This window comes from Clostridium akagii DSM 12554 (genome assembly GCF_000686725.1).
Taxonomy (GTDB): domain Bacteria; phylum Bacillota; class Clostridia; order Clostridiales; family Clostridiaceae; genus Clostridium_I; species Clostridium_I akagii.
Window position 1 is genome coordinate 1 of record NZ_JMLK01000013.1, and the last position, 115,343, is coordinate 115,343.

Sequence of the window (115,343 nt, forward strand, 5' to 3'; positions counted from 1 at the left end):
GGTATTTTTACTATCATGTTTTTATGAATTTTTGCTATAACTCTGCCTTCTTTTATCATTCCTTCAGCATCAAGGGCAATTACTTCCCCACTTATAGGTCCATCCACAATAGATGCAATTTCTTTTATCACTTCTTTAAAGTCTCTTCCTTCTCTAGCAATTAAAGACGGATTAGTAGTAACTCCACATATTACCCCCATATCATTAGCTTCTTTTATTTCTTCTACATTTGCTGTATCAATAAATAATTTCATACTTTCATCCTCCTACTTCTCTTATAATAAGTTGATTTTCAGGTTTTTATTTTATGCTACGAACTAGTTGTAGTTTAGGTAACGATTACATAATGAATATTGTTAAAATATTATTATCACCCCTAATATTTATTTATGCTATCAGTATAATTCTAAACAAAAAGTTTTTCAACCTATTTTATAAAGTCCATTGAAAAAGTTTTTTTCAAGTGTTATACTAACTTTATTAAAATAACTCATGAGGAATTTTTTAATAAATATGAAAACGTTTAATGTCTGTTGTTAAATTAAATAAAATGGGGGATGGCTTAATGAGGGGAAAAATCAACAATTCTTTAATCTATGGTTTCGGTGCACTTAGTGGCCTTTTGTTTGGTTATGATACTGGAGTTATTTCAGGTGCAATTCTGTTTATTAAAAAACAAATGAACCTTGGTTCATGGCAACAAGGCTGGGTCGTTAGCGCTGTACTACTAGGTGCTGTTCTTGGGGCTGCAATTATTGGGCCAATGTCTGATAAATACGGACGTAAAAAATTAATCTTACTATCATCAGTTATTTTCTTTGTTGGTGCACTTGGATCAGCATTTTCTTCAACTTTTTCAACATTGATTTTATCACGTATTATTCTTGGCATGGCAGTAGGTGCTTGCTCTGCTCTAATTCCAACATACTTAGCTGAAGTATCACCTGCAGAAAAACGTGGGTCTGTGTCAAGCCTATTCCAATTGATGGTAATGAGTGGTATTTTATTAGCCTATATAACTAACTATAGTTTTTCCAGTCTATATATGGGTTGGCGTTGGATGCTTGGTTTTGCTGCTATTCCAGCTGCAATCCTTTTCATGGGAGGTCTTGTATTACCAGAAAGTCCTCGTTTCTTAGTTAAAGATGGTCAACTTGATAAGGCGCGAGATGTCCTAGCACAAATGAATAAATATAATGAAAGTGCTGTTAATGATGAACTTATGCAAATTAAGAAACAAGCTGAAATTAAAAGCGGCGGAATTAAAGAATTATTTGGTGAATTTGTGCGTCCATCATTAGTTATTGCTGTTGGTCTAGCTATTTTTCAACAAATTATGGGTTGCAATACAGTTCTTTACTATGCGCCAACCATCTTTACTGATGTAGGATTTGGTGTTCAAGCTGCTTTACTTGCACACATAGGAATTGGAATTTTTAACGTTATTGTTACTGTTGTAGCTGTCATGATCATGGATAAAGTTGATCGTAAAAAGATGTTGATTTATGGAGCTATTGGAATGGGAACTTCCTTACTAGTTATGAGTTTTTCAATGAAGTTCTCTCATGGCTCACTAGCTGCTTCAATTATTTGTGTTATCGCATTAACCATCTATATTGCTTTCTTTTCAGCTACTTGGGGACCTGTAATGTGGGTAATGATTGGTGAAGTCTTCCCTCTAAATATTCGTGGTTTAGGCAACTCATTAGGTAGTGTGATTAATTGGAGCGCTAACATGCTTGTATCATTAACATTTCTTCCATTACTTAATTGGTTTGGAACTGGTAGTTTATTTATAGGTTATGGTCTCCTTTGCTTTATTTCAATATGGTTTGTTAGCTCTAAGGTATTTGAAACACGTAATCGTTCTCTTGAAGAGATTGAAGCTACTCTTAGATCACATGCTAGCGGCAACAATAAGAAACAGATTGATGCATAATTATTTTGAAAAATTTCGATAAAACTTAAAATAGAATACTTTAAAGTGAAAACATGACTTAGGTCATGTTTTTTTTTTAAAATTATGACCTAGCTCCATGTTATAATAATTGGATTTTATATATAATAAATTTAAAGTTATTAATAGTAATGAAGGCATAATTTTAAGGGGGTAAATTTACATGTCAATATTAGAATTAAATAATATAACAAAACGTTATGATGATAAATTAGCTGTAGATAATATAAGCCTTTCCATTGAGGAAGGAGAAATCTTTGGATTACTGGGTCCTAACGGCGCAGGTAAATCCACTGTAATTTCAATGATAGGTGATCTTGTAAAACCAGATCAAGGTGAAATAGCAATAGATGGTCATTCCCTAAAGAAAGAGGCTATTTTAGCCAAGAAAAACCTTGGCATAGTACCTCAAGATATTGCTCTTTATGAAAACTTAAGTGCAATAAACAATCTAAAGTTTTGGGGTACCCTTTATGGTTTAAAAGGTGCACTTCTTAAAACACGAATAGATGAAGCTCTAGAAATCACAGGTTTAAAAGACAGAGCAAAAGACAAAATCAAAAATTATTCTGGTGGAATGAAGAGAAGAATTAATATAGCCGCTGCTTTTATGCATCACCCAAGACTCCTTATAATGGATGAGCCAACTGTGGGCATTGACCCTCAATCTAGAAATCATATTTTAGAGTTTACTAGAAATTTAAATAAAGAGTATGGAACTACTGTAATATATACAAGCCACTATATGGAAGAAGTAGAATCTCTATGCGGCAAACTTATGATAATAGATGAAGGAAAAGTTATTGCCAGTGGATCACAAAGTGAAATAAAAAGAATGGTATCCAACGAAGAAACTGCTGAGATAAAGCTAACTCATTATACTAGCGAAATAGGAATGAAATTAAATACTATTAAGGATGTAAGCGGAATTAATTATAATGCTGGAATTCTTACAATTGCTATGAAAGAATCAAAAACAAATCTTCAGGACATTATGGATGTACTAATTGGGAACAATGCAAAGATAGAAAATATAAATGTAAAAGTTCCCAGTCTTGAAACTGTTTTTTTAACCTTAACGGGTAAAAGCTTAAGAGATTAATTTAGATGAGGAGGTAACTGATGAAAACTATTGCTATTTTTATAAATTCGTTAAGACAATTTTTAGTTGATATTAAAATTCATATATTTGTATTTTTAGTTGCACCTTTTTTAATCGCATTAATGTATGGCTCTATTTATAAAAATATATTGGATCCTAACAGAACACTTACAAAGTTCACTGTAGCCTATATAGATCTTGATAAAACCGCTATGTCAAAACCTTTAGAAAATATATTTACAGAGGAAAAACTTAAAAAGGTTGTGAACCTTAAAACACTTTCCAGTAAAGGTAATATAAATAGCTCTCTAATTGATGGAACTTACAGCTCGGCTATAGTTGTTCCTGCTGACTTTTCAAAAAATATTGGTAATGGTAAACCAGTATCAATTGAAGTACTTAAATCACCTTCTGCTGGAGTAAATGGCGATATTGTTTATGATATTGTAAATGCTTATTGTTCTTACCTTAATATGAACAATAAAGTCTATAGTGTTATATTAAATAACACCAAGAATCCAGATCTTACGCAAAAAATATTTAATGATATCCTTCCAGTAATAGATGCTGATTTAAATCGAAGTTATTTAACCATAACGCCCCTTGCTAAAGCTAAAGTTCTTGATTCAAGCCAAGAATTCGCTTCAAACATGCTGATAATGTTTAGTATTTTTATGGCTCTTAGCCAAGCAATCAGTATATTAATAGAAGGAGAACGAGGAACCTTAAACCGCATATATTCCACAGCAACAAATCGACTATCTTTTTATTTTGGCAAATTACTTGGAACTTTTACAATATCCATAATTCAAGTTTTGTGTTTTATAACCGTTTCTAGTATTTTTATAGGGGTAAACTACGGTAGTCCTTACTCCATGATTCCTATTGTATTTATTCACGCACTTTTAATAACATCCATTACAGCAATACTAATTAGTTTATTCAAAAATACTACTGTAATGGGAGGATTATTTTCTTTTATTATATTATTAATGACGTCGATTTCTGGTGGATTTTATCCATCCCAGAATGTTCCCGGTTTTATGAGAGTAGCTTCCCATTTTACATTTAATTACTGGTTAAAAGATCTTTATTCTAGCAATATGATGGGGGATACATTTTTATCCCTAGGGAATGTTCTTGTCATAATATTAATTTTGAGTGTTGCAATCATTTCACTTGGTGCTGCAAAATATAAATATACAGATTAGGAGGATTACTAATGCAAATTTTAAGACTTACTCTGCTACATCTTAAAAGAATGATTTCTAAAAGAAGTGTTATATTAATGACTCTAATTATGCCAACTGTAGTTATGTGTCTTGTGGCCTTTCTAACCATTGGCTCTGGAATCAATAGTAGTGATAACACAATATATATTGATTTTGTAAATAATGATAAAGGAACTATGGGCAATGCTTTAATAAATCAATTTAAAACTGCTCCTGATTTTTATACCAGTGCTATGAATGAAAGTGATGCTGAATACAGTGTTGAGCATAATTCAGTGGCAGAAGCTGTAGTAATACCTGATGATTTTTCCGAAAGCTTAAAAAATGGAGTCTCCCCCAATTTAAAAGTTTTAAAATTAAGCAGTGATAATTCAAATATTACTACAGACAGTAAAATTAATACTTTTATAAATGAAAATTTGATTTCAAAACAAATAAATTCAAGTTTACAAAGAGAAATTCCAACCTATAAAAACATTACCACTGAATTACTTAAAAACTCAGATTTACAGAAAATAACTGCTACTTCTAAGATAATAACAAGAGATAAAACAAACACACTAGGTAGCCAAATTTCTACTAATTTATGTGTCAGCTTTATGATGTTCACCGTAATATTTATTGTTTATGAAATATTGGGAAGAAAAGATGATGGCACTTTAAAGAGAAGTCTTGGAACTCCTAACAAGAAGGGAGTAATCCTCTCTTCAATAGTATTAGCCTTTTTAATAGTTGGTTGGATACAAGTATTACTTATGGTAGGGACCACCTCATTATTTTTCCATTTGAGTTGGGGCACTTCATATCTTGCACTATTCGCATTGTTTACATCCTTAATATTGGTAGTACTTGGACTGGGGGTTCTTCTATGTAGAATTATAAAATCAGCTAACAATGCTCCTCTAGTATGCCAAATGGTAATCAATATAAGCTGTATAATTGGGGGGTCCTATGTACCAATAGAATATTTCCCAAATCTGCTTAAAAACATTTCCTATTTTGTGCCACAAAGCTGGGCAATTGAAGGGCTTACAGGCGTTATTCTAAATAACAAAGGGTTAGCTGATGTGCTTCCTGATATAGGCATATTGTTACTGTTTGCATTAGCATTTTTTACTGCTGGTGCATCAACAATTAAGGGGTTAGTTGAAAGTTAGAACATCATATTAAATATGAGCATTACTATTAAAAATCCATCCACCCATTTCGCTTGAACCCTCTATACATTAATAAAGCTATAATTGCCATCACTGCCATCACTATAAAATACCCGTACCTAAAATTCAGTTCTGGGATAAACACAAAATTCATTCCATATACTCCAACAATAAATGTTAAAGGATTAAATATGGTGGTGACAACTGTTAAAACCATGGTGTTTCTATTAAGTTTCGCAGAGTTCCTAGATAAATAATTATCCCTAATATCCGAAGTCATTTCTCTGCTAGAATCTACCATGGTTGAAAGCTTTAAAAGATGATCATGTATATCTGAAAAGTACATTTTATGTTCATTAAAATCTTCAAGTTTTTCAGAGTTTATTATACGATATAATAAATCACGCATAGAATTTATTATTTTTCTAAGTCTTAACAAATCCTTTCGTATTTTAAACAACCTATCTATTAGGTTATAAACAGAATCTTCCTCTTCATTCATTTCTATGTTATCCAATTTATCTTCAAGCCTATATGCTGCTGGAAAAAAGTTGTCGACTATCTTGTCCATTATTTGATGTGCCACATATGCAGTACCTTTTGTCCAGTTTTTTTCACCAATTTTAACTTTATCCCAGGCAGCATCAATTACTCCTGTTGAAGATTCATGATAGGACACTACATATTTATCACTAACAAAAAGTGACACTTCTTCAGAATGAAGCCTTTCCATGTCTAATGAATTTAAAATAAAGAAATTATAATCTATATAATGATCAAACTTAGGACTATTAGTATTACTAATGCAATCCTCTATTGCCAGTGGGTGAAATTTAAAATGGCTTTCTAAAATTTTTGTTTCCGTTTCTGTTGGCCCATTAAAGTCAATCCAATACCATAAGGTGTCTTCATTTTCCACTTCCTCTAAAGTTAAATCACAATTTAGCTCTAAATCTTTTGTTACTGCAAGTATTCTAATCAATGAATGCCCTCCTTAAATAAGTATTTTGCTGAGAATTTCATTTTCATCTATTATTTTTTTGGCAAGCTCTATATTCTTATCTATATGAATATAAGTATACCTATTAGGTTTAATATCTTTTGCCATCTCCACAGCTTTCTTAAAATCACTTTTTTTCATCTTTAGAGTGCTGACATAATCAAAAAATCCGGTACTACTTAGTATTTTAGTGATTCTACTAACTCTATGTTGCTGAACATTTGCCATAATATAAGTTGCAATTCCAACCTGAACTCCATGTAGTTCCGGGTTTTCAAGAAACTTATCTAAAGCATGGGATATTAAATGTTCGGAACCACTTGCCGGTGAACTATTTCCTGCTATCTCCATGGCAATACCATTCATTGTAAGTGAATCTACAAGTTCCTTTAAAAATAAATCATCTCTTATAGACTTAAATTCTGTCCTAACAAAACTATTTACAGCCTTCTTTGAAATCATAACTGCAAAATCATCTACAGTGGTCTTGTTATTATCCTCTTCAAATTTCCAATCATAAATTGCAGTAATATTGGAAACTAAATCTCCCACACCTGAATATATGAATTTCTCGGGTGCCCCTTTTATAACATCAATATCAACTATTATACCGTAAGGTGTTTTAGCCGGAATGGACATCCTTCTACCATTTAAGGTTAAAGATGCTCCAGCACTTGAAAACCCATCATTTGAAGTAGATGTAGGAATACTTATAAAAGGTAGTTTTCTTAAAAAGCTCATATATTTTACCACATCTATTGCCTTTCCTCCACCAACTCCAATTAAAGCTTCCACATCGTTTGGAATTTCAAATGCCTTGACAGCCACTTCCTGAAAATCTATATTAGTAACAGCCGCAACATTAGAAATCTCTATTCCAGCTTCTCTTACTGATTTTTCTATTATCTCACCAAATAATTCATATATGCCTTCACCAAAATATATAGCTATTTTTTTGAACATACCTTTTTTTATTAATTGGCCTAAATTACCTATATTACCCTTTCCAACTTCAAGTATTGATGGAATAGATATTTTATGAGTTACTTCAATCATAATTTTCCCCCTATCATTCAATCACAAATTTGTGGAAACTGATTTATAAATTAGTCCTCCAATTCGCCCATGGTTTTAAGTTTTTTCCAAATATCGCTGAAATCATTAAACTCTATAAACTCCTTGTTTTCCTGTTTCAAAAAATCTATGAGTTTACCTTTAGCAAATACAATATCCGCTAAAAGTGCTGCCTTTAAATCCGGTTCACTGTCTCCTGCATAAAAAATTTTGTCATATTTGTTTTTTAATTTTTTTACTATCTTCATTTTATCAATTCCATAAATCTCGGAATAGAATTCATCATTTTTATCTAGCACAAAGTGTATACCATTATCTTTAAATATACCTTTGTTAGTATAGACTTCAACATCTTGTATTTGATTATTTTTAAGTACCTTATCTATATAATAACCCGTTCCTGCACTTACTATAATGAAATCCCCACCATTTGCCTCTATGTTCTTTATAAATTCAGCAGCAAAATGATCAAGTTTGATCTTCATTATATCATCATAAATTTCTTTTTCAGTTCTTTTTATGTTTCCAAAAACATACCCTAAATATTCCACATCTTTAATCTTTTTGTTTTTCCAATCTTTATACATTTCTTTAGTTTCTTCTTTTAAATACTCATCTGTAATGATTTTATAGAAATCTCTTTCTGTAAGTGTTCCATCAAAGTCCGAAATAAATGCAAATTTTTTCATAAGTTTTCCTCCAAAGCGATTATATTATTTTTGCTATAATTCCAATTATATAAGCTGCTGGTTTCAGTAAAAACTGTGCTAAAATAGTACCTAGTATAAGTCCAAATACTATAAATATTATACACCTATTGAACTGAAGTTCACTGCATTCCCCTCTTATTACATCATCTGTAAGCATTGATGTATAAGGGTCTATAAATATTGTCAGCAGTATTGTTGCAATACCATTTATTATTGGTGCCAATGTACTGCATGTAGTTCTAAATTCAGGATGTGTGAGTCCAGAATAAAGTGAAGCTAATACCCCAACCGAAGATATAGAACATGCAATTATATTAAATAAAATTATTTTTTTAGGCATCCTATGAAGACTTTTAAGCTGTGCTATATTTTGCCTCTTAGGTTTTGCTAGACTGCTTTTAAATTGTTCTATACCTGATTTTGAGAAACTGTGAATTATAAGTTTGGGCACTGACCTATAAATACTAAAAGATTCCACAGCTTTACTAAATAATTTAATAAAGGTAGGCATTAAAATTGCGCCTATAATTGTTCCAGCAGTTGAAAATGCAAGCACCAATCTAAAACTGAATTCTACTCCTTGAGTACTACCTATGTTTAAGCTTTTTTCAATTACCTTAGCAAGTAAGGGTTCCTGAAAAGTTGTGGCCGTTCTTGATGACAGCGAGAATATGCTAAATATAGAAGCTGAAATAGCAATTCTTCCAGTTTTAACTCCTACTATTCTCACTGAATATGACAATGCTGACACAATGTATATGATCAATGTAAGAATCAAAACTATAATTATTGATGTAGACATATTCATCTACCTCCATTAACATATTTATTTTCCCACTTATTATAATTCGTTATGCACATTTAAAATCCTTCAAATAATAAAAAGGTTCAAATATCTGGTTAAAATATCCGAACCTTCTTATTTCTTTCATGATGACTTATGCTCTTGCATCTAAAGTTGTTCCTATGTTAGGATCTTGAGGCTGAGATAACATTTCTGCTATATTTTGTCCTGACTGTGTTTGAGTATCAATTGCCATCTTAGTCAAATCAATACTTGCTGAAGTAGCTACATTTGACTGACTACTAATCATTGACATTGCTGGAATATCCATAATAATAACCTCCTTTTCTCCACCTTACTGCTGTAAATTGTCACATTTGCTAAAGAATGTTTCACTTAATTATCGAGATTTAATCTTTTTTATAAAGTGCCTTTGGTGGATTCAAATCAATATAAGTTTGCTAACCCACAGTATTCACCGGATTATTTTACATTTGTACCGTATCCGGTTATTGTATCCCCTGCATCTTTCCATTCATACATCTATATTAACTGTTGGCACCAATATAGCTTAATATCAATAAGCTAACTAATATAAATAAAACTATTGATATTAAAATCCTTGCTACCAGATTAAATACTGAATTTTTCCACATATTAAACAAACCATATGGCCAAAATATTATAAGAGCAATTACTGCATATAATGGATTGGATTGTGTTGCTTTTATTCTCATTTTTTTTAATTCTTTTGCTGTTAATCTTCTTTCCTTATTGTTTTCCATGTTTTGGCCTCGTTTTATTGCTTATTTTTATTTCAATAATTGTCCTAGTAGCTTAATCCCGAATATTATAATTAAAATAATATAAATAAAGTTTTTGGCCTTTGATTCAGTTTTTATAAATTCGTTATATTCCTCTAATGTTATCTCACCTGAATTATATTTTTCTTCCATCTCTTTATTCATTGCATTTACTCTTTTTCTATTTTTTATGCTGTATACAATAATAAAAATAAACCAAACAACAAATAGTATGCCTGCGAAAATACTTGCAGCATCCATTGGTAATGCTACAAATCCTATTATTATAAGCGCAATAATACCTACTAAGCTTAACCCAACAACTTTTAGTGATTCTATATAATTTTTCTTTACTTCATCTTTTATCTTTTTTTTCATTTCTTCATTCATTTTTTATCCCCTAATGTCTAATTTTTAATATTATATTTAAATATCCACCTGAAATACTTCTAACTATAAAACCAACCATTAAATTACTAAGAATATATATTACAGTTGTGTAAACTATCATTGGTATCATTGTCTAATATGGTGACTTTTCACAATTCTTAAATCTAAATTGACCCCTTATTGTCATTAATGGATCCTTAGTCCAATAGATTAAGTTTTCGTTATTAAACTGATAAAACTCGACTATTTATGATTACAACATTATTGTTTATTTTTATGTTATAGCTCGTATCTAAATCTATCATTAGACTTATTATTTGTCATAACACCTAATCTACCAAATGTTTTTTATATCCAAACTTTTCTATTTTTTCTCTAAAATATTCTCTATTATTAGAAACATTATACTAATAACAATTGCCAGTACAACAAATATTCTAACCAATAACATTTGCCCTAAAAAAAGACTCATTGATGCAATTAATATTGCTGTAATTATTATAGTGTTTTTAGTTTTATTCAATATAGTTTTTTTATCTGTATTAATAACTCCTATTCTTATTAGTGTCGCTACAATTACTCCGCCAAATGCATATGTCATAACCGCAAAGAACAAAATAATTAGAATTATAATTATTGGAGATTCCTTTTTAGCACCTATTTGACCTGTGTTAATAAATCTACAAATAAATAAATATGCAGTAAAAATTATTATACAATATACATACATAATCAAAAATGTCCAGTTTGGTACTTTTTCCTCTGTAGGAATCTGCGATTGTCCTTTTAACATCTCAAATGGCTTTTTTGACCAGTATTTTATATTTTCTAAATTAAATTCCCTTCTATCCATAATTTTACCTCTTTCTTATTTGTATATTTTAGCCGTATCGAAAATATTTTCCTTAGCTAATTTGCCTTTCCCACTGCCTTCAAACCTGCTAGGCATTCAGTCAATTTAATATCATTAGCAAGATTTTCGAATAATAATTTAAACCCGACTTTGCTGCATTAGGTGCTTTTTCTAGGGTGATTCTGTCAGAATCGATATTTTTTATACCATTTATAGCCTAATGCTTTATTTATTTTCTGAAAATGATCTGCATACTTACTTATATTAGTTATTGTATCTGTTACTAAATCCTACATAAACTTTTCTTGGGTAGTTCCATAAAATACTCTTATATCCATTTATTCTCTGAACCATAGCATTTATATTATTTGATCTGACATTAATATCATCCCTACTTTTTCTTAATATTTGAAAAAATGAAGCCATTTCAATGGCTTCATCATTTGTTTCATTGTTATCCTATGACAAGCATCCCTATCATAATGCTTGTCACTGGATAACGATTTCTAACCATCAAAGATACTAACAACTCTATTAATATCAATTAACTATTAGTAATTTGATTCTGTGTTTCTGAATTTTGTTGCTTGTTGTTTTAACTCTGTGAATATCTGTGCAAGTAATTGTACATATCCTGTCATTGTCTTGCTCATCACAAATACCTTTTACCACTTTATATATTTAAAAATCAAATCCAATAAAACTTCATATTTTATTTTCTCTATGTAAACGTAACAAATAGACTTAATTATTGCTCATAAGCTATTTTAAATTTATTATCTCTAGTTCATTCATCTATTCCAACTTCCTTACGCCTTTAGAATAGCACCGATTGATAACGGAGAAGACCCATCACTTGCATCTGTTTGTTGAAACATTGCCACTATTTGAGCTAAGCTATTACCTAGTTTTGAAAAGTGTTCTACGTAGGCATTTAAATTATTTACTGTCTGGGAATTCAATTCTTCCACAAATTTATTTTTTGAATCTCCTACCCATGAAGTACTTAGTTCATTAACGTATCCATTTATTCTATTTAACATATCAGTTATTTCTTGTGATTCATTTAAAAAATTATTTGCTACTTGCTGAACTACATCTGATTGCATCTTTATCTCGTACATAACTTCTCACCCCTCTTAATCCCTTTTAAGATTCATCAGCACTTTTTAGTGTACTTACCGCTTTACTTAGTTCGGTAGCTGCACTACTTAAATTAGTTGTATAACTGGTTATTGTGTTTTTCCAATTATTGTACTTTCCGTTAAATGCATCTGCCGCACTACCATCCCAATTAGCATCAATGCTACTTACAATTCCATTTAATTTACTCGATATATCTGTTGATTTAATACTAAGAGCTTTGAATTTTGCTGCTAATTTATTAAGCTTATCTGTATCTACTTTGATTGTAGCATCTTGTTTAGCTTGTCCTTGAGCTAAAGAAATATCCGTAATATCCATACTTTACACCTCTTTTGAAATATAATATTTAATATATAAGTTTTCCTAGCAGTTCATCTTTTTCTATCTTTAACTTAAAACCATTATCACTTTTTATACATTGTTTTATGCTAGCTATAGCCTTATCTTCACTATTGTTAAGTAAATAAAATTTAGCTCTTAGGTAATATCCTTCTGCGTAGTCTGAATCCAATTTTAGCGCATAATCATATGCTTTTTCTGCCTCTACAATATTTCCTAAAAACATATAAAGTTCTCCCTTTAAGGCATAAAACTCTGGATTTTCTTCTGACATTTCTATCAATTGATCATAATATTCCAGACCACTTTCACAGGCTGTTTTTAGATTTTTATTGTCTTCTAAATATTTATAAGCTATTGCTAAATTGTATGGTGCTCTTGCCAGGCTAGAATACTGTTTTGACTTATCCTTTTTCAAGAGTAAATCATAACATTCAGCTGCTTCTTTGTATCTCTTTTGGCTTATTAGAAGTTCACCTTTAAATATGTAGGCCTTGAAAAAATCATTTTTAATTTGTATAGCTAAACCATAACATTCCAATGCTTTTTCATATTCATTTAAGCTATTATATGATTGTCCCTTTCTAACATATATACCTGGGTTATCATCCTCTACTATAATCGCTTTATCAAACCACTTTATTGCTTCCTCATCTTCTTCACATGTATGTAGTATTACTGCCTTGTTTAAATATCCGATTGAAAGTTCAGGACTAATTTTTATAACCATGTCTAAATACTCTAGTGCATGTTTATAAAATCCTATTTTGTTATAAACCTGCGCTATTTTTAAGTAAGGCTCCACATCATCTTCCCTTACTTTTGCTAGATTCTTATAAGTGTCTATGGCATCTTTATACAATCCTATATTCTCTTCCACTCTTGCTTTTGAATAATATGCATCAAAATACTTGTTGTCCACCTCTATAAGTTCAGCATAACCTTTTATTGCATTACTATATTCCTTCATTTTTTCATATGACAATGCCTTATTGTAATATGATGTCTTGTAATTCTTATTAATATTTATTACCTCTTCATACAACTTTATAGCATCCTTATATCTGCCTTTGGAAAACATTATATTTCCCTTTTCACTTAATACAAAGTCATCTTTAGGGTTAACCTTAAGTGCCATGTTGAAATATTCTAATGCTTCATCCAACTTTTTTAATCTAATAAATGATGCAGCTATATTTATTAGTGCCCCAAAATTATTTTCATCAAGTAGTAATACTTTTTGAAAATATTTAATCGCCCCGTTAAACTTCTCTATAAGATTCAAATTATAACCCATTTTCATGTATTTTAATTTTATATCGACTTCATTTTTATTCATAAATACCTCACCCATATTCTAAGCAAATTTTATATTTTTGAATCTATACTTTTATTAAATTTCATTTTTCTTTTGTGCAATTAATTACTTTATCAGCTTCAATTTTCTCTTTATACTTATTGTCAATTTCTATACATTTTTTTATGTCTCTTAATGCTTCATTAATTCTTTCTTCATGTATATAAAATTTAGCACGACGATAATACCACTCTGCATATTCTGTATCTATATCTATAGCATAATCATAATATTCTTCTGCTTGTAGTTTTTCTCCTAAGTATTGAAGAAAATCTGCTTCAATTACATAAAATTCTGGTATTATCCGGAATGCAGATATTAATTTATTATAATAAACAATTCCCTGTTCACAAGCTTCTTTTGTTCCTTGAATATCCAATAAATATTTGTAAGCAATAAATAAATTGTAAGGTGCTTTCGCATAAGAAGAGTAAACCATAGATTCATCATTTTGCATTAAAAATTTGTAACATCCAGCTGCCTCTTTATACTTTTTTAAACTCATTAATAGTTCACCTTTTAAGACATATGCTTTAAAATAATCTTTATTTAAATCTATTGCTTTGTCGTATTGCATTATTGAATTTTCATATTTTTCTAGATTTTTATATACATTTCCTTTATGACAATATATTTCTGGATTATCAATATCAAATTTTATTGCTTTATCAATACAAATCAATGCTTCATTGTACTTTCCATAACTATTCAATATCATACCCTTTGAAATATAACCTTCTGATTTATCTGGTATAAGTTCTATTACCTTCTCGGCATAATTTAAAGCGCGCTCATACTTTCCCATTTTATTATAAATACCGGCTATATATAAATATGTAGTATACTCATCTGGCTTTAGTTGGATGACCTTGTTATAAGTTTCAATTGCTTCATCATATTTTAATATTTTTTCCTCAATTCTGGCCTTTGAATAATATGCATCAATATACTTTCCATCAGTAAGTATAGCTAAGTCATAGCATCTTAAAGCTTCTTTATCATTATTCATTTGTTCTAAGGCTAGTCCTTTATTGAAATAAGCTATTACAAGTGTATTATTTCTAAATATTGCTCTATTATAATATTTTATTGCTTCATCAAACTTTTCTTGTTTGAATAATATATTACCTTTTTCATTTAAAACAATTTCATTTGATGGATTATAACTCAAAGCCTTATCATAAGATGTAATAGCTTCATCCAATTTACCAATTTGTGATAGTGAAAATCCAATATTCACATAAGCTTCAAAATTTTCTTTATCAATAGCTAGGACTTTATAAAAATATTTCATAGCAGTTTCATATTTTCCAATTAAATTTAGGTTAACTCCCTCATTCATATATTTTATTTTTTTATCAACTTGAATCTCCATATATTCACCCCAACTTATTATTTGTCATAACTCCTAATCTACCAAATAATCTTTTTTACATCCAAATTTTTTCTATTTTTTCTTTAAAATATTATCTATTATTAGAAACATTATATTAATAACTATTACCAATACAATACATATTTCAACCAATACTTTTTGCCCTGTTAAAGAGCTCACTGATCCGAATAATATTACTAGCATTGTTATGGAATTTTTAATTCTATTCAATATAGTTTTTTTATCTGTATTTATAACACCAATTCTTATTAATGTCGATGCAATTACTCCAAAAAAGCCATATGTCATAGCGCTAAAAAACAAAATAACACCGATTTGAATTATAAGTGATTCCTGATTATCGCCTATTTTAGATGATTTAACAAATCTAATAGTATATAAATATATACTATAACTTATTATGGAATAAACATACATAATCAAAACCGTCCAGTTTGGTACTTTTTCCTTAGTAGCAATCTTCGATTGTCCTTTTATCATTTCTATTGGATTTTTTGCCCAATATTTTATATTCTCTAAATTAAATTCCCTTCTGTCCATAATTTCACCCCTTCCTTGTTTGTATATTTTAAGAGAAACTAGAATGTTTTTAGTTAATTTGCTCCATAATTTGAGAAAAATTGTTTTGTTGGATTCCAGGTTGATAGATCACTCAAAAGTGATGCTGGTCTAATTGCCTGTCCAAGTTTTTCTGACCTTTCTGGAATCTCCCAATAATCATAGCCAAATTTAATTGCTGCTTTTACATTGTTTCCACCTTTAACTTCCCCATAAACATACCCGACGCTGTCTTTTACTTCTTTTGCCATAGAAATATAATTTGCCTTTGCCACTGCCTTCAAACCTTTGGGAAACTCAGTAACTTTAGCATCATTGGCAAGATTTTTCCAATAGTAACTTAAACCCGACCCTACTACTTTCCCAGCCTTTTCTAGCGTAATTCCATCCGAAGCAATATTTTTTATACCATTTATAGCCTCTGGTACATTTTTAATTGCTGATACAATACCTTTTGGATTTGCAAAAATAGATATAGCTGAAAGTGTGCTTTCTACACCACCATAAAAGTTTTTTACATCTCCATCACTAACTTCCTTACCTTCAGACATTTGCATTGCATATTTATAGCCCACATCTCTTAGAGGATTAAATTTATCCTTACTTACAAAATTTTCATAAACATCTGAAAGTCCATGTACCAACAAAGCCACTCCTATCACTGCAGCAAAGAATCCTCCACCTCCAGCAAGTACTAGTAGCCCTCCCGCGACTGTGAGCACTGCCTGAACCTTAGGATTTCCAAAGAATTCACTAACATTATCCCAAAGTGACTTAGGCTCTTCCCTCTTAAACGTATCACTTTCTGTATCCTTTGCTTTTTTCCCCAGTTCCACGAAATCACTTTTCACTTCATTTTTCACATTTGCCTGCTGACTACTAAAAAACGCTTTTGCATGTTCTGGGTCTGTATATATTTGCGCCATATTATTTCCTACCCTAGAATCTAGTTCTGTAAATAAACTCACTGCATTACTTACTATAGCACTGATTTCTGTTATTCCTGCACTGACCTTTTGCCCCTTGCCATAACAATCAAACATAACATCAGATGCATGTTTTGCAGATTTCCCTGTGGAGCTACTATCTAGTTCATTTACACTTGCCTTTATATCAGTTTGCATACTTTTTAGCTCAGTTAATAATTGGCTTACTTGTTTTGCATATTGATTTAACTGTGATGAATTTAATAATATAGTTCCCATATTTTCACCTCCAAAATTTTATTAATCTATTTGCATTTTACTTGATAACTGTGTATCTGTATCCTGAAAAGAGTCTGCGATTTCAACTAGTGCTTTATTTATCTTCTCAAAATGATCTGCATACTTACTTATCTTAGTTATAGTATCTGTTTCTAAATCCTGCATAAACTTTTCTTGGGTGGTTCCTTTCCAGCTCTGATTTAAAGTACCTTTATATCCATTTATTCTCTGAACCATAGCATTTATATTATTTGATTCCGAAGCAAATTTTGCTGCTGTAGCTTTTACTGACTCGCAATCAATTTTTATTTGATCTGACATTAATATCAGCCTTCCTTTTTCTAAATATTTGAAAAAATGAAGCCATTTCTGTGGCTTCATCATCTGTCTCATCTTTAAATCCGATGACAAGCATCCTTAGCATTGGACAATGCTTGTCACTGGATAACAATTTCTAAGCATCAAAGATGCTAAGAAATCTGTTAATGTCAAATAGCTATTAGTAATTTGAGTCTGTATTTCTGAATTTTGTTGCTTGTTGTTTTAACTCTGTGGATATCTGTGCAAGTAATTGTACGTATCCTGTCATTGTCTTGCTCCATTGTTGATACTCGCCAAAGAATTTTGTTGCTGATATACCATTCCATTCTCCTTGTGCTTGTCCTATTCCTGATGCTAAGTTACTTACCATTTGTTGTGATTCTTCACTTGATTGTGAGAATTTTGCTGCTAAACTTTCTAGTTCTTCTGGAGTAATTTTTATTAATGACATTTTGCTACACCTCATTGAATTTTATTTTTAGGATGTTTCCATCCCAAATGTTGTTTTCTCTTAGAGTCGAATCCTTATCCAGCTTCTTGTCATCTAGATAAAATATAACTTTTTCTAGACTCTCATTATTAGTTTCATCTACGCCTAATATTCCAGGATAGACAAACTTCATAATGCTTTCTAAGCTCTCATCTAAGGGCAGATCGAAATCTGCTTCTCTGTTTGCTCTTTCAAGCCTAACTGTCACTATAATATTATTTATAATACTAATCACAATCACCTTCTATTAAGGCATCTTCAAAAAAATATCAAATTAGTATGCTATTTTTTCTTCTGTGCCTAACTCTTATTATTTAATTCATTTACATAATCCATAAACTTAACATCACCTTCAAAAGGTGTTGGAATCTTAATTGGAATAGGCCTCTTGTTAACTACTAAGTAGCCTTCCCCTTGCTTTAATATTTTCCTTGAATATTGGAAACCTAGAGTTACATCGCTGAATACTGTATCAATATTTTTGTTAAAGATTATCCCTGTCTCACATGCTTTTATTGTCTTTTCAAGACCTTCCCATGCTCTTGTAAATAGTGACATATTGTCTGCAATTATTACATGTACTCCTATACCTTTACTATTACTAATTATCCATTCTATATCTGAATAACTTGCCGCACTAAATCTATCACTAAAACCAGAAATTGTGTCTATTACAATAATTAAATTTCCTTTTTCTTTTACAACCTGATTTTTAGCTTTGCCACCATAATCCATTCTAAGTTCCCTTAACATTGTTTTTCTCGACCTAACTTCATCCTTAATAATTTTTAAACTCTCAGTAAGCTGGTCCACTGTTTCTATATAGCTACTTACACAATCTAATTTTTGAAGGGTGAACATTCCAAGTTCTTCAGAATCAACTATAAATATTTTGTTGTTTTCTTTTTTAGCTGTTTCTGCTAATGTCATTATAAAACACGTCAAGAAATTTGTTTTTCCACAACCAGACTCCCCAGAAATAAGCATGTGGTCTACATCTATAAGATTAATAAATGTGCTTTCAAGGTTATCCGTGTTTACGCCTACAGGAACTATATTGTTATAGTTAAACCCTTGGGCTTCATAACTAAGAAAATCATTCCCATGTAGAAATTCATGTAGTGGCAATATTTCCTTAAGTACAGGCAATTTTTTTACTTTTATTTTTGGATTTTTATCATTTATCTTTTCTATTTTTTCTCTAACTTTTTCACTCCAAGCAAATTCATCTGCATTAACTGGAAGAGCAGTTTGAAACTCTAATACCTTTTCTTTTTTAAATAATCCTCTTCCTTGAAGTTTGTCTGGTACCATGCCATTTATTCTGCCAAATATTTCGTTGTATTCTGCATTATCATTTAAGTTGTATGCAAGGCTAAACGTTATGTTTTCTCTTATCTTATTTGTTATTGAACTAATGGTAGTTGATGTATAAATAACATGCATTCCAAGACTTCCTCCATCTCTTATTATCTTTACAACGTTGTCTAAGAAATCAGGGTATGTTGAGTTAAATACATTTAAGTTATCTATTGCAAATATTATATGTGGAATTGTGTTTCCTGTTTTATGATGATAATCTGTTAGACTAATTGTTCCGGTTGAAGCTAATAAATTTTTTCTTTCATCTATTTCTTTTATTAGAAAATTCAAAAGTTTGCCAGCTCTATCCATATCCTCCCCAAGTACTACTTCTCCCGTGTGGACCAAAGGGCTAAACAAATTTAGTGCACCATTCCCACAATCTAAAATATAAAAGTTCAAATCACTTGGTGAATTTTTTTCTGATAATCCTAAAAGTATAGTTTGCAAAAATATGGTCTTACCCATACCCGATGACCCATACAGTGCTACATGATTTTCCTTTTCTATATCTACTTCAAAAACCTTTTGACATTGATTGTAAGGATCATCGTACATTCCTATAATAGTTTTTAAGTTTACGTCTTGGTTACTGGCAACTTCACTTTCAATTTCCTCTAAATATATTTTATTTTCTAAAGGTGGAAGCCATGGTAGTTTTAATTCATAGTCCATGTTATCTTTGCAGTGATCCTCTATTGCATCTATTATTTTAGATAAATGTGTTTCGTTTGTAGAATTTTCTTCTTTTATCTTTTCTCTCATGTCAGATCTAGTTCCATCTAAATTCACCATTAAAATTGGTTTCTCTTTTTTAATCATATTTTTCTTATACTTTTGTCCTGAAAAAGCAGATTGAATCAATTCATATATTATGTCGTGTCCAACTTTTATGTAAGCTCTTCCTGGATTAGATATACCCGCTGCATCTGGCTTTCCAATAACAGCCCTACTGTCCTCAGTGTCTTGTACTCTTAGACATATCTTAAGGTTTGTATTTGTCTCTATTTGTGGGTCAACTATACCTGATGGTTTTTGTGTTGCCAGTATTAAATGCACACCAAGGCTTCTCCCAACTACTGCTACCTTTACAAGTTGTGCTATAAATTCTGGATCATTTTGTTTAAGTTGTGCAAATTCATCTACTATTATTATGAGATGTGGCAAGGGTTCTTCGTGCTTTAATAATTTATAATTTTTTTGATATTCATCTATGTTGTTGTAACCTAAACCTGTAAGTATTTTTTCTCTTCTTTTTATTTCACTGTCAATTGCCGTTATAGCTCTATAGGATTGATTGCCTTCAAGGTTTGTAACTATTCCTACTACATGGGGCATAGTTTTAAATATGTTAGACATACTTCCGCCCTTATAGTCTATTATTAGGAAGTTTACATATTCAGGACTAAAATGAACACCTAAAGATGCTATTATGGTTTGAAGCAATTCACTTTTACCTGAACCTGTTGTCCCTGCTACAAGACCGTGAGGTCCATGCATCTTTGAGTGTAGATCCAGATAAAATTTTTCTCCACTTTCTCTTATTCCAATTGGAACAGCTAAGCTCTTATCTGAGTTTGACTTGCCCCATAGACTATTAAAATCAATTTCTTCTGGATTGTTTATATCTAGTTCCTCAAATAGTGATATTGAACTTGGAAGTTTATTTGAAAATGAATCCTTTTTTATTCTTAAAGGCGCCATTGTTCTTGAAAACTCCATAAGTAATTTGCTATCGATTCTATCTGGTCTAAAATAAGATTTTAGTGATGAATTTTGAATATTGTAACTTACCCCTTCACCTTCATCAATATTTATTATATTAAGACAGCTTCTTGGCAAGTTCCCTAACTTATCAGATAAAAATATTGTTGTTATTTCCATGTCTTCTTCTACAGTCAAAAGGAACTTCATTATAGCCTCATTTTCAATTAAATCTTTAGAACCTAATATAAATACAAAATGTGGAGTGAATCTATAGGTTTCATAGCTCTCATTACCCTCTAGTTTATTTTTTCTTTCTGAAAGCACATCATATAAATATGACAGAAGTTTATGAGATTCCTCTTTAGTTTTAGCCATAAATCTTAGCTTTCTATCTTCATCCCATACATGAGGAAGCCACTTTGCCCACTCCCAATTTTTTGCCTCTCTACTATCAAATATTGTTACTATCTTAACCTCATCTGGAGAATGATTTACTGAAATCTGAGTTATCATACTTTTTACTATTTCAAGTATCTTTTTTCTATTTCCAATTATAGCCGTGAGTTTATTTTCTTTTATATTAATGCTAATTGGCACATTATCTACAAGATTATACTTATCGGTAATCTTATCAGTTTCTAAAAGTAATGGATCCTCTTCAAAAATCTTTCTAGTCTCCGTCTTTATCTTTATGGGGAAATCCATATTTCCAAGGCCTACTCTAAGCTTTAAGAAATCTTTGTCTCCATAGTTTCTACCCCAAAGTCTTATATTTGTGTTTTTAACTCTTTTATAACTTTCCTCAAGGTCAGGGTTTTCATTTGATAAAACTAATCTCAAATGTTTTTCTGCTTTTGAAAGTTTTTTATCAATTTCTACCATGTAATCTCTATATTTAAACTTTCTCTTCTTACTCTTCTTTTTATATATAATTTTTTGCCCAACATAACTTCCAGCATAAACAACTACGCTAGCTCCCATGCCTACCGCTAGAAGAGGGCTTGAACCTGAACTTTTACTTCCAAAGGATGTGGCCAATGTAACTATTAAAAATGCAAGAGACGGAATTACTGTCATCAAACTATAAAGTGAAGGCTTAGTAGGCATATCTGATGGATTTACAATACTTAAGTCATCTTTTTTTATTTCAGGATAAATTCTTGGTGCCCTTTGCACAAATGGATACTCTTTAATAAAGTTATCATCTACTAAATCTCGTTTTCTTATCTCTGAAGCTCCATAGGCCACAATATATTCACCATGAAACTCTATTACATATCCACATATGTTTATAACATCATCTTTAAATAACATTGCTCTTGTCACAATCTTTTTATTTAAAAATGTCTTATTAGTACTATTTGAATCTACAAGAACAAACTTACCCTTATCTTCAAATATTTCTGCATGTTTTTCAGATACCTTTGCATCTTCAAATACAATGTCATTAAAACTACCTCTTCCTATACTTAACTTTATATTCTCTTGTAGAGGTATAGTTACTACCTCTGACATATTTTTTATTTGAAATGCCATAATACTAATAGCACTCATATTTTTAATACCAAAATTGAAAATTTCACCATGCTCTAAAGTTGCCTTAACTTCTTTACCCTCATAGCCTATAATCTGATTACTTTTTAGCGTCCAATTATTTTTTTCAAGTTTAATTGTTATTTTAATAACTTCTGTGCATAAAGTTTCTATATAAACTTTATATTTTTTTCTGTTACCTATGGATACCCTTTTGTTACTATTGCTTAAAATGACCTCCTTTAAATTTCCACCATAATATATTAGTAATTTCATGTCCATATATTTTATCACCCACTTCCCCTATACTTTTATTTTAAATCTTATTTTTAACTCCAACTAATATAACCGATACGTTATCAGTTTCTCCTCTATTTCTTACGATTCTAACCAATTCTTCTGCTGCAGTCTGAAGTATTTCATTATCAAGATCTTCATGATAATTTATGTTAGCCAGAATATCTTTACTTTCAAGCTTATTGTAGAAACCATCACTACATATGATAAAGATTTCATTTTCTTTTAATTTATCTCTCACTGAAAATACATCTAATTCATTTTTTACACCTACACATTGCATTAGTACATTTCTTTCATTGCTTTCTTTTGCCTCTTTTAATGTCATCATATTATTTTTAACTTTATAGGCTACATAAGAATGATCTTCCGTTAGTTGAGTAATTTCATTTGTGATACTGTATATTCTACTGTCCCCAACATGAGCAATATAATATTTATCCTTGTATATAAATAGCACTGACAGTGTAGTGCCAACCTTATTCCCAATGCTGAGCCCATATTTAATTATATTTTTGTTTATAACCATAATTAAGTCAGTTAATATATACTGCAAATCTTCTTCCAAATTTTGTTTTAGTAAGTATATTAATTCGCCTTCCCACCACTGCTTAAAGCTTATAATAGCCATTTTACTAGCTACTTCTCCGCTGGATAATCCACCTAACCCATCACAAACAATAAACATTCCAAAGTCATTATTTTCATCTTCACCAATTTTTATTAAAATATTATCTTGATTAACCTCTCTTATATCCCCTTTGTCACTAATAGCTCCAGCCATTAAAATAAACTCTTTCATAGAACACCCCTAATTAAACTTAAATGTGTAACAACAATTAGACAGTTTAATAACATCATTTTCTTTAATTTTATATAACTCGTTACTTTCAAGCTTTTTATCATTTATGAAAGTACCGTTTTTAGAATCCATATCCATTATGTAATAATTAGAATCCATCTTTTTTATTTCTGCATGTACTTTACCTATTGATCGATTATCGCTAACATAGTCAACAAGTTCTGTGGATCTACCTATCTTAAAAATATCTTTATTTATATAAATTTTTTCTATCATTCCCGCTTTATTGGTAATTAAATATGGGAATTTCTCATCTATAGATTTTTTTGAATAAGACATTTCTGAGACAATTTCACGTTTTGACATTTTTATACCCTTTTTAGAACTTAGAAAATTATGATCTATTCCTTCTGTCTCTTTGCTGGTAAATGCTAGAGCTGAGGTTTCCTTACTATTTCTCTTTAATTTATACATGTTGCCCTTTCTAATCCTACTTAATATTAATAGAGTTGAAAGTATTACGTCTACAATCCATAAACCTATGATTATTGCATACTTAATGTGATTATCCATTGATTTAAATAGCTGTAATTCTATAATTGTCCATGCTATTACTACAAATTGAATAATTGACAAAATAACAATATATTTAATATTTAATTTGTTATTCTCTTTCTCCTGTTTTTCTAACATTTCACTGTTATATCTACTCTCTAGTTTTTCTGGTTGTTTAATTGTAGTCATAATCATTTCAGTTTTGGGACTTAATAATTCACTAGGTTCAGATATTTGAGAGAATATTGGTTCATTTGCTTTTATTTGTTCATTCTGTGCCTTAGGTGCTTGGGGTGAATCCATCTTTTCCTCATGTGTTTTTTCGCTATTAATTTTCATACTTGCTGTTTGTGGAGTACTGCGAGCTTTATTGTCAACTGGTTCATGGCTAGGCACTTCTTTATTCTCAGCTTTAAATTCCGCCCTAGGTATATCAAAATCCATGGGCTGCCCACTGGAATTTTCATAATGCTCACCATGATAATAGTTTTGTAAGAATTCTTTAAGTATTAAAAAATCTAATTTTTCATCTCTAAGGAGGCTTAATATATCCGTTATAAAACTAACATTTTCTGTATTATCAATAGTTACCACATCAACAATTAATTTTTTAACTAAAGCTTTAAATTGCTCTTCTAAATTATTTTCAAAAATATCCTCCACCGGTATATATAAAAGATATATTTCACCTACCTCATTATCTACATAAATATATTCTGGTTTCATAACAAAATTTGTATTAGAAAAAGAGTATTCCTGGGTTTTTTTAATGCCTCCTAATATATCAAGCAATATTTGGGAAAATTCACCCACTTTTATAGTTCTACCTTTTAAGTATTTTTCTAAAGATATTTTATCTGTTACATCATATGAAATATCTAAGCTGTCTTTATCCATATTTAAAGTAACTGGCAATAGGTTTACTAATTGGTTATTGATTAAGTTAATTTGATAGCCAACAGTTTTATCCATTTTATTCAGAGATAAAACAACATATTTTTTTTCTACTTTTTGCTTTGAAAAATTAAGATCCTCATATTTCAACATCTTCATCTCCTCTTTCTTAACTTATAAGCCGTAAGTCATGTGGTAAAAAACGTGTACTCGCTATTGGCAAATAGAATAATGTCTTCATTTTTTATCTCATACAATTCATTACCATTTAATTTTTTTCCATTTACATAGGTTCCATTTCTAGAATTTAAATCAACAACATAATACTTATCTACTTCTTTTCTTATTTCTGCATGTATTTTACCAATGGCTATATTTTCAGATACATAATCAACTTTTAATGGCATTCTGCCAATTCTAAATTTTGATTTGTCAATATATATTCGTTCTAATGTACCTGCCTTCTTGCTTAAAAGGTAAGCTACCCCATGATCCAATAGTTCAGTTTCAAATGATATTTCTGTTATTATTTCCCTTTTAGATGTTTTATTTATCCCATTTATTTTTCGTAGTTTTGACCTAATAGGACTTCCATCTAATTTATTTTCTAGGCTCTTATTTTTTTTAACACCATTATTTTTAATAAAAACAAATACTAAAATTAAATCCATAGCTATAATAACCACTATCACCGCTATCATTACAACTCCAAAACTTCCAATCATGGCAATTAACCCTACAATTCCTAAAACAATTAGCTGCAAAAACATGATTAACACATTGTCTATAGATGCTTTGGTTTCATCTTTTTTTATATTGGTTATTTTCTTCACAGTGTCTTTATGTATTGTTTTATTATTAATACCATTATCTAAATTTTCAGACTGATTTTTTATGTAATACTGATTTTCATCTTCCATACTACCTGTATCACAAGGAGCATTTACATTTTTCTTTTTAAGTTCCTCCATATGATTTTTGAACTCAACCATATTAAATTCATCTTTTCTTAAATGGGCTAAAGTTTTTTGTATTACATTTTCAGAATCTTTCTCATCAAAACTTAGGTAATCAATAATTAAGTTCTTCACCATATCTCTATACACAAGATTAGTATCTTCTAATACTTCCATTTTGAATGGGCAATACAGTAGATAAACCTTCAAATTCTTCTCATCTATAAACAAAGTATCTATATTAATTAAAAATTTCTTTTCATCTAAAAAGTAATTTTTACACCCAACTAAACAGTCTGCTAAATTTACTAATATAGTTATAAATTCACATTTTCTAAGAGTTTCATTCTCTAAATATTTTTTAATTGGAGTTTTATTGGTAATGTTGTACATTACTTTTATTTTGTCATTAAATTGCTTTATTTCTATGTTTAAGGCACCTGAAGTTGGGTTTTTGTTAATTGTTTCTACTTCGTAATTAACTATATCTTGTTCATTTTTCAAATATGTTACTATATAATGTTTTGTGGGATCATTTTCAAATTCAAACTTCAAAGCGTTTTTATCCATAACTTTCTCCTACTCATATTTTTTTATAATAAACTAGTATCATCACTAATTTCTTCATCTAAAAGAGATGTGTCTTCGTTGTTTCCCCCAGTAAGATCCATGGTGTCATATACATGTTCTTCTCCATTATTGTCTGTAAGATTAGCACTCCTCTGGTTATTAACATTTTCATAATCCACAGTTTTATCTTCTGCTTCCTTGTCGATACCTCGTTTTTTACCTTCTAGTTTTATAAAATAATACAACAGTGCAGCACTTATTATCATTCCTATGATGCCTACAATTATTTTTATAACATTTTGTAAAATAACCACTAATGTGACCTCCTACTTAATTAATCCCTGACTTTTTAAATCGTTATATTTTTGTTGTAAATTTATAAAATCTACATCATTGTTATTATGATTTTTTGTCATAGTTAGCTTATAATAATTACTAAAATTACTGTAATCTTTTTGCACATTATTTTGCTGAATATACTGATACAAAAGTGCCAATTCCATATAACCTTTATAATCATCAGGGAACATCTGTATCTCTTTTAAAAACACTTTTTCACTCTCTATCATGTTTCCTAAATACTTATATATAATTCCAAGTTTGTAATAAGAGTCTGATAATTGGCTTCCTGCTGCGATTGTGTTTTTATAATTCTCAAGTGCCTTATTTAAATAATTGTTGTACTGAACTGGATCTGGCTTTAACTGTGTTGCTTTGTTATAATAAGCTTGCCCTAACTGCTGGTATAAAACAATATTACTTTTATCAGGGGAAAGAGTGTTTGCCTTTTCTAATGTAATAATTTCTTTGTCCGTATTATTATTGTTACTTTCACTAAATTGTTCTGGATTATCTCTATATATACCAGCTAGAGTAATATATGCATTTATCTTAAAATTAACATCAGAACTAGTTTGTACATAGTCTTCTAGTTTCTTAACAGATTTCACGATTTCATCTGTTTTAGTTACATCCATTACTCCTAGTGCCTGTGCTATTGGCCTATAATACTTTAATGGTTCTAAACCTTCCAAATCGGGATTTTTTATCTTAGTAAAGTATTTGTATGAAGTGCTATAATTTTCATTCTCAAAATAGGCCATTCCTATTTCATAGAGTAAATTGTCATTCTTTAATAATTTACTATTACCAGATGTGATATACGTTTCAATAAAGTCTATACTTTGAGTTTGCTCATTGTTTTTTAAATATGCCGCTATAACCTTTATATAAGCATCTGCATTATTTGAATCCTTAGCTATTGCATTCTTAAAATTATCAACTGCGGAACCTGTGTTTCCTTTGGCTGTTAATTTATTTCCATTATCTATTGATTGGTTGTACTCAGCTGCATATTGATTTTTCACTCCAAATATTCCATTTACTACTAGAAGCAGTGATAAAATAAAAATTACAATAGTGCTTGAAATCTTAATCTGTTTTTTTCTGAGTTCATCTTTATATTTTGAATTTAATTTGTGAATGTTTTCTAAATCATTAAGTAGTTCCTTAACTGATTGGTATCGTAGAATTGGATCCTGATGGGTGCACTTATCTATAATTATTTCTATTCCCTCTGAAAGTGATGGATTTATCTTTCTAACCTGTTTAATTTCAAATGGTGGATCATTAGGTCCTTTACCTGTAGTTAGGTGGTAAAGTGTTACTCCTAAACTATATATATCTGTTCTTGCATCTGTCTGATAACTTCCATATTGTTCAGGAGCCGCATAACCTTTTGTTCCAATATATGTTGTGTCAAGGGAGGAATCTTCCTTATATTCTCTAGCAATACCAAAGTCTATAAGTTTTATTCTACCATCCCCTGTAAGCATTAGGTTCCCTGGTTTCATGTCTCTATATATTATTGGATTAGGTTTTTGCTGGTGCAAATAATTTAGCACATCGCAAATTTGTTTTGCCCAATCAATTACAGTTTCCTCGTCAATTACTCCCTGTTGCTGGAGTTTTCTATCAAGGGAAACTCCATCTATAAAATCAAGTACTACATATATATTATCCTTTTTATCTATTATATCTACTATCCTTGGAAGCGCTGAATGATCTAATCTTTTTAATATATTTGTTTCAGCCATTAAATCAACTTTAAGACCATCACCACTTTTAAAATTTTTATTTACTTCTTTTATTGCCCAAAGCTTTTGTACATTTATATCTTTTGCAAGATATACCGTACTCATCCCACCTTTTCCAAGGACATCTATAACCTGATATTTATTTTCAAATAGTGTTCCAACTAGATCCACAAAATGCACCTCTCAGCATAACCCAATATATTTTTTTAATTTGGATATGAAATTTTCTTCTGAACTTATCAAGACAAATTTCTACAAAATAATATTATTTAAAATTTTGTTTAATTTTAGGTTTGAAAAAGTTATAAATTTAGTGGTAATTTGTAATTTATTTTATGATTTTTGTGTTTTTTTTAAATTAGTTTGTATTTTATTAAAAATAAATTTGCTTTTTATTACAATATTCCATAAAGTATAGTATGTGGACATTGTACCACAATAACCCTGTAAATATTGATATTTCAATTAATCATAGGATAAATACAGCTTTATTATTAATTTAATACCTATTCGTCCTAATATTTTACATAAAATAAACAAAACCCAGGAGGAAAAAATTTTGAACAGAAAAAAAATATCATCAATGATTTTAGCTTTTTTAATTATTTCAAATACAATTCCTCAATCGATTGCTTTGGGTGCTGTAGTTAATCCAACTGCAATAAACAGTATTTTAGCTTTAAATAGTGAACAAAAATCCTTTGCAGATATATCAAAAAATGCGGTTAATAAAAATACTGGATATACTCCCAGCATTCAAAGTGATACAGTAGCTACCGGTGCTGATTTTTATATTGCTGACAATCAAAAATATTTAAAAGTAAATAGTTTTAATTCGAGGGCTATCATCCCAACTGTTAGTCTTACAGCAGATACATTAACAACAGCTAAATATTTGGATTGTAAAATAACCACAGTCGACAATTCACAAAATCATATTGTAAATGTAGTAAATTCTAGATATGAAAATTTAACCACAGGCGATTATGCTTTACCTTCCATTAACACAAGCAATCTAAAATCAATAACCATAGCATACAATGTAATTGATTCAACAGGAAATATTATAAAACATGCAAAGCAAACCATCAATGCAGATGTAGCTTCTCCAACATTAACTATTAAAAATGTGGACTTCAAGCTGAATCCATCTGGTAGTAAAATATTAACCCTTGCTATACAAGAAACTGGAGATTCATATACTAATCTACTTACAAACCCTGCGGTGTATTTAAATGACACGGAAGTTACGGATGCCATTACTAGTTATGATAGTACCAATGGGTATTATAAAATTTCTACTACCATACCTTCAAATTTACCAGCTTGGAATTTGCAGGTATCTGTATCAGACGATTCTTTAAATATAGGTAGTACTTCTATTAGTAATGATGCATTAATTAATTTTAACAACATGTCAAAAGATATACTTTATGCAGGAACTGATAATAACGTCCTAGGTACATTACCTTCAAATGGAAATATTAAAGATTTAACAATTAATGATGGAAGTGTAGCAATTACTTCTAACACCTTTAAATATAAAAATATTTCACAAGGTGACATCCTAGCTAAGTACAATTATGGACAAGATAATATACCTGTAATGTTTACTACGAAATTCAATAATTATACTCAAAATCCCACATTCACTGTAAATGGTGAAAATTCAATTAGTATAAAGAATGGTGGAAATACATATTTAACAACTAATAAACTTAATCTAGCTGTTAATTTAAGTTCAGTAATTAGTTTTGGTTTTGTTATAGACAGCATTAAATATGATTATAATAATGCAACTTCTGATGTTAATTTTACCAATAAAGATAGTAGCAATTTCTCTGTAGACAATTTTCAACTTCCCAATGATGATGAAAATAAATCCGGGAAATTAACCATAGAAGCACATGATGCTCTTGGAAATGAATCTGATTTTTCCTGTAATGTCTATACTTCAATAGCAAATGGTGTTAAAACCCCAAATACAAACTTAAATTCACCTGCTATGCCAACTAAAGATCCTAATGGCGTTCAATATTTTGCCGGTGAAGTAACTCCCTCAGTAGATGCCTCTAATCCACTGTTAGATTTAGCAAAATCAAATTTTACACTTCAAGACTATAATAATTTCGCATTTACTCAATTAGGGACTTCATCTGTGTATTACCTTAACGATGCTGGTAATATAAAAAATGAGAATAATATTTTTTCTTTTATTTCTCCCATCCATGACGGTATATATAAACTTTCAACAAATTTATATGATATAGGTGGAAATACTTCTACTACAACTTCCTCTTTTATTGTTGATACAGGTGATGTTACCCCTAACATTTCAGGAATAAAGGATGGAGATAAGGTTAACGTTCCTGTTACACCAATAATTCATATTAGTGATGAATTCCTAACTGGAGACGATGTTGGTATAGGTAAAAAAATCAGTGCTACTTTAAATGGTCAAAATTATAATCTAACTTTTGTTAACAAGGTAGGAAACGCTCTAGAACTGACAGGAGATCCTATTACAACAAACTCCCCAAAAGGAGATCATTATGATTTAGAGGTTTCAGCTTCAAATATAATTAATCCCACGGTTGTAAAAAAGACAACTGTAAATTTCATACTAGACAATGAAGCACCTAAAATTACTTCCAGTGGCGCAGAAAATGGTAAATATTATACCGGTCAAGTTAATCCAGTGCTTAATATATCTGATAATTACAGTATTTTAAACCATAGTATAACTATAAACGGTAGCCCTTATACCGGTAATACTTCTACAGACGCTAATGGCAATATTGTATTTAGCGGAGATACGCTGTCAGCAGATGCAACCTATAAAATTGATGCCACAGCAACTGATGAAGCTGGTAATACTTACGCTTATGAAACTATATTTACAATAGATAATACAAGACCTACCATAAACATATCCGGAGTTCAAAATGGAGAATATACAAATAATTCTTCTGTTACTCCAACTATTAAAATAAGCGACACAAATATTGACTCCTCACAAACAAAATTTAATTTAATGAGAAATGGACAAAGTTTACCAATAAGCCCATTATCAGATGGCAATTTATATTCCTTCAATTTAGAAAACGAAGGTAACTATACTCTTAGTGTTACGTCTGTAGACAAAGCTGGAAATATATTCACTACAGAGCCAGTAAACTTTACTATAGATAGAACTCCTCCTATACTTAATTATAATTCTTTAGATGGCGCATATATTAACCATAGTTTTAAGCCATCTATTACCACAGAAGATACTAATGATTTTATAAGTGAATTATTGATTAATGGAATTGCCTATAACCCAAATAATATACCTGATTTCATAAATAATATGCTTTATCAAATCACTGTACAAGGCAAAGATAAAGCTGGAAATTTATCTGAACTTAAAACCTTTAACTTTACAATAGATACCGTAGCACCTGCATTAAGTATACAAAACTTAATGAATAACTTTTATTACAATAGAAATGTAGGTCCCAATATAACCAGTACAGATATAAATCCGGAGTCTTTTACTATGACTCTTAATGGCGCACCTTACAACAATGAACCAGTTACTAAGGAAGGAAAATATGAATTAGAAATTACTTCTATTGATAAAGCAGGAAACGTTAGTACAAGGTCAATAACTTTTGTTATTGATAAAACGGCTGCAAGCATAACAATCGGTGGTTTAATTAACAATTCTATCTTAACAAGCATAATATCACCATTAATATCCATTAATGATTCTAATGCGGATGTTACCATATTGCTTGATGGACAAGATTATCATGGTGGTCCCATAACAACTGATGGAAAGCACACACTTATTATTACCACAGTTGACGAAGCTGGAAATATTAGTACGAAGATTATTACATTCTTTTTAAAAGCCACAAAGCCAACCATCAACATAAATAATGTTGAAAATGGATCTAGTTATGATCATTCCATAACACCTGTAGTATCCTTTTCAAAGGATGTAGTAGCTGATGATACAGTTATGCTTTTAGATGGTAAATCTTACAACCAGGGCGATGTTATCTCTCTATTAGGGGATCATGAACTTGACATAACCGTTAACGATTATGCCGGAAATAAAGTTACTAAAAAAATTAAATTTACTATAACTAGTACTAGTATAATAGCTGCAGTTGTGCCTAAAGCTTTGGCAAAAGCTCTACCTGCTAAAGTTATTGGTAGTAAGAAAAATCTCTCTATAGTTTTAGCTTCAACTCTAGCAATTATCATTGGAGGTTTCGGTATTGCTTTATTAAAACTAAAAAGTATCAATATTAAAAACACAAAAAAAAGTGATGAAGAAAAATAATGGAAAACTAATAGTTATACAATTAGCCATGTGAGAAAAAGAGCGTAAGTGGATTGATTTAGTCAACCTACTTACGCTCTTTTTAATTATATGGAAGAATATCCAAATACGAAACTATTTTATACTATTTCAGAATAATTTTAGCTTTCTCTTTTCATCTTTTTTTCATATCGTGCATACATAATAAATGCAACTATTGAAAAGAACACAGGACCGATAATCATCCATATAGTAGATTTTATATCAGGATTTTTTTGAAGTATTGGATCAATTATTGTAAATAAATTTGCAAAGAACACTGTTGCCGTTACTACAACTGCTGCTATTACTGCCACTGTATAGTTTTTATATATTTCAAATGGTTTTATTATTTCTTTTTTCTTCTTAAAACCGATAAATGCAATGGCTATAAACATATATGGAAGTGTCATTGCCACGTTGGTCATTAAAACAATATAAGAGAAAAACTGTGAAACTCCTTCTCCACCAAATGAAGTCAAAATAATGAATACAGATACCAATCCACACTGAATCCACATTGCATTTTTGGGAATTCCATCTTCAACTTTTGATATAAACCCATTCCATAATTCCTTTGGTGTTCCATCAATCAATTGTTTTAATGGAGAGTAAATCAAAGTAAAAAATGCGCCTGTATATGCTAAGAACATAGAAAGCCCAACGATTCTTGCAAAAGTGTGCCCTATTTCTAATGACAAAGCTTCTGTGAATCCAAAACTTGTCCCTAATGAATATCCTAGGTTTTGCATAATTATGTAAGAAATATTTGCTAAATTAATTCCATTTAAGCTTCCTAGTTGTTTCCAATTGATAAAGATACCACACATAAATATACCTACTGAATATCCTACTGCAATAATTATTGCAGATATCATCATAGCCTTAGGGAAATTTTTCTCTGGCTTTTCAGTTTCATCAACTAAACCACCAACTGCCTCTATTCCCCCATATGCAAATATAGCAAAAACTAGAAATGATAATTTATTTATCACAGAATTATTTGCTGGATTAGCTGAAGCTGTAAAGCTTGAAATTGATGTTATAGGTTGTGCAAGCTTTCCGCCGTGTGCTATAAGAACAATTATTGCCCCTATAAGTAAAACTACATTTAAAAGTGCAACTGCGGTACCACCAATTGACGTTACTTTACTTATTTTCTGAATACCTTTAGTTGCTATAAATGTTACAGTAATAACAAATATTATAGCAAGTATTCCAAGCATTTTTGTAGACTGAAGCCCTAAAAAAGAAAAGCTTCCTGTCATATCTTTTCCAAACATTAAATTTGAAAAAGGAATCCAAATCTCAGTTGCTACACTAACCATCCATATTACATAAGAGGCATACCACATGAATGTCCCAATAAAAGCAAACTTAGCTCCTATTGATTTTTCCATCCATGAATATATTCCTCCTTTCTCATTCTTAAAGGCAGCACCATACTCTGCCATCATAAATGCATATGGTATGAAAAAAGTTAGTCCTGATATTATATACCAAGGAATAGCTGCATAACCCATTTTGAAAAATCCTTTAGCTATGTTATTAAAACCAAAAACCGAGGTAAAAACCATTAATATTAATGGTATCAATGTTAATTTCTTTTTATTTGTCATTTTTTTGCACTCCTGTTGTCGTAATTTTTTGTCATACAATTAAATATTATATCCTAAAAAAAAATTCTTATCAATTCTATTAGATAATCTGTTTCAGATGCCTTATTGAAAATAAATCTAGCATATTCAGCATTTATTATTAAAATATCTAACTGAATATTATTTTAAAGCAGCATCTCCGCTTGAATTAAGATAGTCAAATATCTCTTTAAATAAATCGTGTGCTACAGGAGCCGCAACCTGGCTAGCATAATATTTTTGTGGATCTGGTTCATCCACCGATACAAGCATTGTAATTTTTGGATCGCTATATGGTGCCATTCCTGCGAAAGATGACATATATTTGCCAGGTGCATATCCCCCTGTTTTAGGATCTGATTTTTGTGCTGTCCCAGTTTTACCAGCAATATCAAGACCAGGCACATCAGCTGCTTCTCCAACGCCTCCTTGACCAGGAGCAACAACATTTCTTAGATATCCTCTTAATGTTGCTGTTGTAGCCTTATCTAATATAGTTTTTTCTCCTAAGTTACCATATTTTTTATCTACAACTGGTTTATTATTACTATCATTATGTTCAATTTGTTCCATAACATGAGGTCTAATCCAAGTTCCACTATTGGCCACTGAATTAAATGCTGCCAAATACTGAACTGCTGAAACAGATATTCCTTGTCCAAAAGCAATATTGGCAAGATCTACATTATTAGTTTGACTTGTGCTTCTTACTATTCCCGTTGTTTCTCCTGGCAAATCTATGCCTGTTTTATGACCCAAATTAAATAAATTTATATATTTAAATAATTTATCTTTACCAAGTAATTTTAGACCTAGATTTACAAACCCAACATTACTAGAGTTTTTAATTATGTCTGGAAAAGTTTGAGATGGAAAACCTATTTTATTCCACTCATTAATACGAACTCCATCAACTATTATATATCCAGGATCATTAAACCTAGTATCATCATTAACAACCTTTTCAGATAGTGCTGCATAGGATGTAATTACCTTAAAAATAGAACCTGGTTCAAAAGTATTTTGGACCGCGTTGTTTTTCCACAAATTCTGGACCGGAGTGCTTGTACCACTTATATTGTTACCTGGATTGTTAGGATCGTAATCAGGCTTACTTACCATTGCTAATATTTCGCCATTTTTAGGATTCATTACTGTAATAGTAACTGATTTCGCCGTATTATCCTTCAATGCTTTTTCTGCCGCAGTTTCTGCATATGCCTGAATCTTTTGGTCAATGGATAATTTCACATTTTTCCCGGCCACCGGAGCAATATATTGTGAATCCTCATATGGAAGTGGATTTTTTTTATTATCTGTTTCGAAAACTTCCCTACCAGGAATCCCCGTAAGCTCAGCATTATAACTTGCCTCTACTCCAGAAACACCATTTCCTTCTGCATTCGTATAACCAAGCGTACTCGCCAAAAAATTACCGTTTATATAATGCCTCTTTGCATCATCTGAAATGATAAGTCCCTGTATTTTCAGTGCTTTTATTGCATCGGCCTCAGTTTTATCTATTTGTCGTACTAGGGTTGCATATTTAACAGGATTTCCATCTGGTGATTTCATATATAATACATTTGTAATTTTCTTTGAATCAATATTTAAAATAGAAGACAGTTTTGTTGTTAAACTGCTCATTGACATACCGCTACTTCTCAAAGAAACCCTTAAAGCATTCATATCTATATCTACTCTGTATGCAGCTATACTAACTGCAAATGGATTTCCGCTACGATCAAGTATACTTCCTCTTTTAGGACTAATTGTTATGTCAGATCTACTCTGATATAACGAGTTTGTTTTATAGAAATTAGCATTAATATACATGACATAAAAAAGCCTGCCCATAATGGCAATAAAAACTATTCCGAATATCATTATTATTATTATTAACCTTTTAGCTCCAACCATCTTATTGGTATGTGGTTTTTTTTTCAAGATAACCAATCCTTCCAAATAAATTTCTAGTTTTTATGAAAACATGTACAATAATACTTAATGATATCATATTTCAAGTTATTTTTAAATGGTTTCATATCCCAAGGAACCATTTAAGTTAGGCTTTAATATATAAAATTTAATGGTTATTGAAAATTTTATGTTAACTCTTAACAATCAATAAAAGATAAGATTTGTAGATTTTTTAAACAGATCTACAAATCTTATCTTTTATCTTTTATCTTTTATCTTTTATCTTTTATCCTTTAACTTTTAACTGTTATATCAATATCTATTTGGATCTGTATATACTGCCATTCCCCTACGGTTACTCTCTTGAACATTTATAAAGGATTTTTTAATCATACATTCTCTTATATCATCTAAACTCTTTTGTTTGTCTATGCATTTTCCATTAATGCAATCTTTACAATTACTACACTTTAGATCTCTACTATTAAAATAATGGCTCGTAATAACGTCTAGAAAAGGCAAATCCGTTTTAAAATTCATACCAACTTTCATATTAATACCATCCTTTTATATTTTATTTATGTAATCATTAAATGTGTCTTAATTAAATAATCAGAAAATATAACTATTGTAACCGTTTACTTGTAATATAAAGAGAAAATCTCTTCTAAGTTTATCTCTTCATTAATATTATAATACTTTTGGAACTATTAGTCAAAAATATTTTTGAATTTTCTAAATATTTGCACAACATAATATATAATTATTTATCAATTGGCAGTGTAAATGTAAATTTACTACCTTCATCTACAGTACTTTCACACCAAATTGTTCCTCCATGTGCTTCTACTATTTCCTTAGCAATATAAAGTCCTAGTCCCATACTTATTAACTCGTTGTCATTTCCTTTGATTTTAACAAATTTCTCAAATATTTTCTTTCTATATTCATCAGGTATTCCAACCCCAGTATCTTTAACATATACATTCATCATGTTATTCTTAACCTTAGCATCAATTATTATCTCATCTCCAGCATTTGTATATTTTAATGCATTGGAAACTAAATTGTTTAATACCCAGGTTATTTTTTCTGAATCAGCATAAACCCTAGGTAAGCTTTCATCAATTTCATCATATAATTTTATGTCATTATTCTCCGACTGTTCATTATAATTATTAATACAATTTTCTGTAATCCCAATTAATGAACAAGGCCTTATATCAAACAAAGCTCTATCAGATTGAATTGTTGATAATTTAAGTAAATTACTAACTAAATCAGATAGTTTTTCCACTTCCTCATTTATAGTGTTAAGAGTACTACTCTGTTTTTCATTTAACAATCCCATCTTTTTTTCAAACATTAATCCCACACCCATCATAATTGACGTAAGTGGGGTTTTAAGTTCATGTGAAACAGTAGCAATAAAATCTGCTCTTATGTTCTCAAGTTTTTTAAATTCCGTCATATTCTTTAAAAGCACAACTATACTCTTTATTTTTTCTTCATTATTTTTTACCACAGTTACCGTAATGTTAAAATAATAGATATCATGATTTCCCTTTATACTTATTATTTTTTCTTCTATAACATTGTTACTTATAACATTAAAAATATAATCATAAAGCTCCACATTTTTAATTACTTCTAAAAATTGTCTATTTATAGTATTTTCCTCAGTTAACTGAAAGAGATTTTCACAAGATTTATTTAAAAGAAGTATTTTATAGTTCTCATCTAATACAATAAGTGGATCGCTTATACTTTTCACTATTGCTACAGATTTATTTTTTTCCGATAAAAGCTTACCAGTAGTACTCTCTTCAAATTCATGAATTCTCTTTGTCATGCTGTTAAACTCACGGGCTAGCATTCCAATTTCATCATCATTCACCACTGGACACTGTTTATATAATTCACCTTCTTTTACAGACTTGATTGTTTCTGTAAGAAGATAAATTGGTTTTAACGACTTATTTGTTCTAATCATAGATACAATCAGTCCAAATATTGCAGCTACACCAGACATAATGAGAATTAAATATAATGAAATCTCAGCATCAACTTTAGCTTGATTTTTCCCACTAAACATAGCTTTCTCATTAATATTCGTCAATTTATTCAAGTTATTTTTAACTCGACTGGCCTTTAATGTTACAATATTATTATAATAAGCTATATTTTCACTACCATTATGATTACTTTGATAATCCTGAAATTGGGAAAATACCTTGACAAAATCAATGTAATCGCTGTTGATTTTTTGTACAATTTCTTTTTCCCCATTTTCTGTAATATTATTTTTTTCTATGTTGAACCATTTATAGAATTTATCATTTTCATTATAAAATAAATCTACAGCAGGTTTTTTTTCAGATTGTGAATATTCCAAAATAGACTTATCCTCGGCGTCTAAAGCCTGCAACATATTATTAGATGCTGATATGCTTGTATAATTATACGTCATAAGACCATCTATAGATTTTGATAATCTATAAATATTAAAAGCAGATATACTACCTACCATGGCTATAATAATAACTAAAACTATATAAATTGAACCAATTTTAAACTTTAACGTTTTAATAAAAGATCCCTCCTAAAATAATATATACCTAAGTAATCTGATAGACTAGCATACTGGTTGTTATTTTTCATTTTAAAGGTGCTTATCACCCTACAATTAACTCACATGTATATTATAATGTTATCTAGATATTAAGTATATTATTATTTTTATGCCTGATTTTTGCTACTGCATAAATTATCCATACCTTTTATGCCTACATTTTGTTATAATGATATGATGTATGTTAAAAAATATTAAAAAAAAGGGACGATGTTCTAAATGAAAAACAATTATAAAACCATAGAAAACGAATATGAATTTCTTGATAGTCTTGTGTTAATCAAAATATTGAAAAAAGATGGCACTCCACTTACAACTAAAATAGATAAACATGATTTAGATAAAGTAAAAAAAATGGGTGTTTGGTTTGCAGAATGGCATAAAGACTTTAATAGCTATTTAGTGCAAAATATTAGTGAGATCAAGGCTAATGGCAAATCTGAATTCATAAAACAAAATTTACAATCAGTTATTATGGATACTAATTCAAAAGCAACAATTAGATATATAAATGGAGATACATTAGATAATAGACGTGAAAATTTAGAAATATTTAATAGAAATACACGTAATGACTTTGAACCAGTAGATGAAAATACTGTTGCTTTAATATTAAAAGATAAATATGGTAAACCTGAAGCTAAAGCTCTTATTTCAAAAGAAGATTTATCTACTGTATTAAATGACACTTATGGCTGGATATATGATAAAGTTAACGGCAATCTTTGTGTGGTTACAAATACCCCTCATGGAAGAGTATACTTAGACAAAATCCTTATGAAACCAGAAGAAAATTTCATAGTACATCATATAAATCTTAATCCTTTAGATAATAGAAGAGTAAACTTAGAAGTAGTAGCAGTAGTCTAAACTCTTCACTAAAAAAGGGCCATATCTCTAATATTGGCTCTTTAAAATTTCATAGGTATTTACCTAGTTTTTCATTATTTTTCATATTGTTAACCAATGATTTTATTTCTTGATCTTTATTTTTATCCATAATCAACATCACGTCTCCAGCGTCCACTATAACTAAATCCTTAATACCAAATCCTATTATAAGTTTATCCTTACCAAATATAGAGCAGTTCTCACTCTGTTCCAAAAATATATTACCATTGATGCTATTTCCCCTATAATTGCCTATAAATCTGGATAATGAAGCAAAACTTCCGATATCATCCCAAATAAAATTGCTTTTTATCACATACGCTCTTCTAGTTTTCTGCATTATACCAAAGTCAACTGATATACCATCTATCATTTGATATTGTTCCCTTGTAACCATTTCTTCCCTTTCAGTTCCTACTTCTTGGTATATAATCATTAAACTTTTATACATTTTAGGAAGATATTTTTCCATTTCCCTAAGGAGAGAATCCGCTCTCTTTATAAAAATGTTATTTGCTTTATAAAATTGGTATATTTATTTTTAATTTGAGATATTAATATATGGATATTAATATCTCAAATTGGAGTTAAGCATGAAAACTGCTGCTATCTACAGTAGAAAATCTATATATTCCTCTAAAGGTGAATCCCTTGAAAATCAAATAAAGTCATGTAAAGATTATCTATCGAGAGATGAATTTTACAATTTTTTAATTTATCAAGATGAAGGCTTTTCAGGTAAAAATATTAACAGGCCTCAATTTAAAACTATGCTTAGAGCGGCCAGAGATAAAAAATTTAATATACTAATATGTTATAGATTAGATAGGGTAAGCAGAAATGTATCTGATTTTTCAAAATTAATTGACGAGCTTAATAAAAACGGCATAAGTTTCATATCCGTAGCTGAGCAATTTGATACCTCAAAACCCATGGGAAGAGCCATGATGTATATAGCCTCAGTATTTTCACAGCTTGAGCGTGAGACTATAGCTGAAAGGGTAATGGACAATATGTTAGAACTTTCAAAAAGTGGTAGATGGCTTGGTGGTAGAACCCCTACTGGTTTTAAAAGCACCGCTGTAACTTCTATTGACGAATACTTAAATGAAAGGACGCTATTCAAGCTATTTCCAATAAAAGAAGAGATTGAAATAGTACAGTTAATATATGAAGAATACACTAAAAAGCAATCCTTGGCTAAGGTAGCAAAATATCTATTACAAAACAATTTTAAAACCAGAATGAATAACGATTTTTCAAGCGTAACTATTGCCGGTATTTTACACAGCCCTGTATACGTTAGGGCCACAGGAAAGGTTTTTGTATTTCTAAACAAAAAAGGTATCGAAACTATTGGAAATCCTGATGGAATTCATGGAATGTTATCCTACAATAAGCGTAAAGGCAAAACTGGTCCTTATAGGGAATGCGATAAATGGATATACGCCATGGCTAATCACGAGGGCGTGGTTTCAGGGTCAACCTGGCTAGAAGTTCAAGAAATACTACACAGGTTACAAAAAAAGTGACAAGTTTCAGGTGATAAGTGACAAGTTAAAACTTTTCTAAAGTTGCCGAAAATAACTTGTCACTTGCCACTTGTCACTGAAAAAACTACTTTGGGACATTCTTATTCGAATACTATTAACAACTCTCCTGAGCTTACCTGTTGGCCTTCTTTTACGTTAATAGCCTTTACAGTTCCACTTACTGATGCAGTTACTCTAGTTTCCATCTTCATAGCCTCTACAACAATTAAAGCATCATTCTTTTTTACCTTATCTCCTTCTTTTACAAGTACTGATAAAATAGTTCCAGGAATAGGAGCCCCTATTTCTTTTTTATTAGAAAGATCTGCTACTTTCGTTTCAATTATATCTTGAATATTTCTGCTATTCTTATCTTTTATTTTAAGTTCTCTTCTAAATCCATCTACCTCAAAGAAAAGCGTTCTATTTCCTTCTCCATCTATTTGCCCAATTTTTACAAGTCTTATTATAAATCTTTTTCCTTTTGAAACCTCAATCTCACAAGTTTCATTTTCTGAAAGTCCATGGAAGTAAATATCACTTCCCATTCTACTTAAATCACCACATATACTGATATATTTTAAATAGCCTTCAAATACTTCAGGATATAAAGCATAACTAAGCTTATCCTTCATAGTAGGCTCATAATTATACTTTTCTTTTAAGTGTTTGCCAATTTTATCAAAATCTTCTGGTTCTAGTAATTCCCCAGGTCTACACGTTATAGGTTCTTCTCCCTTAAGCACTAATTTTTGAAGTTTTTGTGGGAAACCTCCACTAGGTTGACCCATCATACCTTTAAAATATGTAACCACGGAATCAGGGAATGCCATACCAGCAGCATTTTCATATATATTTTCTTTTGTTAATCCATTTTGAACCATAAATATAGCAAAGTCTCCTACCATTTTTGAAGATGGAGTTACCTTTACAATATCCCCTACCATTTCATTAACTTCTTTATACATTTGTTTTACTTCATTAAATTTATGTCCGAGTCCAAAGCTTTCAACTTGAGGTTTTAAATTTGAATATTGTCCTCCAGGAATTTCGTACTCATATATTTCCGCAGAACCTGAGATAAGTTCTGATTCGAATTTATAATATACTGGTCTTACTGCAGCCCAATAATCCGAAACCTGCTGTATTCCGTATGAATCTATACCCGTATCCCTTTTAGTGTTCCTTAATGCTGCCACCACTGAGTTTAATGCTGGTTGGCTAGTAAGTCCTGACATACTGTTAAATGCAGTGTCCACAATATCAACACCTGCCTGTGCAGCCATCATTACTGTAGCAACACCATTTCCTGTAGTATCATGAGTATGAAGATGTATTGGCATTCCAATCTCTTCTTTTAATGTTTTTATAAGCTTAAAGGCCGCATGAGGTTTGAGTAATGCTGACATATCCTTAATTCCTAAAATATGTGCTCCTGTCTTCTCAATCTCCTTAGCTAAATCCACATAATATTTTAGATTATATTTTTCCCTTCTATCATCTAAAATATCTCCAGTGTAACATATACAAGCTTCTGCTACCTTACCGCTTTTTAATACTTCATCTATAGAAACTTCCATTCCTTTTAGCCAATTTAATGAATCAAAGATTCTGAATACATCAATACCACTTTCCGCAGATTCTTTAATAAATTCACGTACTACATTATCAGGGTAGTTTTTATAACCTACTGCATTTGCTCCACGAATAAGCATTTGGAAAAGTACATTAGGAATTTCACGCCTTAGTTGTTTAAGTCTCTCCCAAGGTGATTCGTTTAGAAATCTATAAGCTACGTCAAAGGTTGCTCCTCCCCACATTTCAAGAGAAAATAGATCTTTTCCAAAAACGGAAGTTGGCTTAGCAATCTTAATCATATCCCTTGTTCTAACTCTTGTAGCCATAAGCGATTGATTTGCATCTCTCATAGTCGTATCTGTAAGAAGCAATTTTTCCTGATTATTTATCCACTTAACTAGACCCGCAGTCCCCTGTGAATCCAATATTTGTTTTGTACCACTTAACCCTTCCGGTACAATTATCTTTGGCACTACTGGAACGTCATACTCTCTTTTATTTCCCTTTGTTTCATTTACGATTTTCTCACCAAGAAATCTTAATACTCTGTTTTCTTCGTCTGCCTTAGGTGCAACATCGATAAGATCTGGGTTTTCGTCAATAAAACTAGTATCACATTCGCCCTTTAAAAATAGTGGATGATTTAAAACATTGATTAAAAAACCAATATTGGTTTTAACACCGGATATATTTGTTTCCTCTAAAGCTCTAATTGATTTTCTTATACAATCCTTAAAACTCTTAGCCCAAGATATATTTTTTACTAGAAGACTATCATAGTATGGACTTATAACCGCTCCTGCAAATCCATTACCACCGTCTAGCCTTATTCCATTACCGGAACTTGTTCTATATACCTCTATTTTACCTGTATCCGGAGCAAAATTATTTGTAGGATCTTCTGTTGTGATTCTACATTGTATGGAAAATCCTGTTGGCTTAATTGAATCTTGAGACTCTATTCCAATTTCTTCAGAGTCTAATCTATGACCTTCAGCAATTAATATTTGACTCTGCACTATATCAATACCTGTAATCATTTCTGTAATCGTATGTTCTACCTGTACCCTTGGATTCATTTCTATAAAATAGTGATTTCCTTCGGTATCCACTAAAAATTCTAGAGTTCCTGCACTCCTATAGTTAACAGATCTAGCTATTTTTAAAGCATCATTACATATTTCATCTCTTATTTCTTGCTTTACAGAAAATGCTGGAGTAAATTCTACAACTTTTTGATGCCTTCTCTGAATAGAGCAATCCCTTTCATGAAGATGAACGATATTACCGTATTTATCTCCAAGCACTTGAACTTCTATGTGCTTTGGTTTTTCAAGATATTTTTCCATAAACATAATATCTACGCCAAAAGCCTTTTTAGCTTCATTTTTAGCACTGAGAAAAGCAGACCCAATTTCATCTTCACTTCTTACAATTCTCATTCCTCTTCCACCGCCACCAGCGGCTGCCTTTAACATGATAGGGTATCCACATTCCTTAGCAAGTTTTTTAGCTTCAGTAACAGACTCAATATCCTTTTCAAAACCTGGGATAGTTGCTACTCCTACAGCATGTGCTGCAATTTTAGATTTAATTTTATCTCCAAGTTTATCCATCATTTCAGCAGTAGGTCCAATGAATTCAATACCTGCTTCTGTACATTTCTTTGCAAATTCTGCATTTTCTGATAAAAAACCATAACCTGGATGTATAGCATCTACGCCTTTTTTTATTGCAAGACTAATAATTTCCTCAATATTTAAATAAGCCTCGACTGGACTTTTGTTCTCACCAACCAAATACGCTTCATCTGCTTTTGTTCTAAATAAGGAATATTTATCTTCATTAGAGTAAATTGCCACGGTCCTAATGCCTAATTCTTTACAGGCACGAAAGATTCTTATAGCAATTTCTCCTCTATTAGCAACTAATACTCTTTTAAATTCGCTCATTTTTTTCCCCCTACTCATTTTTCTCATTACCTAATAAAATAACTTGTTTTCCACTAAAATGCAATATTTTTTTGGCATTTCATGCATAAATCAATGATTTTTATAAATTTATCAATTAAAAATGAATTATTTACACAATTGTCAATTCATTTTAGGCACTAGAATGCCAACTTGTGTTTTTTTAACATGTTCTATATAAAGAGACCATCTGCTCTCCATACAAACATGCCACTGTTCCAAAGATAATTTCCTGCAATTAAAAAATCCTTTGCCACTTCTATATTAGGCTTTTCTACAAAACGCTCAACCCTATACGTATCTTCTAAATTAACAAGCTTTTCTCCAATTTGTATATATCCATATCCTGTTTCTGGGACTGTAGGCGTAATACCTATGGTTATAAGTCCTCTCTTCTTATTCACAACCTCCACCGCTTGTTTTAAAGTATCAATGAATGCTTTTTCGTCTTCAACATAATGGTCCGAAGGCAATACCAACATTATAGCATCATTATCTTTCTTTTTAAGCTTGGCAGCCGCAAGTCCTATGCAGGTAGCGGTCCCTTTGTTTACAATACAGGTCCTTATTTCTAATTTCTGTTTTTATTTTAGTAACATCTCTTCAACCTTAAAACCCTCAAACAGCTTAATCTTGTCTATTCTTCTAAACCTTTTAATAGCATATTCCCTTTTCATAGCTTCACTTTTAGTTTCATATTCCTCATAGTATACAACTCGAACAGGAAGTCTACACCTAGTATATTTTGCTCCTTTTCCATTATTATGCACTTTTATTCTGTTTTTTAAATTGTTTGTGTATCCAGTGTATAAAGTTTCATCATTACATCTCAAAATATAAACATAATTCATTTTTAACTTCTCCAAAACTGTATTCTCGTATCCATATTAAGCACAATAAAGAAAATAGAGCCGAATACTTACTTGTTATTATTTTGATGATTTTTTTACTCCTATAAAAACGTCTACTTATATTATATACTATAGTTACACATGTTCAAAAAATAAATTACCAGTGCGGACATATTTTTTATACCTAAATTACAAGGGAAGTGTTAATGTGGCAGATTCAATAGATTTTATAAAGAAAATACCTATATTTTCTCAGCTTTCCAGTGAAGCTCTTGCAAATATAGTAAAACTTCAAAACATAAAGAACTATAAAAAAGGAATCATAATTTTTCATGAGGGAGATGCTGGTGATGCTTTTTTCTTTGTTAAAACAGGCAAAGTTAAAATATTTAAAACCTCTTTTGATGGAAGGGATATTACTTTAAACATACTGGGTGAAGGATCAATTTTTGCTGAAGTTACCTTATTTAATGACATAGATTACCCTGCAACCGTGGAAGTGCTAGAAGACAGTGAAATTGGTGTTATTTTAAATAAAGATATTGAAAAACTTATTTTACAAAATAATGAGCTTGCTCTTGAAATAATAAAAATTTTAAATAAAAGATTGTTCAGATCCCAAACTGCAGTTAAGGATATGGCCTTTTCTGACACATATATTAGGATAACCAAAACACTTATTGATCTATGTAAAAGGCACGGAACCACTACCGAAAACGGAATCGAAATTGATGCTTCTATAACAAGACAGGATATTGCCAATATGGTTGGAACCTCTAGGGAAACAGTAAGCCGGGTCGTAAGTGCACTAAAAAAAGAAGGGCTTATTTTGACTAATTCCAAGAAGATAATTATTATTGATATAAACAAACTACAGGATCGGTGACAAGTTTCAAGTGACAAGCCATTCAAGAAGTGACAAGTTTCTAAAGATTTTCTGCTAACGCAGAAGAATCAATAAAAAAGGAATGTTAGTAGCTTTATTTACAAATCTACTAACATTCCTTTTTATTTAATTGTTTTATTTTGCCCCAAGACAAAATTTTCTTAACTTGTCATTATTATTTTCCCATCATTACAGCTAAATCTTTCTTAGCATCTCCACTAATCAAATTAAGATTAAAGTTATCTTGTAAAACCTTTAAAACTCCTGGTGTAATGAATTTTGGTGCTGTTGGTCCTACATATACATTTTGGATTCCAAGACTGAATAGTCCTAGAAGAATTGCTACTGCTTTTTGCTCGAACCATGACAATACAATGCTTAATGGAAGTTCGTTTACGCTGCATCCAAATGCTTCTGCAAGGGCAAGTGCTATTTTAACAGTTGAACCTGAGTTGTTACATTGTCCAAGATCTATATATCTTGGAATATCTGTTCCTGGTATTGTTCCAAAATCTATATCATTAAATCTGAATTTCCCACAAGAAGTTGTAAGTATTATACATTCTTTAGGAAGAGCTTCTGCAAGTTCTCTATAATAATTTCTTCCCTTTGTTGGAGCATCGCATCCAGCTATAACGAAAAATCTCTTTATTTTTCCTTCTTTAACTGCACTTATTATTTCTGGAGCTATTGAAAGAACTGTGCTATGATGAAAACCTGTAGTTAATGTTTTATCTGATTCAACATTTTTTATTGGTAGTTCCAATGTTCTATTAATAAGTGGGCTGAAGTCATTATTTTTAATTTTTTCAATGCCTTGAAGTCCTGCTATTCCATATGTCCAAAATCTGTCTGAATAAGTTCCTGTGGTTATTGGCATTAAACAGTTCGTTGTTCCAAGTATTGCTCCTGGGAAGCTTTCAAATAATTGTCTCTGATCATACCAAGCTTTACCAACATTACCTTTTAGGTGTGAATATTTTTTAAGTTCTGGATATCCATGAGCTGGAAGCATTTCTGAATGAGTATATATATTTATTCCTTTTCCTTCTGTTTGCTTTAACAATTCTTCAAGTGCATAAAAATTATGTCCTGTAACTAATATACATTTGCCTTCTATTTTATCTTGAGATACAACTGTTGGCACTGGTACTCCAAGTTTTGAAGTATGTGCACCATCTAATAAATCCATGACTTTAACTGCCGCAGTTCCAACCTTTAGCACCATGGAAACATTCTCTTCTAGGCTAAAATTTGAATTTGTAAGGGTTGTGTATAATGCTTCACTAACTATTGCATCAACTTCTGGGTCAGTTTTTCCAAGCTCATTTGCATGAGTTCTATATGCTGCAACTCCCTTAAGTCCAAATATTATTGTATCTTGAAGACTTGCTATATCTGGATTTTTACCACATACTCCAAATTTAGTACATCCACCTTCTGGAGTCTGCTCACATTGATAACAAAACATTGGATCTATTGTTTTTTCTTCTTTTTTAAATATATTCATAATTTATAATCTCCTTTTAGTTAACTATGTTATAAACACATTCTATAGCAATTAAATAAAAGATTCTGTGACGTACATCACACTATTATAAATTTCAAAAATATATCCACTGTTTTTTTGTTTGAGTTTTTTTCTTCATGTACAATTATTTTGTCTACAATCTGCTCAATATCTTGTCTACTAAGGTTTTCAAAGAGCAGTACACTATTAATTTCCTCTATACTCATATTTTTTTTATTTAGCTTAAAGAAAACATTATTATCTACGCTTTCCTTAAGTTTCTCCTTTAGCCCCGATAACAGCACTTCTTCCTTAATAGAATGAGCAGTACATAAACCACTAAAGCTTTGACTATTTTTGCACTTATACCCCTTATACTTTTGCCTATAATACATTGGTGAATTGCACTCTCCGCAAAATAAAACCGAAGAAAATAGATGAATTATTCCTTTATGCCTATAGGTTTTTTTTCTACTTTTAATAGTAGTTTGCACTTTATCGTAAGTTTTTTTATCAATTATTCCTTGATACTTTTCCCCTATTATCCAATGCTCTTTAGGCACTTCAACAACTTTATCTATCTTATAATTCACTTTAGACCATCTGTGTTGTGCCATTACTCCTGAATATTTAGGATTTGTTAATATATATCTTATTGTACTATTTGACCATAATTTATCCTTTGAGTTAGAAGGTGTATTTATTTCTTTAGAATTAAGATAATCCGCAATTTTTTGAAAACCAAAGCCACATAAATAAAGCCTGAATATCTCTTTTACAACTTTTTCTGTACCGTCACATGCTACAACTAGCTCTACATGCTTAAGTCTATCTACATATATTGTTTTAAGTCTATAACCATAAGGCGCTTTACTAGCTATGCAAGAACCTCGTAGCATTCTCTGTTTTAATCCATCCTTAGTTCTTCTAGAGCAATCTTTTATATACATCTCATTTAGTATGTTTTTAAAAGGTATTATATCATTGTAATCTTCAATAGTATCCACATTGTCAAGAACAGAGACAAATCTTACTCTCTTTAGCTCAAAATATTCCTCAAGATAATAACCCGCCATTATATAGTTTCTTGAAAATCTTGAAAGATCTCTAGTTAATACCATATTTACTAGACCTTCTTCTATATCTTCTCTCATCCTTATAAATCCATCCCGCTGAAAGCTTGAGCCTGAAGATCCTTGATCTTCATATATATCAATTAATTTATATATATTTATTTTGTCATGTTTCTTTTTAGAAGTTAACCATAACTTTAAGCTATCTATTTGAGCTGGTATAGACTCTTGCTGTTCTTTTTTATCAGTAGAGACTCTGGCATAGATAGCCACATTCCACTGCTTTTTCATAATTTTTTCACTGCTCTAGATTTTGTTTTACTTGTCTTTTCATTAATGGATACCATGAATTGTTTTTTTAGCTTTATCCTTATTATTCTCTGTAAAATTGTATTTAAATCTTCTTCTCCGCTATAAAAATTAATCTTCATTTCATATTTTTTCATAAAAAAACTCCAAACATATATTATATAATAATATATATGTTTGAAGTTCTCTTTTTTTCTTACTAAATTGTTTTATGCATGTTTACATACTTCTTGAAATTTAAATAATAATGTCATCATCAAATAAATAGCTATACTATTTTACCTCAGATATATTATTAAAATCAGTTAATCTGTATATCTTTCTGCAAAAATTCATAGCTTTTTCTCTCATGAATATGTTTGTTAACGTAAATGCAATTATTGCTATTGCTGCGCCAAACACTGCATCAAGAACTACATGTTGTTTTATAAATAATGTAGATAATATTACCAAAACATTTAATATAGTTATAACAATAGCTAATGGAGTATTTTTATTTTTTGCCACCCACATTCCCTGTATCATCAGTAAACAATTCATTACATGTATGCTAGGGAAGCAATTATAAGGTCTGTCCGTATTATATATAATCCTTATAATATCTGTAAAAATATCATTACCTACAAGGTTTGGTCTTGGAACAGTAGTCTGAAAGAAAAAGAAAGTAATATATGATATTAAAAGACCACAAACCATACTTACTAGCATTCTGACAAAAGTTTCTTTATCTTTTATACAAACATATAAAAATACCAATGGCACCAAAGCAAACCACATTACATACGCCATTACAAATTGTTTTACAAAAGGTATACTGTTATCTAAGCTGGTTATCAATGTCTTATCTGTATTTGCATATTTATCTATAAGTGAATATGTTAAATTTAATACTAATATTGGCAACATAAACGCCATTGCTCTAATATTAGGTAGTATTTTTTTCATGGTCATCCCCCTCATAAGACATATGTTTTTATCTTACTAGATTAAAGATACATATTTAAATATTGCCTTGGCAACACCGTCTTCATCACAAGTATCTGTAACTGAATCACTGATTTCTTTAACATGCTCATATGCATTCCCCATTGCAATTCCCATTCCAGCATACTTTATCATTTCTATGTCGTTTTCACTATCCCCAATTGCCAAAATATTTTCTCGTTTAATATTGTATTTATCAGCAATAATTTTTAATGATCTTCCTTTACTTACGTCACGTCTTACTATTTCTATATTATTATAACCTGTCCTAATTACTAAATACTTATCATCCTGCAAAAGCTCTTGAGCCCTCTTTATTTCTTGTTCTTCTTGTATAATAAGAAGAATTTTTATTGGATTTACAACTTGTTTAAAGCTTGAAATCATGTCCCCTTTTGGTCCAGTTAAAACTTCAACTTTACCTATCTCTTCATTATCTTCTATTTTATAATATTTGTCAGCGGTAAATACAAGGGTTGAATATGGCAAATCCTGCAATTTATCGATTAACCCATTATAATCATCTTTTGGAATAACAAATTCCTCTAAGTTTTTTCCCGTCTTTGCATCCTTTATAACTGCTCCATTTAAAGTTATCTGTTCCCCACCAATATTTAAATCTTTAGTATATGCCTTTATTGAATCATAGTATCTCCCAGAAGAAAGAACTACTTTTATTCCTTTAGAAACACACATTTTTATTGCTCGTTTTGTTTCTTCCGTTATTTCCATAGCTGAGTTTAAAATTGTACCATCAATATCTAATGCGACTAATTCATAATTCATAATTTCATCCTCACATTTTTTATTTTAGACATCTAGAATAAACTAGACCAAATTACTGACTTGTTATTTTTTTTAAGACGCCTTAACTTCATTTTATATCCTGTAACGGTTACAATTATAACATAAACTTTTATTGTGTACTATACTTGAACCTTCATGACAAGGACCCATATTACTCAATAAGGGGTCTCTTTGTTTATTGGTTCTACAAATACATTTTCTGAATTTATCTCAGGCAATTCATCATATATCTTCTGTTTATAATTCTCATTGGTAACAATATATATATTCTCCTTACTTACCATATCTTTTATTCTATTTACAGTGTTTTTCAAAAAACTCCTGTCATTTATTATTTCTAAAAACTGTTTTGGGTTATTCTCCCTAGACAAGGGATATAATCTTGTTCCCTTACCCCCTGCTAGTATTACAGCATACAACAATAACAACACCTCAGAATAATCATTGCTCATATCACTATAGTATGAATAAAATCCTTTCAAAGTGATATTAATTTGAGATAACATTATAATGCTATAAAATCCATAGTTTTCACTTTATCCATTTTTAAGTTATTGGAGTATATTTTCTTATGAATTACTTATTATCCACCATTTTAATTGCCAATCTATTCATGAATATCCTTTGTCCCTTGCTTAATTATGAAACTTTAATTTCTTTTGTAAAAATTATTGCAATTATTATTGCATTTATGAGATAATATATCCAAGGAAATACATCAAAGGAGATGGATTAATATGTTATGGTTATTTGTCTTATTAGTTGTAATTTGTTTAGCAGTGCCAATTTCAAGTGATTCACCATCAAAGGATATGAAATTCTACAGGTATGGTGGCTTTGTTCAGCAATATAAAATGAAAGATATTGATAAATATAAAAATCTATAAATTATATAAAAACTTCCTCGTGTTAAAAACTAAGGAAGTTTTTTTTGTTATAATTAAAGAGACAAGGCGCAAAGTAGTTTTGCATCCACAAATCTACTTTGCGCCTTTCCTCTTCTTAAACGTCTTTGTAATCTACATCTATTACTTCTCCATCTAAATTGTCATAAGCCTTATCTTTAAATCCCTCTTTAGTACTATTACTTGCATCTGCTTTAACATTCGTTTTTGCATTTTTTGTTGCAAAATTAATTTTAAAATAGTTTTTTAATTTCACAAATAAATATACTCCTAACCCAGCAAAAAATAAAAATGGTATTGCATAAATAAGTAAATGTCCTAAAATTACTACCACAGCTAGAATAGCTACAATCTTTAAAATCCCAGAAAAACTTTTCCCCACAAACTCCATTAATATCACTTCTTTCTATATATATGTTATTAGATTTCATTCATCATGTTTTCATTATAACACAGTTAGATAAAAAGGTATTGAATATCACTTAATAAAGTATTAATAATTTGTTAACTTTCAATTATATTGATTTTTTTGAGTATAATTCAACTATCTTCAGTATGACATCAACTGCTTTTTCCATAGCAAAGGTTGGTATGAATTCATATTTCCCATGATAATTATGTCCGCCAGTAAACAAGTTAGGTGTTGGAAGTCCCATGAATGAAAGTCTAGCTCCATCTGTACCGCCTCTAATTGGACTTACATTTGGAATTACGTTAACCTCTTCCATTGCCTTGTAAGCAACGTCTACAATATATTTTACAGGCTCTATTTTTTCCTTCATGTTATAGTAAGAGTCCTTTATATCAACTTTAACAAGTCCATCTCCATATTTTTTATTTAAAAATTCAGCAGTACTTAGTATTAGTTCTTTCCTTTTTTCAAAATTATTTCTATCAAAATCTCTTACAATAAATGCAATATCACTTTGTTCTACTTCTCCACTCATTGAAATAAGGTGATAAAATCCTTCATAACCCTCTGTATATTCTGGTTTCTCATTGCTTGGCAAAATATTTATAAATTCCGTTGCTATGTGCATTGAATTTATCATTTTATTTTTAGCTGTACCAGGATGAACATTTCTTCCTTTAATGTGAATTTTAGCTGTTGCAGCATTGAAGTTTTCATATTCAAGTTCACCAATTTCCCCTCCATCTACAGTGTAGGCAAAATCCGCACCAAATTTTTCAACATCAAAGTGATTTGCGCCTTCTCCAATCTCCTCATCAGGTGTAAAACCGATCTTTATAGTACCATGTGGTATATTAGGGTTTTTAACTAAATATTCTATTGCTGCCATAATTTCCGAAACTCCGGCCTTATCATCCGCACCTAAAAGAGTTGTTCCATCTGTAGTAATTATTGTTTTTCCTACATAATTTAGTATTTCAGGAAAATCCTTAGGTGATAATATTATATTTTCTTCTTTATTAAGTATTATGTCCTTACCATCATAATTTTCTACAATTTTAGGATTCACTCCATTTGCTGTCATATCAGGGCTAGTATCCATATGAGCGATAAATCCTATAGTCTTATAGTCACCATCTATATTTTTAGGTAACACGGCCATTACATAGCCATTGTGGTCTAAAGATACATCTGATAAACCCATGTCTCTTAGTTCTCTTTCTAATTCCTTAGCTAAAACCAATTGTCCCTTAGTGCTTGGTGTTATATGGGAATTTTCATCAGATTTAGTATCATATTTAACATATTTTAAAAGTCTTTCAACTGCACTGTACATAAAATCTCCTCCTGAGTTCAATTTTTAGGTTGTTATAATTTTATCTAATTATAATTCATATTACCTATTAAACTCAAGTAAATTACTAATTATTTCTAATTTCATTTAAATAATGGATTCTACAGCTATATTAGGATGTTCAAGTAAATTAATTTCGTAAATATCAACTTTTTGCTGTGTATTAACATCATAAATTATCCTAACTACTGGTCTGTCAGCAAAAAATTTATTTTGCCTTACAACATACCCCTCTACTCCATTAGTTAATTTAACGCAAGCACCTAATGGATATATAAAAAACACATTTCTAAATTTTTGAACCATACCTTCATCAAATTTTGTGCCAGAGCCTGCTAATATAAGTTCATAAGCATCATTTGGTGAAAATCTTTGTCTATAACTCCTGTTAGCACTTACGGCGGTAAATACATCACATATACTTATAATCTTTGCAAATTCACCTATTTCATCATCATAAGTTCTCGTTGGATATCCCTTTCCATCTATTCTCTCATGATGCTGATAAACCCCTTGTATAATGGACTCTGTGCAAAATGGTACTTTTTCAAGTATTTCTTTTCCATAAACAGAATGCATCTTTATCAATTCAAATTCTTCATCTGTAAGTTTGCTTTTTTTATTTAAAATGTTATTGGGTATTTTGATTTTACCTATATCATGTAAGATAGCTGCTATACACAAATCTCTAAGCTTTGATTTCTCATATTTCATCTCTAGTCCAATAAATGCCACCATAATCGATGTATCCAAACAATGAATATACGTGTAATTATCATAGGTTTTTATTTCATACATATTTGTATTTACCCATTTTTTCTCAAATATATGATTAATCAATTCATCTACGGATTCTAAATCCTGTCTTGCATCAGTATAATTTCCAGTGTAAATACTCCCAAATATTCTAGGAAGCTTGGCAAGTGTTTTTTGTTTTAAATTATCTAAAACAGGATCTGTTTGTATATCATTTAATGCTTCATCCTCAATATAAATATATAGAATTAAATTTTCTCTTAAAAATTTTATGCTTTGTCTAGTAATTTTTATTCCTTGTTTGATTAAAGTTTTTCCTTCACCGCTTAATATATCTTTTGCAACAACATCATTCACTTGTAGTTTTCTTACAAATCTAATTTTCATTATTCCACCCCTATCAATAAATGTTCCAAATTACTTGATACTATATCAATAAATAGTATTATATGAAATTTACTGTTTACTATATGTTCTCGCCTAATTTCAGTAACCCTTTAAATTATTTCAAAATTTTATTTATATTTTATCTTAATTCGCGAAATATTACCAGATAATGGTGATTCATAATTTATTTAGACATGTAAAAAAACTGACATAAAATGGTTAAAACCACTTTTGTGTCAGTCTTTGTTTATAATGAAATATTTCTTTATTTTAACTAAAATTCATAAATACTTCATATCTCTACTATTTTATTATAACTTATACACTAAACTTATCTACCTTATTCATTAAATCTACAGAATCATTACTAACTCTATCTGCATGATTTTTTACTTCTTCTGCCGATGCCAACATTTGTTGTGACGATGCAGATATTTCTTCAGAGGAAGCCGATACTTCTTCTGCTACTGCTGAGACAGCTTGTACCTTGGTTAATACCTCATCCTTTGCAGTTATAACAGTGTTGATGGACCCATTAGCTTCATCCATCAGCGGAATAACAGCATTTATAGCATCCATAATATCATATAAAATTATAACTGTATTATTTGCAGCTTCAGCTTGACCTTCTATCATGTCCCCAACACTTCCAGCTGTAATCTTAACCTCTTTTGTGTCATTTCCTATATTTTTAACCAAACTCATAATTTCTTTTGAGGATTTTTGAGACTCTTCTGCAAGTTTACCGACTTCTTCAGCAACTACTGCAAAACCTTTACCATGTTCACCAGCCCTAGCTGCTTCAATTGCAGCATTAAGTGCCAATAAGTTTGTCTGTTCAGAAATACCATTTATTACATCTGTAATATTTCCTATCTTTGAAACTGCCCCTGAAAGATTATTTATTTTTTCTAGAACCTTATCAAATGCCTCTTTAACATCTACAAGGGTTTGAATAAGCACTTCAACTTGACTATTACCCTCATTAGCTTTTGTTTCAGCATTTTGTACCTCTACAGACGCATTTTTAAGTCTATCATTAGTTTCATCTAGTTCTTTTGTAAACGCAGATACAAGATCAACCACATCGACCAAATTTTGTGCTTGATCGGTTGCACCAATAGCAACTTCCTGTATTGCACTTGAAACTTCATTAACCGCATTAACCATCTCTATTGAAGTTCCAGATAAAGCTACTGCGGATTCATTAATTCCTAATGCATTTTCCTTTACATTTGAAATTGATTTTCTAATATTATTAATAGTATTATTCATTAACAAGCCTAGCTTTCCTAGCTCATCTTCATTTTTAGAATTAATCTCTACTGTGAAATCTCCATCAGCTATTCTATTCATTGATTTTGTAAACTGTGCTATTGGTTTTGCACTTATATTACTAACAATTACTGAAACAACTAATGATAAAACTATGTTTATCACACCATATATTACTATTATTTTTAATAAAACATTCGAAGCTACACCTTCATAATACATAATCACGCCAAGTATAACTATAAGAAAAAGCGATTGAAGCAAGATCCGTACACCCATTTTGGTTTTCAACTTCATAAGTATTCCTCCTTGAAAAATGTTACTGCCAATTTAATGATAATTTAACTTTAAGTATGTTCATTATACTTCACGTATATCCTACAACTAATATTAACATATTTAATGGTTTTTATCATTAGTTATTTTCATATACATAGTGATTTTATCCAATTTTGGGTGCAAAACTTTATCATTAATTACACTAATATCATGCAATAACCCTTTCTATGCCTAAACATTCTAACTTTTCCCATAATTTTTCCATGGTTTTTTCTGGATTCATATAAAATTGACTTCCATTTATTTTAAAGAATACCCATCCATTACTCTCAAGCAATCCTCGTTTTTCATAGGTACCATAAAGTTTTTCCTTTTCAATGCGTGTGCCACAATTACACACTATAGCTATCTTGTTTTTATTCCCTTGAACCACAAAATCCACATTATAATGTCTTAATCCTTCTGGCATAGTTATTTTATATCCCTTTTTCATTATAATTTTATATACATCCTTATGAAATGCACTTTCAAATACCCTTATTTCTTGTTCCTCTTTAATGCTATGGAATTTTGGATCCATAAAATATCTTAGTAACTTAGTTCTTACACAATCTGGATTTAAACTTTCTGTATTAATAGATGAAAATAGCCAAATTTGATTTTTTGCTCTACTTACCGCTACATTAAACCTTCTTATGTCCACATCTCTAGTAAGTGCAGTAAATTTAACATTATCCCCAACTACCATGGATAAAAATATTATATCTCTCTCATCTCCTTGAAATGAATATGCATCCCCACATATAAGTTTTCGTTTTAACATCTCGCTTTCACCAATTTGTTCTCTCACCATATTACCAATAATTTCTGCCTGGGTATCTCCAAGTAATGATATAACCCCCATGGTCATCCCATCATATTTTATATTTTTACAGCATTCAACTACTTTATTTACCAAGGTCTTTGCTTCTTCAACATTTATGTTTTTTATTTTATCTTTTTCACCATTTATAACCTTAACAACTTTTATTGGCATTCCTAGACTATTACTTGTGTTGATATATTTTAGTGGTATTATTTCATTTGAATAGCATAAATTATTACTAAATCCTATGATTTCAGGTACACATCTAAAATGTTCTTTAAGTAAAAGCCTACTGGGAAATGATCTTAGTGCGGTATTATAAAGACTTGTTTCCAAATCAAAGCACTGGTAATGTGGAATGTCTCTCAAATATTTATCTATTAATTTATTAACTATACTTTGGTCAGTGCCGACTATTTGAGGACTTATCTGTTTATCATCCCCAACAATAACTGCTCTTTTAGCCCTAAATAGTGCACAAATTGAAAATATATCACATTGACTGCTTTCATCAAATATTATTACATCAAAAGGATTGCTATTGACCTTTATGTTTTCTACTATTTTATTAAGTGGCATTATCCATACTGGCACAGAATCTTTGCAATCTTCCATTTCTCTTTGTGCAATATCCCTATACTTGTCAGCAAATTTACTTCTTCCTTTACCAATTTTTTTAGTTGCTTGTAGCCATGCATAAAGACTCTTTTTTTGAGAATCAGAAACATTAATTATTTGATTTCTCCATGCACTCTTAGAAACAAATTGTTCTATTAACGCATTTTCTTTAAGCTTTTCTTCCTGCAATAATTTTTCAATCAATTTCGAGCTAATTTCATTTGCCTTCTGAAGTAGGCTCTTGCATCTAGCCAAGTCCCAAGCTTTATTAAATTCTTTATACCTATTTTTATCCTTGCTTTCAATAAGTTTTTTTGCGAACCTAGGTGCCATATTCTGCAATTTTTCAAAATATAAATCAATAGAATCTACATTACTGGCCATAATTTTAAACTTGTCCACTTCCTCATAAGCATCTTTAAGTGACTGTAAATCCATTTGGTCAATAGCATTTTCTATATCCCTAAAATCCTCTAAACCATGGCATAATTTTTTTATATTGAGAATATATGCTCTGTCTTTTATAAATTTATTGTTATTTCTTAGGCTAATAGCTATATTTTTTAGATATGTATAAGTTTTTTCTTCGTACCAATCCATCTTATCTAAAAATGCCACATCTCCTAATATGTTTAAAATCTTACTTTTCACATTTATATTCCAATCAATAACTATAGCTAACTCATTGATGCATTCCTCTAATACCATCATTGAATTAATGCTAAATTGTTCTATCTCAAAAGTTTCGTACTCCTTCATATTTGTATTCCACAACAAAATAAACTGATTCTCTAGTTGTTTTTTTTCAATATATAATTTTATAATTTCTATTTGCGCTCTTTGTACCATTGGTTTGCCATCAACTAAACAATTATCAAATATATATCTATATTTTTTATGTGTGCTTTTGAAAAATTTCCAAGCCTTATTACCTGTCTTAAAATGGTCATAAATACTTTTAAAATCTTTTTCAAATTCATTAAATGGTTTGTCAGAAGGTAGTTTTATACTATGGATAGTAAGTCTTCTTTGCATATCTGATAAATCTCTAATATACATACTACATTTCATATAAAGATGCTTTAAAACAGGTCTTGTTATCTCACTATTGTAATAATCCCTCATTACCTTGCTTACCCAAGATCCATGTATTTTTCCCATCTGTTTTTCTGCTATTGTTAATATATTAATGAGCTCATCATAGTCCATATTTGAATTAGGTGCCACATACCAATCCTTAAGATTGTCCATATTTTTTTCATGATTTTTATTCATATCCAGGAATTCATTTATGGTGTCAGCTATTTCAACATAATCAGGGATTTCACTTAAAACCTTTTTGATTCTGCCCCCCTTCATAATTTCTTCTCTATTAAATCCATTTAGTGAATTAATTAAGCTTAAAAATTCTTTATCCGTTAAAGGGCAGGTGCTATCAAATCTTATATTATCTTCAATCCATGATAAATCTTCTTCATTTTTTCTTACCCACTTTGCCACATCTATAAGTCCAATTAGATTACCATTTAAATTAACCTTCTTACCCTCAATGGCTTCCGTTTCAGCTAATTTTCTGCATAATTGTTTTTGCCGATTCTTACAATTATTTAATTTAATTTGTAACCCATCTATATCTCTTTTTAAAATATCAGGATTCATTGCCATGTTTTCTGTAATAGTTCTTAGGGAATCATCCAAATTTGTTAAGGATTTTGTATCATCACCTAATATACTAATACATAGTGATTTTATTTCATCAGGTATTTTTTCTGATAAAACCTTAAGTGCCCTTCCGGTTTGGCTTGTAATAAGAACTCTCTTACCGTTAGCTAAAAGGTGACATATCAAATTAACTATAGTTTGACTTTTCCCAGTTCCGGGAGGTCCCTCCACAACTAATCCAAAGTTATCTTTTAATCGCCTTGCTACTTCTTTTTGTTCTTCGTTACTTGGCAATGGGAATAATATTTCTTTACTCATACTAGCCCAGTCTTTTTTTGTATTTTCATCTTCAACAATTTCATTACTAACAAGTGCCTGTACTGATGGTGGAATAGGATAACCTTCATCAATAAGCTTTATTGTATTTACAAGTTCATCATGCCAAAGTCTATGATCATTTTTTCTAAGTATAATCACAGGGTAATTATATATAGTTGGATATTGTGTGATTTTTAATTGATTTAATCCATTTATATTATTTTGTATCTCTCCATCTGGATTTACCTTTGAACTCAAATAATGAACTATCTTATTTAATATATCTAAAACTTCATTTATATCTCTAAAATTAACATTACTATTCTCAGCGGTCTCTTTGATTTTTAAAATATAATCAATGTTTTCAATATCGACTCCACTAAGCATGTCCAATTCCATTCTCATTTTACAATTATAAGGTTTTAGTAAAAAAACTGCTTTTTGTGCATCAAAATCCAATTCAAGTTTTGTAGTAATAAGTGGATGTATTATTTTTTTATCTCCATTGTTCCAAGTAAGTATGTAATTTGCCCAAACTATTTCATGATTCACACTATCATTTTTTATTAAATTGTACAATTTAAAAAATTCATCATATAAATCCTTATTTGTTTTATCAATGCAATACCAAGATTCTTCTCCTTGGCATTTAATTTCATATTTTTCAGTTTTATTTTCTAAATCACTACTTAAATATATTTTTGTATATTCCTTCATATCTCTTATTGTCTCTTCGTCCATATTTTTTATACTGAGCAAATACGATAATAAATTTTTAACTTCAGATTTACAATTCATATTTATCACCTCTATATATTAGTAAAAATTACCATTTAAAATATTATACCATATATTTACAGTGTGAGTACTAAAAATTATATTTAAATAAAAAAAAAGATCATAATTATGATCTTTTACATGAATCTCTTTCAATTATTTTATGCTCAAGCACGTAATGTTTCTGCTCTATTTCTTGTTTATTAATTAATTTTATAAGCATTCTCATTCCAACAGAACCCATATCATAGGTAGGTTGTTCAACTGTTGTAAGTTTTGGATAATAAATTGATGATGAATATATGTTGTCAAATCCCATTACATCAACATCTTTAGGTACTTCAATGCCTTTTTCTCTTAGCGTATTGATGGCACCCATAGCTATTTCATCACTACAACAAAATGCTGCATCTATCTTTGTTTTATTTATTATTACTTCCATTCCATCTCGTCCATCAGCTGCTTTAAGTCCACCAAATTGAACTAAATTTTCATCATATTCAATTCCATTATCACTTAAGGCTTTTTTATAACCTAAAAATCTAATTCCACTAGCGTTAACTAAATCCGGACTAACACCAATATATGCAATTTTTTTATTTCCATTTTTGATTAAGTAGTTAGTAGCGTCATATGCTGCTTTTTCATTATCTATAGTTACACTTGGATATTCATCATTTTTTGCATTTGTTTCAACAAGTACAGTTGGCATTTTTAAATTGTTAAGCATATATATAACTTCATCTTCTAATGAGTTACTCATATATATTACTCCATCTACCATTTTTTCCCTAAGCACTTTAAGGTATTCTATTTCCTTTTGTGAATCTAAATCCGTATTACACAATATCACATTATAATTGTATATATTGGAAACGTCTTCTGCACCTCTAACAATTTCAGGATAGAATTGACTTGAAATATCAGGTATAACTATACCTATAGTTCTTGTTCTCTGTGTTTTTAGACTTCTTGCAATAATATTTGGTCTATAATCAAGTAGTTTTATAGCTTCAAGTACCCTCTTTTTTGTCTCTTCGTTTACTACATTTACTTCATTAAGAACTCTTGACACAGTTGCAATTGATACTCCAGATTCTCTAGCTACGTCTTTTATTGAAGCTGTCATTTCTTTATCAACCCCTAAATTTATATTTAAATTACAAGTATATTCTATTATAAACGTATTCAATGCCATTATACGACCAAATATTCATATATATATAATATTACTTGAATTATGGTGATTTTACAAGTTCTATAATTAATTTTGGTGCGGCACAAGCTATGTTTATCTTTGCCTCAGCTTACATAAACATAGCTTGTGTCATACTTTAAAAAATAACCATTTAATATATCTTATATTTTTTTTAATATGTGCTCTATAAAATATTAATTTCTTTTTTGAACAGCTAAGCTTAAGCTTTCTCCATTAATGTTGCAATCTGTGTATTCTACCTCAGCATCATAAACAACTTCAACCGCTAGTGTTTCTTTTTTTATGCTGTCTTCGAATTTTTTAATTATAGCTTCTAACATATTATTATTAGCTACATATATTGATATCTTATCTTCAACTTCAAAACCGCTATCTTTTCTAGTGTTTTGAACTTTGCTTAAAATTTCTCTCAAATATCCTTCTTCTCTAAGCTCATCTGTTATTGTTGTTTCAAGAATTATGCCATGCTCTCCTTCTCCAGCAAAAGCAAAACCATCAAGCCCATGCATGGTGACAAGGAGATTATCACTATTAAGTTCAATTTTCACTCCTTGAACTTCTATATTAACATTCTCTCCAGCGCTTATAGCTTGAGCAAGCTGCATTTGATTTTTTTCATCAATAGCTTTCTTTATTCCAGGAATTAACTTACCATACATTCTACCAATCACTGGTAAATTAGGTTTTATATCAAAGTTAACATATTTTGAAAAATCTGCTCCAAAATAAATTTTCTTAATATTAAGCTCATCCTTAATGATTTCTCCGTAATATTCTGGTAATGCCTTTGTACTTAAAAGCATTTCCTGAAGTGGCTGTCTATTCTTTATATTTGCTGTATTTCTGGCACTTCTTCCTAGTTTTGCAATTTTATAAGCTAAATCCATTTGGCTTTCTAGTGTTTCATCAATAATTTCACTATTACATTCAGGCCACTTGCATAGGTGAACGCTTTCTGGAGCCGTTTCATCTAATGAAAACACAAGACTCTGATAAATTTTTTCTGTCATAAATGGTATGAATGGAGCCGCAATTTTAGTTAACGTTGTTAGCACACTATATAAAGTAGTATATGCTCCTATCTTATCCTCTGTAAGTCGCGTAGTCCAATATCTAGATCTATTTCTCCTTACATACCAATTTGAAAGTACATCTACGAAGCTTTCAATAGCAAGTGCACCTTGCGTTATCTTATAATTTTCAAAGTCATCTTCAACTTCTTTTATAAGTGAATTAAGTTTTGATAAAATCCATTTATCCATTATATTGTCACTGATAAAATCTTTATAATCTAAAGGATTAAATTTATCTATTTCTGCATAAAGTACATAAAAAGAATATACATTCCAAAGTGTTCCTAAAAATCTTCTTTGAGTTTCAGCTACATCTTCCTCGGAAAATCTTGTTGGTAACCAAGGAGCACTTGAAGTATAAAAATGCCATCTTGCTGCATCTCCACCTTCATTTTCTAACACTGTAAATGGATCTACAACATTACCTTTGTGTTTTGACATTTTAAGCCCATTTTTATCTAATACATGGCCTAAAACTATACAATTTTCAAAAGGATTTGTATCAAATAATGCGGTAGATATAGCAAGTAACGTATAGAACCATCCTCTTGTCTGATCTACTGCTTCTGATATAAATTGTGCTGGAAAATTGTTATCAAACACTTCTTTATTTTCAAATGGATAATGATGTTGTGCAAAAGGCATTGACCCTGAATCAAACCAACAATCTATAACTTCTGGGGTTCTTTCCATTTCCTTGCCACAATCAGGACAAATAAGCTTAATCTTATCAATATATGGTTTGTGAAGTTCGATGCCTTCTGGTACATCTATTCCCTTTTTCTTAAGTTCTTCAATGCTTCCAATACATTCTCTATGTCCACATTCGCATTCCCATATAGGTAGTGGTGTACCCCAATATCTATCACGGCTTATACCCCAATCAATAACACCTTCAAGAAAATTTCCAAATCTTCCTGTTCTAATGTTATCTGGATACCAGTTTATCTTATTATTATTAGCCACTAATTTATCACGAAGTGAGGTCATTCTAACAAACCAACTATCTCTAGGATAATATAAAAGTGGTGTGTCGCATCTCCAACAATGTGGATATGAGTGAGTGAATTTTAATGACTTATATAAGCTTCCATCTTTAGTCATAAAATCTAATATTTTTGAATCTGCTTTTTTTACAAAGATACCTTTCCATGGTAGAACTGAGTCTACAAACTTGCCTTCTAAATCCACTAAATTTATTAATGGCAGACCGTATTTTTTACCTAGTGCATTATCATCCTCACCATAAGCTGGTGCAATATGAACTATTCCTGTACCATCTGTTAGCCTTACAAAATCACCGTGGACAACATAAAATGCCTTTTCCTTAGGTGTTTCAAATTTAAATAACTGTTCATATTCAGTTCCAAGAAGTTCTTCCCCTTTAAACTCTTTTACTATTTCCACTTCCCCCTCAAGTACACTTAGAAGGTTTTTAGCTAGTATCAAATGTTCTTCATTATTTATAACTTCAACATAATCATATTTTTTATTTACAGCAAGCGCCACATTACTTGGCAATGTCCAAGGTGTAGTTGTCCATGCAAGTAAATATTTATTCGCCTCACCTTTGATTCTAAATTTAACAAAAGCTGATGCTTCTTTAACATCCTTATATCCTTGGGCTACTTCATGAGATGACAATGAGGTTCCACACCTTGGGCAATAAGGCATAACCTTATGTCCCTTATACAGAAGGCCCTTATCCCACATAGTTTTTAAAGCCCACCACTCTGATTCTATATAATCATTATGATAAGTTACGTAGGGGTTATCCATATCAACCCAATATCCCAGTTTCTCAGACATTTCTCTCCATAAAGTTACATATGAAAATACGCTTTCCTTACATTCCTCAACAAATTTTTCCACACCATAAACTTCAATTTGTGGTTTTCCTGAAATTCCAAGTTTTTTCTCTATTTCAAGTTCCACAGGAAGACCATGTGTGTCCCAACCTGCCTTTCTTAAAACCTTATACCCTTTCATAACCTTATATCTAGGTATTATATCTTTCATTACTCTTGTAATTACATGCCCAACATGTGGTTTACCATTAGCAGTAGGTGGACCGTCATAAAAAGTAAAATATTTACCATCCTGATTGGATTCAAAGCTCTTTTTTATTATTCCTTTTTTATCCCAAAGCTTTGAGACATCTTTCTCCATATCTACGAAAGACTTTGAAGAATCTACTTTGTTATACATAGAATAAATCTCCTCTCGAATAAGTTTCATAATGTAATGCATCTGAAATGCACCAGAATACTTACATGTTATTTTTTTGAAGATGGGTAAATCAACAAAAATAAAAACCTCGTCCCAATAGGACGAAGTAACTCGCTATACCACCTAAATGTAATTTTTAAAATACACCCTATTCTTTAACGCAGAATTACGAACAAGCTTACTTAACAGATTCAGCCATCAGCTCCTAGGTGATTTTCACTACTCTAATGTGTTATGGGCTTTCACTATTCCCATTCGCTTTTAACTTACAGAGTACTTACTTTTCCTAATCAAAGCTATTAATTTTACAATTAGGTTCTTTAATCTTCACTTTACAACATTATATTATAATATTTTTTTTTTGTCAAACAATAGCAATACTATAATGGCTTATATATTTTTTTTTATTGTTTTAATTAACTATTCTAAATAAAGTCTCACTTGTAAAGTGGCATTAATGCAAATATAACATAGAGTACAACACTAATTCCAATTGGTGAATATGCCAGCAATAGAGATATAATACTGTTTTTTTTCACTTTTTCATCTTTATTGTATTCAATTTCTTTATATAAAATGGAATTTTCCTGATCTTTAAAACCCAACTTATCTTCATAAGAATCTTTCTGATTTATCTTTTTAAGATGTTTTATTATATATACAATACCAATTGTGGCACCCGCTGCCAAGAAAAAATTCACGCTTAAAGTTGAAATTTTCATTACTAGTGTTGTAGAAGTTATATCTTGATTTTTTATATTAATATTAGCTTTTGCTATGCTCCAAGCTAGAACTGCGTTAATACCATTAAATGTAAAATGACAAATTATAGATGCAAATATAGAATCAGTAACACGTACTAAATATGCAAGTATTATTCCGAGTACAAAAGTATATAAAAACTGGGATGGGTTAAGATGTAGCACTCCAAACATAAATCCTGTTATTATGGCTGCTTTGCCAGTACCAATTTTTTTATATCCAGATAAAATAATACCTCTTACTGTAAACTCCTCACATATAGCAGGAGTTAATGCTATAACTAATACAAACGCCCATAATGGCAATGAATCCATCTTCTGCAATAAATCATTTACATTGTTATGAAAAAACAAATTTGTAACCAGCCCAAGAAAAGTTGCTATAGGATATACGAGCAGTGCTACCCCTCCAACATATAACCAATTTTTTGCTTTAAGTGGTTTTAGTCTTAATGCCTCAGTAGGAGATTTTTTTGTCACCAATAAATAAATTATCATTGGCACTATTAAAAAAGCAAACTGTGTTAAGAGAATTGCTGCCCAAATTTGCTTATGCAGAAGCGGTATAAACGGCTGTAATATATAGCTTCCAAAAAGTTGAAGTAAAATCAATAACAAAAAGTAAAAATTTATACCAAATATTTTTTTCATAAAATTCTCCTATTATTTATACTAATTATGAAAATCTAATACTACTACTTTTCCGCCAGATAAACTAACCTTAACATCAATTATTCTTTGATTACTTGAACCTCTAAATTTAAGGCTAACATTTTTTTTATGAATTTCAAACTTCCCATCCACAAGTACATCAATGTTTTTTAGAAGATCATAGAATCCTTGTCTATTATTAAAATTCTCAACTATATATTCATAAGTATATCCAGTATAACACCAAATATTAAGTCCTAATTTTTTTATTTCTTTTGCCATGTATGCAAATTTTTCTGCCTGTTCTAGTGGATCCCCTCCTGAAAAGGTTACACCTTTTAAAATAGGATTGTTTTTTATTTCATCTATGAGTATATCCATATCTTTAAGTTCTCCATCACAAAATGAATGAGTTGAAGGGTTAAAACACCCAACACACTCATGTAAACAGCCTTGTGAAAAAAGAACTCTTCTCATACCTGGTCCATTTGAAAGGCTTTCATAAGCAATACCTGAAAGCCTTATCAATCCTTTTTCATCCAATTTGAATTCATCCTTACACATTATAAATTTTTTGCCCATTTCCTTGAGATACTCTGTCTCTTCGCTCTCCACTCTTACCTACTCCAAATCTCTCATCAAGACTTAAATATCCTGTAACTCTTGATATACCTTGAATCTCTGTACTATTGCACTTTGGACATTCATGTTCTCCATTGTATAGATATGTTCCACATTTTTTACAATACCTTATGTGAAAATTAATACCCATATAGCTTAAATCAGTATTTTTATATGCATAGTTTATAATATCCATTACAGTATCTCCATCAGGATAATTATCAAGTTCTATATAACTTATATGACCTCCATTACACATTTCATGATAAGGAGCTTCAATATCTATCTTATCTTTTATTGATATTAAGCATCCTACAGGTATATGAAAACTATTTGTGTAATATTCTTTATCAGTAACCCCTGGTATTTCTCCAAAAATAGCTTTATCCTTTATAATAAACTTTCCACTAAGCCCTTCTGCTGGTGTAGCATAACAACTCCAGTTAAGTCTTGTCTCAAGTGTTGTGTTGTCTGTATACGATCTTATATATCTTATAATTTTCTCTCCAAGTTCTCTTGATTTTTCATCTTCTCCATGATGCTTACCAGTTAAAGCTATCAAAGTTTCTGCAAGTCCTATAAATCCAATTCCCCAAGTACCTTGTTTTAGTATTGGTTCAATAGAATCCTCTGGAGTTAGGTTTTCAGACCCCTTCATAAGCCCTTGGCCTGCTACAAAAGGTAAATCTTTAACTCTAAGCTTTTTAAGTTTCTCATACCTATCTAAAAGACTATCCTTTGCAAGACTAAGTCTTGAATCCAATATAGTAAAGAATTTATCTATATCCCCTTTTGCCATAAGTCCTATTCTAGGAAGGTTTATTGTAGTTGGTGCAATATTTCCTCTCCCCTTTGTTCCTGCCTCACCATTTATATTTGAACATACATAAGTTCTGCAACCCATAGTAGCTGGGATAACTCCTGCATCATAATATTTTTTATTAAAGGAAGAATCTATGTTCATAAATGTAGGATTCATTCTCTTTGAAGCAACATGACAAGCTAATTTGTATAAATAGTAATATGGATCAGTTTTTTCTCTATTTACGCCTTCCTTAACCCTAAATATTATGTTAGGGAAAATAGGTTGTTCTCCTCTTCCGAGACCCTTTTCATACTCCAAAAGGAATATTTTACAAACCAGTGCAGAATCCTCACTGTCTGGTATTCCTAAATTTATAGATGAAAAAGGCACCTGTGAACCTGCTCTACTATGCATAGTATTAAGATTATAAACTATTCCTTGCATTGCCTGCTCTATGGCTTTTATTACTTTTTTTTCAACTATTGTATCTATCTTTGATTCATCAATACCTATTTCTAAAAGTTCAGTCTTTATCTGCTCACGTGTCTGTTCTACAAACCCACCAAGGTCATTATCAAAATCAGGATGTGATTGGCCACCAAACATATCATTTTGTGTGGATTGTAGTAGAATACAAGAAAGCTCTGCTGCTGATTCTATTCTTTTTGGTGCTCTTATGTATCCGTAACCTGTATTAAATCCTCTTTCAAGTACCTCTTTTGTAGGTATATGCAAACAATTTATAGTCAAATTATAACTATCTAAATCATGGTAATAAACATCGCCATTCTCATGAGCCTTTGAAAGCCTCTTACTCATCTTAGCAAGGTTATGCCACTTATTTGACTCACTTGCTATTCTTAAAAGCTTTGAGCTGAAATTATTACCAACATTGGCATTATCTCTATCCGTTTCCACACCAATTTGTCCAATTGCCTTCATTAAATCAGATTTGATATCCCTAATCTTAGTTCTTTCTTTTCTATAGCTAGAATATGCAAATCCTATTTCTTTAAAGTCATTTTTAATTAAAGTATCCTCAACTATGTTTTGTATTTCTTCAACTGATATGTATTGTAAATCCATATCTTCAAGCCTAATTATGATTTTTTGAGTAAGCTCTAAGACTTCACTAGTCTTTATACTGATACCGATTTCTTCTGCCGCACCTTTTATTGCATTACTAATTTTAACAGAATTGAACTCTGATTCTCTTCCGTCTCTTTTTACTACATGTAGCATTTAACATTCCCCCGTACACTATATATTGTATTTCACATTATACATTAGCAAAAATTTTATGGCAAACCAAAAATTTTCTTTAACCATATAACAAACCCCTTTATTGTGAAATACCACTTAATTATCTCCCTAATAATACGTTTTTTATGGGTAGTAAGGTGTTGATATTTAGATATAGATAACCATTGTGCTTATATCTCTCTTTTCATGAGATAAAAAATAAATAAGTGACAAGTTATTGAAGATTTTCTGCTAGCTCAGAAAAATCAAAAACAAAGAATGTTAGTAGATTTGTAAACAAATCTACTAACATTCCCAAATAATTATTAATTACTTTATTTTACCCCAAGGCAAAATTCCCTTAACTTGCCGATGCGGACCATTACACCATTTCTTTGATTTTTTTCTCTAAGGTGTCTCTAGCCATCTGTGGATTTGCTTTTCCCTTGCTCTGCTTCATAACTTGACCTACAAGGTATCCAACAGCTTGGGTTTTACCAGACTTATAATCCGCTACAGATTGTGGATTTGCTTGTAGAACTGCTACTACTATCTCATCTATAGCACCAGTGTCACTGATTTGTCCAAGTCCTTTTTCCTTAACTATAGCTTCTGGGTGATTTCCAGTGTTAAACATTTCTTCAAAAACACTTTTTGCAGCAGTTACACTGATTTTTTTATCTGCCACCATCTTCAAAAGAGATGCCATATCTTCTTTTTTTATAGGTATTTCTTCATATTCAATCTCTTTTTCTTTAACAAGTTTAAGCATATCCGTAAGTATCCAGTTACATGCACTTTTTTTATCTACTCCTAATTTCACCAAATCTTCAAAGTAATCGCTAAGAAACTTATCAGAAACAAGAATGTCTACTTCTTTCTCAGTAAGCTCATAGCTAGACATAAATCGTTCTGTTCTCTGCTTTGGTAACTCAGGCATTTCCTTTTTAACATCTTCAATAATACTATCTTTAATAACTATCGGTATTATATCTGGATCAGGGAAATATCTATAGTCATTGGCGTCCTCTTTACTTCTCATAGTTACAGTTTTGCCCTTCCCTGCATCCCATCTTCTTGTTTCTTGAACTATTCTAAACTCTTCACCATAATCATAAAGTTGTTTTTGTCTTTTTTCTTCCTTTTCAAGGGCTTTTTGAAGTTCTCTAAATGAATTTATGTTTTTTATTTCTACTTTTGTATTATATTCTTCCTGCCCAGCTTTTCTAATAGATATATTAGCATCACATCTCAAAGAACCTTGCTCCATTCTACAATCTGATATGCCACTGTATTCTAAAATAGCCTTTAAATTTCTAAGAAAAGTTACTGCTTCCTTGGGTGATCTCATATCTGGTTCTGAAACAATTTCAATTAGAGGCACGCCAACCCTATTATAATCTATAAGAGAATAAGGCTCATATTCCATATGGACAAGTTTCCCTGCATCCTCTTCTATGTGTATTCTGTTTAATCTTACTTCTCTTTGTCCATCAGGTGTTTCAATATAAACCAAGCCATTCCCACATATTGGCGTATCAAATTGTGATATTTGATATGCTTTAGGTAAATCTGGATAGAAATAATTTTTTCTATCCATCTTATTCAATTTATTTATTTTACAATTTAGTGCTGTTCCCGCCTTTACCGCTAGATGAACAACTTCTTCATTTAAAACTGGAAGGGTACCTGGTAGTCCCATACAAATTGGACATGTATTCTCATTGGGTTTTGCACCAAAGTGTGTAGAACAACTACAAAATATCTTTGTCTTTGTATTAAGTTCTGCATGTATTTCTAAACCTATTACAGTTTCATAACTCATATTATCGCAGCAAATAGCTGCTTTCCCCCTTTCTATTTTAATTTATTTTAGTGCCCCTTCAAGAGCCAAAGCCGCTTTTAGTATAGTACTCTCACCAAAGTGTGGTCCAATTATTTGTAGTCCAATAGGTAATCCACTTTTACTAGTTCCACATGGCACAGATATAGCTGGTACTCCTGCAAGGTTTATATTTACTGTGTAAACATCTGCAAGATACATTTCAAGAGGATTATTCTTCTTTTCATTACATTTAAATGGAAGCACAGGAGATACTGGACTTATTATAATATCATATTTACTGAAAACCTCTTTGAATTCTTCTTTGATTTTTTTCTTCAGTTTTAGCGCTCTATTATAATAAGCATCATAATATCCTGAAGATAGAACATATGTACCAAGCATTATTCTTCTCTTAACTTCCTCACCAAGAGCTTCTGTCCTACTCTTTTCCATAAGATCATATACGTCTTCAAATTCTTTTGGTCTATAACCATATCTTATTCCATCAAATCTAGCTAAGTTTGAACTAGCTTCTGCTGAGGATATAACATAATAAGCTGAAAGTCCTGCCTCAGTAATTGGAATAGAAATTTCTTCAACCATTGCTCCTAAGCCTTTTAGCTTTTCAATACTATTTAATATGGATGCTTTTATCTCTGGATCTAACCCATCACCAAAAAATTCCTTTGGTACTCCAATCTTCATTTTTTCTACTCCACCATCGATCCCAGTAAGGTAATCGGTGCTACCAATATTCTTTGAGCTCGTGTTATCCAGTGGATCTGTTCCTGCTATAACTTCAAGTGCAAGTGCACAATCTCTTACATTGTTTGAAAAAGGTCCGATCTGGTCTAGTGATGATCCAAATGCTATTAGTCCAAATCTTGAAACTAACCCATAGGTTGGTTTTAGCCCTACAACCCCGCAAAAGGCTGCTGGCTGTCTTATTGAACCACCAGTATCTGATCCTAGTGAAAAAGGTGCCAGTCTTGCTCCTACTGCCGCTGCGGAGCCACCTGATGATCCTCCAGGTACCCTCTCTAAATCATGGGGATTTTTAGTCACTTTAAAGGCTGAATTTTCCGTAGAGGAACCCATGGCAAATTCATCCATATTAGTCTTTCCTATTATTACTGCATCTGCATCTTTTAATTTTTTAACAACAGTAGCATCATAAGGTGGAATAAAATCCTCTAACATCTTTGATGCGCAGGTTGTTATTATTCCATCTGTACAAATATTATCTTTTATAGCAATTGGTACTCCCGCAAGCATACCAACTTTTTCACCCTTTGCTATCTTCTCATCCACTATTCTAGCATCTTTTAATGCTCTTTCTTCACATATGGTCAAATAGGAATTTATATTCCCATCTTCTTTTTTTATTTTTTTAATAAAAAATTCAACTATTTCCTCTGACGTAAAAACTTTATCTCTTATCCCATCTCTTAAAGCTTCCACTGACAATTTATCTATATCCAAAGCTATCTCCCCCTATTCAATTATCTTAGGAACCTGAATTGCAGTACCTCTGAGACTCTTAACATTTTGCATAAGTTTTTTCTTATCTTCAAAAACTTTTGGACTATCTTTTCTAAACTCTGTATTAACTTGATCAAAAGCATTTATATCTACATCACTTAAATCCATATTATCTATAGTTTTAAAATGAGTGAGTATGGTTTCAAACTCGCTGGCCATCTTTAAAGCTTCCTCTTCTGTAAACTTTAGTTTTGATAGTTTTGCTATATATTTTACCTCTTCAATGCTTACTTTCTCCATAAAAAACCTCTCCTTTTTCTAAGCTGCACCCTTTATATTATAACCACTATGGAGTCATTCTCTTCATATCTCTTGGAAGTAGCGCTGCTTCTCTAATATTTTCAAGCCCTAATATTTTCATTGTAAGTCTTTCAAGCCCTATAGCAAACCCACCATGAGGAGGCATACCATATCTAAAGTTTTCAGTATAAAACTCAAACTCTTCAGTCTTAAATCCCATTCTAGCTATATTTGCAATTAGTTTTTCATAGTCATGTATTCTTTGTCCTCCAGTTGTAATTTCAAGCCCTTTATATATTAGATCAAAACTCTTAGTAGTTCCAGCTACTTTATCATCAGGCATTGTGTACATAGGTCTTTTAGAAGCTGGATATTTTGTTAAAAACACAAAATCGCTGTTATATTTTTCTTTTATATATTGGCATAATAATTTTTCCCCTTCTCCATCAATATCGGCCTTTGATGATCTCTTACCATAAACTTCAAGAAGTATACCCTGTGCCTCGGCCAGAGGAATTCTAGGAATCTCCACTTTCTCTGGAAGAACAATATCATAAAGTTTTAATTCTCTTTCACATTCTATTTTAAGGTATTTAAAAAGATAGTTTATATATCCCTCTTCCAAATCCATAATTTCAAATTCGTCTTCTATAAATGCCATTTCAAGGTCTAAACTTACATATTCATTTAAATGTCTATAGGTATTATGAAGTTCTGCTCTATATGCATGACCAACTTCAAAAATTCTTTCAAAACCAGAACCTACCATCATTTGTTTGTAAAATTGTGGACTTTGAGCAAGAAAAGCTCTATGTTCAAAATAATCCACAGTAAACATTTCACTTCCACCTTCTGTTCCAGCTGCAATTATCTTTGGCGTATAAACTTCAGTGAACTTTCTTGCCCTTAAATAATCCTTAAATGCATAGGCTATTTTTTCCTGAACACTAAACACAGCTGCTATTTTAGGTGCTCTAAGACTTATGGTTCTGTGATCAAGCTGAGTTTCAAGACCAGCTTTGATTTTACCTGCATTTATTGCAAAAGGCAATTTATCATAATAAGTTTTGCCTAATATATTTAATTCCTCCACCTGCACTTCTATTCCTTCAGGTGCTTTTTCATTTTTTACTTTTTTGCCCTTTATTTCTATACACATCTCTAGCCTTAATTTAACATTCAAACTCTCGTCAATAACAATTTGAATTATTCCTGTTTTATCTCTTAGCTTTACAAAACTTATTTTTCCCAGGTCATATATTTTATGTACCCAACCCTTTAATTCCACTTCCGTTCCATCCTCTATACCTACTACATCAGCTACATATATATCTTTCATCAATTTAACCCCCTGCATTTATTTTTTTTCAGATTCCTTAGTAAAAAACAAAACCCGTGCCCATATCTTTCGATATAGGAACGGGTTAAACCTTCGCGGTACCATCCTAATTAACATTATAAAATGTTCACTCATACAGGTACAAATAAAAAAACATAACATATTAATACCCTGCCCTTTTAACGGTAGACACCCGTTTAAGCCTAATAACAAAAATGCTTTCGGTTAACTGTTCAAGGATGTTCTTCAACATAGTCTTCATATCGGGCTTACACCAAAACTCCCGACTCTCTAGGACTCCAACTATATATACTCTTCCTATCATCACCATTTTTTATTTCAAGTTAATTATATAACCTAATTATTATTAATTCAATACTTAGCAGTAATATATATAATAATTTATCATTTTATCAATAAACCATATATGAAATTACTATATTCCCATTTGATATATGATTTATCCCTATAGCTTTAACAAATTAACATTTAAGTATTCGTCGTATACTTCGGGATAACTCCTCTAGTACCTTCACAGCTTGCTCTTCATTTTCAGATTCAGTATAAACCTTACATAGTGGTTCATCTAAATCTGGTAGCACCAATGCCCAGCATTCCAGATAATTTAATCTTACACCCTCAATGAAGTCTATATAGCCGAAATTATATTCTTCCATGATATTTCTCATAACTTTTGCTTTTTTCTCCCAAGGACAAGCTATTTCTAAAGTTTTCATATGATACTTTGGCACCTTTTCCATAAAAGCAGATAGTGTTATATCTAAACTAGTTATTAAATTCAATATAAAAGCACTCATGCTAATAGCATCTGTAATTGATAGATAGGCATTAATTATATATTTTTTATTTTTACCCTGCTCATTTTTTATATATTCATCCATTACATTTCTTTCCTCTATCTTAGTTCTTATGAACTTAGCATTATATATCTGTGCAAGTTTTTCCACAGAATAAGAACCATTAGCAGGTGAAACAATGGTGTTGAATTTGAATAAATTTAACAGAACTAGTGCTTTAAGTTCTTCATGTTTATCTTCATTTATTATATTGCCTTTCTCATCTACAAAAATATAAGAATCAGCTTCATGGGAAATCCATATTCCAAGGGTTGAATTTGTATCTTTTACATCTTTGCTTAGCCCCCTAATATCACTACTATGTGAATGAATAACTACATTTACTTTTAATTCATTTAGCATATAAATCATTATTGATTTAACTATACTACTATTAGTTGCAATGATAATTTTGTGATTTTTTTTCTTTATATTAGGAATATCTAAATTGTTAAGTATATTTTTCATATATTTTTCTTTGCAATGATTTAATGAAATTACTGATTTAAAGTTTTCTCCCTGTACCCTCCTAAAGTCTTCCCCTTTGAATTTATTTTCAATTTTTTTCATTATATATTTAGTAATATTAACACCATCTGAATCCATAAATATTATGTTTATAAGATTCAAGTCATTCCTATCTGCATATACGTGAATCGATCCTTGGAAATCAAAATTTGCGGTTGATGCCCTTGTTATCTGTACTGTAGTTTCAAATAAATCATATACTTGAATGCCAATTGAAATTAGACCGGTGGACAATGAACTCTTAAACATTCTCGAAGCATTGTCATCGCCGCTACTTACTGCTACTTTAGAGCTAGGATTAAGTATTGATCCATATGCAGAAGCCAGTTTTGATATAAACTCCGGTGTTATATCCACATTTATTTCTCCACTAATGCCGTTTTTATCAAAAAAATTTTTTTCATATTTTCCTTCCCAAATTAAATTACCTCTTACTACCTCACTATTTCCAATAATTTTACTAGGCCAAATCATTACTTTAGGTTTCACTATGGATCTTGTTCCAATCAAACTCTCATCACCAATAGTTGCTTGCTGAAAAACAGAAACTCCGTTTTTAAGTTGTACCTTATTACAAATCAAGGCTCCTCTTACCTCTACATTTTTACTTATATAACAATTATTAAAAATAATACTCCTTTTTATACTTGATTTTTCACATATTATATTATCCCTACCTATCACAGTGAGTGGACCTACCTCGGCATCACCGTATACCTTTGTGTTATCACCTATGTATACCGGTGCTTTTATTTCTACTTTTGGACTTAAAAAACAATCAGAACCTATCCATACGCCTTCTTTTATTTGTTCCCCAAATATTTTTACATTAACCTTTTTATTTAAAATGTCATGATTACATTTAATAAATTCACCTATGCTTCCAATATCACGCCAATATGAATCCTGATTATAACCATATAGTAATGATTTATTTTCCATAAGTATAGGGAATAAATCATTACTGAAATCAAATTTTACATTTTTCTCATAGTAGTCAAATATTTGTGGTTCAATTATATATATTCCAGTATTAACCTTATTGCTAAAAACCTCACTCCACCTTGGTTTTTCTAAAAAGCCTGTTATTTTTCCATTGCCATCAGTTACAACCACCCCATATTCCAAAGGTATCTCAACTTCCTTCAATATAATCGTTGCTAAGCCACCCTTTTTTTTATGATATCCTAAAGCATCTATTAAATTAACATCGGTAATGGCGTCACCACTTACAACTACAAAAGTTTCATCTAAAAATTCCTCTGCATTTTTCACACTCCCTGCAGTGCCCAGAGGGATTTCCTCAATGAAATATTTTATGTCTACACCAAACTCACTTCCATTTCCAAAGTAATTTATTATTTCGTCAGCTAAATAGTTCACAGTAATACCTATTGTTTTGATATGGTTATCTCTTAGCAATTCAATGGCATACTGAATCACTGGTTTCCCAAGTAATGGCATCATAGGTTTTGGTATGTTACAAGTAAGAGGTCTAAGTCTATTTCCCTGTCCCCCTGCCATTATGATACCTTTCATAAAATCGCCCCCTTTACTCATTTTATTCAATATGCAAAAGGGAATAGCACTACTAATAATTAAAATTTCTTAGTACTTTTATCCTTCTTGGAAATTCAAAAAAGGAATGTAACAAGATTTGTATAATCAAATCTTATTGCATTCCTTTTTAAACCATAAAAAAAATTTGCGACATATATCTTGAATTATTCAATTTCTATTGCATTCACCGGACAGCTATCCCCTGCTTCTTTTGCAGTATCCGCTGATGATTCTGGTACACTAGACTTAATTTCCCCAGCCTTTCCATCATCCTGCATTTCAAAAACCTCAGGACAAACAGAAGGACAAAGTCCACAACCTATACAAGTATCTTTATCTACATGTGCTTTCATACTAGTTACCTCCTAATATTGATGTTTTAACACCTAATATTATTCCCAACATATAAATTAAAATACAATTAAGACATATGGAAGAAAATAACAAATTAAAAATCCGCACTTTTAGTTTCACTAATAGTTATTTTCCAATAATCATTAGAATTTATTCCTACCACATAATATTTTTTTTCTTCCTTAGTAGCATTATCCTCAAAGACAATCATACTTTTAAAAATATAGCTATTTGTATATGGCTTGCTACTCTCGTACTTAAATGTGCCTTCCTTATAGCCTTCTGTAGTTACAGTCTCCTTTACATCGCAAGGATCATCTGCACTGTTAAGAACACTAACATTAGAAGGAAGTGTTTTCTCAAAATCATCTAAATCAGAAGAAAATATATATTTAGCTACAGATAAATCACTGTTAATATCTATCCCTATAGACTTGTTATTTTTCACGCTAGCTCTATATTTATCAATACATTCGCTAATAGATGGGTAATATACCTTATTAAAATCCTTAGGAGTTCTCACATCATTAAATTGATTTAAAATTTCACTATCAATTCTATTTGTAACGATATAATTTTTATTTTTAGAATAAAGATTACCACCGTCATTTTTATCTAAACCAACTACATAACTAAACTCATGAACGATTTTATCATTTTCATAAATATCAAACACATAATCAGGCTTAAAAGATGATTTTGAATCCACAACTTTTGCACCAGATAATATATCATATATATCAGAAATAGCAACTGGATTTGTAAGTATAAACTTATAACCCTTATCTCTAGTATTTTGTATTACAATTTTTTTTATTTGTTTTTGCTTCATATATTCAAAATCATTATTTTTAAGACCTAATTTCACTTGTAATCCACTAATTTGTGTACATCCTGATAGCAAACTTGCTATTACTAAAATTAGACATACAAATACCAAGTTTATTTTTTTCACCAAGATCGCTCCTTCTTATAGAGACTAATACGATTTTATACTTGTTAATTATACGTCTTATTTTATTTTCAAGCAATATTTTTATTCTTTTTTAACAGTTTCTGCTATAGCTTTAAAAATCGAAGGTATATTTGAGCTAAATTTATTATCTTTTATATAAAAACAAAACTTTACAAAGTTGCCATCTTCATTAATAAAATATTCAAAAGCATGATATGAATCACCGTGAGAATCTCCTTCATAGGTAATTAGATATGTTTTTTCATTATCTATATTTAAATTTGATACATTAAAATTTTCAACTTTATTTTCAGTGCCAGATATTTTTTTATTCATTTGTAGAAAATCTTGAAAACTACCAGGATAATCCCAAACCTGTACAAATCCATTTATTCCTTCATCTATATCACTAAAATTATTATAGTATCCTATCTCTTCACCGTTGAAGCTTTCCTTGCTTGCTTGCCATTTAATGGGAAGCTTATAGCTTAGTTTATACTCATTACTACTGTATTTTTTAAGCTCCCCAAGATTACTCTGTATAAATGCTGTTGCCCTTATCCTATTATCTAATTTTATTCCAATACAAAATATAAATATCATTAGTCCCATTACCACAAATATTACTCCAAGCTTTTTTTTATCCACAATAAGTATTTTCATCTTCTCACCCCCTTATATAAACAAATCGGCATAAGTAAAACCCACATCATAAATGCTTATTTCACCTACACCGACTACGGCCTACCCTCATTGAACTAACACTCACCTTACAATACAAAATAACATTTCATTACAATTTTCATTCTATTTTTGTGTTGGAATTACTACAACTGCTCTTCTAAAATCATAAAAGAGTAGCCAATAACCTAAATCTTCTCCTCTTTCTTCATTTCCATTAACAAAACTAACAAAACCATACTTGCCACCAAAGGGCTGGTCTTCAGTTTCCCTTGTACCTGGTATCCCATACATTACATATTTCACCCTATGAAGATCATCAAATTTATATCCTACAATATAATGTCCATGTTTTATTATATATGGGAAATAATTAATCATTGGATAATATAATATAGCATATTTATTATAGCTATTAGCTCTGTACATATCGTCAATAGACTTCACTGGAACTGTGAACCATTTACTCTTACCTATTTCCTCAAATTCATCTTGGAATGGATCTAAATCTTCTACAATTCTATTAAAAAACTTTTCGGTTTTATTAAATTCCACCTGTTCTTTTGGTTTTCTAGCACTATAATTATTTTCTTTGGGGATCTCTTCTTTATATATGTTTTCTTTATATAAATTTTCTTCCTTATATATATTTTGCTCTTTTTCTATTTTTGCTTCTCCCGTAACCCTATTGGTATCCCTTATATCTTCTTGCAGCTTTACTTCTATTTCTTCCTGTACCTCTCCATGCACATACTCTTGTGGTTTTTCTTGTTTAACCTCTTCCACATTATCTTTCCTACCTTCTTTATCAGAATCTTTAGTGCCTATTTTTTCAGGTATTTTTTCAGGTATTTTTTCAGGTATTTTCTCTTCTTTTGATTTTTCCTGATTGTTCTTTTTTTTACTTGCCCTATCCTTTTCCTTTACTTTTTCCTTCACTTTTTCATCTTTTTTTATTTCATAAGACTTATCATGTTTTTTTAAATTTTCTATTTCATCTTCATATCTATCAAAATCTTCCTCACTATTGTCTATATGTTCTTTATCATCATCTCTTTTTTCTGTCATATCCATCAAAGTATAGCTTTTCCAATCCTTTGGAATGTCTGTGCTTGTAAAACCACTTAAAACAGCCGTTACATTACCACTTACGAATCTAACTACTGAAGCCCCACTAACTTTGTCTACAGCTACTCCGCTTCCCGCAATATTAGAAGATTCAAATTCCTTACAAATCTCCGTTCTACCTGAGTCGTCTATGTTCAATTCAGCTAATTTAATTAACTTTTTTTCGTCTTTTTTATTACATATAAGCATTATATAATATGGTCTCATCTCTATCTTTAGATTCTGAACATAAAATGTAACTTTACATTTACCATTTTTCACTTCTAATTTTGCATATCCTGTAGGCATTTTATCGGATGATAATCCGTATCCTTTTTCATCTTCCTGAAGTATTATGAAATATCTGCTGTAATTTTTTCTCTGACTCAATCATTTATCCTCCCATAACATTCATACAATACAATATATGAATAAAAATAATAAAAATGATTAATATACAAAAAAAAAGGACAGTTAATAGATTTATTAAAATAAAATCTATTAACTGTCCTTAATTTATATTAAAAATTAGTACACTATCTATATTTAAATATTACATCAGATAAATTTCCAAATTCCTGAATTGACAAAGTTTCCCCTCTTCTTTTAGGGTCAATGTTAGCTTCAACAAATACTTTATCGTAATCCTCTTTTGAAAGTTTTAATGTCTTAAGACCATTCCAAAGTGTCTTTCTTCTCATATTAAATGAACTTCTTATTATTAAGAAAAACAATTCTTCGTCCTTAACCTTAACTCTTGGTTCTTTTAATTTATCAAGTTTTATTACTATTGAATCTACCTTTGGCTGTGGAATAAAAGATAGTGGGGAAACTCTCCGAACTATACTTACGTCGCAATAATACTGAACAAGAAGTGAGAGTGCTCCGTATGCCTTACAATCAGGCTTTGATGCCATTCTCTCTGCAACTTCCTTTTGTATCATTATTGTAAGTGATTTAAAATTAAAATCCTCTGTGAGCATTTTACTTATCATTGGTGTTGTTAAATAATAAGGAAGATTAGCAACAACCTTAACAGAAGTTTCTGACCCTATAATCTCATTAAAATTAACTTTAAGAGCATCTTTATTTAGAAGTTCAAGATTGTCGAATTCTTTTAATTCATCCTGCAAAATAGGGATTAGATCCTTATCAAGCTCAATAGCACATACTTTCTTTGCTGAAGTTAATAACATCTTTGTAAGAGTACCGATACCTGGACCAATCTCTATTATAAAATCATCTTTTGATATATCCGCACCTTTTATTATATCATCAAGTACCTCATCATCAATTAAAAAATTTTGGCCTAAGCTTTTTGTGAACCTAAATTTATATTTTTTTACAATTTCTTTAGTATCTATGTATGCCATATTAGATCTCCTTTTCTGCATTTTTTACGGCTACTAGCAGTTCCTCCTTAGTAATACCAAAACTGTTCAATCTATTCAAAAATTGAGCTGAGTTTGCATAACCAATACCAAGCTTTCCACCAACAGCATCTCTTCTATCTTTTGCCTTGATATCACCTGTAAGCTTAAAAAACATCATATCTTGAACACTAAATGTCTCGATTTTTTCAATAGTTTCAAACTTAGCAATATTTAATGCCCTTATTATTGATTCAGGAGAAGCATTTTCCACCCCTATGTCTCCATCTTTTGTTCCTTGTTTTTGAGTAATTCTTGCGTGTTTAATACCCTTTACTCTCTTAGTAATTATTCTTCTTATCTTCTCTCCAGCAAAATCAGGGTCTGTAAATACAATTACGCCCCTTCTTTTCTGTGCATCTATTATTTTATCAATAACTTTTTTATTTATTCCAAAGCCTCCAACTGCTATTACCTGTGCATCTACTGCACGCTTTATAGCCGAGACATCATCTCTTCCTTCTACCACAATTACTTCCTTAATCATCTTTCTATATTCCTCCACATTTGAAATTTATAATATTATATATTTCAATTATAACATAATCTACTTCAAGCATCTTTTAAAAAAAATAAGGAGCCATTGGCTCCTAATTTAAAATGTATACATCTGCGCTCTTAGCGCCCCAAGAATAACAATCACTTTCATTGTTAAAGAATAAATCTACACGGTTTCCCTTTATGAGTCCACCAGTATCTTCTGCTATTCCATAGCCGTAGCCTGTAATATACAGTTTAGTACCTAGTGGAATTACTCGAGGATCTACTGCCACTGAACTATATCCATTTGCATCTCTCTTTACCTTTGCCCCAGAAGCTGTTATACCAAATCTAAGATCATCAGTATATCCTGTTGCAAGTGCTGTGATTTTTGTCTTAAAAAGTGTTCTCCCGCCTCTATTTACGGATACAACGCCAAGCGTTCCTCGTTTTATAACCGCATCTACGGGTGTGCTTTTTACTACCTCACTTACTACGTTTCTTGAAACTTCTTTACCATCTTCGTAAGTAGCACTAATTTGTATCTCCTTTGCTCCATTTGAACCTTGTTGAACAACTTTATTTTCATCACTTGCCATTGTATCATCATTATTAACAACAGTATTAAAAGCTATTGGCTGCAATTCTGTAAAGGTTTTAGTAGTAACTCTTGTTATTACTATCTTCATCCCTTTTTTAACAGATGCACCTTTATATGGATTAAGTTTGTCAGTAGCGTTCAGTGATATTTTTTCTGTCTTCAATACATTTTTCACTGAATTTTCTGCAGATTTGATTTTTAGATCTTTACCATCTACGAGTATTTCTAAACCTACTGCTCTTTTTATATATATATTTTGTCCATTTTTCACTTTAGTGTCTACACTAGGTTCAATCTTGTCCTTGGATCCCAGTCCTATTTTATTTTGCTCTAGAATTTTTTTCACAGTGTTTTCGTAAGAAATTACACTAGTTTTCTTACCATCTACTTCCACTGTTACAACTTTTCTAATGCCTACTAAATGCATAGTAACACCTAATACTATCAGCACTGTAAACAATGTTGCTAGAGCTACAATAGAACCTGGTGAAAAATAATTTCTCTTGGAAATTAAATTATCCCTCAGTTTTTGCAACATTCTAATCCCCCCCTTGAGCAAGAATCTTTAACATTATAACTACAAAATATACACAATGTCAAATATCTTACCATTTTTAGCCAAAACCAGAAAATGCAGTATATGCATATAACAATATAAATATATGATAGCTTTTACCTATGATTTTAACTATTTTTAGGTGGGAGTTGTGCAAGATCCTTTATTAAATTGTATGCTTAGAATGGTTATAATATAAGTATTTCTGAAAACTGATATTATAAAAAATGTTCATAAAACATATGCTTTATGAACACATTCTACACTATTATTTTACATTTAACAACTTCTTAGCATTGCTTATAGATTGATTTTTAACATTTAATGGAATATCTCTCCTAATCTCTGCTATTTTCTCTGCTATATACTCTATATAGTCCGATCTATTTCTCTTACCCCTGTTTGGCTCCGGCGCCATGTAAGGACAATCTGTTTCAAGCAATATCTTGTCAATTGGTACTTCTCTGGCAACTTCAACTATTTTTTTAGCATTTTTAAATGTAACTACCCCTGTGAACCCAATATAATATCCCAATTTAAGGCATTCTCTTGCAAATTCTAAGCTGCCCGAAAAGCAATGAATTGTACCAATTACTTTTGGAAATTTTTTTATTATATTTAGTGTGTCCTCATGTGCATCTCTATCATGTATAACTACAGGCAAATTAAGCTTTTCTGCCAGTTCCATCTGAGCTGTAAAAGCTGCTATCTGAATTTCTCTACCAGGGTTTTCTTCAGAATGATAATCCAAACCAATTTCTCCTATGGCCTTAACCTTTTCGTTTTTAGAAAGATCCTCAAGTTCTTTTATTACATCGTCATTGACAATATCAGCAAATTCAGGATGTATTCCCACCGCCGCATAAAAAACGCCATATTTTTTAGTAAGTTCCACAGAATCTCTTGCCCCTTGAAGTGAAGCTCCACAATTTAACACCCCGACAATTCCATTGGCTATAAGTTCTTTTATTACTTCATCTCTATCTTCATTAAATGACTCATCATCATAATGAGCATGTGAATCAAAAATCATACAATCATCTCCTCGCCTATTTACATAATTATAACATTTTCTTGTATTCCTGGTGTAGAGGAAGCTGTATAAATTTTAAATCAACATACTATTCTACAAAACTGCTACATCCAATATATTTTATTTTTGGTGAATATGACATATATATCATAAATGCATAGCTAATTGGGTAAATTATAATAGATAAAACAATCCAAAGCACTCCTACATTAAATGAGTTATAAAATTCTGAAAACCAGACTTCAACTAAAATAATATTTATAAGTGGTACAAACAAAAAAAATACATACCAACCACTTCTATCTATCATGTGCAAGAACAGAACAAATTGGAAAAAGGGTATAAATGCCATCCACTGATTTTTCATATTTGATTTTATGGACAATTTGCACCAAGTAATGGCCCACAGTATATAATTGATTAAAAAAATCATTATAACGGATTTTAAGCTAAGCAAATGAAATAATACATTCAACATTTTTATCTCCTAATAATTTATTATATATTTTAACATTCCCATAAGAGAAATATATTATCAAATTCATTAAATAATAATCACAAATTACATTTAAGCATAATATATATTAAACAGCTTTCTATAAAGTTCATTCGAGGTGTTTTTCATGAAAAATGATGACTTAGCAATAGCCACATTAGTTATGGGCATAATTGGCTTAATACTTAGTTTTGTACCTATTTTAAATTTTTTCGGAATATTTTTTTGTATAATAGGATGTATAATTGGCACAAAAACCAAGCTAAAGATTGCGAAATCAGAAGTTGTTATACGTGGAGATTCTTTAGCTACTTCTGGAATCGTTCTCTGCATTATGGGTATAGTGGTGTTTATAATTGTTACTACTATAATGGGAATGTTTGCTGCTTCATTATGACATAATGAATTTTAATTTTCTATACATTATAAACTAAGCGTGAATCCTTAATCTATAAGACTTCACGCTTAGTTTTTTTATAAACCAGTGCCGTAAAATATGTTAACTATTGGAAATATTTATTATATATTACAATAAGTAAACACCTGAAATTTTTAACAACTCTTCAGTTACTAAAACTCAAGCAAATATAAATCCATCTCAAAGCAAAATATCCAATATAAATTCACAAAATATTGTCTTAAGTATAATCATTAAAATGTTGCCATTCATATGGCTAGAAGGAGAATAACTATGATTGCTAAATTTAAGAAAAAATCAGTGATTTGCTCAATAGTTGTTATTGCAATTCTTGTCTTTATTGGTGCTTTCACTCTAACAAATGAAAAAAAAACAATTGAGAAAAAAGTAACTTCTAGTATATCAATTACGAAAAAAAAAGTTTTACCAGCTAAGGTAGCAAAAGTCGCTGAACCTATAAAAGATGAGAATGCAACTACTACAGCCATAACCAATACTACTAATAATGCAGCACAAACCACAAATAAGGATAATAAGACCTCTAGTTCAAATGAAGTTCAAAATCAACAAACTCCTAAATCAGAACCAGCTAAGCAGCTAGCACAACAAGCCACAGTTGTTCAACCACCTAAACAAACCCCTAAGACTTCAGTAGCATCTTCCTCACAATATGTTAGTAATAGTCTTGGCTTTGCTATAACCTTCCCCGCTTCTTGGCAAGATAAATATACGGTTTCTGAAAATAGTAATGGTATAATCGTTTATTTTAAACCCGAACAACAAGTCCAGTCTGGAGAAGGTAAACTTTTTACAATTGTAAAAAAAGATAATGAGAATGAAGAATTTTTAGACACTATAGGCGGGCCAAGATACCTTACAGCAAAAAACATTCTTTATGTTATAGGTGGTCCAACAGATGTAGGTTTTCCACCTGATAACCCAGAATTTAGTGTTTATAGACAATTATGTACTGAAAGAGCCTCTGTTGTAAGTACTCTTAAGGCTATAAATTGATATTCTTATGTTTATTTTATTTAGGAGGAACGTATAAATGAAAAAGCTTTTAACTCTCTGCATACTTGTATTTACATCAACATTTTTTTTATTTAGATGTACGCAAAATAATAACGAGTCCAATGAAAAAACAAATACGCCTAATGAAATATTTGCTATTCCCGAAAATTCAAATAGATATAAGGATAATTCAAATGTTAAATGGGGTTTTATTGATAAGGAGGGTTCCTTGTTATTAAGCCTCAATCTAAAGCTGAAACTTTATTTTTATATAGGTAAGTGGAGTTGTGTACACAACTCCACTTACCTATATTCTATTTTTCGGTCCATCCGAAAATCTTTTAACTCTTCTCTCTTCTCTTTTAACTCTTAACTGAATTACTCCTCTTCTTCCAGAAACAGTTCTTCAGTATCATGATCATAATTAAACAGCTCTGCGTACCTACCCCAATCTATGATTTCATCCATTATTCTTTCTATAGAATGTTTACCAAAATATTGTGCAAAAAGCTCTGTGAAAAATTCTTCTCTCATTTTTTTACTCTTTTTACTATTAAGTACCTTCATTATAACTTTAAATGTTGATATATTCATTAGTTGATCTTTAAATATATCTTTTCTTTCGTCTGTTTCGCCCTCAATAAATTTACTTCCAAGAGGTGTTATGATTATATCTCCCTCTTTTACTTCTGCGAAACCAAGCATTGTGATACCTTCAATATTTGGCAAAAGATCGTCAATTTCCATCATAAGATCCCCACCTAATTGATATATGTCCATTCTTCCATCATTATCATCCACAAGCTCCATTAATCCTGACATTACTCCAATATGTGCCTCTGGTATTTCTACAGGTTTCTCAATACTTTCCTTTACAACTTTTTCTATTTGATCTTCAGCAGGATGTTCAAATTCACCCTTGGTAAGTACTTTATAAACACTATCCACAATACTTTCAAATTCAGGTGACTTTCTATTTCTTGGATGTGGCAATCCTATTTTGATTTCTGCAATAACCCTTGCTGGATCGCGGCTGAGCATAACTATTTTATCTGCCATAAGAACTGCTTCTTCAATACCATGGGTTATCATTATTATACTTTTTATTGGCATTCTCTTAGTTGTCCAAAGTTCTATCAACTCTGTTCTTAAATTTTCAGCTGTTAAAAAGTCTAATGCAGAAAATGGCTCATCCATGCATAATAGTTTTGGTTCCACAGCTAATGCCCTAGCAAAACCAACTCTTTGACGCATACCACCAGAAAGTTCCTTTGGATATGCCTCTTCAAAACCATCAAGACCTATAAGACTTATTAATTCAGAAGCCTTATCACTAGTATAATCCTTTGGAAATCCCTTAGCTTTTAACCCTAATTCAACATTTTCACGTACAGTAAGCCATGGAAAAAGTGCAAAGGACTGAAATACTATTGATGCATATGGATTTACCCCCGTTACTTTTTTGCCATCAAATATTACTTCACCTTCCGTAGGTTCAATTAGTCCTGTTATTATTCTAAGAAGTGATGATTTTCCTGAACCTGAAGGCCCAAGTATAGCAATATATTCATTTTCATTTATAGTTATATTTATTTCTTTTAATGTAGGTTTTTCTGATTCACCAAAAAATTTTGTTACACCATCTACTTTTATAAATTCTTTTTGTTTTTTCACAAGTCTCACCTTCCTTACATTTCTATTTTGAATCTTTCCTCTGACATAACAAACAGTCTTTTCCACACTATCTTATTGATTGCTACAACTACTATACACATGGTAATTGTACCCATTAGAAGCAATGCGAAATTACCTTTTGTTGTTGCCTCAGATATTAACGCTCCAAGTCCTATAGTTTTTACAGTATGCCCTCCAAAATTGACATATTCAGCCACAATACTCGCATTCCAGCAACCACCGGTAGCTGTAATCATTCCTGTTATAAGATAAGGAAATATCCCTGGAAGTATAAGTATTTTCCACTTTTTGAAACCTTTAATTCCAAATACCTTAGCGGCAGCCTTTAAGTCTTCTGGTATTGCCATAGCTCCGGCTACTACATTAAATAATATATACCACTGTGTTCCCATAAGCATTAATAAAATAGATGCAATCCCAAGTCCACCAAATGCATTAATAAATACCCCAAGTACAATAGGGAAAAGTGCTGTGGCAGGTACAGATGCTACAACTTGAATCACAGGTTGTAATATATTTGCAACCTTTTTGTTCATTCCAATCGCTACCCCTACAGGTACTGTCCAAATTAATGCAATAACTTGCGCGGCAAACACTCTTAAAAATGAAAATAGTGCGGCCCTTGGTATTTGGCCCCAATCAGATACGGACAATGTTGTAAGTAATTTTATTATATTAAACACTGCATAAACTATAATTATAAGTGCTATTATTTTTAATATTATTTTAAATACTTTCCCTATTTTTTTATACTCTCGCCCACCACTTTTTTTTAGTTTACTCAGCACACTCTCTATACTTTCCCCTATAAATACAAATATTGGCGACAATATTTTTTCAGTAAATAATTGGATTATATAAGACCTTCTTAACATTTTAAGAAAAAAAGGTTTAGGTTGATCTTCTGACTCTGTAAGCTCAACTTTAAACTTATCCGCCCAAGCAGTTACCGGTCTCCAAATAAGTTGATCCAAAAGGATAATAACAATTACTAAGGTTATTATTCCCCATACAAGTGCCTTTGTGTTACCCTCATTTGCTGCTGTCTGAAGAAATGATCCTATACCCTCTAAACGAAAGTTCCTACCTTGAATGGTAAACATTTCACAAACCATTAGAAAAAACCATCCACCTGCCCAGGACATCATACTATTCCAAACAAGACCTATGGCCGCGGAAGGTAGTTCTAGTTTTTTAAATTGTTGCCACTTATTAAGTTGCAAAATACTAGAAGCCTCTTGAAGATCTGTTGGCAGAAGTTTAATGGAATTGTAAAAACTGAATGTCATATTCCATGCCTGACCTGTGAAAATAAGTATTATAGATGCTATTTCAATTCCCACTGTTCCGTTTGGAAAAAGAGCTATAAGCCCCATGACAACTGCTGGTAAAAAAGACAGTACTGGTATGGACTGAAGTATGTCCAATATTGGTATAAGAATCTTTTCAGCTTTCTTATTGTGTGCTGCAACATATCCATATACCAATGTAAATGTTATAGAAATTATATATGCTACTGTCATTCTTAAAACGGATTTTAATGCATATATAGGTAACATATTGAGATTTGTTGAAATTTTTATATTACTATTATTGCTTGCTACTGCATGCATTCCAGGTGACATTACTAAATATAATATTATAGTTATAAAAATAAAAATAACTATATCTATCATTCCAAATTTTCTTTTAGCAAATACTTTTTCTTTTTCCATAACCTACCTCCCTATTAAAGTGAGATCAATTTCCATTATCGACCTCACTTTTATCAATTAAATCTATATGTTTATGACTGGCATCCCCATCCATAATATCATCACCTTTCAAATTAAATTCAAAAAAGCCTCCACTATAAGTGAGGGCTCCTGCAAACATGCTAAAAACTCCACCTAGTTGAGCTTTGGCACTATATGACTTAGAGAAAAATTTCTCAGCTACATTAGGTAAAACCTTAATTCGGTAGTACCTGCTGACCCGTTGGCGTCTCTCGACATTTCTGGGCAGTAGCATATTTTCATATAGGAACCTCACCTAACAAGTTTCCTTTAGATACTTAACTTATTAAATTATAATATTTTTATGTTAAAAGTATGTTATGTTTGTGTAAAATTATATAATTTATAACATATTTTTATGGAACATCTATTTTTTTATATAAGTTGACACCTAAAATCGCTTATTGGATTTTATTGTTTTTAACATGTTTCTTATATTCATCACTCCACTGTGACAATCCATCTAAAATAGGCACAATTTTCATTCCGATTTCAGTCAATGAATATTCTACCTTTGGTGGAACCTGCGGAAATACTTTCCTGTTTATAAGCTGATAGCTTTCTAGCCTACGAAGTTCTTTCGTTAAAGTTGACTGCGTGACGCTTGGCATAAGGCGATGCAATTCCCCAAAACGAAGGATTCCTGTACTTAAATTATATAGTATCAAAAGAGTCCATTTGCCACCAATCATTTTCTGCGCTATTGAAACAGGGCAATTTTCACTGCCATCCGTATTATCATTCATATTGTATCCCTCCATACTATCATTTTAGATAGTAGCTATCAAATATAATAGTACTTGATATATTTATTGTATCATCATAAAATATATATGTAAATGAAATGCTAATAAAAACACACAATCTTGTCATACAAAATAAATAAAGCGAGGCAAAAAAATGAATGAAATATTAAAATTTATTAATGATGCTAAAATATTTTATCTTGCAACAGTTGAAGGAGATCAACCAAGAGTACGTCCCTTCGGATTCGCTATGGAATACCAAGGTAAAATATATTTTTGCACATCTAACGAAAAAAATGTATATAAACAGTTAGTAGCTAATTCAAAGTTTGAAGCTTCTACTATGTCAAAAGATGGCCACTGGATAAGATTACAAGGTAAAGTAGTTTTTGATCCAAGTAAGGAAGCAAAGGCTAAAGCATTCGAAATTATGCCGGGTCTTGCAAGCATATACAAATCTGCTGATAGTCCTTCTTTTGAAGTTTTTTATATAGAAGAAGGTGAGGCAACAATTTACAACATGAAGGGTGAAACAAAAAATATAAAATTATAAAAGTATTGAACTAAAAATTCATTAAAAAACATTTAATCTATATAAAAAGCAGCTACCTAAGCAGTTGCTTTTTATATAGATTTTAAAGTAAATGTTCAGGTCATAAACACTTCTTTCTATTGCCTTAATTAATTCCAAAAGCTAAAATTCATGTATGTTGGAATCTGATTTGAAGCAAGTTGTTGCCTCATATTTGATATTGCGTTGTCAACTTCTGTTCTTATAGATGCCTGTTTTGCTGTCTCTACAATTGAAACATTTCCACCAATAGGAGCCTTCGAATTCTTTTCTGAGAATGCCTGTGCATTTAAGAATATTCCTGATGTCATAAGGTCAAGTACATAGTCGCCTTTTTTGTTACCGAGTCCCATACCATTTGTAAGGTTTATTGTTCCAGCACCATTGTTTTCATCAAATCCCTTTGCTATATTGTCAAATGCTAAACAATTATTAAGATTCCTTACACCATTTGTCTGTGTCCCATATTTTGAAGAACCGGAACCCATCTTGAAACCATTACCATTTCCTTTTGCTTTGCCAACTGTCATATTGGTGTCTACAGGAAGTCCATTTGCTTTGTCATAGGCTCCACTAAATATTGCAGGATCACCACAGTGATATGCTACGCAGTATTGATAAGTCACGTCGCTGCTACCTATAGCAAAACTATCCCAAGCGTCATCCGAATTCTCAGCAGAAATGCAATGAGAGAAAATAGTACCAGTTCCTAGATAGAGCTTTGCTGCAAATCCATCAGCATTTCCACCACTTGTAAGTACATCAAAGTTTCTGTAAGCTACGGAACCGATTACATGGTTATTATTCGGGCGTACATGAATGCCTGCTGTTTCAAGACCCTCACTACCTGAAATTTGTAAACCCGCATCCCCGTTATAGCGAAATACGCAATCTATAATTGTATTGTTGTCAGGTTTTCCAGGTACTAACTGTGATACTGGTACAGTTGCACTATAGTTGGGTTTTATTAGCATGCCATTATCATACGCTTTTTGGATTATCAAACCTTTAATTGTGTAGCTACCTCCAGTGACCCTGATACCTGCAAACCCATCACCGGTTGCTTTAGGACTCAATATTTTTGATGCTTCCCTAAAAGACGTAAAATCCAATACTGGAGTGTACCCTGATGCTGCCTGAATAGTAATCCCTGAATCTATTTTGTCAAGCACAAGCTGGCTTGTACAGTCTAGCACCTTTGCTGCGATTTCAATTGTCTGACCACTGCTTGCTGAAGAAACAGCCGTTTTTAACTGATCAAAAGTTGTAACTGTAATAACATCACCCGTTGCTGCAAATGCTTTGGGAAAAGGGGTGAATAGTAATCCCAATACCATGGTCAGTACCAAGATAATACTTGATGATTTTTTGATTTTTTTCATAATAATACCTCCACATTTTTTTATTTTATAATCTTAGTTCATTAACTAAAACTTATAAAACATTAATTTAATTATACAATATGCCGTTAACGTTAACAATATATTGCATAAAATAAAATATTAACCATGTATTGTGATTTCCTATGAATTTATGAAAATAAAAAAGGGGCTGTTGCACTAAATTAGTGCGACAGCCCCTTTTATTTATTTGTTTAAATTCACACAGATTATGAACTCTAATGCAAACTTATAATTTCTCAATATTTTGATATATTTTTAGCTAAATATTATATATCACCATTTACCTAAAGCAATATGTCCTGCAATCTCTGTTTTAGATCTTTGTTTTATAACCCATGCTTCATTTTTTGCCTGGGTGAAAGCTGCTAAACATTTAGGATCTAGATTATCCTCTATACCTTCCTCACTAAGCGTAACTATCTTTTCAGCCAAAGTTATGATTTCCATATGGATATCATTTGTTCTGTTAGAACGATATATTTTTCCAGCTGCTTCGCTGTCTAATTCATTAAATTTTTCAGCAGGCATCCCACATTTAGGACACTTTATTGGAGCTGTTTCACCTTCACTTACATATCCACAAATACTGCATTTAAATAATTTTTTCATAATAATATTCCTCCTTTAATTGTTAATCATATTTGATATAAATTTTAAAATTTTCATTCAATTAATACTAATAGTTTTCAGTAAAAACTTCGAAATAAGACTGTGGATGAAGACATGCTGGGCATACTTTAGGAGCCTCAGCACCTTCATAAATATATCCACAATTCAAACATTTCCATAAAGTTTTATCTATTTTAGCAAACACCTTATTTTCTTCAAGATTAGTTGCTAATTTATTGTATCTTGCCTCATGTCTTTTTTCCACTTCAGCAATTTTTCTATATGTAAATGCAATTTCAGAAAAGCCTTCGTCTTCCGCTACTTGAGCAAAAGTTGGATATAAGTCTGTCCATTCTTCATTCTCACCGTCAGCTGCTGCTAAAAGATTTGCTTTTGTATCACCAAGACTAACAGGGTAACCAGCGTCATTAATAACTACAGCTTCTCCATTTAAATCACTATCAGTCAAAAATTTAAAAAACCTTTTAGCATGTTCTTTTTCGTTATCAGCAGTTTCAATAAATATGTTTTGAATTTGAACATACCCTTCTTTTTTAGCTACCGATGCATAATAAGTATATCGATTTCTAGCCTGAGATTCGCCTGCAAATGATTTTAAAAGATTTTCAGCAGTTTTTGTTCCTTTTAAATTATTCATAAAAAGCCTCCTAGTAAATATTTTCTTCTATCTAAGTATATCACTGCAGTCTTAATCTGTAAAGTTTATCTTTTAATAATAATTATTAGGAGTTTTGTTTTCATCTATTAAACTCCTAACAATTATTTTTTAATATTTTTTCATAACAATAAAATGGTTCTGATTTTCCTAAAAAGCTTATTTCTCCAACAAATTTATAGCCGAATTTTTGAAATAAGTTGTTCATTTTCAAATTTAATGAATATGTATCCGTTTTTAAATATTTTATATTACTTTCTAAAGCTAATTCATCTACAAATTTCATTAACGCAGTACCAATTCCATTTCTTCTGTATGATGGTTTAACTGCCATTCTATGTACAACCATTGCGTCATGATTTAATGACCAATTTAAACCATTGTATTCATCTGGCTCAACTTTATTAATACATATAAAACCAACCAACTTATCTTTTAGTTCTAACACAAATAGATTCTCTCTTTGGATATCATTGGCAAAATCCTTTTCTTGAGGGTAACTTGCATCCCATTGGTTGTTATTGTAAGACTGCATTTCTATAATAGTTTCCTTTATAATTCCCATAATATCTTTTATATCTTCCATAACTGCTTTTCTCATCATAATAATCACTCCTAAAAAGGTTTTACCTTATTTTTTTCCAATTACCCTCAATATTTTCTCCCATTTTTTTCACTAATTCATAAACTGAATTTTTCTCCTGCTGGCTAAAATTATTAAAGCAAATTTGAATATTTTTATTTTCTTCCTCAATGATTAGTTCATATGCTTTTAGCGCTTTTTCTTTTGGATAAAGCCTCCACATTCTTTTATCAATATCATCTTTTTTTTTATCTATATATCCTGCCTCAATAAGTTTTTGTAGGGCTTTCGTTGTAGTAGATTTATCTACCTTTAAAAGATTTGATAAATCGATTTGATTAATTCCATTATTTTCACATATTCTGGTTAAAAATACAAATTGACCTTTTTGTAAGTCTATTTTTTTAAATTTTAAGTCACTTAAAGAATGAATGCATCGTGATAACATTCCTATTTCTCTTAGAATATAACTATCTAGATTTTTCATATTTATCCCCCTAGTAGTAATAGTTGAATTTTCAACTAAATTACATCTAAATAATAGCATAGTATAGTTGAAAGTTCAACTATACTATGCTATTATCATGTTAAAATATACTTTAATTTTTAGCAACTTCTTTTATATACATCCATGTTTTTCCTTGATCTTTTGATTGATACAAAGCTTTAGAGCCACCATTATAATCTCCATCAGATCCTTGTGTAACCAAAACATTTAAGCTTCCATCTTTCTCGGTAGGCATCCCAGGTAAATCAAAAGGATTATACGTTCCTGCGCCTTTTAATGCTACTTTTACCTCTGGAAAATTCACCATCTTATAAGATATACCTCCATCTTCTGTACGATATAATTGTCCCTTTGCTCCTCCGTTATTAGATAAACACAAAAATCCAAGCTTATCATTTAAAAAAGTTATTCCTGCTGCTGTTCCAATCATATTAGAGAACGGATCTGCATTTATAGTATTCCATGTTTTTCCACTATCTTTAGTAGCATTTAATGAATAAGATCTACTGCCCGCTGCGGCTGCCGTTACTTCTAAACGATACCCAACCTGCTTTGATAAATAAAATTCATCAGAAGCATTATAGGATTGATCAAAAATATGTTTATTTACTTTTGAAGGCTCTGCTGCTTTAGTATTATTTGAACCATCTGTCAAGTTATACCTAACAGGAATATATTTACTCTCTTCACCTGGCACATATACAGAGACGGTGTATCCTATTATTTCAGAAGAGGTATTAACAATTGGATTTGTAATTCCTTTTGAATTAATATTAACAATACCATCTGAATTATATCCAAAACTTCGTTTTCCAGTATAAAGAATACCATACTGTTTTTCAGGCCAGTTGCTTACCGTTTTTTTAAGTGGGATTACTTTCATTGTCTTAATTAATGGTTCTAAAAGCTTATCATCACTATAGTTAGCATTTACATAACCATTTAAATATAAAGTAATGTTTTTTGACTTATTACTGTCATAACTAATTAAATAGCTTTCCAATTTACCTTTAGTATTTTTTCCGTAAAGATATGTATCAAATGAAGTAATCTTTCCATAAGAATCAAAGGTAAGACTAAAGTTACTTGAAACATATAATTTTTTAGGCATTTGATTATTTTTATTAATATCTGTAAATATCCCATCTATGCCGTTTTGATATATATTATTATGTTCAAATTCTACACTTCTTTTATTTTTTAAGTCATGTAAGGCCCATGATAGTTTTCCATTAAAATTTATGGAACTATTATATATTTTTACTCCATAAAAACCTGTTATAAGAACTATAATTATTATAACTGAACAAGTCCATATAGTTTTCGGGCGAGAATAGGACTTATTTTCATCCGCACTCTCCTCTTCTACAACTGCTGGCTTTTTCACAATTCTAACTATTAAAATTACAAACCAAGCCACAAAGAATACCAAACAGCCCATTAATACAGCTATATTATTGTGGACTCTGCCCAATTTACATAAAGTATACAATTCATAAAATGAAGTCCAATATACTAATATAAATATTGCATAGGTTACTATTGATAAAATCAGCCCTCGTTTTGTAACTTTTCTGTTTTTTTTCATTTTTTATCAGCACTCCATCTTATTTTAACATTTTTTTATTTCTTCATTAATTAGCTTATTTACGATCTGAGGATTAGCTTTTCCTTTTGTCTCTTTCATTACCTTACCGACGAGAAAACTAATTGCTCTCGTTTTACCGTTTTTATAATCTTCAATAGATTTAGTATTACTTTCTAATACTTTATTAACAATCTCTAGTATAGCACCTCCATCACTATTTTGTATTAACCCTTTATCATTTATTATTGTTTTAGGTGATTTTCCTGTGTTAAACATATCTATTATCACTTTTTTACCAATATTATTTGAAATTGTACCAGCATTAATAAGCTTTATAAGCTCAGCTAAATGTTCCGTGGTAAATTTAAAATCTTCAACCCTAGCAGCATTTTCTTTCATTATCTTTGAGATATCTCCCATTAGCCAATTTGATGCTGACTTAGCATCGCCACTAATTTTAGCAGTTTTTTCAAAAAAATCTGCCATCGACATTGTAAGAGTTAATACTCCTGCATCATACCTGGGAAGTATCTGTAGTCATTTGCAAATTCTTTGCTTCTCATAACTACTGTAACATTTTAAATCTCCAATTAGATTCTCTTTTTCCTCCTCAGAAAAGCTTAATCTGGCTAGTTCTGCCAAATATTCAACGTCCTTTTTTAAAACTGTCATATCATTCCTCACTCCCTTTTAATTTATATTTGTAAACTGTTGAATAATGTAATTAAATGTTATGTATAGATTTATTTTGTCTCATGGCTCATTTCGATATGAATATTTTTTCTGTTTCAAAAGATGTTGCATCATATTAATCCAATCATCTGGATGGAAAATAAGAAACTCCTCATGATGCATGCCTCCAAGAGCAATCAGCTCTGCATTTGGGAAATGCTGAAGATAGCGTTTAGTCAAAGTCTTTGTATCCTCTTCAGTACCATAAGTACAGTATATTTCAGTGTTTTTTGAAACTATATTCTCTGCCACAGGAGTTAATAAATCCGTATAATACACATTGAATAATGACCTAAATGAAATGCCTCTATACATCACTCTAAGCGCTTTCTCAGAGTCACCATACATATTGTCCAAAAACCTTCCAAGAATTTTTACGGGATGCTTTGCCTTAACTAGATAATAAAAAAGCGGAGTAATGAGTATAGCCCATATGGCTGCCCACGGATTAGCTTTTTGATCAAAATCTGTACTACCCGTTATGGCGATATCAATTTGTACATTGTTTCTTTCCAATAGTTTTCCAAGAACAGATCCCCCAAGAGACGATCCATACACACCATATAAATGACCATTATAATTTTCTTTTATATATTTTTCCGTCCCCAGTATCTGGTCATTAATATTCCTAAACGTATTATGATCGTTATCATCATGCCCATCAAAACTAACACAAATAATTTTATAAGCTTTTGTAAGTCCATCAATTACTGCCGAGAATTCACCTTGCCATCTACAGCCTGTTCCAGGTATCAACATAACCACAGGATTTCTATTTTCACCGAATTCATGAAACTGCATATTAACACCAGCCTTTTTATTTTATTTCATTTTTCAAATTTCCTATTCCTTCGATAATGCATTCAACTATATCACCTGGTTTCAAAACCTTTGGTGGATTGTAAGCAAGCCCTACGCCAGATGGTGTACCTGTAATAATAATTGATCCAGGAAGTAACGTAATTCCTCGTGTTAACTCCTCTATTATTTCTGGAATTGTATGAATTAACCTATCAGTCCTATTATTTTGGCGCAATTCCCCATTTACTTTACACTGCAGCCAAAGTTTTGGTGGAAATGTGAATTTATCAGCAGTAACTAAACTTGGTCCCATGGGTGTAAATCCATCTAAACTTTTTCCGAAGTACCACTGCTTATGTTTTAGCTGAATTGTTCTGGCACTTACATCATTGACAATCGTATATCCAAATACATAATCTAACGCGTATTCAGCTTTAACATTTTTAGCTTTCTTGCCAATAATGACAGCAAGTTCGCATTCATAATCAAGATCCTTTACTATGTCCAAATGACTTTCTATGTAACCTCCAGGTGCCACGGCGTTATTTACACGTTTTGAAAAATAGATGGCCGGATCTTCATCTTTAAAATCGACATCATCTAAAGACCTATTTGCTTCATTCATATGATCCATATAGTTAACTCCTAGACAGATCAAATCTTGTGATGGTCGTGGAATTGGTGCCATTAATTTTACTTCTGTAAGAAGGATTTCCCCCAACATACTAGATCTCATTTTGTCCTGAATCATTTTCTTTTCATCTGACGTAATATTTTCAATCAATTCTAGCATTGTCTTAAAGTTAAGCCCAAATACCTCTATAGGGTAGAGACTATTTTCACCTGTAGTTAATACGCCAACTTTCTCATTTTCCGCAATACAATACGTTATTAATTTCATAATAATGCCTCCAGTTCTTTAATCAATTCACAAGGCTGCATGTGATTAAAAGAATTTAAATATGATAAAAATATCATATTTAACTTGTATATTAACATAGCATTATACGCCTGTCAACAGTAGTATGATATTTTTATCATGTTATTGTTGACCAAATAAAAATCATCCTATATAATAAGATTGATATTTAACAAAATACAATACGAAAAGTAACAGACGCATCCATTAATTATGTACAAAGGGAAGTTAAATTATGACTAAATCAGAAATCAGAGAACCACGTCAAGCGCGTTCCATAGAAAAGAAAAAGAAAATTGCTGAAGCAGGCTTTAAACTTTTCTGCGAAAAAGGTTTCCATCATACCGATACCAATGAAATCGCAAAAGAAGCTGGTGTCTCCATCGGCATTGTGTATCATTATTTTAAGGATAAAAAAGCAATTTTTTTAGCAGTGATGGATCAAGTGAGTCCAAAGGTTGACTCTGAAATTATAAAACAATTGCATTTATCCAAAGATAAAAAAGAGTTAGGACCTTTCTTGTCTGATATTATTGATAAGGATATTAAGCTTCACATAATAACTAAATCGCCCCATGAAGAATTTCAAGCTATGAGTCATTCTGATCCGGATGTGGCAGAATATATGAATCATTATAAAAATCAGTTTTTATCTGCAATTGTAGATGCTTTACCATCACTTGGGTTTTCTATTTCCAATGCTGATGAAAAAGCAGATATGATATATCACATGATAGACCAATACTGTGATGCAGTAGCCTTAAATAAACGTGATAGAATTAACTATGATGATATGAAAGTCCTTCTTATAGAAACTATATTAAATTTATTAAATTTGGATATTTTGAATTAAACTATATTTAAAAAAATCACTTAAAAACAGCCAATTATGATGAAATAAAACCATCATAATTGGCTGTTTTATTATAAAAAATGGAAATATTAGATCTAAAGATTAATTTCTAAGTTCAGTAGCTCCATTTTTATTGATATCTTCCTGATTTTTCGTTTTTGACCTAAGTATATTGTAAATAACCCAAAGCATTATAAACCATAAGGGTGTTACAAATAGTGCTATACGGGTTTCCTTATTAAGTGCCAATACAACTAAAATAAAAGCAATAAATGCCAGAATTATATAGTTAGCTATTGGGTAAAATGGCATTTTGAATTTGCTCTTAGACGCAAGTACAGGCATGGTTTTGCGATATCTTATGTGGCATACAACTATAATTGCCCATATAAATATAAAACAGAATGTTGATATACTTGTAATGAGTACAAATACCCCTCCTGGCATAATATAGTTCAGAATAACTGAAATCAAGATTACAGTTGCTGAGAACATTAGTGCATTAGAAGGTACTTTACGAGAAGTTAATTTTTTCATTGACTCAGGTGCATTATTTTCTTTAGCAAGAGAATAAACCATACGACTTGTACTGAAAATACCGCTATTACAAGCAGATGCCGCTGATGTTAATACAACAAAATTTATAATACTTGCTGCTGCTGGGATTCCAACTGCAGAAAATACCTGTACAAATGGGCTTTTATCTGGATTGATTGAATTCCATGGGTATATACTCATAATAACGAGAAGTGCCCCGATATAAAAGATAATAATTCTAATTGGAATATTATTAATAGCTTTTGGAATAACATGTTCTGGATTTTCAGTTTCACCAGCTACTAAACCAACTAATTCAATTCCAGTGAATGCAAATACAACCATTTGGAAAGAGAGAATAAAACCACTTACCCCATTTGGAAACCAGCCACCATGATCCCAAAGATTTCTAAAGCTGGATACACCAACATTTGTAGAAAATCCTTTAATAATCATAACTGTGCAAATTATAATTAGTGCTAAAATTGCAACAATCTTAATTAAGGCAAACCAGAATTCCATTTCCCCAAATAACTTTACTGTGGTAAGGTTCATAATGAGTAAAATCACAAGAGCTATAAGGCTTGGAACCCATTGAGCTATATGAGGAAACCAGTATTGCATATAAAGTCCAGTGGCAGTTAAGTCCGCCATAGCAAGTGAAATCCAGCAGAACCAGTAGGTCCAGCCAGTAATAAATGCTGCTCCGTTTCCTAGGTAATCTTCTACAAAGTCTACAAATGAATGGTATTTTGAATTTGAAAGCAATAATTCCCCTAAAGCACGCATAATAAGAAAACAAATTACCCCTGTTATCATATACGCAAATAAAATAGATGGACCTGCCAAGTGAATTGACCTGCCTGAACCAAGAAATAATCCAGTACCAATTGCGCCTCCAATTGCAAGTAATTGAACATGACGATTTTTTAGTCCTCTTGATAAATTTTCATTTTCTGACATATATATTCCTCCGTCTTAGTAAAAAAGACATACACTAAAAAATGTCTTTCCCCATATAAGTATTTTGTCATTGGAGAAACAAATAGGATTAGATAAGATCTAAATGAAGTAATTAATAATGTATTACTTATGTAAGATATGTACCTGTCCCTTGTCCTTTTACCTGAGAGTTTCGCATTTACAGCTTTCTCCTTCGGTGCTCATTTAAGAGTCTCTCCAAGGGTTCATCAAATAGTGGTCATCTCTAACTAAGGCATCTGAAAATAAATAACCTGTCAAAAATTCTGAAATACTGACTTGTTATTTATTTGATGATGCCTAAATAGGTACCTGAAAGATTTACTTCTTCGGTGAATGGCCATGGCCATAACTCTCCCACTATCTTCATCTGAACTATTAAATTTTACAACTACATATTAATGCATATTTGATAAATTTGCAACATTTTCTCATTTTTTCTTAATGAATTTACTTTTAATATTGATGTTTTTCCTTTCATACTGGCAAGTGAATTGATTATTCATATAAATCAGTATAACTTATTTTTTTATATATGAGCTTGTAAAGTATACTATGTCCATAGGTGTTCTATATACTCCTTTAACATAATCCTTCATGCATGAAACAACATTATATTCGTACAATGGTATAATTGGCATATCTCGCATTAAGATGTCTTCCGCTTCATGCATTTTTTTATTTCTAATAGTAGTATTTGTTTCTGAATTAGCTTGAAATATAAGTTTATCATAGGATTTATTACTGTAACCAGCTGTATTATTTCCCGCATTAGTTACCCACATATCCAAGAATGTCATTGGATCAATATAGTCTGCATTCCAACCATTTCTAGCTATTCCTGTGTATGTATGCTTACTTGTTTCGTCAACCTTAACCTTGTTCTCAACACTTCTCAGTGTGATGTTAATATTCAAGTTTGTTTTAAGCATAGATTGAATAGACTCTGCAATACTTTGATGTGCTTCGCCATTGTTATATATTAATTCAATAGTTGGGAAGTTTTTACCATTACTATATCCTGCATCAGATAGTAATATCTTAGCTTTTGCTACATCAGCTGTGGCTTTGTAATAATTCTTGTTTTTGAAATCTTTCCCATCTGCTTCAATAATACCACTAGGTACAACACTAGTTGATGGCTTTTGTCCAGCTTTTGTTACATTCTTAACTATGGCTGCTCTATTAATTGCTAATGAAATTGCTTGCCTTACATTAACATTATCTATTGCCTTTGCTACAGCGGGATCAATGTTAGCTCTTGGATCCAAATTAAAGCTGTAGTAGTAAGTCCCAATGTTAGCATATGATTTAGCTTTTCCTTGTTTTAAAAGAGAAGGAATTTGCTCTATTGGAGGTGCATCAATCATATCAACTTGTCCTGCTTCATAGGCTGACATATAGCTGTTTTCGTTATCTAAAACAGTATAAGTTAATTTATCGAGTTTAACGGAGGATTTATTCCAATAATATGGATTTTTTTCAAATTCCAATTTATCCTTTTGTTTCCATCCTATCATTTTAAACGCTCCATTAGACACATAAGTTGATGGATTTACCGCCCAATCGTTTGGATGTGCATCTATTATATCTTTTCTTAATGGCATATATGTTTGAAAAACCATTAGCGATAAGAAGTATGGTGTTGGATTTTCAAGTTTTACATCAAGCGTATAATTATCAATTGCTTTTACCCCAACTTGCTCTGCCGTAGATGATAATACTCCAGGAGTTTTTTGATTAGCAGGTAATAAGCTTTCATTATATCCTTTACCATTCTTTAGATAGTAAAGTTGATATGCATAGTTCGATGCAGTTTTTGGTGCTAATTCTCTCTTCCACGCATATTCGAAATCTTGTGCAGTTACGGGTTTACCATCTGACCATTTAGCATTTTTTCTTAAATGGAATACATAATGTTTCCCATCAGGTGATATAGTCCAACTTTTGGCAACTCCTGCACGAGGTATGTTATTTGCATCCACATCTGTAAGACCCTCAAAAGCATTTGCAATTACAGTTCCACCTTCCCCTGAATTATTTAATCCTGGATCAATAGTTTTGGGATTTGCTCCTAAATTATACGTTATACTTTGATTTACCGTTTTAGATGCGCTACTACTTCCACACCCTGCAAGTAATGATCCTGTTACTATAGTAGCTATTGTAATAATAAGTATTTTTGATTTTTTTACCTTTAGCATTGATACCCCCCCTTGAATATGTACATATATTTATATTAAATGAATATTATAATATAAAATTCATAAATTAACAATTATTATACAAACTATCCTATATTACTTTTCATACCATTCATATTACCACTTTCTCTTATTAAATTGCGCCACAAAATACTGTAAAATTCATTAACTGAATAATACAGCATTATATTCCTTTTACTATTAGATTCATTGATTTTTTTTAAGTTGCTTATTATAAACGCCAATAGATAGGTTTAGCAATTAAAATTTATTGAAAATCAGCTTCATCTTTATATTACAATACTAGCTATAAGCACACCCATAGCTAGTATTGCTAGACCACCTTGCTTTATAATAATCTTCTTATTTGATGTAATTGAGCCATATATAGCAGCTATAATTACACATGCTAAAAAGAAAATTCTTAATGGGGTTACCATATTTTCTGTGGCAAAAAAACTCCAAAACAATCCTGCTGCTAAGAACCCATTATATAGTCCCTGATTAGCAAACATTATAACTACTTCTTTTCTCTCAAGAAGTTTGCTATCTAAACCGAAGTTTTTTTTTGCCATTGATGATTTTATAAAAAACATCTCAAGTAGCATTATAAAAACATGCTCAAATGCTACTGCAAGAACTAAAATTTCTAACACTATTTCAATCATAAAAGCGCTCCTTTTATAATCTCATAATCTTAGTCGATTCTAAATTTACAATTCCTTCTGGAGTATGAGTAGAAATATAAACAGTTGGGTTGTTTTTTATGAACTCTCTAACCTTTTCAAGAGTAACTTTTGCAGCATCTTTATCTTCAAATACAACAGATAATTTTTCTTCTAAAAGTGCAGCATCTGTATAAGTTACATCTCCATGAATCATATAAAATATACCATCTTTTTCAACTATAACAATACTGTTTCCCTTAGTGTGTCCTGGAGCTGGAATTAAGTATACTCCATCTGTAATTTTCTCACTACTGTCAAAGTTATGATAAGCACCATCTTTAAACTCGACTCTTACAATATTTTCTCCATTTAAATTTAATGCATCTGCTTCTGCTGAAGAAAGATAAATTTTAGCATTTGGAAAACTTCTTAATTCCCCAGAATGATCTGGATGCTTGTGAGTTAATAATATTTTAGTTACCTGCTCTTTCTTATATCCAAGTGAATTTAAGGCAGATAAATAATCTTCAACCCTATGTCCTGGATAAATCTTTTGCCCCTCTTTAGGTTTGCTGTCTGGTACCTCTGCTGGAATCCCTGTGTCCACCAAAATAACTTCTTTCCCTGTATCAATAAGATAATTCTGAAGGCTAGATGGATAAGTCTTATTTGAATCTAGATTAGCTTTATCCTCACTGCCACCAAAAGCAAAATCCTGCGTCATAAATCCACCCTCATACAATTTAACTGCTTTAATTTCCATAATTAACTACTCCTCTCTAAACAACATTTTAATAGTCTATAATTCAATTGTATACAATTGAATTTAGTTTGTCAACTGCTTTATATTCATTAGCAGTTTCATCATCCGTTGTGTAATCAAGATTGATTTTACAATTTATAGCAAGCTATAGAGATTTTATATACAAATTTATAGCTAATCCCCGAAGCCTATTTTCATCTAATATATATACTGTTTTATTATTGCATTTTATAATTGATTTTTCTTCAAGTTCTTTTAAAGTCCTGTTTAAATGCCTATAGGTTGTTCCTAAAAATTGAGCAATCTCTAGGAATGATGAATTTAAAACTATACAGTTTTTATCTATTAAATGCTCAATTAAATAACTGGATAATCTATTTATAAGAGGATATACAAAATTGTAGGAACTATTATTAATAGTTGCATAAAGTTTTTCGCTTAAGGACTCTACTAAGTGTCGTAAAAACTTAGAATCATCCAAATATGATTTTCTAAGTATATCTGAAGAGATGGCTATTAAATAGGTATCTTCCGTTGCTTCAATATCACAGGTTATAGGTCGTTTTTTTAAAAGTTCTAGGTCTCCTATAGTATTAAATGCTTTATAAAACTTTAATAACATTGATTTACCATTTTCAAAGGGATATGAAATTTTAATTTTCCCATCCACAAGCAAATAATAATATTTTAGGTTAGTACCAGCTTTGAAAATACGCTCATCTTTTTCATAAAAATGAAGTTCCATAAGATCAATTAAGTCTTTATCAAATATATTTTCTATATTATACTTATCAATATAGTTGCTTAAAAGATCGTTATCCAAAATTTTTTTCATAGTTCCTCCTCAACATGACATGTGTCATGTTCAAACTGTTATAAATATATTATTATATTTATAAAGAGTTGTAAAGCAAAGGAAGGAGTTCATAGATATATATAAATCTTCTCTTATAATTGGGGGTAAATATGAAATACGAAATAATATTATTTGATGCAGATGACACTTTATTTGATTTTAAAAAATCTGAAAGACAAGCCTTTAAGAATACTATGCTGGAATTTAATATAGAATATGATGAAAATTATCACTTAAATATATATCAAACCATAAATACAGCTATATGGAAAGATTTTGAGGAGGGACATATTACTCAGGCCAAACTAAAGGTGGAAAGATTCAGAAGATTATCAGATAGTTTAAATGTAAGCTTTGATGAAAATAAATTTGCTAAAGCTTATATGAATCATTTATCAAATGCTTCATTTTTATTTGAGGATAGTCTGGAACTTATAAAAAGTTTACATGAAAATTATAGACTAGCTATAGTTAGCAATGGACTTAAAGAAGTACAAAATAAAAGAATAAGAAAATCTACTATATCAAAATATTTTGAAGATATAGTGGTATCTGACGAGGTTAAGGTATCAAAGCCTGATCCCAAAATATTTGAATATGCCTTAAACAATATAAAGCATACTGACAAAAGCAAAGTATTGATTGTAGGGGATAGCCTAACATCTGATATACAAGGTGGAATAAATTTTGGCATAGATACATGTTGGTATAATCCTAAAAAAATGGATAATAAAATAGGAATAATTCCTACTTATGAGATTTCTAATTTAATTGAACTTAAGCATACCCTTAAAAATGCTTAGTGTCTAGACACTAAGCATTTTTTATATATCAATATTTTTTAAAGTAAGCACATATTTTTACAAGGTATTACACCCATTAAAGCTAGCAACATCAACTACAGATTATATGGATAATGGGTAGTCGCATTAGGCTTTCTTAATCCCATTATTAATTTAAGTATTATGTCATAATTTATGAACATTCCAGATTAATATAGGTGCTAAGTATATTTATTATTTTCTTTAAACATTACAATTACAAATTAAAATGTCAATTATTGAAGACACACTTAATTTACTCTGGTTACATCCTATTTGTTTAATATTATGACATAACAGCATTATAATTAATTAACACTTTTTATTAAACTTTTAATTCTTCTTTTACATTATATCTTATTGTCTTTAAATTAAATTTTTCAAACTTATATCTAATATATCTTGAAATACGTTCATCATGTGTAGAAAGTATTATTTGAGATTTTCCAAATTCATTTCTTAACAGCTCTACAAATGAGCTCATATTTATATCATCCATACTTTGAAGCGGATCATCAATTAATAAAGCATTAAAACTATTGTTAGAGAATACTTTATTTAAAGATAGCATAATGGCTAATATTACTCCTGACAATTGACCCGAACTAAATTTATTAAGCAAATCATGTTTAGATTCATTACTGTTAACAAATTTCAATCTAAATTGCTGTTCTCCACTTTCACTTCTTATAAATACTCCTAATCCACATTGATAATCTTGTATTATTTTACCACTATATATGTATAACGGTATTTGAAGTATTTTAATAATATTATCTGAATAATTATCAATACATTTTTTATATATTAAAGCTATATTTTTGCACTTATTGTATTCATCATTCAATCTCAAGTACTTCTTTTTTAGTAATTCTTTTTCTTTTATTTTTTTACTTCGTCTAAGATTTTCTTGCCTATTACATGTGTCCTCTATATATAATTTTTTATTAATTATATCCATAATAGTTAAACTTGTGACTCTTTCAATATTACTGTCAAAAATATTAGAAAAAGTTATATCAATTTCTTTTTTATTAACAAAAATATCTTCATTTTCTAATTTTCTTTTTTTAGATTTTAATTCATCCTTCAATAAATTCAAGTTATTTTCTTCTTTTTCCTTATTATATTTTTTTCTATCCAATGCATATTTTTTCAAATTTATATTATTGCCATTACAAAACTGATTGAAATTATTTATCCTTATCTCATTTAAGTTGGCTAAATCCAATAGCTTCTTATAATCTATGTCTATATCTTTCTTATTTATTTCTTTCTCCATAAATTCTACTATTGGAGTTATAAATTCTTCCTTAGTTTTTTTTATTAATTGATCTAAATTCTTAATACTATTATCAAGTTGATTAGAAAAATATTTTTCTTTCTCCAGTATCGTATCAGCTAATTTAGTATCTAATTTAGTATAATCATATCCACATAGCGGGCATATATCCTGTTCTTTATTTTTTAAATTATACTTTTCATATTCTTTTTGTAGATTTTTTCTGATAGAATTAATGTTTATTATTAATGAATCCAACTGACTTGCATTTTTATTACTAGTTCCAATATTTAAAATATCAGCATAAAATTTGTCTATATCAAATTCCTTTTTCAAATTCCTTTTCAAATCACTATCTTCTTGTAAGATTTCTTGTATAGATGCATAATCATCTAATTTTAGAAATTTAACAAATCTCTTATAAGAATTGCATAACTTTATATCTTTCATTATTTGACTATATTCTAGTAATTCTCCCTTAAGTATAAAGCTTCCCCTTAGTACATCTTCTTGCGCTGTTTTCAAAGCAAAATCTATCTTATTATTGTAAGAAATTGATTCGTAATCTTTTAGATTTTCTCTTAATAATTTTATTCTACCTAATTCCATTATTGATTTATGTAAAGTATTATCATATAATTCCAATGATTTATTATCCCATATAATGCTTTTGTCTTTTATAAGTCTTTTATATTCTACATCCATAACTTCTTTATCTTTTATTGTAATTATTTCCTTATTCAGCTTAGAAATTTCTCCGCCTTGTCCATCTTTTCCACCAATTTCTTTTCTTTTTGAATTAAGTTTATCTCTTAATTTAAGCATTTTACTTTGTTCCTTACATTCCTTCTCCATATTAAATAGAGTATTTAATATTTCTTTTCTTTTATATTCATTCTCCTTTAAAAAAAATAATGTTTCTTCTTGTTGTATATAATATATTAAATTATAAATATCTTCATCAGGATATAATCCCAATATATCATTGATATATTGTTGTGTAATTTCTTTTCCTTTATATTCTTCAAAATTACTTAATTTATATGTAGTAAATCTATCTTTCAAATCACTTATCTTTCCTATATTCCTTGGATCTTCTATTTTTCTTTCTACTATGAATTTTTCTTCATCTTCATTAATAAATTCACCTTTTAATATAATAGGCTTATTCTTATTATATGCGAATACTACGGGCTTATCTCCATCCTTATACTCTGTATTAAAAACTTTGTCTAAATTTCTACTTCCTTTTACTAATATTTCTATTGCATCAAATATACTAGTTTTCCCATATCCGTTTGGACCATCTAATACAACTAAATCACATTTAGAAAAATCAACTATTTTTTTATCTTCAATTAACTTAAAATTATTAATTTCTAATCTATTAATAGAATACACTTTACTCACTCTCCTTTATTTCTAAAAGCATCCTTTCTATATAACGATCAATATCATTTTCATCTAAAGATATAATCTTTTTATGATAATCTAATAATGTATCGTCATTTTCTTTATCTTGTACCTCTTTAATTTCTTCTATAATATTATCTTCCAAATTGATTATTTCTTTTTTACTAAATATATCTCCACAAGACAAATGTGGAATTTTTATGTATATCTTCAAAATCAAGCTATAATATGATACCTCATTGCTTACTTTAAATTTTTCAAATTTATCCTTATCATTAAGGTTTTTCTCCATGAAATTTATTATATTATCAAATTCTTTTAATTTATTATAAAAACTATTAACTTCATCATTTATATAAGTAATTACGTATTTTTTAAAAAAGTATTTATCTTCTTCTAAATCTAGAATTTCTTCTTGAATATTATTCTTTTCACTATTTTCATTTAATTTAATCAATACGATAAATGAAGTATTCTTTTTTATTTCACTTCCATTTTCTAACCCAGTTATATAATCATATAACTTATTTTGGTCTTCATATACTTTTTCTTTAAATTCCTTAATACCATTATAATTTTTGTATACATAAAACATACGTTTTTTATTATTAATTGCAAAATTATTTTCTTTATCTATAATAAATTCTGTTAGTTTAAGTAAATCACTTATAATATTAATCATTATTTATTTCCTCCGTTACCATTTCAATATCTTTAAACCTGATTTGATTAACTAAATAACTCTTACCATTATATTCTTCTTGTTTTTTTGCAAGTATATCATCAACTTCATCCACATCATTTATTGATTCTAATAAATTTTCACTAACTAGATTTTCAGTTATGAACACATTATCTTCAAATAATTCATTTAATAAAAATTCATTATTGATTATTGCTTTCTTATATCTTTCAATTGCACTTTTCTTTAATCCATCTGAACATACATTTATTGTAGTTGGTAAATAACTTAATGCAGCTTTATCATACTTAACAACAGTGTCACTAATAAGTACCTCCTTTTCTATATAGCTAATAATTGTTTTATACAAAAAGTATAGTCCCTCTTCTTTTACAAAATTTCTTCCATCATACTCCCAATCTTTAATTAAAACATGTGGATTAAATTTCATTATTATTTTTTCCAAATCCTCAAGATCAATATTTAATAAATGTTCGATTACTTTATATATTTTGCATTCAAAATATTCTACACTGCATTCTTCTTTCATATCACAAAAATAGCTACAATAATTATCTATGCTAATGCTACAATAAATATCTTTTATTTTTGATAGATGAAACAACCTATCTCTATCTAAATACCTCGTATCCAATAGATTTTTTATGTCTTCTACTGCAAAATATTCTTTAACCTCACCTACATGTCTTTTTTTTATATACTCATCCATGTAACATACTAATTTATTATATGCAACATCAATGTTTCCAAGTTTTTCATTCTGTTTCGTATATAATAAGTATTTTTTTATTTCATCCTCTATATATACATTTATATCCTCTAATGTACAAAACTTATCATTTTTATCTCCATACTTGTAGAGAATTATACTGTTAATCTTGTGACTCTCATTATATTTTGATTGATTATATTTAATTTCATCTTGTATTTTATTTGTTTTTTCATCTTTTTCTTTAATAGTTTTGGCATCTGTTAAGTTACTTTTTTCTTCTTCTATTAAATTAATTTCACCAATACCTTTCTCAATTTTAGATTTATATAAATCTTTATATTTTTCTTCACCCCAATCTTTAATATTAACTACAGTATGCAAAAATATATCAGCATTTGGACTTTTTATCTTTTCATCGTATAGCTTTTCTATTGCTTCTAGATAATTATTCATATATATATCATATTTTCTAGCTTTTACTTGATGAAAAGATATATACTCATCTTCTTTTTTTATAGCTAAATCTTCACGGCATTCTACCTCAATAAAATATTTTCCTATATCCATACCTATTGGATTCTTAACACATTTATTAATTAATTGCAATGCAATATAAATAGTTATCTTTCCCTGGTACTGGTACCCACTCCAACTAGAACTAGCATCACATACACTCATTTTTCTACCTCCTTTTGTATATATTTACATTTTATATCAATTTATGAATAATTCATATAGCAATATATATGATTATTTTGTATAAATAAAAAACTATAACCCATATTTATACTCAAAACATGGGTTATAGTTTTTATAAGCAAAACAAATAATATAAGGATTTATCCTATTTTAGTAAATGTTCGCATTTACTTATGGTACGGTTCACCATATCAGTTGCAAGGGATAACCTTTTTATTATCTGACCTACAAATTATAAGCTATCACTTAAATATCTTTAATTGAATTTTTAAGAATAGTTCGCGTTATCGTTATTAGGAATGTCAACAATTCGTCCATTAATCGTTTATATGACCTAGATTCATTTTTATGCATATGTATCTATTTCATATGCATTTGCATCGATTTTCTTTACAAAATCCGAGTTATTTACATCTCCATATTTGCTATTTATATCATCAAGTTTTGTTACTACATTTTTATAAAAATTATTTTCAGCATTTTTTATTCCATCTAAAACTTGATCAAAATTTATATTGTCACTAAGCTTAAGTGCATTTGAAAATACTTCAGTATTTAAAGTAATGCCATTACTTTCAAAAGATTTGTAAGAATTTTCACTGTTATTAGCGTTAATATCACTTGAAAGTTGCATAGTATTTACATCTTTATTATTAACACTAAACAGTTGATCAAAATTCATATTATTACTAGCTTTTAATCCAAATTGTTCTACTGAATCAACTGCAATACTGTTAATATTTACATTAGTTTCAGCATTAAGAGATTCAAATAGTTTATTTACACTAGGTTTAATATTATTTATATATTTATCCATATCAGAAATAGCATTTGATGATGTAAAGTCCATTATAAGTACCTTTTCAAAATTTTCTCCAGTTTGAAGTGTTTTTTCAAGCGACTTTTTATCATCATCACTTAAAGTATTGATATTAGTATTACTTTTAATGAACCCTAAATCTTGAAGTGATTTTACATCGTCATCACTTAAGGTATTATTTTGAAGTTTTTGAGAAAGATTAGAATACGTTTCATAGGTTTTAGTTGTAGTTGATAAACTTTTAAAATAATCTTCTATTGGTTGATACAAATCATCTATTGAAGATACAGTAGATAAAACATGTGATTTTGAAGGTTTATTTAAAATTTCATTTATTCTTTTCATTTCTGTATTTACTTTTATTTTGTTTTTTGAAACAATATTTTTTTGTATTTTGGTGTTTAATTTATTTTGACTTGTGATTATTGAAGTTTTAGCAAAAATATTATTAATTTGCATTACTACTATTCCTCCTATTTATTTGTAAATTTAATTAAAAGCTTCTATTTTGTTATCGTAACTTTCATCCTAATATTTACACTAAATTGAAAATTACCACTTTTACATTGAATTTTTAGTATCTTATATAAAAATTTTACTTTTAGTTTAATTGTAGTATAATATGAATATTATTACAATTTTTAATTTGAGGGGGAATTTTAGTATTATGAAGTTAAAAAAAGGATTTTTGAGTTTATTAATTGCTACAGTTTTAGCATCATCAGCTTTAATAGTTCCATCAATTAGCGTTTATGCTGCAACTAAGCCTAAGACATTATCAGCATCTGCAACTACTAGTAATATTGAGATTATTAAAGAAGTAGGACTTGTACATGATATTGTACATAACGTATATGTTTACGCAGGATTAGCAAATGTTACAGGAAATTCTGGAACTTACACAGAAGGAATCCTAATTACACTTGATACAAATGGTAATATTCTAACGTCTGCATTAGCTCCTCATATGGATCAATTTCAATCAATCGTAACTGATGAAAAAGGAGATGTTGTTATTGGTTCATGTTACAATGAATATACTTCTGTGCCAGGAGCTAATGCTCAACCAATTCCAGAGTATATGGCAACATATAACTATGTATACACAACCAGTGATGGTGGAATGACATGGTCACAAACAGCATCAGGTGATAGAATGGTTGATTTTAATACTGGCATGTATTATACAGGTTATGATGGTACAATGTATTTAGGAAGAACACAATCTATAACTTATTCTGAAAACCAATTTATAGCAACAGGTGAGTATGGATCAAAATATTATTCTACAAACGGATATAATTGGCATCAATAAGTATTAGGACAAGTCTTCGGGGTTTATATATCAAGCGAACAGAACCGAAAACTCCCTTAAGAATATTATATTATGGTATACACCATGCATCTTAATTTGATACATGGTGTATTTCCAGTATGGTTGATATTATCCATAAGTTTTATTATTTAATGCCAACTTCACCCTACTATTTTTAACAAAACGCCTCCTTTACTTGTGGTATGGTTCACCGTACCGCATCAAAGTGCGTTTTTCTAAATTAGTAATAAACTCTATTTCTACTTAAAGCATATTTTCGTAAATCTAAATAATATTTTCTCTAAGAATATAGCCGACAGTAGAACCTTTTTCTATTAGGAAATTTAGTACAACTAGAATTTTCTGCTTTAACCGTTTGTTCTTCTTAATCCCTTCTCGCTCTTTGTAAATATATTTTCTTACCAAATTTTCTATATAATAAGAAGTATTCCTTTCCAGCTTTAAAGTCTCGTATTCTGAATGCTTTGATAACATATTAGATATCCATATTAGTCCATCAGCGACAAATTGACTCCCAATATCATTCAACAGTTTAGATATGGAATATAGGACTGAAGCATGCTGCCCCATCTGCTCAGATACCTCCCTTATCAATCTCATGTTTGTTGATTTCAATGAATACCACTCTTTAGTAGTATCGTTCCATCGTGTTTGTGCAAATAAGTAACTTTTAATAATTTTATCTACATCCCTTTTATTTGTTCCGTTAACAGTCACTTCAATCATTTTGTCTTTGAACTGATTCCAAACTAACCAAAAATTATCATAGATATGCAATCTATCTTCAGCATAAATAAATTCTTGAAACATCTCTGCAATTGGTTCTGATGAATTGAAATTATCTATAAATGGTTGCATCAATTTGGGTACTTCACTACTTTCTGAATACAAAACAAGGTAAGCATATTTCTTCAAAAATTCATTACGTACTATGTAATCAACCTTATCACCATCTCTACTTTTCGTTAGCTCTCTTGCAAACACAGATATTATTTCATAAGCAATAGTAATCTGTTCTCTATGTTCTAACTTACTAGGCATCATTTTTAGAGCATTTGATAATATAAACAAATCAAGCTCTTGAATATTACCTGAATCTGAAATAGATAACTCGTTATCAACCATCTTATTGAGATTCATCTCATTTTCAGCTAGAAATCTGTTCAACAATTCTCCTAAATCAGGTTTGTAATTTCCGTTTTCAAAGCCCCCTTTTGGAATTTCACTTATTAACTCATTATATTTGTGCTCGAATTCTAGGTAGCCTAATAGTAATGAATGCGC

General features: G+C 30.4%; 96 protein-coding genes, 5 pseudogenes, 2 riboswitches and 2 other annotated features (1 of these 105 running past the window's edge). Of the genes and pseudogenes, 15 read left to right on the forward strand and 86 right to left on the reverse strand.

Annotation, left to right across the window (positions count from 1 at the left end):
• On the reverse strand, positions 1-254 hold a 254-nt coding region (locus BR66_RS0107575), incomplete at its 3' end, for a transaldolase family protein (protein ID WP_026882378.1).
• A gap of 272 nt (positions 255-526) precedes the next feature.
• Between BR66_RS0107575 and BR66_RS0107580 the strand changes: the two genes are divergently transcribed.
• From BR66_RS0107580 to BR66_RS0107595, 4 genes are all read left to right on the forward strand, one after another.
• Positions 527-1,939 (forward strand): sugar porter family MFS transporter, encoded by a 1,413-nt coding sequence (locus BR66_RS0107580; protein WP_242841130.1) that lies wholly within the window; start codon positions 527-529, stop codon positions 1,937-1,939.
• Positions 1,940-2,120: 181 nt separating this feature from the next.
• Positions 2,121-3,059, forward strand: a complete 939-nt coding sequence (locus BR66_RS0107585; protein WP_026882380.1) for an ABC transporter ATP-binding protein — start codon at positions 2,121-2,123, stop codon at positions 3,057-3,059.
• Between the two features lie 20 nt (positions 3,060-3,079).
• Positions 3,080-4,270 (forward strand): ABC transporter permease, encoded by a 1,191-nt coding sequence (locus BR66_RS0107590; protein WP_026882381.1) that lies wholly within the window; start codon positions 3,080-3,082, stop codon positions 4,268-4,270.
• 11 nt (positions 4,271-4,281) lie between these two features.
• Positions 4,282-5,448: an ABC transporter permease gene (locus BR66_RS0107595; RefSeq protein ID WP_026882382.1), complete on the forward strand. Its 1,167-nt coding sequence runs from the start codon at positions 4,282-4,284 to the stop codon at positions 5,446-5,448.
• A gap of 28 nt (positions 5,449-5,476) precedes the next feature.
• Here the strand turns inward: BR66_RS0107595 and corA are convergent, their stop codons facing one another.
• The 23 genes from corA to BR66_RS23385 form a co-directional block, all read right to left on the reverse strand.
• A complete protein-coding gene (gene corA, locus BR66_RS0107600; protein WP_026882383.1) occupies positions 5,477-6,430 on the reverse strand; it encodes a magnesium/cobalt transporter CorA in 954 nt (317 codons plus the stop codon).
• Between the two features lie 12 nt (positions 6,431-6,442).
• Entirely contained in the window at positions 6,443-7,504 is a 1,062-nt protein-coding gene (locus tag BR66_RS0107605) for an iron-containing alcohol dehydrogenase family protein (RefSeq protein ID WP_026882384.1), read from the reverse strand.
• Between the two features lie 50 nt (positions 7,505-7,554).
• Positions 7,555-8,211 carry an MtnX-like HAD-IB family phosphatase gene (locus BR66_RS0107610; RefSeq protein WP_026882385.1) on the reverse strand — a complete coding sequence of 219 codons (657 nt, stop codon included), beginning with the start codon at positions 8,209-8,211 and terminating at the stop codon, positions 7,555-7,557.
• A gap of 19 nt (positions 8,212-8,230) precedes the next feature.
• On the reverse strand, positions 8,231-9,034 hold the full coding sequence (locus BR66_RS0107615; protein ID WP_026882386.1) for a lipid II flippase Amj family protein: 804 nt from the start codon (positions 9,032-9,034) through the stop codon (positions 8,231-8,233).
• Positions 9,035-9,170: 136 nt separating this feature from the next.
• A complete protein-coding gene (locus BR66_RS25135; protein WP_084156394.1) occupies positions 9,171-9,347 on the reverse strand; it encodes a YjfB family protein in 177 nt (58 codons plus the stop codon).
• 217 nt (positions 9,348-9,564) lie between these two features.
• A complete protein-coding gene (locus BR66_RS0107625) occupies positions 9,565-9,801 on the reverse strand; it encodes a hypothetical protein (protein ID WP_026882387.1) in 237 nt (78 codons plus the stop codon).
• Between the two features lie 27 nt (positions 9,802-9,828).
• Positions 9,829-10,209 carry a hypothetical protein gene (locus BR66_RS0107630; RefSeq protein ID WP_026882388.1) on the reverse strand — a complete coding sequence of 127 codons (381 nt, stop codon included), beginning with the start codon at positions 10,207-10,209 and terminating at the stop codon, positions 9,829-9,831.
• A 364-nt stretch (positions 10,210-10,573) separates the two neighbouring features.
• Positions 10,574-11,062, reverse strand: coding sequence for a hypothetical protein (locus tag BR66_RS0107635; RefSeq protein WP_026882389.1), 489 nt, complete (start codon positions 11,060-11,062; stop codon positions 10,574-10,576).
• A gap of 809 nt (positions 11,063-11,871) precedes the next feature.
• Positions 11,872-12,186, reverse strand: coding sequence for a WXG100 family type VII secretion target (locus BR66_RS0107645; RefSeq protein ID WP_026882390.1), 315 nt, complete (start codon positions 12,184-12,186; stop codon positions 11,872-11,874).
• 25 nt (positions 12,187-12,211) lie between these two features.
• A complete protein-coding gene (locus tag BR66_RS0107650; RefSeq protein WP_026882391.1) occupies positions 12,212-12,526 on the reverse strand; it encodes a WXG100 family type VII secretion target in 315 nt (104 codons plus the stop codon).
• 28 nt (positions 12,527-12,554) lie between these two features.
• Complete coding sequence (locus BR66_RS23375; protein ID WP_084156396.1) at positions 12,555-13,886, reverse strand: tetratricopeptide repeat protein; 1,332 nt, start codon at positions 13,884-13,886, stop codon at positions 12,555-12,557.
• A gap of 61 nt (positions 13,887-13,947) precedes the next feature.
• Positions 13,948-15,279, reverse strand: coding sequence for a tetratricopeptide repeat protein (locus BR66_RS23380; RefSeq protein ID WP_051624141.1), 1,332 nt, complete (start codon positions 15,277-15,279; stop codon positions 13,948-13,950).
• A 72-nt stretch (positions 15,280-15,351) separates the two neighbouring features.
• Entirely contained in the window at positions 15,352-15,840 is a 489-nt protein-coding gene (locus BR66_RS0107665; protein ID WP_026882392.1) for a hypothetical protein, read from the reverse strand.
• Positions 15,841-15,893: 53 nt separating this feature from the next.
• Positions 15,894-17,063, reverse strand: coding sequence for a hypothetical protein (locus BR66_RS0107670; RefSeq protein WP_026882393.1), 1,170 nt, complete (start codon positions 17,061-17,063; stop codon positions 15,894-15,896).
• Between the two features lie 21 nt (positions 17,064-17,084).
• Complete coding sequence (locus BR66_RS0107675) at positions 17,085-17,384, reverse strand: WXG100 family type VII secretion target (protein ID WP_162174145.1); 300 nt, start codon at positions 17,382-17,384, stop codon at positions 17,085-17,087.
• A 178-nt stretch (positions 17,385-17,562) separates the two neighbouring features.
• The gene (locus BR66_RS0107680; RefSeq protein WP_026882395.1) at positions 17,563-17,835 is read right to left on the reverse strand and encodes a WXG100 family type VII secretion target; all 273 of its coding nucleotides are present in this window, start codon (positions 17,833-17,835) and stop codon (positions 17,563-17,565) included.
• 4 nt (positions 17,836-17,839) lie between these two features.
• Positions 17,840-18,115, reverse strand: a complete 276-nt coding sequence (locus BR66_RS0107685) for a hypothetical protein (protein WP_242841131.1) — start codon at positions 18,113-18,115, stop codon at positions 17,840-17,842.
• A 59-nt stretch (positions 18,116-18,174) separates the two neighbouring features.
• A complete protein-coding gene (essC, locus tag BR66_RS0107690) occupies positions 18,175-22,758 on the reverse strand; it encodes a type VII secretion protein EssC (RefSeq protein WP_026882397.1) in 4,584 nt (1,527 codons plus the stop codon).
• 34 nt (positions 22,759-22,792) lie between these two features.
• Positions 22,793-23,575 carry a PP2C family protein-serine/threonine phosphatase gene (locus tag BR66_RS0107695; protein WP_026882398.1) on the reverse strand — a complete coding sequence of 261 codons (783 nt, stop codon included), beginning with the start codon at positions 23,573-23,575 and terminating at the stop codon, positions 22,793-22,795.
• Between the two features lie 9 nt (positions 23,576-23,584).
• Positions 23,585-25,177 carry a DUF6382 domain-containing protein gene (locus BR66_RS0107700; protein WP_026882399.1) on the reverse strand — a complete coding sequence of 531 codons (1,593 nt, stop codon included), beginning with the start codon at positions 25,175-25,177 and terminating at the stop codon, positions 23,585-23,587.
• A gap of 35 nt (positions 25,178-25,212) precedes the next feature.
• Positions 25,213-26,550: a DUF6382 domain-containing protein gene (locus tag BR66_RS0107705; protein ID WP_026882400.1), complete on the reverse strand. Its 1,338-nt coding sequence runs from the start codon at positions 26,548-26,550 to the stop codon at positions 25,213-25,215.
• A gap of 23 nt (positions 26,551-26,573) precedes the next feature.
• A complete protein-coding gene (locus tag BR66_RS0107710; RefSeq protein ID WP_026882401.1) occupies positions 26,574-26,864 on the reverse strand; it encodes a hypothetical protein in 291 nt (96 codons plus the stop codon).
• A 12-nt stretch (positions 26,865-26,876) separates the two neighbouring features.
• Positions 26,877-28,817, reverse strand: coding sequence for a serine/threonine-protein kinase (locus tag BR66_RS23385; protein WP_084156402.1), 1,941 nt, complete (start codon positions 28,815-28,817; stop codon positions 26,877-26,879).
• A 388-nt stretch (positions 28,818-29,205) separates the two neighbouring features.
• On the opposite strand from BR66_RS23385, the gene BR66_RS24760 reads away from it, so the two are divergent.
• Complete coding sequence (locus tag BR66_RS24760; protein ID WP_051624142.1) at positions 29,206-32,982, forward strand: Ig-like domain-containing protein; 3,777 nt, start codon at positions 29,206-29,208, stop codon at positions 32,980-32,982.
• Positions 32,983-33,122: 140 nt separating this feature from the next.
• Here the strand turns inward: BR66_RS24760 and yjeM are convergent, their stop codons facing one another.
• The 4 genes from yjeM to BR66_RS0107740 form a co-directional block, all read right to left on the reverse strand.
• Entirely contained in the window at positions 33,123-34,619 is a 1,497-nt protein-coding gene (gene yjeM, locus BR66_RS0107725) for a glutamate/gamma-aminobutyrate family transporter YjeM (protein WP_026882402.1), read from the reverse strand.
• Between the two features lie 159 nt (positions 34,620-34,778).
• Positions 34,779-36,584: a penicillin-binding transpeptidase domain-containing protein gene (locus BR66_RS0107730; RefSeq protein ID WP_026882403.1), complete on the reverse strand. Its 1,806-nt coding sequence runs from the start codon at positions 36,582-36,584 to the stop codon at positions 34,779-34,781.
• Positions 36,585-36,869: 285 nt separating this feature from the next.
• Positions 36,870-37,109 (reverse strand): hypothetical protein, encoded by a 240-nt coding sequence (locus tag BR66_RS0107735; protein ID WP_026882404.1) that lies wholly within the window; start codon positions 37,107-37,109, stop codon positions 36,870-36,872.
• Between the two features lie 211 nt (positions 37,110-37,320).
• Positions 37,321-39,027, reverse strand: a complete 1,707-nt coding sequence (locus tag BR66_RS0107740) for a sensor histidine kinase (RefSeq protein WP_051624143.1) — start codon at positions 39,025-39,027, stop codon at positions 37,321-37,323.
• A gap of 381 nt (positions 39,028-39,408) precedes the next feature.
• Here BR66_RS0107740 and BR66_RS0107745 point away from each other — a divergent pair, with 381 nt between their 5' ends.
• Positions 39,409-40,059 (forward strand): HNH endonuclease, encoded by a 651-nt coding sequence (locus BR66_RS0107745; protein WP_084156406.1) that lies wholly within the window; start codon positions 39,409-39,411, stop codon positions 40,057-40,059.
• Between the two features lie 49 nt (positions 40,060-40,108).
• On the opposite strand, the pseudogene BR66_RS23395 reads toward BR66_RS0107745, so the two are convergent.
• Positions 40,109-40,594, reverse strand: a pseudogene (locus tag BR66_RS23395) (mannose-1-phosphate guanylyltransferase); the annotation flags it as partial.
• A gap of 79 nt (positions 40,595-40,673) precedes the next feature.
• On the opposite strand from BR66_RS23395, the gene BR66_RS23400 reads away from it, so the two are divergent.
• Complete coding sequence (locus BR66_RS23400) at positions 40,674-41,612, forward strand: recombinase family protein (protein WP_035795780.1); 939 nt, start codon at positions 40,674-40,676, stop codon at positions 41,610-41,612.
• 101 nt (positions 41,613-41,713) lie between these two features.
• Here BR66_RS23400 and BR66_RS0107760 read toward each other — a convergent pair whose 3' ends face one another.
• The 3 genes and pseudogenes from BR66_RS0107760 to BR66_RS25620 form a co-directional block, all read right to left on the reverse strand.
• Complete coding sequence (locus tag BR66_RS0107760; protein WP_026882407.1) at positions 41,714-45,142, reverse strand: pyruvate carboxylase; 3,429 nt, start codon at positions 45,140-45,142, stop codon at positions 41,714-41,716.
• A gap of 206 nt (positions 45,143-45,348) precedes the next feature.
• Positions 45,349-45,711: pseudogene (locus BR66_RS25615) on the reverse strand (sugar phosphate nucleotidyltransferase); the annotation flags it as partial.
• Positions 45,712-45,744: 33 nt separating this feature from the next.
• On the reverse strand, positions 45,745-46,011 hold the full coding sequence (locus tag BR66_RS25620) for a GIY-YIG nuclease family protein (protein ID WP_026882409.1): 267 nt from the start codon (positions 46,009-46,011) through the stop codon (positions 45,745-45,747).
• A gap of 208 nt (positions 46,012-46,219) precedes the next feature.
• On the opposite strand from BR66_RS25620, the gene BR66_RS0107775 reads away from it, so the two are divergent.
• The gene (locus BR66_RS0107775) at positions 46,220-46,897 is read left to right on the forward strand and encodes a Crp/Fnr family transcriptional regulator (protein ID WP_026882410.1); all 678 of its coding nucleotides are present in this window, start codon (positions 46,220-46,222) and stop codon (positions 46,895-46,897) included.
• 175 nt (positions 46,898-47,072) lie between these two features.
• Here BR66_RS0107775 and hcp read toward each other — a convergent pair whose 3' ends face one another.
• The 6 genes and pseudogenes from hcp to BR66_RS0107805 form a co-directional block, all read right to left on the reverse strand.
• The gene (hcp, locus tag BR66_RS0107780; RefSeq protein WP_035795786.1) at positions 47,073-48,368 is read right to left on the reverse strand and encodes a hydroxylamine reductase; all 1,296 of its coding nucleotides are present in this window, start codon (positions 48,366-48,368) and stop codon (positions 47,073-47,075) included.
• Positions 48,369-48,484: 116 nt separating this feature from the next.
• Entirely contained in the window at positions 48,485-49,771 is a 1,287-nt protein-coding gene (locus tag BR66_RS0107785) for a recombinase family protein (RefSeq protein WP_026882412.1), read from the reverse strand.
• On the reverse strand, positions 49,768-49,926 hold the full coding sequence (locus tag BR66_RS25625) for a hypothetical protein (RefSeq protein ID WP_156946252.1): 159 nt from the start codon (positions 49,924-49,926) through the stop codon (positions 49,768-49,770). Before BR66_RS25625 ends, BR66_RS0107785 begins: the two co-directional genes overlap by 4 nt.
• A 136-nt stretch (positions 49,927-50,062) precedes the next feature.
• Positions 50,063-50,734: a phosphatase PAP2 family protein gene (locus BR66_RS0107795; protein ID WP_026882413.1), complete on the reverse strand. Its 672-nt coding sequence runs from the start codon at positions 50,732-50,734 to the stop codon at positions 50,063-50,065.
• Between the two features lie 36 nt (positions 50,735-50,770).
• Positions 50,771-51,559 carry a Cof-type HAD-IIB family hydrolase gene (locus BR66_RS0107800; RefSeq protein ID WP_026882414.1) on the reverse strand — a complete coding sequence of 263 codons (789 nt, stop codon included), beginning with the start codon at positions 51,557-51,559 and terminating at the stop codon, positions 50,771-50,773.
• Between the two features lie 185 nt (positions 51,560-51,744).
• Positions 51,745-52,002 (reverse strand): annotated as a pseudogene (locus BR66_RS0107805) (sugar phosphate nucleotidyltransferase); the annotation flags it as partial.
• A 315-nt stretch (positions 52,003-52,317) separates the two neighbouring features.
• Between BR66_RS0107805 and BR66_RS25630 the strand changes: the two are divergent.
• A complete protein-coding gene (locus BR66_RS25630; protein WP_156946253.1) occupies positions 52,318-52,467 on the forward strand; it encodes a hypothetical protein in 150 nt (49 codons plus the stop codon).
• A gap of 115 nt (positions 52,468-52,582) precedes the next feature.
• Here BR66_RS25630 and BR66_RS0107815 read toward each other — a convergent pair whose 3' ends face one another.
• From BR66_RS0107815 to BR66_RS0107930, 24 genes are all read right to left on the reverse strand, one after another.
• On the reverse strand, positions 52,583-52,876 hold the full coding sequence (locus BR66_RS0107815; RefSeq protein ID WP_026882416.1) for a hypothetical protein: 294 nt from the start codon (positions 52,874-52,876) through the stop codon (positions 52,583-52,585).
• 124 nt (positions 52,877-53,000) lie between these two features.
• Positions 53,001-54,233 (reverse strand): peptidase T, encoded by a 1,233-nt coding sequence (gene pepT, locus BR66_RS0107820; RefSeq protein WP_026882417.1) that lies wholly within the window; start codon positions 54,231-54,233, stop codon positions 53,001-53,003.
• 105 nt (positions 54,234-54,338) lie between these two features.
• A complete protein-coding gene (locus tag BR66_RS0107825) occupies positions 54,339-55,394 on the reverse strand; it encodes an HD-GYP domain-containing protein (protein WP_026882418.1) in 1,056 nt (351 codons plus the stop codon).
• A 318-nt stretch (positions 55,395-55,712) separates the two neighbouring features.
• A complete protein-coding gene (locus tag BR66_RS0107830; RefSeq protein ID WP_051624144.1) occupies positions 55,713-56,966 on the reverse strand; it encodes a methyl-accepting chemotaxis protein in 1,254 nt (417 codons plus the stop codon).
• Between the two features lie 190 nt (positions 56,967-57,156).
• Positions 57,157-61,209, reverse strand: coding sequence for an AAA domain-containing protein (locus tag BR66_RS0107835; RefSeq protein WP_026882420.1), 4,053 nt, complete (start codon positions 61,207-61,209; stop codon positions 57,157-57,159).
• 106 nt (positions 61,210-61,315) lie between these two features.
• On the reverse strand, positions 61,316-62,317 hold the full coding sequence (locus tag BR66_RS0107840; protein WP_026882421.1) for a LacI family DNA-binding transcriptional regulator: 1,002 nt from the start codon (positions 62,315-62,317) through the stop codon (positions 61,316-61,318).
• Between the two features lie 263 nt (positions 62,318-62,580).
• Positions 62,581-65,688, reverse strand: coding sequence for an isoleucine--tRNA ligase (gene ileS / locus BR66_RS0107845; protein ID WP_026882422.1), 3,108 nt, complete (start codon positions 65,686-65,688; stop codon positions 62,581-62,583).
• Between the two features lie 115 nt (positions 65,689-65,803).
• Positions 65,804-66,012 (reverse strand) — a binding site (T-box leader).
• 134 nt (positions 66,013-66,146) lie between these two features.
• The gene (locus BR66_RS0107850; protein WP_026882423.1) at positions 66,147-67,121 is read right to left on the reverse strand and encodes a CPBP family intramembrane glutamic endopeptidase; all 975 of its coding nucleotides are present in this window, start codon (positions 67,119-67,121) and stop codon (positions 66,147-66,149) included.
• Between the two features lie 21 nt (positions 67,122-67,142).
• Positions 67,143-67,685, reverse strand: coding sequence for an anaerobic ribonucleoside-triphosphate reductase activating protein (gene nrdG / locus BR66_RS0107855; RefSeq protein WP_051624148.1), 543 nt, complete (start codon positions 67,683-67,685; stop codon positions 67,143-67,145).
• Entirely contained in the window at positions 67,678-69,789 is a 2,112-nt protein-coding gene (gene nrdD / locus BR66_RS0107860; protein ID WP_026882425.1) for an anaerobic ribonucleoside-triphosphate reductase, read from the reverse strand. The genes nrdG and nrdD overlap by 8 nt, the downstream gene beginning before the upstream one ends.
• A gap of 382 nt (positions 69,790-70,171) precedes the next feature.
• The gene (gene gatB, locus BR66_RS0107865; RefSeq protein ID WP_026882426.1) at positions 70,172-71,614 is read right to left on the reverse strand and encodes an Asp-tRNA(Asn)/Glu-tRNA(Gln) amidotransferase subunit GatB; all 1,443 of its coding nucleotides are present in this window, start codon (positions 71,612-71,614) and stop codon (positions 70,172-70,174) included.
• A 42-nt stretch (positions 71,615-71,656) separates the two neighbouring features.
• Complete coding sequence (gatA, locus tag BR66_RS0107870; RefSeq protein ID WP_026882427.1) at positions 71,657-73,096, reverse strand: Asp-tRNA(Asn)/Glu-tRNA(Gln) amidotransferase subunit GatA; 1,440 nt, start codon at positions 73,094-73,096, stop codon at positions 71,657-71,659.
• A 12-nt stretch (positions 73,097-73,108) separates the two neighbouring features.
• Positions 73,109-73,396 carry an Asp-tRNA(Asn)/Glu-tRNA(Gln) amidotransferase subunit GatC gene (gene gatC / locus BR66_RS0107875; RefSeq protein ID WP_026882428.1) on the reverse strand — a complete coding sequence of 96 codons (288 nt, stop codon included), beginning with the start codon at positions 73,394-73,396 and terminating at the stop codon, positions 73,109-73,111.
• 46 nt (positions 73,397-73,442) lie between these two features.
• A complete protein-coding gene (aspS, locus tag BR66_RS0107880; RefSeq protein ID WP_026882429.1) occupies positions 73,443-74,735 on the reverse strand; it encodes an aspartate--tRNA(Asn) ligase in 1,293 nt (430 codons plus the stop codon).
• A gap of 73 nt (positions 74,736-74,808) precedes the next feature.
• Positions 74,809-75,069 (reverse strand) — a binding site (T-box leader).
• 148 nt (positions 75,070-75,217) lie between these two features.
• Complete coding sequence (locus tag BR66_RS0107885; protein ID WP_026882430.1) at positions 75,218-77,659, reverse strand: sugar phosphate nucleotidyltransferase; 2,442 nt, start codon at positions 77,657-77,659, stop codon at positions 75,218-75,220.
• 185 nt (positions 77,660-77,844) lie between these two features.
• On the reverse strand, positions 77,845-78,033 hold the full coding sequence (locus BR66_RS0107890) for a ferredoxin (RefSeq protein ID WP_026882431.1): 189 nt from the start codon (positions 78,031-78,033) through the stop codon (positions 77,845-77,847).
• 95 nt (positions 78,034-78,128) lie between these two features.
• The gene (locus BR66_RS0107895) at positions 78,129-78,989 is read right to left on the reverse strand and encodes a YhfM domain-containing protein (RefSeq protein WP_051624145.1); all 861 of its coding nucleotides are present in this window, start codon (positions 78,987-78,989) and stop codon (positions 78,129-78,131) included.
• Positions 78,990-79,070: 81 nt separating this feature from the next.
• Positions 79,071-79,652: a hypothetical protein gene (locus tag BR66_RS0107900; protein WP_026882433.1), complete on the reverse strand. Its 582-nt coding sequence runs from the start codon at positions 79,650-79,652 to the stop codon at positions 79,071-79,073.
• A gap of 144 nt (positions 79,653-79,796) precedes the next feature.
• Positions 79,797-81,167: a DUF7922 domain-containing protein gene (locus BR66_RS0107905; protein WP_026882434.1), complete on the reverse strand. Its 1,371-nt coding sequence runs from the start codon at positions 81,165-81,167 to the stop codon at positions 79,797-79,799.
• A 146-nt stretch (positions 81,168-81,313) separates the two neighbouring features.
• Complete coding sequence (rsmA, locus tag BR66_RS0107910; protein WP_026882435.1) at positions 81,314-82,150, reverse strand: 16S rRNA (adenine(1518)-N(6)/adenine(1519)-N(6))-dimethyltransferase RsmA; 837 nt, start codon at positions 82,148-82,150, stop codon at positions 81,314-81,316.
• Position 82,151: 1 nt separating this feature from the next.
• Complete coding sequence (gene rnmV / locus BR66_RS0107915) at positions 82,152-82,694, reverse strand: ribonuclease M5 (protein WP_026882436.1); 543 nt, start codon at positions 82,692-82,694, stop codon at positions 82,152-82,154.
• 103 nt (positions 82,695-82,797) lie between these two features.
• Positions 82,798-83,826, reverse strand: coding sequence for a 3D domain-containing protein (locus BR66_RS0107920; protein ID WP_026882437.1), 1,029 nt, complete (start codon positions 83,824-83,826; stop codon positions 82,798-82,800).
• 286 nt (positions 83,827-84,112) lie between these two features.
• Positions 84,113-84,877 carry a TatD family hydrolase gene (locus tag BR66_RS0107925; RefSeq protein WP_026882438.1) on the reverse strand — a complete coding sequence of 255 codons (765 nt, stop codon included), beginning with the start codon at positions 84,875-84,877 and terminating at the stop codon, positions 84,113-84,115.
• Between the two features lie 88 nt (positions 84,878-84,965).
• Positions 84,966-85,355 (reverse strand): DUF5684 domain-containing protein, encoded by a 390-nt coding sequence (locus BR66_RS0107930; RefSeq protein ID WP_026882439.1) that lies wholly within the window; start codon positions 85,353-85,355, stop codon positions 84,966-84,968.
• A gap of 145 nt (positions 85,356-85,500) precedes the next feature.
• Here BR66_RS0107930 and BR66_RS0107935 point away from each other — a divergent pair, with 145 nt between their 5' ends.
• Positions 85,501-85,770, forward strand: a complete 270-nt coding sequence (locus tag BR66_RS0107935; protein WP_026882440.1) for a hypothetical protein — start codon at positions 85,501-85,503, stop codon at positions 85,768-85,770.
• A 294-nt stretch (positions 85,771-86,064) separates the two neighbouring features.
• On the forward strand, positions 86,065-86,805 hold the full coding sequence (locus BR66_RS0107940) for a hypothetical protein (protein WP_026882441.1): 741 nt from the start codon (positions 86,065-86,067) through the stop codon (positions 86,803-86,805).
• A 378-nt stretch (positions 86,806-87,183) separates the two neighbouring features.
• On the opposite strand, the gene BR66_RS0107950 is transcribed toward BR66_RS0107940, so the two are convergent.
• From BR66_RS0107950 to BR66_RS0107965, 4 genes are all read right to left on the reverse strand, one after another.
• On the reverse strand, positions 87,184-88,479 hold the full coding sequence (locus BR66_RS0107950) for an ABC transporter ATP-binding protein (RefSeq protein ID WP_026882443.1): 1,296 nt from the start codon (positions 88,477-88,479) through the stop codon (positions 87,184-87,186).
• A gap of 14 nt (positions 88,480-88,493) precedes the next feature.
• Positions 88,494-90,215, reverse strand: a complete 1,722-nt coding sequence (locus BR66_RS0107955; RefSeq protein WP_026882444.1) for an ABC transporter permease — start codon at positions 90,213-90,215, stop codon at positions 88,494-88,496.
• Between the two features lie 25 nt (positions 90,216-90,240).
• Positions 90,241-90,375 (reverse strand): hypothetical protein, encoded by a 135-nt coding sequence (locus BR66_RS26610; protein ID WP_278246803.1) that lies wholly within the window; start codon positions 90,373-90,375, stop codon positions 90,241-90,243.
• A 3-nt stretch (positions 90,376-90,378) separates the two neighbouring features.
• A riboswitch (M-box (ykoK) riboswitch) is annotated at positions 90,379-90,546 on the reverse strand.
• Positions 90,547-90,676: 130 nt separating this feature from the next.
• Positions 90,677-91,021 (reverse strand): winged helix-turn-helix transcriptional regulator, encoded by a 345-nt coding sequence (locus BR66_RS0107965; RefSeq protein WP_026882445.1) that lies wholly within the window; start codon positions 91,019-91,021, stop codon positions 90,677-90,679.
• A gap of 154 nt (positions 91,022-91,175) precedes the next feature.
• Between BR66_RS0107965 and BR66_RS0107970 the strand changes: the two genes are divergently transcribed.
• Positions 91,176-91,574 (forward strand): pyridoxamine 5'-phosphate oxidase family protein, encoded by a 399-nt coding sequence (locus tag BR66_RS0107970; RefSeq protein WP_026882446.1) that lies wholly within the window; start codon positions 91,176-91,178, stop codon positions 91,572-91,574.
• Between the two features lie 128 nt (positions 91,575-91,702).
• On the opposite strand, the gene BR66_RS23410 is transcribed toward BR66_RS0107970, so the two are convergent.
• From BR66_RS23410 to BR66_RS0108020, 10 genes and pseudogenes are all read right to left on the reverse strand, one after another.
• A complete protein-coding gene (locus tag BR66_RS23410; RefSeq protein WP_242841132.1) occupies positions 91,703-92,974 on the reverse strand; it encodes a pectate lyase in 1,272 nt (423 codons plus the stop codon).
• A gap of 294 nt (positions 92,975-93,268) precedes the next feature.
• Positions 93,269-93,604, reverse strand: coding sequence for a rubredoxin-like domain-containing protein (locus BR66_RS0107980; protein ID WP_026882447.1), 336 nt, complete (start codon positions 93,602-93,604; stop codon positions 93,269-93,271).
• A gap of 67 nt (positions 93,605-93,671) precedes the next feature.
• Positions 93,672-94,262, reverse strand: a complete 591-nt coding sequence (gene rbr, locus BR66_RS0107985; protein ID WP_026882448.1) for a rubrerythrin — start codon at positions 94,260-94,262, stop codon at positions 93,672-93,674.
• Positions 94,263-94,377: 115 nt separating this feature from the next.
• Complete coding sequence (locus tag BR66_RS0107990; RefSeq protein ID WP_026882449.1) at positions 94,378-94,884, reverse strand: GNAT family N-acetyltransferase; 507 nt, start codon at positions 94,882-94,884, stop codon at positions 94,378-94,380.
• A 22-nt stretch (positions 94,885-94,906) separates the two neighbouring features.
• Positions 94,907-95,350 (reverse strand): MarR family winged helix-turn-helix transcriptional regulator, encoded by a 444-nt coding sequence (locus BR66_RS0107995; RefSeq protein WP_026882450.1) that lies wholly within the window; start codon positions 95,348-95,350, stop codon positions 94,907-94,909.
• 112 nt (positions 95,351-95,462) lie between these two features.
• Complete coding sequence (locus BR66_RS0108000) at positions 95,463-96,959, reverse strand: WD40/YVTN/BNR-like repeat-containing protein (RefSeq protein ID WP_026882451.1); 1,497 nt, start codon at positions 96,957-96,959, stop codon at positions 95,463-95,465.
• Positions 96,960-96,983: 24 nt separating this feature from the next.
• Positions 96,984-97,487 (reverse strand): annotated as a pseudogene (locus tag BR66_RS0108005) (Asp-tRNA(Asn)/Glu-tRNA(Gln) amidotransferase subunit GatB); the annotation flags it as partial.
• Positions 97,488-97,520: 33 nt separating this feature from the next.
• A pseudogene (locus tag BR66_RS23415) lies at positions 97,521-97,631 on the reverse strand (Asp-tRNA(Asn)/Glu-tRNA(Gln) amidotransferase subunit GatC); the annotation flags it as partial.
• An 81-nt stretch (positions 97,632-97,712) separates the two neighbouring features.
• Complete coding sequence (locus tag BR66_RS0108015; protein WP_026882453.1) at positions 97,713-98,492, reverse strand: hypothetical protein; 780 nt, start codon at positions 98,490-98,492, stop codon at positions 97,713-97,715.
• 16 nt (positions 98,493-98,508) lie between these two features.
• Complete coding sequence (locus BR66_RS0108020) at positions 98,509-99,393, reverse strand: fumarylacetoacetate hydrolase family protein (protein WP_026882454.1); 885 nt, start codon at positions 99,391-99,393, stop codon at positions 98,509-98,511.
• Between the two features lie 253 nt (positions 99,394-99,646).
• Between BR66_RS0108020 and BR66_RS0108025 the strand changes: the two genes are divergently transcribed.
• On the forward strand, positions 99,647-100,264 hold the full coding sequence (locus tag BR66_RS0108025) for a TetR/AcrR family transcriptional regulator (protein ID WP_026882455.1): 618 nt from the start codon (positions 99,647-99,649) through the stop codon (positions 100,262-100,264).
• A 102-nt stretch (positions 100,265-100,366) separates the two neighbouring features.
• On the opposite strand, the gene BR66_RS0108030 is transcribed toward BR66_RS0108025, so the two are convergent.
• From BR66_RS0108030 to BR66_RS0108050, 5 genes are all read right to left on the reverse strand, one after another.
• A complete protein-coding gene (locus tag BR66_RS0108030) occupies positions 100,367-101,764 on the reverse strand; it encodes an amino acid permease (RefSeq protein ID WP_026882456.1) in 1,398 nt (465 codons plus the stop codon).
• A gap of 141 nt (positions 101,765-101,905) precedes the next feature.
• A riboswitch (glycine riboswitch) is annotated at positions 101,906-101,994 on the reverse strand.
• Between the two features lie 309 nt (positions 101,995-102,303).
• Positions 102,304-103,986, reverse strand: a complete 1,683-nt coding sequence (locus tag BR66_RS0108035; RefSeq protein WP_026882457.1) for a peptide ABC transporter substrate-binding protein — start codon at positions 103,984-103,986, stop codon at positions 102,304-102,306.
• Positions 103,987-104,276: 290 nt separating this feature from the next.
• Entirely contained in the window at positions 104,277-104,654 is a 378-nt protein-coding gene (locus BR66_RS0108040) for a DUF1304 domain-containing protein (protein ID WP_207641243.1), read from the reverse strand.
• 13 nt (positions 104,655-104,667) lie between these two features.
• The gene (locus BR66_RS0108045; protein ID WP_026882459.1) at positions 104,668-105,417 is read right to left on the reverse strand and encodes an MBL fold metallo-hydrolase; all 750 of its coding nucleotides are present in this window, start codon (positions 105,415-105,417) and stop codon (positions 104,668-104,670) included.
• Positions 105,418-105,562: 145 nt separating this feature from the next.
• Positions 105,563-106,252 carry a cyclic nucleotide-binding domain-containing protein gene (locus BR66_RS0108050; RefSeq protein WP_026882460.1) on the reverse strand — a complete coding sequence of 230 codons (690 nt, stop codon included), beginning with the start codon at positions 106,250-106,252 and terminating at the stop codon, positions 105,563-105,565.
• Positions 106,253-106,383: 131 nt separating this feature from the next.
• Here BR66_RS0108050 and BR66_RS0108055 point away from each other — a divergent pair, with 131 nt between their 5' ends.
• Positions 106,384-107,076: a YjjG family noncanonical pyrimidine nucleotidase gene (locus BR66_RS0108055; RefSeq protein ID WP_026882461.1), complete on the forward strand. Its 693-nt coding sequence runs from the start codon at positions 106,384-106,386 to the stop codon at positions 107,074-107,076.
• Between the two features lie 343 nt (positions 107,077-107,419).
• On the opposite strand, the gene BR66_RS0108060 is transcribed toward BR66_RS0108055, so the two are convergent.
• The 4 genes from BR66_RS0108060 to BR66_RS0108075 all read right to left on the reverse strand — a co-directional run bounded on the left by BR66_RS0108060 (position 107,420) and on the right by BR66_RS0108075 (position 113,182).
• On the reverse strand, positions 107,420-109,777 hold the full coding sequence (locus BR66_RS0108060) for an AAA family ATPase (protein WP_026882462.1): 2,358 nt from the start codon (positions 109,775-109,777) through the stop codon (positions 107,420-107,422).
• A 1-nt stretch (position 109,778) separates the two neighbouring features.
• The gene (locus BR66_RS0108065) at positions 109,779-110,471 is read right to left on the reverse strand and encodes an ABC-three component system middle component 1 (RefSeq protein WP_026882463.1); all 693 of its coding nucleotides are present in this window, start codon (positions 110,469-110,471) and stop codon (positions 109,779-109,781) included.
• Positions 110,464-111,882, reverse strand: coding sequence for an ABC-three component system protein (locus BR66_RS0108070; protein ID WP_026882464.1), 1,419 nt, complete (start codon positions 111,880-111,882; stop codon positions 110,464-110,466). The genes BR66_RS0108065 and BR66_RS0108070 overlap by 8 nt, the downstream gene beginning before the upstream one ends.
• A gap of 367 nt (positions 111,883-112,249) precedes the next feature.
• Positions 112,250-113,182, reverse strand: a complete 933-nt coding sequence (locus tag BR66_RS0108075) for a hypothetical protein (protein ID WP_026882465.1) — start codon at positions 113,180-113,182, stop codon at positions 112,250-112,252.
• 208 nt (positions 113,183-113,390) lie between these two features.
• On the opposite strand from BR66_RS0108075, the gene BR66_RS0108080 reads away from it, so the two are divergent.
• Positions 113,391-114,038 (forward strand): hypothetical protein, encoded by a 648-nt coding sequence (locus BR66_RS0108080; protein ID WP_026882466.1) that lies wholly within the window; start codon positions 113,391-113,393, stop codon positions 114,036-114,038.
• Positions 114,039-114,323: 285 nt separating this feature from the next.
• Here the strand turns inward: BR66_RS0108080 and BR66_RS0108085 are convergent, their stop codons facing one another.
• Positions 114,324-115,343: the 3' end of a hypothetical protein gene (locus tag BR66_RS0108085; RefSeq protein ID WP_156946254.1), read on the reverse strand. Its footprint extends 1,872 nt past the window's final position; only the last 1,020 of its 2,892 coding nucleotides appear in the window; its start codon lies off the right edge, out of view; its stop codon occupies positions 114,324-114,326.

Bases quoted from the DNA above. Each gene is read 5' to 3' on its own strand.
- BR66_RS0108050 (WP_026882460.1), bottom strand. From the start codon at position 106,252: ATGAAAAAAATTTTGGATAACGATCTTTTAAGCAACTATATTGATAAG.
- BR66_RS0108020 (WP_026882454.1), bottom strand. From the start codon at position 99,393: ATGAAATTAATAACGTATTGTATTGCGGAAAATGAGAAAGTTGGCGTA.
- BR66_RS0107930 (WP_026882439.1), bottom strand. From the start codon at position 85,355: ATGTTGAATGTATTATTTCATTTGCTTAGCTTAAAATCCGTTATAATG.
- BR66_RS0107890 (WP_026882431.1), bottom strand. From the start codon at position 78,033: ATGAAAGCACATGTAGATAAAGATACTTGTATAGGTTGTGGACTTTGT.
- BR66_RS23375 (WP_084156396.1), bottom strand. From the start codon at position 13,886: ATGAATAAAAATGAAGTCGATATAAAATTAAAATACATGAAAATGGGT.
- essC (WP_026882397.1), bottom strand. From the start codon at position 22,758: ATGGACATGAAATTACTAATATATTATGGTGGAAATTTAAAGGAGGTC.
- BR66_RS0107840 (WP_026882421.1), bottom strand. From the start codon at position 62,317: ATGACAGCTTCAATAAAAGACGTAGCTAGAGAATCTGGAGTATCAATT.
- BR66_RS0107795 (WP_026882413.1), bottom strand. From the start codon at position 50,734: ATGAAAAAAATACTACCTAATATTAGAGCAATGGCGTTTATGTTGCCA.
- BR66_RS23380 (WP_051624141.1), bottom strand. From the start codon at position 15,279: ATGGAGATTCAAGTTGATAAAAAAATAAAATATATGAATGAGGGAGTT.
- rnmV (WP_026882436.1), bottom strand. From the start codon at position 82,694: ATGATTAAGGAAGTAATTGTGGTAGAAGGAAGAGATGATGTCTCGGCT.
- BR66_RS0107745 (WP_084156406.1), top strand. From the start codon at position 39,409: ATGAAAAACAATTATAAAACCATAGAAAACGAATATGAATTTCTTGAT.
- BR66_RS0107850 (WP_026882423.1), bottom strand. From the start codon at position 67,121: ATGAAAAAAATATTTGGTATAAATTTTTACTTTTTGTTATTGATTTTA.
- BR66_RS0107935 (WP_026882440.1), top strand. From the start codon at position 85,501: ATGAAAAATGATGACTTAGCAATAGCCACATTAGTTATGGGCATAATT.
- BR66_RS0107800 (WP_026882414.1), bottom strand. From the start codon at position 51,559: ATGAATTATGAATTAGTCGCATTAGATATTGATGGTACAATTTTAAAC.
- BR66_RS0107700 (WP_026882399.1), bottom strand. From the start codon at position 25,177: ATGTTGAAATATGAGGATCTTAATTTTTCAAAGCAAAAAGTAGAAAAA.
- BR66_RS0107900 (WP_026882433.1), bottom strand. From the start codon at position 79,652: ATGAAAATACTTATTGTGGATAAAAAAAAGCTTGGAGTAATATTTGTG.
- BR66_RS0107635 (WP_026882389.1), bottom strand. From the start codon at position 11,062: ATGGATAGAAGGGAATTTAATTTAGAAAATATAAAATACTGGTCAAAA.
- BR66_RS0107785 (WP_026882412.1), bottom strand. From the start codon at position 49,771: ATGAAAAAGCAGTGGAATGTGGCTATCTATGCCAGAGTCTCTACTGAT.
- BR66_RS0107645 (WP_026882390.1), bottom strand. From the start codon at position 12,186: ATGTACGAGATAAAGATGCAATCAGATGTAGTTCAGCAAGTAGCAAAT.
- BR66_RS0107825 (WP_026882418.1), bottom strand. From the start codon at position 55,394: ATGAAAATTAGATTTGTAAGAAAACTACAAGTGAATGATGTTGTTGCA.
- BR66_RS0108070 (WP_026882464.1), bottom strand. From the start codon at position 111,882: ATGAGTGTATGTGATGCTAGTTCTAGTTGGAGTGGGTACCAGTACCAG.
- ileS (WP_026882422.1), bottom strand. From the start codon at position 65,688: ATGTATAACAAAGTAGATTCTTCAAAGTCTTTCGTAGATATGGAGAAA.
- rsmA (WP_026882435.1), bottom strand. From the start codon at position 82,150: ATGGCATACATAGATACTAAAGAAATTGTAAAAAAATATAAATTTAGG.
- BR66_RS0107605 (WP_026882384.1), bottom strand. From the start codon at position 7,504: ATGATTGAAGTAACTCATAAAATATCTATTCCATCAATACTTGAAGTT.
- BR66_RS0108040 (WP_207641243.1), bottom strand. From the start codon at position 104,654: ATGATTGAAATAGTGTTAGAAATTTTAGTTCTTGCAGTAGCATTTGAG.
- BR66_RS0108025 (WP_026882455.1), top strand. From the start codon at position 99,647: ATGACTAAATCAGAAATCAGAGAACCACGTCAAGCGCGTTCCATAGAA.
- BR66_RS0108080 (WP_026882466.1), top strand. From the start codon at position 113,391: ATGAAGTTAAAAAAAGGATTTTTGAGTTTATTAATTGCTACAGTTTTA.
- BR66_RS0107695 (WP_026882398.1), bottom strand. From the start codon at position 23,575: ATGAAAGAGTTTATTTTAATGGCTGGAGCTATTAGTGACAAAGGGGAT.
- hcp (WP_035795786.1), bottom strand. From the start codon at position 48,368: ATGTTTTGTTATCAATGTGAGCAGACTCCAGAAGGTGGATGTACTAAA.
- BR66_RS0107610 (WP_026882385.1), bottom strand. From the start codon at position 8,211: ATGAAAAAATTTGCATTTATTTCGGACTTTGATGGAACACTTACAGAA.
- BR66_RS0107705 (WP_026882400.1), bottom strand. From the start codon at position 26,550: ATGGATAAAAACGCTTTGAAGTTTGAATTTGAAAATGATCCCACAAAA.
- BR66_RS0107650 (WP_026882391.1), bottom strand. From the start codon at position 12,526: ATGGATATTACGGATATTTCTTTAGCTCAAGGACAAGCTAAACAAGAT.
- BR66_RS0108075 (WP_026882465.1), bottom strand. From the start codon at position 113,182: ATGCAAATTAATAATATTTTTGCTAAAACTTCAATAATCACAAGTCAA.
- BR66_RS0107830 (WP_051624144.1), bottom strand. From the start codon at position 56,966: ATGAAGTTGAAAACCAAAATGGGTGTACGGATCTTGCTTCAATCGCTT.
- BR66_RS0107995 (WP_026882450.1), bottom strand. From the start codon at position 95,350: ATGAAAAATCTAGATAGTTATATTCTAAGAGAAATAGGAATGTTATCA.
- BR66_RS25135 (WP_084156394.1), bottom strand. From the start codon at position 9,347: ATGGATATTCCAGCAATGTCAATGATTAGTAGTCAGTCAAATGTAGCT.
- BR66_RS0107990 (WP_026882449.1), bottom strand. From the start codon at position 94,884: ATGATGAGAAAAGCAGTTATGGAAGATATAAAAGATATTATGGGAATT.
- BR66_RS0107970 (WP_026882446.1), top strand. From the start codon at position 91,176: ATGAATGAAATATTAAAATTTATTAATGATGCTAAAATATTTTATCTT.
- rbr (WP_026882448.1), bottom strand. From the start codon at position 94,262: ATGAATAATTTAAAAGGAACAAAAACTGCTGAAAATCTTTTAAAATCA.
- BR66_RS0107625 (WP_026882387.1), bottom strand. From the start codon at position 9,801: ATGGAAAACAATAAGGAAAGAAGATTAACAGCAAAAGAATTAAAAAAA.
- BR66_RS0107665 (WP_026882392.1), bottom strand. From the start codon at position 15,840: ATGGACAGAAGGGAATTTAATTTAGAGAATATAAAATATTGGGCAAAA.
- BR66_RS0108015 (WP_026882453.1), bottom strand. From the start codon at position 98,492: ATGCAGTTTCATGAATTCGGTGAAAATAGAAATCCTGTGGTTATGTTG.
- nrdD (WP_026882425.1), bottom strand. From the start codon at position 69,789: ATGCTACATGTAGTAAAAAGAGACGGAAGAGAATCAGAGTTCAATTCT.
- BR66_RS0107580 (WP_242841130.1), top strand. From the start codon at position 527: ATGTCTGTTGTTAAATTAAATAAAATGGGGGATGGCTTAATGAGGGGA.
- BR66_RS23400 (WP_035795780.1), top strand. From the start codon at position 40,674: ATGAAAACTGCTGCTATCTACAGTAGAAAATCTATATATTCCTCTAAA.
- BR66_RS0107590 (WP_026882381.1), top strand. From the start codon at position 3,080: ATGAAAACTATTGCTATTTTTATAAATTCGTTAAGACAATTTTTAGTT.
- BR66_RS0107980 (WP_026882447.1), bottom strand. From the start codon at position 93,604: ATGAAAAAATTATTTAAATGCAGTATTTGTGGATATGTAAGTGAAGGT.
- BR66_RS0107675 (WP_162174145.1), bottom strand. From the start codon at position 17,384: ATGTCAGATCAAATAAAAATTGATTGCGAGTCAGTAAAAGCTACAGCA.
- BR66_RS25625 (WP_156946252.1), bottom strand. From the start codon at position 49,926: ATGAAAAAATATGAAATGAAGATTAATTTTTATAGCGGAGAAGAAGAT.
- BR66_RS0108000 (WP_026882451.1), bottom strand. From the start codon at position 96,959: ATGAAAAAAAACAGAAAAGTTACAAAACGAGGGCTGATTTTATCAATA.
- BR66_RS0107630 (WP_026882388.1), bottom strand. From the start codon at position 10,209: ATGAATGAAGAAATGAAAAAAAAGATAAAAGATGAAGTAAAGAAAAAT.
- BR66_RS0107585 (WP_026882380.1), top strand. From the start codon at position 2,121: ATGTCAATATTAGAATTAAATAATATAACAAAACGTTATGATGATAAA.
- pepT (WP_026882417.1), bottom strand. From the start codon at position 54,233: ATGTACAGTGCAGTTGAAAGACTTTTAAAATATGTTAAATATGATACT.
- BR66_RS0107815 (WP_026882416.1), bottom strand. From the start codon at position 52,876: ATGGAGTTTGTGGGGAAAAGTTTTTCTGGGATTTTAAAGATTGTAGCT.
- BR66_RS26610 (WP_278246803.1), bottom strand. From the start codon at position 90,375: ATGTTTGCAGGAGCCCTCACTTATAGTGGAGGCTTTTTTGAATTTAAT.
- BR66_RS0107835 (WP_026882420.1), bottom strand. From the start codon at position 61,209: ATGAATTGTAAATCTGAAGTTAAAAATTTATTATCGTATTTGCTCAGT.
- BR66_RS0108045 (WP_026882459.1), bottom strand. From the start codon at position 105,417: ATGGAAATTAAAGCAGTTAAATTGTATGAGGGTGGATTTATGACGCAG.
- BR66_RS0107740 (WP_051624143.1), bottom strand. From the start codon at position 39,027: ATGACGTATAATTATACAAGCATATCAGCATCTAATAATATGTTGCAG.
- BR66_RS25630 (WP_156946253.1), top strand. From the start codon at position 52,318: ATGTTATGGTTATTTGTCTTATTAGTTGTAATTTGTTTAGCAGTGCCA.
- BR66_RS0107735 (WP_026882404.1), bottom strand. From the start codon at position 37,109: ATGAAAGTTGGTATGAATTTTAAAACGGATTTGCCTTTTCTAGACGTT.
- BR66_RS0107955 (WP_026882444.1), bottom strand. From the start codon at position 90,215: ATGGAAAAAGAAAAAGTATTTGCTAAAAGAAAATTTGGAATGATAGAT.
- aspS (WP_026882429.1), bottom strand. From the start codon at position 74,735: ATGAAAGATATATATGTAGCTGATGTAGTAGGTATAGAGGATGGAACG.
- BR66_RS0107940 (WP_026882441.1), top strand. From the start codon at position 86,065: ATGATTGCTAAATTTAAGAAAAAATCAGTGATTTGCTCAATAGTTGTT.
- BR66_RS0107925 (WP_026882438.1), bottom strand. From the start codon at position 84,877: ATGATTTTTGATTCACATGCTCATTATGATGATGAGTCATTTAATGAA.
- BR66_RS0107920 (WP_026882437.1), bottom strand. From the start codon at position 83,826: ATGTTGCAAAAACTGAGGGATAATTTAATTTCCAAGAGAAATTATTTT.
- BR66_RS0107680 (WP_026882395.1), bottom strand. From the start codon at position 17,835: ATGTCATTAATAAAAATTACTCCAGAAGAACTAGAAAGTTTAGCAGCA.
- BR66_RS23410 (WP_242841132.1), bottom strand. From the start codon at position 92,974: ATGAAAAAAATCAAAAAATCATCAAGTATTATCTTGGTACTGACCATG.
- BR66_RS0108030 (WP_026882456.1), bottom strand. From the start codon at position 101,764: ATGTCAGAAAATGAAAATTTATCAAGAGGACTAAAAAATCGTCATGTT.
- BR66_RS0107595 (WP_026882382.1), top strand. From the start codon at position 4,282: ATGCAAATTTTAAGACTTACTCTGCTACATCTTAAAAGAATGATTTCT.
- BR66_RS0107670 (WP_026882393.1), bottom strand. From the start codon at position 17,063: ATGGGAACTATATTATTAAATTCATCACAGTTAAATCAATATGCAAAA.
- BR66_RS0107965 (WP_026882445.1), bottom strand. From the start codon at position 91,021: ATGAATGATAATACGGATGGCAGTGAAAATTGCCCTGTTTCAATAGCG.
- nrdG (WP_051624148.1), bottom strand. From the start codon at position 67,685: ATGTGTAAGGATGAATTCAAATTGGATGAAAAAGGATTGATAAGGCTT.
- gatC (WP_026882428.1), bottom strand. From the start codon at position 73,396: ATGGAGAAAGTAAGCATTGAAGAGGTAAAATATATAGCAAAACTATCA.
- BR66_RS0108035 (WP_026882457.1), bottom strand. From the start codon at position 103,986: ATGCTAAAGGTAAAAAAATCAAAAATACTTATTATTACAATAGCTACT.
- gatB (WP_026882426.1), bottom strand. From the start codon at position 71,614: ATGAGTTATGAAACTGTAATAGGTTTAGAAATACATGCAGAACTTAAT.
- yjeM (WP_026882402.1), bottom strand. From the start codon at position 34,619: ATGACAAATAAAAAGAAATTAACATTGATACCATTAATATTAATGGTT.
- BR66_RS0107615 (WP_026882386.1), bottom strand. From the start codon at position 9,034: ATGTCTACATCAATAATTATAGTTTTGATTCTTACATTGATCATATAC.
- BR66_RS0108065 (WP_026882463.1), bottom strand. From the start codon at position 110,471: ATGATTAATATTATAAGTGATTTACTTAAACTAACAGAATTTATTATA.
- BR66_RS0107760 (WP_026882407.1), bottom strand. From the start codon at position 45,142: ATGAGCGAATTTAAAAGAGTATTAGTTGCTAATAGAGGAGAAATTGCT.
- BR66_RS0108055 (WP_026882461.1), top strand. From the start codon at position 106,384: ATGAAATACGAAATAATATTATTTGATGCAGATGACACTTTATTTGAT.
- BR66_RS25620 (WP_026882409.1), bottom strand. From the start codon at position 46,011: ATGAATTATGTTTATATTTTGAGATGTAATGATGAAACTTTATACACT.
- BR66_RS0107885 (WP_026882430.1), bottom strand. From the start codon at position 77,659: ATGAAAGGTATCATAATGGCAGGGGGACAGGGAAATAGACTTAGACCT.